This is a genomic window from Mesorhizobium sp. B2-5-13, assembly GCF_006440535.1.
GTDB lineage: Bacteria > Pseudomonadota > Alphaproteobacteria > Rhizobiales > Rhizobiaceae > Mesorhizobium > Mesorhizobium salmacidum.
This window is the reverse complement of record NZ_VFUI01000009.1, coordinates 114,783-230,125: the sequence shown is the minus strand read 5'-3', so window position 1 is coordinate 230,125 and position 115,343 is coordinate 114,783. Positions and strand designations below refer to the sequence as shown.

The window sequence follows — 115,343 nt, the reverse complement described above, 5'->3', positions numbered from 1 at the left end:
TGCGCGGGCACCGGACCCGTGCAGAAGATCAAGGGGTCGTTCTCCTGTCCCTCATACTGCTCGGTGTAGATGTAGAGCGTTTTGCCCCGTGTCACCGCCTCGCTCTTGATGGCCAGTCGGGTCGAGCTGTAAATGCCGCCGACGACCAGGTCGACCTTGTCGACATCCACAAGTTTGGCGGCGCTTGCCTTGGCAGCGCTGTCGGTGGTCTCGCCATCCTCGATGATGAGCTTCACCGGCCGACCGAGGAGGCCGCCGCCGGCGTTGATGTCGTCGACAAGCATGGTCGTAAGGTTGGCGTTGGCAATGCCCATGAAGGACAAGGGGCCGGTGAGTTCGGCGATGAGGCCGATCTTGATGGGATTCTGGTTCATCTGATCTCTCCGATATTGTGGGGTTTCGTCGGGCGCACCGCCGCCACGGATGGCAGACGGCGCGCAGCGCGAAGGTCAAGCCTCGTAGTGGCCGAGCAGCAGTGCCGCCTGCGGCTTGCCGACATGGCCGGCTTCCTGCAGGATAGCCGGCACTTCCGGATCCGACACGAAGTTCTTCCAGCCCTCGGCGTCCCAGTCGAAGATCGCCCATACGCGGTCGGGCTCGCTCGGGTCGCGGAATACGGTTGCGCCGTTCGAGCCGTGCAGCCGGCGCTTGTCGGCGCCCTTGGTCGAAAAAATATGGATGAAGTGGTCGACGTCCGCGACCTTGGTCGTTGCGAGAAGCATCTGATTTCCTCCTGTCGGTCGCGGCCACTATCGGTCCGTCGACAGGATCACGATGCGCGCCTCGCGGCCGACGCACATGGGGTGTATTCCCTATGGCTGCGTTTCGCCTGGCCTGACGAGGCCGTGCTCGACCGCATAGAGCGCGGCGGCCGCACGGGTGGCCACGCCGATCTTGGAGTAGACGCTCTGGATATGATGGTCCGCGGTCTTTGGCGAAATGTCGAGCCTGCGCGCCGTTTCTTTCGCCGTCAGGCCGGCGGCGATCAGGCGCAGCACCTCGATCTCCCGCGGCGTCATGCCGGCCAGCGAACGCGGGGGCGGCCGTCGCGACGGCTGTCCGGCGAAGGACAGTACCGCCTCGGTGGCGTCGGGGCAGATGCACCCCTCGCGGACGGCGGCCCGCAACTGCGTCGCCGCCGCCTCGCTGGAGAGCGCCTTGCGATGAGGGCGCTCCTCCCGCGACGTCTGGAACGCTTCGGCGGCGGCCAGGATCCTCGCCGCCGGGGACAGATCGGAGCCGCCGACCTTGCGGTGATAGCCCGAGCCGTCCAGGCGTTCGTGATGACGCAGCACCATCCCGGCCATGGCGTCGCCGTCGCGGCCGAACGAAGCCAGCGCCCGCTCGCCGTAATAAGCGTGCAACTGTGCCGCGTCGCGCTCGCGGACGGACAGGGGACCGTTGCGCATCCAGGTGGCCACTGGCACCACCAGTTCGCCGATGTCATGGATGCAGCCCGACCAGCGCAGGGCGCGGACGTCGGGCTCGGGCAGCCCGAGCCGTCGTGCTCCGCCCTCGGCCAGTTCCGACACCATCCGCGAATGGCCCTGCGTGAACGGCATGCGCATATCGATCATGTCGGCGATGGCGAGGAAAGCTTCGTCGCAAGCCGCCTCGTCCAGCGTTACCGGCGGATCGGGCTCCAGTGCCAAAATGGTCTCGCGATCGACCGTCGCGCCGATGCCCTCCATAAGCGCGGGCGCGTTGGTGGAGACGAGCCGGGCCAGCTCCGCTTCGTAGGCACCATCGCCGCGACTGGCGATGGTTTCGGCCATCGCATCGATGCCAACGGCGTCGCTGAGCGCAATGACATCCTGTGCCAATGTAATCAGGCGCACGGCGGGCAAGACATCCTCGCCGCTCAGTCCACGCGGAAGGCCCTTGCCGTCCCAGCGTTCGTATATCTGTCCAAGGTTGCGCCGGATCTCGCCGGACAGGCCGAGCCGCACGCCGATCCGCTGCGCGACCTCGCAATGGGCGGTGAGCACCGGGCGGGCCACAGCGAGCGCCTGCGACATCGCGGCCTCAATCGCCTTGGCCTGCGCATCGGGGTCGAGATCATAGTAAAGCCGCTTGAAGGCCTGCACGAAGACCCTGCCCAGTTCCGCCCGGTTGCCCATGTCGAGACCGACGAGATCCTGGCGGAGCGCGATTTCATCGCCGAAGGTGGCCGACAGAAGGTCGGTGTCGGCATTGCAACCGACATAGCGCAGCATCGACTGGTGGTAGGCATTGCGCCGAACCTCATCGGAAACGCCGGCAAACTCGGCGATCCGCATCGCAAGCACGCAGGACTTCAGCGCAAAATCGCGGGAATGGCCGGTCGCGAGGTCCGATGCATAAGCGAGGACCATCATGAAGTCCGCTCGGCGTATCGAGACTTCTGCCATCGCATACCCACTCCGCAGATATGCTATCCTAGCGCGCCCCTAACACCAAGGGCAAAAGCCGCGAGCCGGATGTGCATGCTGGAGAGGGCGGGGCAGCGACCGTTTGGGGCAGTCTCCGGGCGATGGGCCTTCAGGCGTCAGATCGTATAGAGGCCCGTTAAAAGGAGGGCTGATCTAAGCGACAGAACCGCGAGGCGGACAGAACGGCTTCTCACACCTGACTTCCATTTTGAGAAGCTTCGTGCTCAGCGAAGGTCAAGGCCCCAGCCAACACCGCAATCGGGTGCACCCTCATTGCGGACAGCCCAGATTCAGCTTTCTCGGTCGGGGCCGAATGGGCACCCTCCTGAAGGCTCACAGCTAGATTCGAAAGGGCAAGGCAAGTCTCGCAGGTGCGAGGTCCTTCATGCTTGCTCGCGCCTCCCAAGGAGGCAGCAATTACCTCCGCTCCCCACCAATAGAGACGTGCCCCTTCCCGCCCAAGCCTTGAATGCGGCGGTGTGGGGCGTCGTTACCGGTTCGTGACAATTGACGCTTGGATGTCCCGGCCATCGGGTATTTTCCTGTGAAAGGCCGCAGGACGACTTGACGGACTCGCCGCTAGGTCTAATTTGGTGATCGTTCTCATGTGCCTAGCCCGTCCTTCCCTGTGGCTTGGGTGCATCAACGGCGGTGATTGGGAAAATCACCGCCGTTTGGATCCGAGGCCCATCGCAATCGACAAGCAACTGGTCTTGCACACGCCCATCTGCGGGCGGTGCTTTGTCAGCACTGGCATCCACTCGATTCTTGCTGAAATTCCGGCTAGCTTGGCGACAGATGACTCAGTTCTGGTCGGAGAATCACAATCAGACCGCCCGTCAAGAGATTGATGGGCAGCACCTTTGGTCCCCCAAGACCGAGGGCAATGGCGCACGAAGTGCGTCCCACAACAGATATGGGCCGAGCGACGCCTGGCGACCAACCAATTGGCTATATGGGCAGAATAGCGGAATTCGCCTTGACCGCTTCCAACCGATGGAGTTCGGAGACACCGGAACTTTTTGGAAGCAAGAGGGATGATTTCTGCCGATCTTTTGGATACCACATTCCCCTTCGATCCCTCCCAAAACGACAACAGGGAGTCTCGGCCCGCTCCCGCAAGGCTATATTCGCTACCCGTCAAGTTTCGGAGTTAGACAATCGGAAGGCCTGTCTGACAGGCATTCCACAGAAGTAGTACATTATTGAAATGGCGACCTCATATTTCAAAGCCAAGATGGTTTCGAAGCCGGCGCGTCGCTCACGGTCCCTCAAGGCGAGAATTCCAAGAGACGTTCAACAATGACCCAGCACGCAGAAAACGCTCGAATTCTCATGTACAGCCACGACACGTTCGGGCTTGGCCACTTGCAGCGCTGCCGAACAATCGCGCATTCGCTGGTCGAGGACTTCCGCGGACTTCAGGTGCTTATCATTTCGGGTGCGACTATCGCTGGCGCGTTCGACTACCGAGCCCGCGTCGACTTCGTGAAGATCCCCAGCGTCATCAAGTTGCGCAACGGCGAATACACCTCGCTGGAAAAGGATATCGATCTGCATGAGACGCTGAGAATGCGCCAGTCGATCATCCGCCACACAGCCGAGACCTTCCGGCCGGATATCTTCATCGTCGACAAGGAACCGCTCGGCCTGCGCGGTGAGATTGAGGATACTCTGTCCTACCTCAAGACGCGTGGCACCACGCTGGTGCTTGGCCTGCGCGAGGTGATGGATGCGCCGCACCTGCTCGAGGCAGAGTGGGCGCGCAGGGATGTGATGCGCAAGATTGGCCTGTTCTACGACAAGGTCTGGGTCTACGGGCCGCCGGATTTCTACGATCCGCTGACCGGCCTGGATGTGCCTCCGGCCGTCAGGGCAAAGATGAGTTTCGTCGGTTTCCTGCAACGAAGCTTGCAGCGCAACGAGTTGCCAGGCCACCGGCCCGAGGGCGATTATATCCTGGTCACCACCGGTGGCGGCGGCGACGGTGCCGAATTGATTCACGACGTCATCGATGTCTATCAGCAGGATCCGCAACTGCAGCACAGGGCGCTGATCGTGCTTGGGCCTTACATGCCGGCCCGCAAGCGCAACAAGCTGCTCAAAAAGGGGGCCAAGATCCCCTACATCAAGATGATCGAGTTCGACAACCGCATGGAAGACCTGATTGCCGGCGCCAAGGCGGTGGTGGCCATGGGCGGTTACAACACCTATTGCGAGATATTGTCTTTCGACAAGCCGGCGTTGATCGTGCCGCGCATCGAGCCACGCCAGGAACAACTGATTCGCGCTCGGCGCGCAGCCGAACTCGGCCTCATCGAGCTGCTTTTGCCGCACGAAGCCAAGGACTCCCAGCGATTCGCCGATGCACTCGTGGCGCTACCGGACCGGCCCCGCCCCTCACAGAGTAACCCGCATCTGACGCTGGAAGGGCTGCCTCACATTTCCGAGATTGTCGCGGAATTGCTCGACCGGCGGGCCGGCCATCACCTTTCTGTCGTTGAAGGAACCAACTGACTTGCAACGTCGCAAGATCGTCGTGGTCCTGAAGGGCTATCCGCGGCTGTCGGAAACTTTTATCGCACAGGAACTGCTCGGTCTGGAACGCGCGGGGTTCGATTTGATACTCGTCGCACTCAGGCGGCCCACCGACGCAAAACGCCACCCCGTACATGACGAGATCAAAGCGCCCGTCCACTACCTGCCGGAATATCTGCATGACGAGCCGCTACGCGTGCTTCGCTCGCTTTGTGCCTATTTGCCGCGGCCGAGCTTCTGGCGCGCGCTCGGATCGCTGGCCGCCGATATCTCCCGCGACTTTACGCGCAATCGCGCACGCCGCTTCGGGCAAGCGCTCGTGCTGGCGGCCGAATGGCCGGAAGGAGCGGGATGGTTGCATGCGCATTTCGTGCACACGCCGGCATCGGTCACGCGCTACGCCAGCCAGCTACGTAGCCTGCCCTGGAGCTGCTCAGCCCATGCCAAGGACATCTGGACTTCGGCGGACTGGGATTTGGCTGGCAAGCTTTCCTCGGCCCGCTGGACAGTCACCTGCACGAAAACCGGCTTCGATCGACTGGAAAAACTCGCCAAAGGCAACTCGTCTGTGCATCTGAGCTATCATGGGCTCGACCTTCATCGCTTCGGAAGTTTTGGCGACGCGCGACAACAGCATGACGGCTCGGAGCGCGGCGGAGCGGTTGTCGTTCTGAGTGTCGGACGGGCCGTCGAAAAGAAAGGTTACGATACCTTGCTGGAGGCCCTTGCCCTCTTGCCTGGCGATTTGGCCTGGCGTTTCGAGCATATCGGCGACGGCGAGGAACTGGAACGGCTCAAGGCGCTGGCGAAGAAGCTCGGACTGGATGATCGCGTCTCCTGGAAAGGCGCGCTTGCGCAGGAGCAGGTGCTTGAGCACTACCGCTGCGCCGACATCTTCGCCCTGGCCTGCAGGATCACGGCAAATGGCGACCGGGACGGCTTGCCAAATGTTCTTGTGGAGGCAGCTAGCCAGCGGCTTGCATGCGTGTCCACCGATGTTTCTGGTGTGCCGGAGCTTATATCGCCCGATGAAACCGGGCTGCTGGTACCGACAAACAGCCCAATCGCCCTGGCACAGGCGCTGGAGCGCCTGATCCGGGATCCCGTGCTGCGCGCCCGCCTAGGCGACGCCGCAGAGCGGCACGTGCGCGGCAATTTCGATCATGTGGCGAGCATTGGACAGCTCAAGGAATTGTTCGAGCGCGAGTGGCGGGCCGTCGATTGAAGCAACTGCGTGCCTTCCTCTATGTCCAGCACCTGCTCGGTATCGGGCATCTCGCACGCACCAGCCGCGTCGCGGCGGCTCTGGTCGATGACGGGTTTGACGTGACGATCGTCACCGGCGGAGCGCCGGTTGCAGGGTTTCCGGGACCGGGGGTAAAATCTGTAACCCTGCCACCTGTCACCTCCGGTGATGAAAGATTTTCCGGACTTGTCGACCTGCACGGCATACCCATCGACGATGATTTCAAGAAACGCCGTTCAGAGATGCTGCTCCAGGCATTCCGGGATTGCAGGCCTGATGTCGTGATTGTCGAGGCGTTTCCATTTGGACGTCGGCAGATGCGTTTCGAACTCTTGCCGCTGATCGAGGCCATCGACGCGACGTCGCCCAGACCGCTGCTGGTGACGTCCATCCGTGACATCCTTCAGGAGCGCGTCAAGCCGGGCCGAAACGAGGAAACGGTTGATCTTGTCAATACGCACTTCGACCTTGTTATGGTCCACGGCGACCCGGCGTTTGCAACCGTCGACAAGACATTTCCACTGGCCGGGGCGATCAAGGCCGATGTCACCTACACGGGGCTCGTTGCCGCGCCGCCCTCGCCCGCGGCCTCCGAGCGCTTCGACGTTCTGGTGTCAGTTGGCGGCGGAGCTGCCGGAAGCAGCCTTGTAAGCTCCACCATCGCAGCGGCGCGGAGTGCCAACAACGGTTGGAAATGGTGTTTGATCACCGGCCCAAACCTGCCGAAAAACGAGTTTGACGCGATCGCACGCGATGCCACGCCGGGCCTGTCCATCTTCCGGTTCCGAGAGGATTTCGCCAGCCTGCTGACCGGCGCCCGCCTGTCAGTCTCGCAGGCAGGTTACAACACGGTCTGCGATGTCCTGCGCGCGGGTTGTCGCTCCCTGCTCGTCCCATTTGCAGCCGGCGGTGAAACAGAACAAACGGTTCGCGCCCTGCTGCTTGAAGAACTCGGTCTTGCGACGGTTGTGATGGAAAGGGACCTAACGCCTGAAGGTTTGGCGAAAGCGATCGAAGCCGCGCTTGTGGCTCCTAGACCATCCGCGCATCGCCTCAATCTGGACGGTGCCCGTCACTCGGCGCAAATCCTGCGCGACCGGTATCGAACATGGTCCCTAAAAAGGGGGCCCGGTTTCAGAGAAGCTCATGATCAAACGGACGATGGATCCTAAAGCGGTTCATCGTTTCACGGAAAACGCAGAACCGCTCTATCTCGTGCGACGCGGGTCAAACCGTTGTTTTTATGTATGTCGCAGGCCCAAAAGCGCCTCGCACTGTTGGGCGAAATGCATTAGACAGTTCCAATCAGCATGAAGCGCGTATAATTTTTTGTCGGCAGTTCGCCGGAGAACCGCACCTCCCGTAGCGCCGCCATTGCTTCGAAGGCCGCCAGCGAAGCCACGCAGTTGACGTGCGTCGGCTCGCTGAAATAATCGTTCGATTGCAGCAGAACATTCGTGCCCCGCGGAAGCAGAGCAAGCCAGGCGCGCAGATCGGCTATGTGTTCGCAGCTCGTATTGACCGTCAGGTCGGGACGCCCGGCCGCATAGTCGAGTGCATACATATCTGCCGTCAACGCCCGGAACCGGTCGCCGGCTTCCCGATTGAGGGTCAGGGCGACCGGCGCGACTTCGGGATCGATGTCGATGCTGTCGACCGCCGCGATGTCGAAGCGGGCATCGCTGAAAAGCATTGCCGGCAGTACGCCGTACCATCCACCCAGAACCCATATGCGCCCGAACCGGCCGCCGCAGCTTTCGAACAGCCTATCGAGCGCCCACATCTTGCAGGCGACCTGCTTGTGGTTGAAGGCGTTGGCGATATCGGCCTTCGGGTGCTTGGCGATGACGCGCGCCAGCCCTGCCACGAGAGGGCTTTTGACATAGGCCGCAATTCCTCGGGTGAGGTCCAAGGCTTGCTCGTGCCCGTCCATGCCGGCATTGCGTGGTTGCGTGACATCCATCATATTCGCCTTGTATGTTGGGATTTCGGGCGACACAACGCAATCTTGCTGAGCGCAGCACTACTTCCGTGCACTGCAGCTTCGAGCTTGTCATTGGCGACGAAGAAATTGCCGATACGCCATTCGCCAGCAGGTGCTTTTGCATCCATCCTTCCAACTGAGGTCCACAGTCGCATATGGAACCCAGCCTAGCCCGCTATATCTGGACGCACACCAAGAAGCAGCAGGTCTGGATATTGCTGATCGTCGTGATCTCGATGATCCCGTATTTCATGTCCTTCAACCTGCCGAAGCTGATCGTCAACGGCCCGATCCAAGGCCGCGGCTTCGAGCAACCCGGCGCGACCCTGCCATTCATGAGGTTGCACTATAACCTGCCGTTTATTGGCGAGGTCCTGTTCTTCTCCGGTTTTCAGCTCGGCCGCAAGGCGACGCTGCTTGCCCTGAGCATTGTGTTCCTCTTGCTGGTCGTCATCAACGGCCTGTTCAAACTCTACATCAACACCTACAAGGGCCGTCTCGGCGAACGCATGCTGCGGCGTATCCGCTTCGATCTTGTCGATCGTGTGCTGCGGTTTCCGCCGATTTACTTCAAGCGGGTGAAATCCGCCGAAGTGGCGACCATGGTGAAGGACGAGGTGGAGCCCTTGGGCGGCTTCATCGGCGATGCCTTCCTGCAGCCGGTGCTGCTCGGCGGCCAGGCGCTGACGGCCATGCTGTTCATCATGGTCCAGAACGTCTGGCTCGGAATGATAGCGGTCGTGATCGTGGTGATCCAGATCGTGCTCATCCCGCGAATGCGGCGGCGGCTACTCGTGCTCGGGCGCCAACGGCAATTGACGGCGCGCGCGCTTTCGGGCCGTGTTGGCGAAATCGTCGATGGCATCGGCGCGGTTCACGTCCACGATACGTCAAACTACGAGCGCGCCGACATAGCTGCCCGGCTCGGGCTCATTTTCAAGATCCGCTTCGATCTTTACCAATGGAAATTCATGGTAAAGTTCCTCAACAATTTTCTCGCGCAGCTCACGCCCTTTCTGTTCTACATGATCGGCGGGTATCTGGTCATCGGCGGCCGGCTGGACGTCGGCCAACTCGTGGCCGTGATCGGCGCCTACAAGGACTTGCCCGGACCGATGAAGGAACTGATCGACTGGGATCAGGATCGGCAGGATGTCCAGGTCAAATATCAGCAGGTCGTTGAACAGTTCACCGTGGAGGGTCTCATTGCGCCTACAATCGGGGCGTTGGCGATCGACGATCCCGATCCGATGACCGCCCCCCTGTCGGCAATCGGTCTGTCCATAGCAGACGATGGCGGTGCGATCCTTCTCAACCGTGTCTCCCTCCAGGTCAAGCCGGGTGAGACGGTAGCGCTGGTCAGCACCGCAACAGGCGGAGCCGAAGCGCTTGCAGAAGCCTTTGCGCGGCTGAACTGGCCCGACAGCGGAAGGATCGTTTCGGGCACCGACGACCTGCTTGAACTCCCCGAAGCGGTGACCGGACGTCGCATGTCGTATGCCTCGTCGGATGTTTTCCTGTTCCAGGCAAGCCTCCGCGATAACTTGCTCTACGGGTTGAAACATGCGCCGCTGACACCGGTGACTTATGACGGTGCAGCGGCAGACCAGCACCGCTGGAACATCGAAGAGGCGCGCCGGTCCGGCAATCCGGATCTTGATATCCGCAGCGACTGGATCAACTATGCTTCCGCCGGCGCCACCGGCCCGCACGACCTCTTTGAAGCCGTGCGCCGGGTGCTCGACGCGGTTATTCTGTCGCGCGACATTCTGGACCTTGGCTTGCGCTCTTCGGCCGACCTCAAGCGTCACACGGAACTTGCCAGGCGGATCGTCGAACTGCGTGCGGCGTTGCGAACCCGGCTTGAACAGGAAGGGCTGAGCGGACTAGTGGTTCCTTTCGAACCGGGCGCCTACAACAAGGAAGCGACGATCGGCCAGAACCTGCTCTTCGGCGCTGCGGCCGGCCCTGAACTGGCGGATAGGGCGCTGGCGGCCAACCCCTATTTTGCTTCTGTGCTCAATGAAGCCGGTCTCGACCGCACGCTCTACGAAATGGGCATGGAAATCGCCGAACAGGCGATCGAGCTGTTCGCCGACCTGCCAGCCGATCACCAGTTCTTCCAGCAGCTCGCCTTCATGAGCGCCGAGGAGATACCGGCCTACGAAACATTGCTGCAACGGCTCAAGAACCGTCCCTACGAGGCGGTTTCGGAGACCGACCGCGCCATGATCGTTAGCTTGAGCTTTGCCTATATCGAGCCCCGGCACCGCTTCGGCCTGCTGAGCGATGAGCTGATGAGCAAGATCGTCACTGCCCGCAACCGGTTCTATGAAAACCTGCCGACCGAGCTGCATGACGCGATCGAACGGTATGATCCGGGCAAATACATCGCCGCGGCTACTGTCATGGATAATGTGCTGTTCGGGCGTGTGGGCAACAACCACCCCGACGCGCCGGACCGCATACGCTCCATCCTCTATGACCTTCTTGACGAGCTGGGGCTTTATGGCGAACTTCTCAATGTCGGCCTGGATTTCAACGTCGGCGCCGGCGGCAGGCGGCTGACCGGTGGACAGCGACAGAAGCTCGACGTTGCCCGAGCGCTGCTCAAGCGTCCCGATTTTCTCATTCTCAACCGGCCGCTGTCGGCGCTCGATCAACGCATGCAAGATAAGGTGTTGCGGAACGTTCTCGAGGAAGCCAGACGCGACGGCCATTCGCCGGCAATTGTCTGGGTGGTGACGAATCCGTCCATGGCGATGATGTTCGATCGCGTCATCGTGTTCGACTCGGGTGAATTGGTGGAAGACGGAACACACGAGACACTTTTGGCAGGCAACGGTGTCTTCAAGGAACTGGTGTCGTAGAGCGACGTCCCGGATACGGAACCAATTCCATCTGGGCGCGCGTTGCTCTAGTCTGGCAAACGCGAATTTTGAGGTTTGCGACAATGCTGCTCAAGGATGAAGTTGGAATGCTGCAACGCGTTCCCTTGTTTTCTGGCATTGAGTTGACAAAGCTCAAACTGCTTGCGTTCACCTCCGACCGCGTGAGCTACGGCGCCGGCCAGATCCTTTTCCGGCAGGGCGACGAGGGAGATGCCGCCTATGTCATCCTTTCAGGCAAAGCAGATATTCTGGTTGATTCCGATAGAGGGCCGTTAAAAGTAGCCGAGATGGCGCCAAATTCGATTGTTGGGGAGATCGCCATACTGTGCAACAGCTCGCGCACAGCCACCGTCAGAGCGGCAAGTCAGCTGGAAGTCTTGAGAATCCGCAAGGATCATTTCCTGAGGCTTATGAAGGAGTCCCCGGAAATGACCATCGAGATATTGCGGGTTCTTGCCGATCGCCTAAGCCACACCACCGCCGATCTTATCGATGCTAGAAGTGCCAAATAGCCAATGAGATGCGGTCGACGCTCCCCGTCAGTATAGCGCAGCCTCTGGCTGAGGGGGTCACTGGAGGAAACCGGTCTGGTCTCCTCAAATTTCGGGCGGAAAACGGTTCACACTTTTCCCTGGAATTGCTCTAGCGGCAGTTGTTTAGCTACGATGAGCGACGGGAACTGCGAAGGGGCTACCATGGACGACGACGTTTTCCTGGTCAGGTTTTGGGGCGTGCGCGGCAGCATTGCGGTATCCGGGCCGGAATTCGTTCGCTATGGCGGCAACACAAGCTGCATTGAGATGCGATGCGGCAAGCATACGCTTCTATTCGACGCGGGCTCTGGCCTGCGGCCTGCCGGCAGGGCGTTTCAGGCGGCGGATGTGACCGATTTCGACCTGCTTTTCACTCATTGCCATTACGATCACATCATCGGGCTGCCGGCTTTTGCGCCGATCTTTGACCCGAGCGTCAAGCTTACCGTTTGGTCCGGGCATCTTGCAGGACGCATGACGACCCGACAGATGGTCGATGAGTTCATCCGGCCGCCGTGGTTTCCGGTGAAAATGGACGTCTGCAAGGCAAAGCTCGACTGCCGCGATTTCGTGTCCGGAGACGTGCTTCGGCCGCGCGAAGGGGTGGTGGTTCGGACCGGCAGCCTTACCCATCCGGGCGGCTGCATAGGCTACCGGGTCGAATGGGGCGGCCGCGTCGTGGCGGTGATCACGGACACCGAGCACGAGACGGGCAAACTCGATCAGTCGGTGCTCGGCCTGATCGACGATGCCGACCTCGTCATTTACGATTGCACCTATACCGAGAAGGAGATGGAACGCCGCCGCGGTAACGGCCACTCGACATGGCAACAGGGCGTCAAGCTCTGTGAGGCGGCCGGTGCGCGGGGGCTCGCGCTGTTTCACCACGATCCAGCACGCACCGACGAGCAACTGGACGAGATGGAGAAACTGGCCAAGGACAGGTTTGCCGGCGCGTTTGCCGCGCGGGATGGCCAGACCCTCGAATTTCCAGTCTCATCGCATAAAAAGCGCTGAGCTATTTCTTCTACCGGCGCTGCGCGCGGTCAATGTCCTGATCGGAAGCCATGCGCAGGCTTCAGTCCGTGTGGTGACTGCGAACAGCCGTTCGAGGAAAAGCCACGCCGATTCATCATGTACGAGATGATGGGTGAGCAGGCCGACCGGTTCGTCGTCGAATGCATGCTGCAAGTGCGCGATGATAGCCTGAACCAATAGGCCGTGATCGCGGCAGCCGCGTGTGCCATGCCAATCCATGATGTCGACATTGCTGTTGATGACCGCCAGTGGAGCCGGCTTCGGCGGCCCATAGACCGACAATGCCGCAAATCCTATCGATCCAAGGTCGGATACCAGGCCGGCGTCGATCCTGTTCCAGGGGGGCACCAGCATCGGAACGGCACGTGCGCCGTGCAGGCCGGTTACGTGCGCCAGCCCGCGAGCCAGATCATCGAGCACCGCCTCGCGTGGCCGATGCGGGCCGAGCTCCTGCTTTTTCTGGTCCTCGGGCGCGTGATTTCGGTGCTCCCAGCCATGGCTGGCGACCGTGGCATGCGGCGCCTCGTCAAGCCGGGCGACAAGCTTCTCATCAGTGAGGGCCGGAATGACGGCCAGAGTGACCGGAACCGCGAATTCACCGGTGAGATCGAGCAGCCGATCAAGCGCAGGCGTCGGATCCACGGCATCATCGTCGCGCAGCCAGAACTCTGCCTTACGACCGGCCCGCTGCCGGCCCGCCAGTTCTTCCACCAAGGGCTGCCAGATCCGATCGGACGATGTCATGAAACCGAAACCTTCGGAAGAAGTTCGGCCAGACGCGCCGCTGCAACGCCGAGGGAACGTTCTTCAAGGATGAAACGTCTGGCTTCTGCAGCCATGATGATTCTTTCGTCGTTACGGGCCAGAAGCCTTTCAATGGCAGAAGCGAACGCCGCCACATCGCGCGGCGGGGTGAGAAACCCGGTCTGGCCGTCTCGCACGACTTCCGGCACGCCGGCGATGTCCTGAGCCACCACCGGAAGGCCGGCGGCCTGTGCTTCAAGATAGGCAACGCCATAGGCCTCGCCGTAACCCGGCCAGACGTAAATTCCTCCACCATAGAGGACATCCGGCACGGCGGCTGGCTCAATCGCGCCGAGCCATTCGATACGGTCGGCGGCAAAGCCGGCAAATTGCGCCTTGACCTCGTCACGGGCAGGCCCGTCGCCGACAACCGACATGGTCCAGGGCAGGTGGCCGATCAGACCGAGAGCTTGCGCCAGCATGCGATAGCTTTCAACTTTGTCGCCCGGGCGCATCATGGCAACGGCAACGAGGCGCGTCGGACAACCTCGTGCCGGCAGTTCATGGAAGACCGATGTGTCGATAAAGGGCGACAGCATATCAAGAGCGACCTCGGGTATCGCATCTGCTAGACCCTGACGATCCCTTTGCGTGAAGCAGATGTTCAGCGCCGCCTGTTCGACCGCTTGCACCACCAACGCTTGTGTATCAGCCCAAAAACCGGCATTGCGCCGCCTCGAATAGGAGGCTTCCGCCGTCACATATGGGACAGCAAAGGTCGACGCCAGCCCGGGCCCGATCAGGTCGGGCGCTTTGTAATAGGGATGATAGCAGAACCATAGATCGGGCTTGCCGTCACGATCCCAAAGCCTGGTCAGTCGCGCGGCTTCCTCTCGGGCCTCTATCTTGAGCGCATCGAAACTTTTCGGCTCCGGTTCGCGTAGATAGAAGCGCAATTCGGATGCCAGTTCGACGCTGTGTCCTCCATGTTCCAGCGCCTTGACCAGCGTGCGTGCCATCTGGCGGTCGCCGGAGGCAACGGAATGATTGGGTGATTTCAGCGGCGCGTAGAAGGCAATTCGCATTCCGCGACCCTATCATCGGAAAGCATGCGCAAGTCAATTTCGAAGCATCATCGACTTTACCTTCAAGCAGTGGAATGTGCTATCTGATGCTCATGGAAACAGCTGCCGCGTCGGACCCGTTTGTCGCTTCTCTGCCGGTCTTCGCAAAGTTCGAAAGCGTTGCCGATATCGACAACTATCGGCCTCTCCCCGATGGCTGGGCGCTGGCCACCGCCGACATTGTCGGCTCGACAAAGGCGATCGAGACTGGACGCTATAAAACAGTCAATATGGCTGGCGCCAGTGTCATTTCGGCCCTGCTCAATGCGCTGGGTCGGCAAGATCTTCCCTTTGTCTTCGGCGGCGACGGGGCGCTCGTCGCATTTCCCGGCTCGGCGGTGGAGACCACCCGCAACGCGCTGGCGGCTGTCCAGAGATGGGTGGCGGACGAACTGGACCTAACCCTGCGTGCCGCAATCGTGCCGATAAAGGATATTCGAGCGCAAGGCCTCGACGTTCGCGTGGCAAGGTTCCAAGCATCCGATGCGGTCTTCTATGCCATGTTCGCCGGCGGTGGCGGCAGTTGGGCGGAAGCCGAGATGAAAGCGGGGCGCTACCGCATCGATCCTGCTCCGGCCGGCGCACGGCCGGATCTGACCGGCCTCTCCTGCCGCTGGAACCCGATCGAAACCCGGCATGGCGAAATCGTCTCGATCATAGCCATACCGGGGGCGTCGCGCGACCTGCGCGGTTTTCAGTTTCTGGCATCCGACATCATCACCCTTGCCGGCAGGCAGGAACGCGATGGCCACCCTGTGCCGGTGAACGGGCCGGATTACAGCTTGCTGCCCGCCGGCCTCGATATCGAGGCGCGGGCCACGGCGCCGGCAGGACGGCGGTGGCTGTCGAAGCTGTGGATAGTGTTCCTGATGACGCTTACGGCCGTCACCGATAGATACGGCTGGACGATCGGCAGTTTCGATCCGAAGATCTACAAACGCGACGTGGCCAGCAATTCGGATTTCCGGAAATTCGACGACGGCTTGAAGATGACCATCGACGTTGACGCTGATGTGTTGCAACGGATCGAGAACCGGCTGAAACAGGCGGAAGAGGCGGGCATCTGCAACTATGGCCTGCACCGCCAGAAATCGGCCTTGATGACATGCCTCGTCGCCTCGCCGCTGCAGCGCGATCACGTTCATTTCATAGATGGTGCCGCCGGCGGCTATGCGATGGCTGCCGCAACCTTGAAGGCAAAGTTGCCGGTCTGATGACGGCTTGCGAGAATCCATTTTCCGCAATATGCCTCGGCCATGGTTCCTGGGACCATGGTAAGCCGCGCCTGGCAGCGGCCAGGCTATCCGAATTAACGGGAAAGCAGATTTTTGGACGCTTCACGATCGGCATATGACCGTCTGCTGAACCGTATCTCGACGCACGCCGCGCAGGTCGGCGTGATTGGATTGGGCTATGTCGGGTTGCCGCTGGCAATTGCGGTCGCACGCGCCGGCTTCCCGGTTTTCGGCTTCGACATCGAAGCCCAGAAGGTCGAGAGCCTGAACAACGGCCAATCCTACATTGAGGCGGTGACGTCGACAGCCCTTGCCGGCCACGTGGCGAGTGGACGGTTCCGCGCCACGGCGGATTTTGCCGAACTGTCCGTCTGCGATATCATCATCATCTGCGTTCCGACACCGCTGACGAAAAACCGTGAGCCGGACCTCTCCTTTGTCAGGAACACGACTGGCGTCATCGCAAAACATCTGCGTCTCGGCCACCTCATCGTGCTGGAATCTACCACCTATCCCGGCACAACCGACGACGTCATCAAGCCCATACTGGAAGAAACCGGCTTGCAGTCGAAGATAGACTTCTTCCTCGGCTTCTCGCCCGAACGCGAGGATCCCGGCAACCGCAACTTTGAAGTCGCGACGATCCCCAAAGTCGTGGCAGGTGACGGCATTGAAGCGGCGACCCTCGTGCAGGCTTTCTACCAAGGCGTGGTCAAAACCGTCGTTCCGGTTTCCAGCACGGCGACCGCCGAGGCAGTCAAGCTGACGGAAAACATCTTCCGTTCGGTCAACATAGCGCTCGTCAACGAATTGAAGGTCGTGCTCGGCGCGATGGGCATCGACATCTGGGAGGTGATCGAGGCGGCCAAGAGCAAGCCCTTCGGCTACATGCCTTTCTATCCTGGCCCCGGATTGGGCGGGCACTGCGTTCCGATCGATCCCTTCTACCTGACGTGGAAGGCGCGCGAGTATGAACTGCCGACCCGCTTCATCGAGCTGGCGGCAGAGATCAACACCGCTATGCCGCGTCATGTGGTCGATGAACTGGCGAAAGCGTTGGACCGGCGCTGCGGCAAGGCGCTCAGCCGCTCGCGCATTCTCATCATCGGGCTCGCCTACAAGAAGAATGTGCCCGACATCCGCGAAAGCCCCTCATTGCGGCTCATTGAACTCATCGAGGAATGGGGCGGCAAGGCGGAATTCCACGATCCGCATGTTCCCGAGATCCCGACCACACGAGAGCATATGGCGATCAAGGGGCGCCGCTCGGTCGAATTGACCGAGGCGGCCTTGAAGGATTTCGATGCTGTCGTCGTTGCAACCGACCATGACGCGATCGACTATCAGACAATCGCTGATCACGCCGTTCTGATCGTCGACACACGCAATGTTTTTGGCCGTCTCGGGCTGCTCCGAGAGACGGTGGTGAAGGCCTGACGACGTCCCAGCCGGCAAATTTTTTGCCCGATGTCAGGATCGAGATTGCACTCCGGCCGCAGCTTCGCCACATAACGCCACAAGACATGACTGCAGTTAAGCCTGTTCCTTGGTTGCAAGGACAGTCATTCGGGTAATTCCTTCGCCGTTCTGCCGCCGAAGCCGACCCCGTTGACTTTGGGCATCTTTGGCTCGCCGGCGGACTGTGTTATGGCGGATCGAAGGATAATCGCTCCGTCTTCGACGGGTTTCGAGGTAGTATGAGCACGGCGCAAGCAGAAATTTCCACAATTCTCATGGATAAGGTTGCCGACTGGCTGACTCAGTCGGCGCTGGCCGGCAATGAGCTGGAAACATTGGTAAAGGGGTTTTGCGAACGGCTGGCTGCTGCCGGCCTGCCGTTGAAGCGGGTGCATTTGAGCTTTTCGATGCTTCATCCGCTTTATGACGCGCTTGGCTTCACCTGGATTCGCGGCCAAGGCATGGAAGTGGAAGGCTTCCGCAAAAAGGACGGCGTTCATTCTGACAGGTTCCTGACCAGCCCATACTACTATCTGCTCAGCAACAAGCTCGACCATCTGCGGCGTCGGCTCGACCCGTCGGTCCCGTCGGAATTTCCTGTTTTCGATGAACTCAGGCTTATGGGCGTGACCGATTACATGGCTTTCGTCCATCCATTCAACGGCAATACCAGTCAGGGCATGATCGGGTCCTGGTCCACCGACAGTGCTTCAGGTTTCAGCGAGAGCATGATTTCGGCGCTGCTGCGTATCCAAAACCATCTCGCCATCGCAACCAAAATGGCGGTGCTCACCAAGTTGGCCGACAACATGATGACCACTTATCTCGGCGGCGACGCCGGCAGACGCGTGCTGGACGGCCAGATCAAGCGCGGCGAGGGCGACACAATCCGGGCCGCACTGGTCATGGCCGATATGCGCGGGTCTACAAGGCTTGCCGAAACTTCCGGCCGCGAAATCTACATCGATACGCTGAACCAGTTTTTCGATGCCATTGCTACACCTTTCAATCGCAAAGGCGGGCAGATCATGAGTTTCATAGGTGATGGCTTCATTGCCGTCTACCCTTGCGAAAGACATCGCTCGCATTCCGAGACCGCCTGCCAGTCTGCTCTGGCGGCAGCGCACAAGGCCACTGCGCGCATGGTGGATCTCAATCTGCGAAGGAAGGAAAAGGGGTTGTCCGACATAAAATTTGGCATCGGCCTGCATGTCGGCAACGTGATGTTCGGCAATGTCGGGCTTACCGACCGGCTCACATTCTCTGTCTTCGGCTCGGCTGTAAACGAGGTCCAGCGCCTCCAGACCCTGACCAAGAAATATCCGCACCGCGTTCTCGCCAGCAAAGACTTCGCCAGCTATTGCGGCGCCAGCAGCTGGCTGACGCTCGGCAGCGAGGAACTGGCGGGGATCAAGCAGAAGCTGACGGTGCTTTCACCCGATCTGTCGGGCGCTCTCGCACTCGATGAAGACGGTGCGCTGGAGCCGATTTACGACCGGAGATCGGAGGCCGAGCAGGTCATGCTGCTTCATCGCGATGCCGCACGGCAGTCGGCGGGCGACCCGAGGAAGCTCCAGTAGCCCACCCCAATCTGATACGAACGCCTTTGGTAAGCAGTCCGGTCGCCGGATTCGCCGCTGGCGGCCGTTTCGAATCCAAGTTGCTCTAGGCTGGCAATGCGCTAGTCTCGCTTTCTGGGTCTGCCGCCCGGGCAGGCCGGCAGGAGTGGGGCTGGTGTGAGAATGAATTCGGGCGTTGATCTACTACGGGTCGAAGATCTTGGCATCTCTTTTGCCATTATCGGGGGACCGTTGCACGCCGTCAGGCGTGCAAATCTTCGCGTCCTTCCCGGCAAGGTTACCGCGCTTGTGGGCGAGTCCGGTTCCGGAAAATCGGTTCTTAGCCAGGCAGTGATGGGCATTTTGCCGAACACAGCCCATGTTCGTGGCCGTATCCTATTTTCCGATCCTGAAAAGCCCGGCACGACACAGGATATCCTGCAGATGCCGCGTGATGGACCCGAAATCCGGGCGTTGAGGGGCAGCCGCATCGGCAAGATCTTTCAGGAGCCGATGATATCGCTTTCGCCGCTGCACACGATCGGCAACCAGGTCAGCGAATCCCTGCAGATTCATACGCCCATGGCTCGGGCGGAGCGCAAGGCGCGGACCGAGGAAATGCTCAGCCTAGTCGGCTTTCCCAATCCCAAGCGCGCCTATGACATGTATCCGTTTGAACTTTCGGGGGGATTGCGTCAGCGCGCCATGATCGCCATGGCGCTTATCTGCCGGCCCGCCCTGTTGATTGCCGACGAGCCGACGACGGCGTTGGATGTCACCATCCAGGCGCAGATCCTGCAATTGCTGCGCGGGCTTCAGACCAAGCTGAATATGGCGATGCTGCTGATCACCCACGATCTCGGCGTGGTCGCCAATGTCGCCGATGAGGTGGTCGTCATCTATCATGGTGAGATCATGGAAGCGGGACCTGTCGAGGCGATATTCCGCCGGCCAGGTCACCCTTACCTGAAGGGCCTGATGGCAGCCGTTCCGCATTTCGACCTGAAGCCTGGTGAACGGCTAAAGGCGCTGCGCGAGGTGCCGGTGAATGTCGAGAACCTGCTTGGCAAACAGACGGCGCCGGCATCGAAGGGGCCGCACGACATCCTGCTATCGGTCAGGGACCTTACAAAAACCTTCACCATCCGCAAGTCGGGATGGTTCGGCGGCGATCATCAAACGTCTGTTCGCGCGGTGGACGGCGTGAGCTTCGATATCATGCGGGGTGAGTGCCTGGGTCTGGTCGGCGAAAGCGGCTCCGGCAAAACTACCGTCAGCAAGATGCTCATGCGAGCTGTCACGCCTAGCGGCGGCTCTGTGATCTTCAATGGCCGCGATGGACCGATCGACGTATTGGGAGGCGACAGAGACGCCCTGCGCCTGCTGCGCGCGAAAATCCAGATGGTCTTTCAGGATCCGGTTTCGTCGCTTTCACCTCGCATGACGGTGGAAAACATCTTGAGCGAGCCGCTGGAAATCCATCAACGTGGCAATGCCGCGTCCCGACTAGCCACCGTCAAGAGCCTGATGCAGGCAATCGGGCTCGATCCGCGCTTCATCAAGCGTTATCCTCACAGTTTCTCCGGCGGGCAGCGTCAGCGTATCGGCATCGCGCGCGCGTTAGCCCTGGGGCCAGAACTCCTGATCTGCGACGAGCCGGTTTCGGCGCTCGATGTCTCTGTCCAGGCGCAGATCCTAAACCTCCTGAAGGACCTGCAGAAGGAACTGGGCCTGACCTACCTGTTCATATCCCACAATCTGGCGGTGGTGGACTACATGGCGGACCGCATCGCGGTGATGTGCGGCGGGCGTATCGTCGAGCTTGCGCCGCGCGAAATTCTGCTCAGGAAACCGGTCCACCCCTACACGCGCTCACTGGTCGCCGCAGTGCCGTTTCCCGATCTCGACAGGCCGATGGATTTCAAGACGCTGAAGCTCGGCGGCGCTTCCGACGCCAGCGCATGGGGACCTCAATTCCACGACGAGGGCGAAGAGGATGTGCTGTCGCCGATCGATCTTGGCGGCGGCCACCTCGTGCTGGCCCGACGTTCGGCCGATGTCAGTGAGTTGCGCCATTGATCAGCCGTCGCACCCTCCTTGGACTCATGGCTTCGGCACTTCTGCCGGGCACGTCGCGCGCTGGCGATCTGGAGCCGGATTTTCTTCAGCCGCAGCTGAAAGCCAGGGCTCTGCCGGCACTCGCAGAGCGCCTGCCCAAGAGCCCGCGCGCGTTGAACCTCGCTGCGATGGGCCGGCAACCCGGCCAGTATGGCGGCACGCTGCGTACCATCATCGGCAGCCAGAAAGATATCCGGATGATGACGATCTACGGATATGCCCGCCTGGTCGGCTATGACGAAAAGCTTAAAATGCAACCCGATATCCTCGAAAGTTTCGAGGTGGCGCATGATCGCGTCTTCACGTTCAAGATTCGGGAAGGGCATAAATGGTCCGATGGCAGCCTGCTGACGCCGGAGGATTTTCGCTATTGCTGGGAAGATGTCTGGCTGAATGATGAGCTTTCGCAAGGCGGGCTCGCCCCTGCCCTGCTGGCGGACGGCAAGCCGCCACGTTTCGAGATCGTCGATCCGTTGACTGTCCGCTATAGTTGGGAGGCGCCCAATCCCGACTTCCTGCCCAAGCTTGCCGCTGCTTCGCCGACACCGCTTGTTTTGCCGGCCGCCTATCTCAAGCAGTTCCACAAGAAATACCAGGATCCATTCCGGCTCGCCGGCCTGATGAAGGAGAACCGGGTCCAGAAATGGACGCTCCTGCATATCCGCATGTCGCGGCAGTATCGCCCGGAGAACCCGGAACTGCCCACGCTCGATCCCTGGCAGAACCGGACCAAGCCGCCGGCTGAGCAGTTCATCTTCGAGCGAAACCCGTTCTTTCATAGAATAGACGAGAATGGCCGGCAACTGCCCTATGTCGACCGGATTGTCATGAATGTCAGCTCGTCGGCGATCATTTCCGCCAAGACCGGTGCGGGTGAGAGCGATCTGCAAAGCATGGGAATTGACTTCGCCGATTACTCTTTTCTGAAGGATGCGGAGAAGCGTTACCCCGTGAAGATGCATCTCTGGAAACGCACACAGGGTTCGCGGCTGGCGCTGTTGCCCAATCTGAATTGTGGCGACCAGGTGTGGCGTAGCCTTTTTCGTGACGTGCGCGTGCGCCGCGCACTTTCCCTCGCTGTGGACAGGCGCGAGATCAATTTGGCTGTATTCTACGGATTGGCGCAGGAAAGCGCCGATACGGTCCTGCCGGAGAGCCCGCTCTACCGGCCGGAATTCGCGAAGGCATGGATCGCCCATGATCCCGACCAGGCCAACGCCCTGCTCGACGAGGTCGGGCTTCAAGCGCGCGACGATGATGGCCTGCGGGTACTTCCCGATGGACGCCCGGCGCAGATCATAGTGGAAACGGCCGGCGAAAGCACGCTGGAAACCGACGCGCTCGAACTCATCACCGATCACTGGCGCCAGATCGGCATCGCCCTGTTCGTCCGGACTTCGCAGCGCGACATCTTCCGCAGCCGCGCGCTTGGCGGCCAGATCATGATGTCGATGTGGTCGGGCATCGACAATGGCGTGCCGACCTCCGACATGAATCCGTACCAGTTGGCCCCCACCATCGACGACCAGTTGCAATGGCCGCTCTGGGGCACTTACTATCTGTCCCATGGCACGATGGGTGAGGCGCCCGATCTTCCCCCTGTGGTCGAGTTGATGGCTTTGCTCAAGCGCTGGAACGCATCGACCGAGTCCGCGGAGCGCGCCGAGATCTGGAATTCGATGCTGTCGATCTACACCGATCAGGTGTTTTCGATCGGCACGGTGAACGGAACGCATCAGCCGGTTCTGGTGTCCTCACGGCTGCGCAATCTGCCTGACAAGGCGCTCTACGGCTATGACCCGACCGCCTATTTCGGAGTCTACATGCCGGATACATTCTGGCTTGGAGAGTCCTGAGCGTGTTTCGATATATTGTCTGGCGCATCGCTGTGATGGTTCCGACGCTGCTGATCATATCGGCGCTGGTGTTCACGATCATCGAACTTCCCCCAGGCGATTATTTCGACAGCTATGTTTCCGAGCTTCGGGCTCAGGGCGAAGCGGTGGATTCCGATCGCATCCAAATGATGCGGAAGGAATATGGTTTCGACCAGCCGCCGGTCATTCGCTACTTCTACTGGGTCGGCGGGATGCTGCACGGCGATTTCGGCTATTCCTTCGAGTATGAGCTGCCGGTTCGCGACGTCGTCGGGGACCGAATGTGGCTGACCGTGCTGGTTTCCTTCGTCACGATCATCTTCACCTGGCTCATCGCCTTTCCCATCGGCATGTACTCCGCCACGCATCAATACAGTTGGGGCGACTATGGCCTTACGCTCTTCGGCCTTCTCGGCCTTGCCATTCCGAATTTTATGCTGGCACTGATCCTGATGTATTTCGCCAATATCTGGTTCGGCACCTCCATCGGCCATCTCATGGACCCGCAATATCTCAGTGAGCCGATGAGCTGGGCCAAGGCGAAGTCGATCCTCGCCCATCTGTGGATCCCGGTCTTGATCATCGGCACCGGCGGCACGGCAAGCATGATCCGGCGGCTGCGCGCCAATCTGCTCGATGAGCTTCACAAGCAATATGTCGTGACCGCGCGCGCCAAAGGCCTTCATCCCTTCAGGGCGCTCGTCAAATATCCGCTGCGCATGGCGCTCAATTTCTTTATTTCCGACATCGGCTCCATCCTGCCGGCCATCATCTCCGGTGCCGAAATCACGGCGATAGTGCTGTCTTTGGAAACGACCGGACCGATGCTGATCAAGGCGCTGCAAAGCCAGGACATGTATCTGGCGGGCTCGTTCCTGATGTTCCTCGCCTTCCTGACGGTCATCGGCGTCCTGATTTCCGACCTGGCGCTGGCGCTGCTTGATCCACGAATTCGTTTGCAGGGCGGCAGCACCAAATGAACAAGGAATCGCCCCTGCCCGCTCCGGGTGCCCCACTGCAACACTTCGTTTCCATCGCACCCTTTGACCTGCAATCGATCGAGGCGATGACGGCGGAGCAGTCGAAGGTCTTTCAGGCGTCGCAGTTGCGGCTGATGTGGTGGAAATTCCGACGGCACCGGCTTGCCCTTGTATCCGGCATATTTCTGGCAGCGCTCTATTTCGGGATACTGATCTGCGAGTTCCTGGCGCCCTACAATCTGCACACGCGCAACATGGACTACATCTATTCGCCGCCGCAGCGGGTACACCTGTTCCATAACGGCCAGCTTGTCGGGCCGTTCGTCTATGGTCGCCAGATGACGCTGGATATGGACACACTCAAGCGGAACTACATCGACAAACAGGATGATGTTCAGCGGATTCGTTTCTTCTGCAAGGGCGACAGTTACCGGTTCTGGGGCCTGGTCGAAGGTGACTGGCATTTTGTCTGTCCTGCCGAAAACGGCCAGCTCTTTCTGGCCGGCACCGACAGGCTGGGGCGCGATGTGCTCTCGCGTATCATCTATGGCGCACGCATTTCACTGACAATCGGCCTTGTCGGCATCAGTTTCAGCTTCCTGCTCGGCATTGTCATAGGCGGACTGGCTGGCTATCACGGCGGTATCTTCGACCTGATCGTTCAACGCATAATCGAAGTTCTGCAATCGATCCCCAGCATTCCGCTATGGCTGGCTCTGGCGGCGATCATGCCGATAACTTGGAGCCCAATCCTGATCTATTTCGGCATCACCGTCATCCTCGGGCTGCTCCACTGGACCGGACTGGCGCGGGCCGTGCGTTCAAAGCTTCTGGCCTTGCGCGAGGAGGATTACGTTCTGGCGGCGCAATTGATGGGCGCCAGCAGCAGCCGCATTATCCGTCGGCACCTCATCCCCGGCTTCATGTCACATTTGATCGCGACGGCGACGATCTCCATACCCGGCATGATCCTGGGCGAGACGGCGCTGAGCTTCCTTGGGCTGGGCCTGAGGCCACCGACAACCAGCTGGGGCATCCTGCTAACCGAGGCGCGCAGCGTCAGCGTGATCGCGTTCTATCCATGGCTGCTTTTGCCGATGCTCCCCGTCGTTCTCGTCATCTTGGCGTTCAACTTCCTCGGCGACGGCTTGCGGGACGCCGCAGACCCCTACAAGTGAGATCGCTATTTCGCCGCGCGCCGGGCCGCCGGCTCCACCCGGTATGGTCCCTGCCGGCCGCCCGTACGGCTATTGCAGTGTTCATCGTCCGCCCGTATATGTGCCGACACGCAATCGAGATTAGCGCCTCGCCTTCGGGATGCACTCGTGAACAATTCTTCGCGGGCATTGCCGATCTCTTGATCTGGTTCAGGACACACAAAAGCATATGAGTCGTCTCGAGAATTTCATCAGCAGGATGACCGCACAGCGTGACATTCTCGATCACGTCTGCCCCGAGGTGGCGAAGATGGAGGGGCTTGTGCTCGAGTTCGGCCTCGGCAATGGCCGGACGTTCCACCATCTGCGCGAGCGCCTGCCCGGGCGTCGGATCGTGGTGTTCGACCGCGAAGTCGGCGCACACACCAGCTCAATTCCCGAAGCTGAAAACCTCGTGCTCGGCGAAATACGCGAGACGGCCCGCAGGTTCATTGGCATCGAAGCCGCCCTTGTTCATGCCGACATCGGCACCGGCTATGATGATCGCGATGCAGTGACCGCTACCTGGCTTCCCGATCTGATTGCGAGCCTGCTTCGCGTCGGCGGCTTCGCGGTCAGTGGCACGCCGCTCGATCACCCGCTGCTGCAACGCCTTCCGGCGCCGACGTCGGAGCCTGCCGATCGTTATTTCCTCTGTAAGCGCTTGTGAGCGGCCGAGAGCGCCTCACGGAAACGCTGCTCCAGCTCCTTGTTTTAACGCGATCGCCAAGCGAAATCGTAGCCATTCTCGCGGGAAACCATTTCACGCTTGTCCAGGAATTGCTCTGAAATTCCTCAGGGGATTGTATATACCGCGATCTCCCGCTCAATGCCGCGCAGCGAGACTTCGTGAGGCACGGGCGTCAGCGCGTTCCTGCGCAACAGATCGGCGGTGAGATTGTCGTCGACCACCGCGCGGGTGGCGAAGATCGCCTGTGCGTTGGCCAGGTTCTGGACCCGTGAAGCAATGTTGACCGTCTGGCCAAAATAGTCCTGCCGCTCGTTCATGGACACGGCGATGCAAGGGCCGGCATGGACTCCGATCTTGAGCAGCAGGTCCTCGCGGCCGCTCTTTCCATTGAGCCCACGCATGGCATCGCGCATCCTGAGGGCCGCGGCCACCGCACGATCAGGTGTCGCGAAGGTCGCCATCACCGCATCGCCGATCGTCTTCACCACCGCGCCCGCCTCGGCCGCGACGATCTCGTGCAGCACCTGGAAATGCTCGCGCACCAGATCGAAGGCTGACAGATCGCCCACCCGCTCGTAAAGCTCGGTCGATCCGCGCAGGTCGGTGAACAGGAAGGTCAGACTGGTGATCTTCAGCCGCTGGTTGATATCGAGCGTGTCCGTGCGATAGAGATCGCGAAACGTCTGGTTGGTGAGCAAGCGCTTGGCGGTCAGGAAGGGCCGGCGCTTGCCCAGGAAATCATGCAATGCGTGGCCGGCGATGAAGACCGTCGGCAGCACGCGGGTGTCGGTCCTGTTTTCCAGGGAAATGCGCAAAGGGCCTGGTTGCATCTCCAACGTCTGGTTCTGGACATGGTCGCGGTCGAAAACCAAAGAGAGGCTTCGGCGCTCCTTTGTTGGTTCGCCCTTAGCATCGATGAACTGCGCTGAATGCGTGACCGGCTCGAACACGATGACGAATTCAGGCGGAAGCTGTATGGGCAGAACCGCCTTTTCACCGGGCGCAAGCTCGATATCCTCCAGGGAGAACGCTTCCATCTTCTCCGCCAAATCCTCTTCCGGCAGATCGGCGCCGGACGCCAAGTAGATCTGGCGGAAATATTCCACCAACGGCAGTTCGTGTGGAGTGTGGGCGGCAATCTTGCGTATGCGTGGACTGACGGTGAATGTCACCTCGACCATCTCGTCGAGGGTTGGCGAATAGCCGTCGGAGCACAGCGCGCAGGTGTATTCGTCCTTCTGCATGGTTTTCAGCGTGGCGTTGGTGTCGAGCACGCCGCCGCAGCCGGGGCACAGAACATTCCAGGAGATGTCGAAGATGCCCACCCGCGCCGCATGCAGAAAGGCGCTGATGGTGCGTTCCTCGTCGATGCCATTCTTGCTGGCGAAGGCCAGCGCATTGATGCGGCAAAGCTCGCGGTCCTTGCCCTCGGCGATGGTTCGCCGGATCGCATCGATTGCCTGCGGATCGAGATCGGTCGATTGCCGCAGAAGTGAGAACAGATCCTGAGCTTCGGTCATCGTGCAGGCTCCGGAAAATGCGCCCCGAGGCGTATTGGCCGGACCGGGCTTCGGTCCGCGCACCCCATCTTACGCCGAAAGGGATCGAACGGCCATTCGAATGGATAGATCTGATGACAGCTCAATTTGCATGCGGCGGATTTTCACCGGCCGCAAGCGGCACTATGATGGGTGCATGGCGCATTCATCTTTGGGGCTTTCTCCCGTGCCGACACCCGACAACCCGCCATTTCCCGCGGCGTTGCGGCTTTTCTCGGCAGGGGTCATTATCGTCCTGATCGTCGGCGCCGGCCTGTTTTTCGCGCCTGCGCTGGTCAAGCCGCGCTGGCCTTGGCCCGTCACGCCATTCAGTGCCCGCTTTCTCGGCGGCTTCTACACCGCCGAAATGGCGGTGATGGCGGCGCTCTTGGTCTGGAATCGCTGGTCGCCGGGCAGGCTCGTGCTGGTCATGGCTCTCATCTTCACCGTAATCGTGTCGGCGGTTTCGTTGATCAATCTCGGCTATTTCAACTTTGGGCGCAAAGCGACCTGGCTCTGGTTTCTGGTCTATCTTGGTTCGGTCGCGGTATCCGGGTTGTTCCTGTGGCGGGCAAGGGCCCGTCCGTCAGCAAAAGGCGTGACCCTAAGCCCCGCATGGCGCAGCTGCATGTTGGCGGAAACGGCGATCCTTGGGGTCTATGGCTTCGGCATGTTGCTGTTTCCCCTGATGGTCAGCAGCACCTGGCCATGGACGGTCGATCCCTTCCACGCCCAGGTCTACAGCGCCATCTTCCTCGCCGGCGCTGGCGGCACCTACCTTATTTGGAAAAGCGCGCCGCGCGAAGAATTGCTGGTGCTAGGCCTGGCGCAATTTCTGGTAGGCCTGCTTTCCATCCTTGGCCTCATCATCACCGACGGCGCGGTGCACCGGATCGACTGGACGGCGGCCGCTACATTGGGCTGGCTCGCCCTTTTCGGCTGGATCGGCATCAGCGGCGCCTTCAAACTCTACACCGCCTCCCGGTATTTTGGTTCGCAATCGGCAGCATAGGCCGCAGAGACGGCTGGATTTTCAGGTGACGTCCGGTGCATCGTGCGGGGCCGATACATTTCGCCAGGAAGCCATGACCAGCACGACCTCGCCATCCGAGAAGATCCAGCCGCAGCTCCGGGCCATCCGGCGAAGCGATGCGGAGGCGCTTTGCGCGATCTTCAACATGCCGGGCTTCCGCTGGGGCACGCTCAGGATGCCCTTCGAGACGGTGGATCAGGTGGAGCGGCGCATCGCCAAGTCCGGCCAGGAAACCACCTGGATCGTCGCCGAATTGGACGGCAAGGTCGTCGGCCATGGCAGCCTGGTCGTGCAAAGCTCGCCGCGCCGTTCACATATCGGCGAAATCAATATCGGCCTAGACGATGGCTTTGTCGGCAAAGGTATCGGCTCTGCCATCCTTGGCGCGCTGCTTGACGTGGCCGACAACTGGCGCGCCCTGAAGCGGGTCGAATTGAGCGTCTATGTCGACAACGAACCGGCCATCCACCTCTACACCAGCCACGGCTTTGAGGTCGAAGGCCGGCATGTGAAGGCCGGTTTTACCGACGGCCAGTACCGCGACCTCCTGAGTATGGCCCGGCTGCGGTTCTAAGATCCGCTTTTATCAACGCTGCTGGCGACACGAGCGCGGTCGACAGCAGGTATCCTCGGAGTGCCGGGACAGCGACAACACGCAATCTGAGGCTCATTGCATCGTCCCCTACAACCCAGTTTATGGCGTTGACGTAGACAATTCGTGCCGGATCCGCTCTCACTTGGCGTTTGCCCCGCAAGCGGCTAGACGGGACCGATGACCGACGTCTTTGATCCAACCCCTGCGCCTCCGGCGGAAATTCTGGCTGTACTGTCGCTGCTCTGCCCGGAAGTCGTGTGTGACATAGAGCAGAACTGGAATGCTTCGGTTTCCGACTACGCCCGCCATCTGTGGCGGCCGGTCGCAAAGCCTGTGTCGGGCCCGGCGATCGCTGCCCGCTCGATGCTGCGCGAAGTCCTGCATCAGCGCCTCGGTGCAATTATGCAGCCCGAGGAGATCGGCAAAGCCCTCGACGAGTTCGAGTACAAACCGGTGATCCAGTCCGGTCTGCACTGCCTGCTTCTGATGGACCGGATCACCTTCGATGCCCTCCTGTTCGCCTGGCTCGGCGCGGTCGAAAACGAGCTGTCAGCCTTCGTCGGCTTCATGGGAACGACGATGACCATGGAGACAATTGGCCGGGAGGGGCCCGGATGGCTCGATGTCGGCGACGACAAGGTCAACCTGTTTGGCATGGGGCGCCACAAGTTGTGCCGCAAAAGCGCCTGCGCGGCCGGTCCAGTCACCCTCAACAAGCGCGCGCTCGAAGCGGTGGGCGATGAAACGGATGCCAGCCGCTGGCTAGGTACACTGCTTGCCCGCCAGGATAAGGTCTTTGGAACCGCCGCCGATGCCATGACAGCGCTCAACGAGGATCTGGTCGCCAATTGGGATCGCTCCGGCATGGCCCTACCGGTTTTCATCGATGATCGGCTCGCCGCGGCTGCCATGGCGCGGCATCTACAACATGACGGCAGTCTTATTTCCAGGCTGCTCATGGAACCCGCAAGACGCCGGCGTCTCGAACATGCCTTGCAAGAGGCCGCATCGGGCCCATTCGGCAGGTTCCTCCCCAATGCCACGGACTATTTCTGGGGCATCCGCGAGGAGCGCGTGCGCAAGCTCGTTCTTGAGAACGGGAACCTGATCGAGCTTGACAAGCCGCATGGTCTGTCCATCCCGTTCGAGCGGCCACATCTCAAGCAGGCGCTGCTTGACGGCGTGCTGCTGCCGAACTTGTTCCTGACGTTCCTCGTTCTCGCCATCTTGCCGCGGGTCCGGGTTGTCGGCGGCCTGAGACAGATTGGCTATGTAGCGCTTTTCCACTCGATCCTCCTAGCTGCGTTGGACGAAACCACACCGGAAGAGCGTGATCTGGTTGCGGAGCTGCAGGTAAGGGAAAATGCTTGGGGCACCCGGGTCATCGATGAAAAGATTTCAGTCCGCGAGCAGCTTGCCCGCCTACCGGAAGGGGCGCTCTTCGCGGACCTGCTCCGGCAATACCGTTCGCGGACATTTGCCGAGGCCACCGACAACCTGAAACTGATTCGCGAAAACGCGCGATGGCGCAAGATCGGTCAAGCCTACAGCGTCTGATCCGGCCGCATGGCCTCACCTGTCATTGCTCTATACCGGCCTTGCGGAGCCCCTCCACCATGAGTTCGAAATCGGCAGGGTTCTTGTAGGGCAGGACTTTGCGACGGTATTCCAGCGAATAGTCGGGATTGACGCGAAGCACCTCCTGCCATGCCGCCTGAGCCTCGGCGAAACGGCCCAGATGGCCGTAGCTGGCGGCCAGAAGTGCCCGCGAGACGTCGGTGACAGCGTTGCGAGCCAGCCGCTGCATCAAGAAGTCAGCGGCCTCTTCGTACCTTCCAAGTTGAAACAAAGCCAAAGCCTGAAAGTGGAGAAGCACATCCGGGAAATATGGATTCAAGATTTTCCCCCGGGCAAAACTCTCGAGGGCGTCTTCGGATCTGCCCGAATAGTACAACGCCTCGCCGAGGGCAACGTGCGCTTCGGAGAAGTTCGGATTGAGGACTAGCGCGCGCTCGGCCTCGTCGATGGCCCCATCGTGTCGCCGTGTGTACAGCATGACAATAGCAAGCGCCCAGTGCGCCCAGGGATCGCTGCCGTCCAGCATTACCGCTCGCGTTGCGGCCTCTTCCGCTTGCGCCATCGATTCGGGGGGCGACGCACCCCACCGGTTCAGGTAATCGATGCCGTGGGTAAGGGCCAGGAATGCGTGGGCAGAGGCAAATTTCGGGTCCAGTTCGATGGCACGTTGCAAGAGGTTGCGAGCCGCGACGTTCGTCTCCCTCGTCAGCCGGTGCCACAGCTCCCTGCCCCGCAGGAAATAGTCATACGCCTCCGTATTGCGCGGGTACTCGGGCGCCAGCCGCTGCCGATCACCCGCGGTCAGATTAAGCGACAGCGCGCCGACGATCTGTTGCGTCACGTCGTCCTGCACGGCGAATATGTCGGTCAGGTCGCGATCGAACCGCTCCGCCCAAAGATGGCCGCCCGAGGTTGCGTCGATAAGCTGCGCGGTGATGCGCACCCGGTTCCCCGACTTGCGTACGCTACCCTCAAGAACATACCGCACGCCGAGTTTCGTGCCCACCTCCTGCACACGGACGTTCTGGCCCTTGAAGGTGAACGACGAATTGCGTGCGATGACGAAGAGCTGCGACAGTTTGGACAGGGCCGTGATGACATCCTCGGAGATGCCGTCGGCGAAGTAGTCCTGTTCGGCATCACCGCTCATGTTGGCGAACGGCAGCACGGCGATCGACAGCTTCGGCGGCACTGCCGTAGCCGGCCGGCTAGTAGCGCTTTCCGGGATCGCGGTCCCGGCGCTGCCAACTTGTAGCGAATAGACTCGGATCGGCTCGGCGATGTTCTTGAGCTGTGTGCTGCCGAGATCGCTGACGGAGAGGTCGAGCCTGGCCTTGACCTGGCGATAGGCATCCTCGGACAGGCAGATGGCGCCGGCCGCCGCGAGTCCCTCCAAACGCGAAGCGATGTTGACGCCGTCGCCCATCAGGTCGCCGTCGCTTTCTTCGACCACATCTCCCAGATGGATGCCGATTCTGAACTCGATACGGCGGTCTTGCGGCACGCCTGCATTGCGCTCAACCATACCATTCTGAACCTCTATGGCGCAGCGCACGGCATCCACCACACTGCGGAACTCAACCAGCGCCCCATCGCCAGTGCGCTTGATCACCCGGCCGTGGTGCACTGCAATGATCGGATCGATCAGGTCACTGCGCAGTGCCCGCAACCTCGCCAATGTACGATCTTCGTCCGCGCTCGCGAGCCGGCTATATCCGACCACATCCGCAGCTAGAATTGCGGCTAGCTTACGATTCTCGCTCAAGGGTCCGTCTCCTTATCTTCACGATAGCAGGAAGACCGAACCAAGAGGGAACTTTCGCAATCGACAGCCACGCAGATCCGAATTGGCTGCGCGCTGTCACAGGCCCCACCCGATCGCCCGATGCCCATTTGCGCTGCCGCTTGCCCATCGACGGCTATGGGTTCATGCTTGTGAATACACCGGCCGGGAAATGCGTAGGGAGAACACGCCGTCACGGCCCCTAGTGAGGTCTGGCTCGATGGACTGCGCAGGCTGCGGTTTCGAGGTTGAGGGCGGTTACGCTTTCTGTCCGAGGTGTGGCAAGCGCCAGCCCGTGCCATGCGCCAGTTGCGGTTATCCCTGCGCATCTGATTTCGGGTTCTGTCCGAAATGTGGGGCAAGCGTCGGTGCGCCCGCAAAAGCCGTCGAACGGCTTGCTCCGACACCAAGCCGAACCATTGTGCCGCCCTCTCGAACTCCGTCGCTGCTTGCGAACATTGGTAACGACGAAGGGCTGCAGCCCATCTCTGACGCCGATCGCCGGACAGTAACCGTCCTCTTTGCCGACCTTTGCGGCTTCACGACACTCAGCGAGCAGCTCGACCCCGAGGTCATGCAAACGCTGCAGAACGAGCTGTTCAAGGAATTGACGGCGGCGGTGCGAAATTTTGGTGGGTTCGTCGACAAATTCATCGGCGATGCACTGCTCGCTTTGTTCGGTGCGCCGGTCGCGCATGAGGACGATCCGGAACGTGCGCTTCGCGCCGCTCTCGACATGATCGCCCGGACGGCGCGGCTCGGCGAAAGCACCCCCCACTCCGGCTCGCCTCTATTACTTCATATTGGCATAAACACTGGCCCCGTCGTTACTGGACGATTAGGCATCGGCACCGCCAAATCCTATTCCGTGACCGGCGACACGGTGAATACAGCACAACGCCTGCAATCGCTGGCGGCACCGGGTGAAGTGCTGGTAGGCGAACTCACTCACAGGCTGACCCGGCATGCCTTCTCTTACGAGTCGATGGGTGATGTCGTGCTTCGCGGCAAGGCTGGCAGTGTGCTCGTCCATCGATTGGATGCACCGCTTGCGGTGCCGCGTGCAGCGCGTGGGCTCGAGGCGCTCGGCCTCAGCGCGCCGATGATAGGTCGTGCTGCGGAGCTCAACAGAATGCTGGCGAGCCTTGACCAGGCGTGCGGCGGCACGGCCCAACTTGTCCGCCTCGTCGGAGAAGCCGGTATCGGGAAATCGCGGCTGGTGAAGGAGTTCGTCGCCCGTGTCGGCGACGAGGACCGTTTTCGCAACGTCGCCGTGCGACAGACCACGTGCTCACCACTGGGCGAACAATCATTTGGCGCCTTGGGCGCAGTGGTGCGCAGTGCTGCCGGGATGATGCAAAACGACGATGGGGACGATATGCGGGGGAAGCTCTCAGGCTTGCTTGCCGATCTCGGCCTCCAGGGCGAGGAGGCGAAGCGGCTGATGCCTTTGCTCTACCATGTGGTTGGGCTTGGCGACCCGGATGCCACCTTGCAGCATGTCGAACCCGAGCAGCTACGGCGGCAAATTTTCTACGCGGTCCGCACCATCATCGAACGGCGGCTTGCGTTGTCGCCGCTGTTAATTGTCGTCGAAGACCTGCACTGGGCCGACGCCGTTTCGCTCGAGGCACTACGTTTCGTGATGGACAGGTTGGAACGCACGCGGTTAATGGTGCTGGTCACGCATCGCTCGGCACCGGAGAGCGGCCAGCTCGACTCAAGTCGGGTCAGTCACACGGCGCTCAGGCTTTCGCCGCTCAACAGCGATGAAGGACGCAGCCTGCTGGCGGCGCTTTTCGGCGAGAGCTGGGTAAGCTCCGCAGCAGGGCTCGTCGATCAGATCCTCGACCGAGCGGGTGGCAACCCTCTTTTTGTAGAGGAGATTGTTCGCGGCCTTGTTGATCGCGGTGTACTGGTGCGCGAGGGGCAGCGATGGCGGACCGTAGCAGGCGAAGTCGCAACCGACATTCCCGCCACTATCCAGGCAATGTTGCTTGCTCGCGTCGACCGGCTGCCACAAGAGGTGCGCCGGTTGGCCCAGGAAGCCGCGGTAATCGGCGCGCGCTTCGATGCCACCCTTCTGAAGACCGTGACAGCCGACCCCGCCCGGCTAGAAGCAGGCTGCGAACTGCTTTGCGATGCGGAAATCATCGAGGAAGTTGCCGGATCAGGCTCCGTCTCGTCGCAAAGCTACCGCTTTACGCAAACCTTGCTGCAGGACGTGATCTACCAGAATCTGCTCCGGCAACGCCGGACCGAAATCCACGGGCGGATAGGTGCTGCCTTGGAGCAACTGTGCGGCGATAATCCGGAACGGCTCGAGGACTTGACCGTGCTCGGTCACCAGTTCGCACAAAGCGCCGAGCGGGAGAAGGGCGCGCGTTACCTGCAGGCGGCCGGCGATCGCGCCCGCATGATATACGCCAACGACGACGCCCTTCGTTTCTACGAGCGAGCACTGACTGCGTTGGAGGCGACCGGGCAAACACCGCTCAAACTGACAATTGCCGAGCGCATTGCCGATTTGAGCGGCTCGGCGGGCCGCCGCGAGATCGCGCACCACCACTACGAGGCGGCCTTGCAGGCATACCGTGAGTCGGCTGATCGCGTAGCCTCTGCGCGCGTTTTGCGTAAAATCGGTCGGCTGCTCTGGGACGTCGGCAAGCGGGACAAAGCAGAATTCCGCTACGCTGAAGCGGCAGCGCTCCTCGATGGAGCGGATGCTCCGGTCGAGCAGGCGCATCTCTGGCAAGAACGTGGCCGACAGGCGTTCCGTAGCGGAGATCACGCTCTCGCGGCAAAATGGGCAGACGCGGCGTTGGATTGCGTACGCACCCGGACTACGGAGCATGTCTCCGAGGTGGGGCGTGATGCCACTCTCGTGACCGCCGAGGCACTCAATACCAAGGCTGTCGCACTGGCTCGCCTTGGGCGAAACCGTGAAGCCGTGCGTCAGGTCGAGCATAGCATTGAATTGGCCGAAGCCGCCGGTCTGCTGGGCGCGGCCTGTCGCGGCTACACCAATCTAGGCGTGCTTTACACGACCATCGATCCCGCACAGGCGATGGAGGTCTGTCGACGCGGTCTCGACGTCGCGCGCCATATTGGGGATTTGGGCTTCCAGGCGCGCCTTCTCGCCAATCTGGCGGTCGCTTGTTGTACTTTCACGGATCGCTGTCCAACAGAGGGCGTGCCTGCTGCCGAGAAAGCCATCGAGATCGACCGCGCACTCGACCAGCGAGAGCACCTGCCGGTGCCGTTGATTGTGCTTGGGCAAATCCACCAGTGCAACGGCCGTCCGGAACTGGCCCTTGGCTTGTTCCACGAAGCACTGGAGGTAGCGCGCGAAACGGGCGAGCCCCAACTGCTGTTTCCGTGCTATGATGGTCTGGCAACGCTTAATCTCGACTTCGACAATCTTGCCGAGGCCGAACGCTACTTTTCCTTGGCGCAGGGTATATGCGCCCAGCACGGGCTCGACCCGGAAACGCTTGTGGTGCTGCCCTTTCTCGATTAGCCGGGGTTGGAGGTTGGAAATGTCCGCGCGTAGTGACTTGGTACCGCTTCAACCGGGCGATCGTGCGCCGAACTTGGTCCTCGACGCCATTACCCAGGATGGCAAGATCGCGCTTGACGACTTTCGCGGACAAAAACCGGTGCTGGTTGGTCTGTTTCGAGGTCTGCATTGTGCGTTTTGCCGGCGCCATATCGCCGCTCAGGCGCGGCTTGATCCGGAGCTGCGCGAAAAGGGCGTGGAGAGCCTGACGGTGGTCAACACACCGATCGAACGGGCGCGTCTTTATTTCCGCTACCACCCGATGCCGACTCTGCTTGCGGCCTCAGATCCTGAACGCGCTTCACATCGTGCTTTTGGGCTGCCCAATCTCGAATTCACCCAAAACGAGACGAACTGGCCGTACAAGGTCTCGATCGCAGCGGCAAAGGATATGCGGGTCGACATGCCAGGCGAGTTGCCCGGTCCCATGGATCCTTTTGCGGCCAGCGAATTCCTCGACAAGAAGGACAATTACGAAGTGACCGAAGCCGACGAGCAGATGATGGCGACGGGACACGGACAACTGATCGGTCAGTTCCTACTGGACCGGCAAGGGATCGTCCGCTGGAGCTTCACGGAGGTGCCAGAAGGTGGACGATACATGTTTGGGGCGCCAAACCCGCAAGAGCTGATGTCAGCCGTGTCCCAAGTCGTCCAATAAGTTGTCGGAAGACTGGATTGCTGCCATTTGCAATGCGGACAATGAAGGCCACAATCGGTCAAAACTTCGCGTTACAGCTTGGGGCCTGAGATGCATGGGCCCAGGATCGGTACTGCTGCGCGGCAATCAGGCCGGGAGCCGCCACATTCGCACACGACCTGTACCACGCAATTCCGTTTCCTCGAGTGGGTCGCAAGCAAAATTTGGTCCAAGCATTTGGCGAGTTGCATCCGAAATGCGGATTTCATCGGGCTCCGCGGAGGTTTGAATACGCGAGGCAAGATTAACCGTCTCGCCCCACAGGTCATAGGCGAACCGCCTCTTGCCTATGACGCCGGCGACGATTGGCCCTGAGTGAATTCCAATTCTGAGTCTCAGCGGTTCTCCTGCGAAGCGTTCGCGCTTGACCGCCTTACGCAGCTCAAGTGCATAGCGCGCGAGTGCCTTCGCATGATCGGCTCGCGCGGTGGGCAGGCCAGCGACTACCATCACACAATCGCCGATTGTTTTGATCTTTTCGCAGCCGTATCGTTCCGAGAGACGATCCGCCGCCTTGAAGAAGTAATTTAAAATAGCGAGCGTCGTCACGGCTCCGACGCTCCGCGCTCGTTCTGTAAAACCGACTATGTCGGCAAAAAGCACACTCACTTCTGCGTGGTTGTCAGCAATTTTTTTGTGCGCTTTTAACCGCTCCGCGATCGACGCCGGAAGAATGTTGAGGAGCAGGGTTTCGGCGCGCTGGTATTCACGCGCCAATCCCTCCTGGCTCTTCCTCAACGCCTCGTTCGTCGATTGTAATTTCTCGTTGAGTTGACGCTCCCTCTCTTGCAGGAGTGTCATTTCATAAGCCTTTTGTTGAAGCCGCTGCCTATTGTCGCGTTCGGCAGTCGCGTCAAGAAAGAGCAGCCACACGCAGGCACTGTCAGCAAAAAAATGAAGGTCAGCGACACGCCCGCTGGGCAGTTCGACCATGGCAATGTGAAAAGGAAGCTCCGGGCAAGGCAGCAAACCTTCCATGAATTCAAGCTGCTCGGCAACAGGCTCGCCAATGCGAAGCGATGAGAGCCCGTAATGCTCAACATTACCGCCCTTCGCAGCCACGCAAAGCTGAGTGTCGATTTTCAGATACGCGACGGAGTTCCCATTGTAGAAGAAATTGAAAATCCAACTGCTAACTTCTTTGGGCAATCCGCGCATGGTCTACTTGGTTACCATCAAGGCAAGTTGACGAAACGCATCATCGACATTCTCACCCGACAGCGCACTCGTGAGATAGATTTGCCATCCACGCTGCCTGAGTTCGTTGATATCACTATCCGATATTGCCCACCGATCGGCCAGGTCGGATTTGTTGATCAGCACTACGAACGGCATTGGGCCAAATTCGGCCTCGGCCCGTTCGCGCAGCGTGAGCGCCACGGCAAGCGTCGCAGCGCGGGTTCCATCGACGACTAGCACAAGCCCGGTTGCACCTCGAACATAGCTGACGCGGAATGAGCCGATGTCGTCTTCGCCGGCCAAGTCCCACAAAATCAGATCGACGGTTTTATCCGGGAGTGCGACATTCTTCTTGTCGATTTTCACTCCCACCGTGGTCAGGTAGGTTTCTGAAAAGATGCTTTGCACAAACCTGCGAACCAGGCTCGTCTTTCCGACAGCGAACCCGCCCAGCATGCAGATCTTTTTTTGCACCATCTTGGGCCCCCCTAGTCCAGGTTTACCGTAATCGAAACCCGGCGATTGGTGGAGCTCCCGGCTTGACTGTTTTCAGGCACCAGCGGCTCAAAAGTGCCCGCGCCCCGAACCAGCAGCAGTTCCGGAGCGACGCCGCGTTTGTTGAGAAGCGCACGAACGGTCTCGGCGCGGGCTGCACTGATCGATGCGTTGGCCGTCTCACGGCCAGTGGCGTCCGAATGCCCGGTCAACATGAACCGTGCTGTTACGCCTGACTTGCGGGCATCTTGGGCGAATTCCTTTATTTGATTCGCCAACCTGTCGAGAACCGGCAACTGCTCAGGTCCCGGCACAACTTTGCCGGAAGAGAAGAAAATATCGGTCGTCTGGATGGCCTCTCTCAAATAATTAAGGTCCGCAAGGTTCAGCTCGTGCAGCTGCGAGACATCCAGAACCACTCCGTCCGCCGAAAGCTGTTCGGCGGCGGCCTGCGCCCGGTTGATCCAGCCGGCAGGAGCCTCCCCCACGACTAGGATGCGACCTTGGATGATCGAAAGCTGAACCGATTTCGGCGGGGACAGCGACGCCGTCAGCCGCTTCACCACGAACTTTGGATCAAGGCTCTGAAAGAATTGCCACTGTGAATGAACGCGGGCGGGATCAACCTGCGTTCCGGACAGCAGGGCTTGCGGGTCGGCGGCAAGCGGGTCTCTCAGGCCGGAAATGTAGAATTGGCCGCCCCTAACCGTCTGCTGGGCGACGATGATCCCCGGTTGGGCCTCAAGTCGCGACACATAATACTGCCAGTGCTCCGCCTCGCGTGCTTCGGGGCTCACATCACGAACCTTGGAGATGTCGAATTCCGGTCCGCCTACCGAAAGCTGTCGGGCCGCGGCGCGCGCCCGATCTATCCAAGTGTCGGGAGCCTCACCCTCGGCCACAATGCGATTGTCGACGATCGAAAGCCGAACCGATTTCAGCGGATACAGCGACGCCGTCAGCCGCTTCAACACGAACTCCGGTTCAAGGCTCTGATAGGATTGCCATTGCGAATGGACCTTGCCGGGATCGACCTGCGTTCCCGACAGCAGGGCTTGCGGGTCGGCGGCAAGCGGGTCCCGCAGGCCGGCAATATAGAATTGGCCATCGCGTATCTTTTGTTCGGCAACGATGATGCCCGGCTGGGTCTCCAGGCGCGACACATAGGCCTGCCAGTGCTCTGCCGCGCGTGCTTCGGGGCTTACATCGCGGACCCTTGAGACATCGAATACCGGGCCGCCTGCCGAAAGCTGTCGGGCGGCTGCGCGCGCCCGATCTATCCAGGTGTCGGTAGCCTCACCCTCTGCAACGATGCGCCTATCGACGATGGCAAGCCGTACTGACTCCGGCGGAGCCAGCGACGCCGTCAGCCGCTTCAACACGAACTCCGGCTCAACGCTTTGATAGGATTGCCACTGCGAATGGACCCGGGCAGCATCGACCTGCGTTCCCGAAAGCAGGGCTTGCGGGTCGACGGCAAGCGGGTCTCTCAGGCCGGCAATATAAAATTGGCCATCGCGTATCTTTTGTTCGGCAACGATGATGCCCGGCTGGGTCTCCAGTCGCGACACATAGGCCTGCCAGTGCTCTGCCGCGCGTGCTTCGGGGCTTACATCGCGGACCCTTGAGATATCGAACACCGGGCCGCCTGCCGAAAGCTGTCGGGCCGCTGCGCGCGCCCGATCTATCCAGGTGTCGGGAGCCTCACCCTGGGCAACGATGCGCCCAGCGACGATGGCAAGCCGTACTGACGCCGGCGGAGCCAGCGATGCCGTCAGCCGCTTCAACACGAACTCCGGTTCGAGGCTCTGATAAAATTGCCACTGCGAATGGACCCTGCCCGGATCGACCTGCGTTCCCGACAGCAGGACTTGCGGGTCAGCGGCAAGCGGGTCTCGCAGGCCGGCAATATAGAATTGGCCATCGCGTATCTTTTGTTCGGCAACGATGATGCCCGGCTGGCTCTCCAGTCGCGACACATAAGCCTGCCAGCGCTGCCCGGATTGCCATGAAAGAAAGAACCAACCGCCTGCCAGAACCAACAGCAGCAGGCCCAGGCCCACCACCAGCCACGGAAATCCCTGGTTTGATTCCTCCTGCTTCAGCTCGACGCAAGTCTGCAGCTGCGCCTCTATGCCGGCCAACTGCGACCCGTCGCCGTCAAACTCCATTAAAGCCTGCGAGTAGTCCTCATGGACACGGAGCAACACGTCGCGAACTATGTCATGCAGTCCTTCTGGGGGGTTTCCTCGGATCACCGAAACCAGGGTCGCGAACTGTCCTACTTCTGACCAGAGACGAAGGTCGCCAAAACGAATAGTGTCCAGGCCGCTCTGCTCCTTCTCGTTGAATGAGTCCTTCACAAAGTCTTGGATTGCACTCAGCATAGAAGAGATCAGTTGAGGATCTTCGCTCGTCGCATTGTCGGCAGCTACATGCGCTATCAAAAGCCCAGAAGTGCGGTTAATGAGAAAGACATGCTCAACACGATAAAGAAGAGAATGTTTAAGTACAACTTCCGAGAAGCTGGCTCCGGTTCTCCAAGACTCAATTCTCCATTTTAGCCCATGCCAGGTAAATATATGCCTTAAGGTTTCGTTCAGCGACTGAAAGGTCTGGTCAATCCTTTCCCCGATTGACTTGCGAATTGCTGGAAGAAACACAGGGTATAATATATCTGTCAGCGTGCGCGGGCTCTTCTGGATCGACCGTTGCACAGCCCTTTCGACAGCCGGCGTAAGGGCCTCGCCGAGTTGCGCATGAGGGGCTCGTGCGGCCGCACTGGGAAGCACGTCGCCCACTGCTGCGGCAAGCTGCTCCGGTTCGTCGAGCAGATGCGTAACTCGTGAAAGCTCTGAAATTTCGCGGCTGACCAGCAACTGGCGCAGCGTTTCCATGCGAGGATCGGCGGATGGAACTCCGTCGAGACGCGCACGGTAGTCCGGATCAACGTTCCGGGCAATTTCGATCAAAAGACGGGCCAGAGCCTCGCGATCAATCTCTGTATCGTTCGAGGCTGTTCTATGCGGAAGGCTGATTGGGTCGACGGTCGACGTCAAATCCGATCAACTCACTTTCCAGCTACGGTCCGAGTTGTTCTTGCTGCCGACGGGATCCTGATTCAGACATTTTGCAACCTCGACAAACAGGCCAGCCAAAAGATTTCGATCGGTCTTGACGTTGCCGAGATCGGAAAACATTTTTTCCATCAGCATCTGAATGCCTTCATTCTTTTGCTTGATTTCCTCACGCAGCAAATGATCGTTTCGATTTATCCGGTCGGCAATTTCGCGCTCAAGCTCGTTCAATTGATCCGACAATGCGCGCACCTGCTTTTCAAGCGCCTGATTTTGTTCGCGAAGATTTCGGTCAATCTCCTTGTCGGCGTCGGCTCGCGCGTCTTTTTCGTTCCGCAACTGCGCCGCAAGCGAGTCGATCTGCTTTTTCGCATTTGACTCGTACATTTCAAGATTGCGCTTGGCCTCGGATTCGACATCCTTGAAGCGCTGCAAGACCCGTTCTTCAAGCTTGGAAAAGCGGCGGTCATAGTCCTGCATCTGGTTGCCGAACAGCAGATCACGTATCTTGTCGACACCTACAGCGTCGCCGGGGGTCCCGCTCTCGCGAGCCTGGCCCGCCATGAAGGCGAGCCCGTTGGCGTCTGCATTACTTGTCAGATTTCCGTCCGCTTTATTTGCCGGAGAAGCGGTACTCGAAGATTCCTTGGCCATCCCTATACCCTTCATTTAAACAGCTACCAGCGTGCTAATTTAGCAACTAGTAAAGATGTCAGCAAAATACCCGGCTCGCAAGCCGGAATCTTCTCCGCCTAAGCCGGTTCACGCGTAAATTTGACATACGGCTCGAGCTCGACAATCTGCCCAGTGAACAGACCCTCTTGCGTTATCATGTGCGTAGATTGGCGGCGCCCTGGATCTATGATTAGCAACTGCGGCGCGCTCGCAGTTCGGCCGCGGTTCCGATTAGTTCGATCAGGATCAGCTTGCCCTCGCGTCTTCGCCCGTGACCATCTTTTGTTGCCGGGCGGCGCAGCACTAAGGCTCGGGCATGAGCGCCTGCCATTCACGCCTGTCTTCAGGTCTTTTTTTGCTACCCTAATTGGCCCCGATCTTGACAGGGCAGTGCTGCCATCCGATTCCGGTATCGGGTTTCGACATTCCCAACTCTTGCAGAAGAAAACGAAAGCTCAATGATCCAGAATAATGCTACCGCAAGGGTGTGGTACCGATGTTCAATGTCGAGCAAAACATCGGCGCAATGCATGCCGGCATTCGCCGGCAGACCTGCCGGATATTGGGTATAGTCATGGTCGACGTTGGGCTCGAATGGATCGGCATCGATCGTGACGGCGTGCGCCGACAAAGATCAACGCAACTTGTTCTACCTGTTACGAACCGGGCGCGGGTGAGACAACGTGGCGTATAGTCCATTGGTCTCAATCGTAGTTCCTGCGCACAACGCGGAGGTAACGCTGACGCGCGCACTCGATTGCCTTCTCGATCAGGAAACCGCGTATTGGGAGGCGATCATCGTTGACGACGCCTCCACGGACCGCACCCCCGCGATCATCGCCGCTTATGTGGAACAGGATGCCCGATTTCGGACCTTGAGTTCTTGCGCGAAAAGCCCCGCCGGCGCACGTAACAATGGGATTTCGGCGGCGCGCGGCCACTGGCTGATGTTCCTGGATGCCGACGACTGGGTGGATGCCAGCTTCCTTACGAAAATGCTGGCCGCACTGAAAGCCGCTCCTGATGCAGTGGCCGCCTATTGCGGTTCGCGGCGCGTGATGCCCAATGGAGCACTCACCCCGGCGAGCATCGCGCCCGAGGTCGCAAGCCAGCCCTTCGAAACGTTCGCCCGCCGATGTGCCATCGCCACTCACGCGCTGCTGGTCGATCGGGCGACGGTTGTGGAGTTGGGCGGTTTTGATGTGTCGCTTTCCACCTGCGAGGGATGGGATCTGTGGCAGCGCGTCGCACGTCTGGGCAAAAATTGGGTGATGGTGGACGAGCCGCTCGCCTTTTATCGGACCAGCCCCAACGCGCTTACCCGCAATGCGAAGCAAATGCTGGAAGACGCGGAAATCGTTGTCGCCCGCGGTTTTTCCACCGACCCGAGGGTCAGGCACCCCGCGCCGGCGCATGCCAATGGGGCGATCTCGGCGGACGGCCGCACCGCTTCCGAAGCACTGGCGTGGTTTGCCTTGTGGAACGCTGCGTCGGATTGCGGCAGCGACGGCGGCTTGATCAACCCGCAATCCCTGCGCGCGCTCCCGGCAAGGCGTAAGTGGGCGCGCGAGATCGCCAAGGTGGCCTTCGACGGCCTGATGGTAGGAAGCTTATCGGTGCCAGCCCATATGGCTGCCCTGTGGGACAGGTTTGGCGGCGCCATCACCGAGTTGATCATCGAACTCGGCAAGGTCTGGGGCGACCCGGTTGCGGGTCGTCGGGTCCAGTATCATCTCGAGCAAATGCTGCTCCATGCCGACGATCTTGCCGCTCCCCGCAGGCTGGCGCGCACCCTCGGAATTCGCGTCGACGCTCGAAATCCAGCCTCGACCGAGCTTCCGGAAGGAATCGATCAAATCTATGCCTACCTGATGATGGATAGCCAGATCGAGGCTGTCGTGCAGTTCGGCGTACTCGGGAAAGTGACAAGGCGCCATTGGATTGAACTGATCCGGAATTTCCTAAAACAAAAGGACGACGGTGCCGACACATCAAGCACGCTGGCCGCCGAGGCACTGTCGACCACAGCGGAACGCCGGCCTGATCCGGACAGCCACTTCGGTAAACTCGCGCAATTGATGTCGGAAGCGCGGGAACTGGTTCGGTCAAGCGCCGAAGCAACGCAGCCGCTTCCGGCGCCGCGCCGTGCACCGGCCTCGAATGGCCACAACAAGGATCGTACGTCGTTCTGGAACCGGTATTTCGCGACAGAGGATCCCTGGAACTACAGCTCGCCCTACGAACAGGAAAAGTATGAGCGGCAGCTCGAAATTCTGCCGGCCGGTCCCATCGGACGGGCGCTTGAACTGGCCTGTGCGGAAGGCCATTTTACGCGCCAATTGGCGCCCCGAGTGGGCCATTTGACTGCCACCGACATTTCCGCCGTAGCCATCGAGCGGGCGCGCGCGCGCTGCATCGACCAACCGAATGTCGAGTTCGGCGTACTGGATTTTTTTGCGGACACGCTGCCCAATGAGATGGATCTGATCGTCTGTTCGGAAGTGCTCTACTACCTCGATGATCTCGCCGGGTTGCGGCGCATCGCCAAAAAATTCGTTGAGGCACTGGCGCCTGGCGGGAGTTTCATCAGCGCACACGCATTCGTGCTACGCGACAATATTGAAAGGACGGGTTTCGACTGGAACACATTCGGTGCACAAACGATCTCGCAAACCCTGGCAGAGACCGAAGGCCTCGTCCTTACGCAATCGATCCAGACCGAACTCTATCGCATAGATCGCTTCTGCCGCCTGTCGCCGGATCACGTGGCGACGGAGCCGGTGATTGATCATGTGCCGGTCCGCGCACCCCTTGGAATCGGGGTCGCGCGAAATATCGTCTGGGGCGGGGCGCGGGTCTTACGCCGTGACGTCGCGCGTAGCGAGCGACGGCAACGTATCCCTGTCCTCATGTATCACAGCGTCGCCGATGAAGGTCCGGCCGCGCTCGCGCGTTTCCGGCTCACGCCCGCTGCATTCGCAAGCCAGATGGCGTGGCTGCGCGCCAATGGCTTTCACGCGATCATGTCCGAGCAACTGGAATGGTCCATCGCCAACCGTCAGCCTTTCGCTGGCCGCCCGGTGCTCATCACCTTCGATGACGGCTTCCAGAACTTTGCCGACCATGCCTGGCCGATCTTGCGTGCGCACGACCTGGCCGCGGAAGTGTTCCTGGTCACGGACCTGGTGGGTGAAAGTGCAAAGTGGGACGCTCTCAGCGGTCCGCCGACGCCGCTTATGGACGCCGGAACCGTGCGCCGTCTCGCCGCCGAAGGTGCTTTCTTCGGCAGCCACCTGGCGACGCACCGCCCCATCGATGGTCTGTCGAGCTCTGAATTGGCCGCCGAGCTCCTGCGGTCTCGTATGTTCATCGAACGGTGGACCGGCCGGCCAACCTCGGCGTTCGCGGCACCCTTCTCTGTCACCGATCGACGGCTCGGCAGGCTGGCGAAGGAGTCCGGCTATCGGATCGGCTTCGGCGCCAGACACGGGCCGGCGGACCTCAATAGCGACCCCATCGACCTTCCGCGCATCGAGATTCGTGGGGATCGCTCGCTCGATGATTTTGTTGCCATCGTCGAGGCCGTGCTCAATTGAACGGTGAACTTTGTCAGTGTCATTATTTCCGCCCACAATGCCCAAAGTCGACGAGACGCTTCGCAGCGTGACCTTGCGGTCCTAGGGAGCGCTCGAGACATGGCTGTTGACGATGGCTCACGCGAACAGATTGCGGCGATCGCCTGATTTCCGCGGAGATCGAAAGGCGCGTGCGGCTGATCGAGCAGGCAAAAACGCCGACAACCCTATGCCGACATTCAGAGCACCTGCACCAGTGTGGCACGTGCCGCCCTAAGGCTCGAGACAGACGAAGGATTTCCATCCATTCGCATCGGGGCAGGTTTTTGGTAAGCTGCCGCAGGGCAAACGGTGGAGCTGTTGTTCCAGTGGTCAACGATCGTCTTCTCGAACGCAAGATGACCGAGATCGAGCAAGCGCGAGCATGGAGCCCGCGCGTCATCTCAAAATTCGAAACGCTTATCAGGAGCGGCGACGACCTTGCGTTGTATCGTGTCAATCCGCTGGCCTTCGCCCGGGACCGCGCAATCGCCGAGCCTGAAGCAATCGACCTCTTCCTTCACGCGGCTCGCTGCGGCCTGTTCGATATGAGCTGGGACGTGCTCTGTCCCCAGTCCGGGATGGTGCTCGACAGTTTCGGCGCCCTGCGCACACTGCAGACCCATTACGTCTGCGGCCTGTGCGACGTATCGGGCGATACAGACCTCGACGATTTCATCGAGGTCTCCTTCTCTGTGTCGCCCCATTTGCGGCGCCTTCCGTTCCACGAGCCCGAGACGCTTTCTGTCGAGGATTTTCATTGGAAGCTACGCTTTGGCAATGACGGGCGGCTGCCCGGGCAGGACGTGCGTTTTCTGGACCTTTTGCGAGGCTTAGTGCGGGGCATGACGTTCCTGCCTCCGGGCACCACGACAATGCTGCGCGCCGACCTCGATGCCGGATCCCTGTCGGGCGTCAACGTGCAGACACAGGCGGCGTTCGCTGTAGCTATAACAGGGGATCCGGTGTTGGCGCCGACACTTCTTAAGATCAACTATGACGGCAAGCGTTTCTTGCCGGCGTTGCCGGTCGTGCCGCCCGGTCCGGTTGTCATTGAAGTTGCAAATACCGGGTCCGGTCGTGGCTCGTTGCTTCTCATCAACTGGCCGCCCGAGCTTGTCGCGTTGAAGACCAAACCGGCGCTCGATTTCGATCCATATGTTTCCGGCGGGGCTCTGCTTGCGCGACAAACCTTCCGCCAGCTCTTCCGTTCCGAGCGTGTCGACGAGAAGGAGGGGCTCGGCATCCGGCAGATCACCTTCCTGTTTACGGACCTCAAGGGCTCCACCGCCATGTATGAGCGTCTGGGCGACCTCAACGCCTATGCTCTAGTCCGCGAGCATTTCGCGCTTCTCAATGCTGCGGTCCACCAGCATTCCGGCGCTGTCGTAAAGACGATCGGAGATGCGGTCATGGCAGTATTCTCGCGGCCACCGGATGCGATTTCGGCCGCCCTTCACATTTTTGAAGAAATCGATCGCTTCAACTGCGACAATGTCAGGCCGGGGATCATCCTAAAGATGGGTGCCCACTGCGGTCCATCGATCGCCGTCACACTCAACGAGAACCTCGACTACTTCGGCCAGACCGTTAATGTCGCGGCACGCGTGCAGTCACTGGCGGAAGCCGGGCAGATTTGCATCTCCGAAGCGCTCTATTCCGCGCCAGGCGTGAGCGACCTGCTTGCCGGCCTAGGCATCGTCGCGTTTGATGCGCCTCTTCGAGGTGTGGAGGGCGATGCGACTGTCTATCGCATTGTGCGAGGATAGACGCACACGGCGATGCTTTTGGCTGCCTTCATGTGTACAGCTGTGTCGGAACCCAGATAGGCGCGCGTATCCGCTCGTCTGCAATCAGTCCTCGGCCGGCCCTGCAGGGTCATGCGCCCAGTTTCCATCACATAGCCTCGGTCGGCGATGCCCAGCGGGGCACACGCGTTCTGCTCTACCAAAAGCACCGTGACGCCCAGCGTCTTCGAATTGCTGATCCATGATTTGCGCGACCAGACCCTACGCAATGGTCTAGCTTGAACGATGGAGTCTTGTATCACAACATCGGCTCTTCAACGTAGGAGCAATGGCGGGCATAGATGTCGTTGCTTGCCGATTTGACCGGAAGGCTAACAGCACGATGCCACTCATGATTCGACGATTGGGAGCCAAGTATCTGGCACGCCCGACACAACGTCTCCGACATCTGGGCGCGATGTTTGTCCTGGTTGCCAGGGCGCTGATTGTTGGGATCGCCCTCTTGTTGGCTGGTCAGGCAGAGGCTCAGGCGCCGGCAACCGTCCCGCCTGAAAGGGTCAAACAGCTATTCGAGCTGCTCGACGATGCGTCAGTGAAGGCCTGGGTGGCCGAACAGCGAAATCAGGACGCTGGGTCAACGAGAGCGCCTGCGGAGACAGGAGCTTCTCCGGCCGACGCACCGTCCGGCGCAGCGACCGCACCAGGCCAGATGAATACGATGGCATCCTCGACGCTCGATATGATCAGGCATCATATCGGAATAATCGTGCACACTTTGCCCCTGCTGCCAAGCCAGTTCGCGCGCGTTCGGGCAGAGACCATGGAGGATATGTCCAGCAAGGGATCTGCCGGTGTACTCTTGCTGATTGCGATGTTCATCGCTGCCGGCCTGGCGTTCACTTGGGCAACATACAAGTTGACCCGTCCATTTCGTCTCTGGATTATCGCGCAACCGAAGGGTACGCCCGTTGGGCGGGCCAAGAAAATCGGCGGTCGCATGCTTTATTCCAGCATGCTGATCGTCTCGTTCGCACTGGGCAGCGCCGGCGCGTTCATGCTGTTCGACTGGCCAATGCTTATCCGCGAGATTGTACTGACATTTCTGATGGCGGCAGTCATTACATGGGGTGTGCGCATGTACGTCATGGCCATACTCGTCCCTTCCTTCATGAACGTCGAGAACGCTGTAGAAGTTCGTGCTTTGCCGATCACCAACGAAGCGGCTGACCATTGGTCCTATTGGCTACCTCGAATCGTTGGCGTCTTCGCCTTCTTCGCCGCCGCGTTCATCCTCTTGCCAGGTCTCGGCATCGATCAGGACGGAATGATGGTCCTGTCGCTTGGCGCCGATTTCGTGCTGCTGTTGCTTTTGCTGCTGGCCATCTGGCGTCGGCCAAGAACGCAGCGAGACGGTGCGCGCCACAGCGTTCACACGGAAGCGACATGGCTATTGACGGCTTATTTGGTCGTCCTGTTCCTGCAGCGCATCGCCGGGCTTTATGTAATGTTCTGGTTCACCTTCGCCGCATTCTTCCTGCCGTTGGCGATCGTGATGACGCAGCGCGGAGTTAATTTCGTCCTGCGGCCAGGTTCGGAAGATCTCGGCCGACCTACGATCCCGGCGGTGGCGATCGCTGTCATCGATCGCGGGATCCGTATGATTTTTATCCTGGCGGCGGCTTACTTTCTCGCGCGTGTCTGGGGTCTGGACATGCAATCCATGCGCGACAGCGATACGACGACCTTCATATTGCGCGGCCTGATTAATGTTGTGGTCATTGCCCTCGCGGCCGATTTCGGCTGGTCGATCATCAAGGCCTTGATCGAACGAAAGCTGGGGATTGAAACACCACACCCTGTCATCAGCGACGAAGAGGCCCCGATGCTCGATCCGCAGCAGGCGCGGCTGCACACGCTGTTGCCGATCCTCCAGAACATTCTGCTCGCATCGATCATCGTGATGGCGGTGCTTATGATACTCGCCTCGCTCGGTATTCAGATCGGCCCGCTGATCGCAGGCGCTGGCGTTGTCGGCGTGGCGGTGGGCTTTGGGGCACAAACCATCGTCAAGGACATCATTTCGGGCGTGTTTTTTCTGCTCGACGATGCGTTTCGTGTCGGCGAATATATTTCCTCCGGCAATTACAAGGGCACTGTAGAAAGCTTTTCGCTGCGTTCGGTGAAGCTGCGCCACCATCGGGGTCCGCTGTTTACGATTCCTTTCGGTGAACTCGGGGCCGTCCAGAACCAGAGCCGTGACTGGGTTATCGACAAATTCAACATCACCGTCGGATATGACACCGATATCGAATTCGCTCGCAAGCTGATCAAGCGGATCGGCCTCGAATTGGCGGAAGATCCCGAGTTCAAACACTGGGTGCTCGACCCGATCAAAATGCAGGGCGTGCAGGAGTTCGGCGAGTACGGCATCGTATTGAGGGTCAAGGCCACAACCAGACCGGGAGGCGCCTTCGCTATGAAACGCAAATTCTATGTACGCCTCCGCCAGGTCTTCAAGGAGCAGGGCATCGAACTCCCATTCCCAACCGTCCAGGTCCAGGGGCTACAGAATCCACATGGGGCAGAGAATGCGCCGTTGGACATCACACCCGCGTTAAAAATGGCCGCCGCGCAATCGCACACCATTCGTCGCCGAAAAAAAGCCAGCACAATGGAATAGCAAAGAGCGCCGTCAATCGATGGGCCACGCCGGCGCTCTGCGCAAAACGGCTATCTAGGCTGGATTCTCCAAGCCCCTTTTGCTAGCCAGACAGGATGAGCAACCGATTGCCGCCCGCATGGGCAAAGCACCTCAAGACCCAACCTTCGCCGAAGGCGGCATCACCGAAGGCTACGCCACTCAAAGCGCAGTCTAAGGCAGGCCCCCACCGCAGCCACGCCGACGACTTGCTTTTACGGCAGGCGCTCGAGTTGCAGCAGGCCGAACGTCTGTCCGAGGCTGAGGAACTGTGCCTCAGGGTCCTGGCTCGCACGTCAAACCATCCCCTAGCTCTGTATATCCTGGGAACGCTCGGGGTCGGTTTCGATAACGAAAAGTCACTGCGATATTTCGCTCGGGCGGTGGCAGAGGATCCGCAGAACCCCTACTACCATCTCAGCCTCGGCGAGACCTATTTGAAGGTCAGCGAATTTACGCCGGCGATCAGGCACCTTCAGTATGCCCTGGACTTGAAGCCGGATCTGGTGGAAGCGCTTTGCGCCTTGGGCGATGCATACAATGCGTTTGACAAGGGGGAAATGGCGCTGCCGCTCTTTGAGAAGGCGCTCAGGGTCGACCGAGATCATCCCGTAGCCCGGTTGGGGCTGCCCCGCGCGCTCGCAAGCCTCGGCCGTATGGACGAAGCCGGGGTTCATCTGAAAGAGGCAATAGAACGGCGCATCGCGGTACCGGCTGCCCACAATGCACTTGTACACACGCGCAAATTCGCTGGAGAGCCGCCAGAACTCGGGGCAATCCTGACGGAGCTTCAAGACCCGGGCCATGGACCGGAGGGAGCGGCAGCGCTTCATCACGCCGCGGGAAAGGTTCTCAACGACCTCCATCGCTATAAGGAGGCGATGGATCACTTCAAGAGGGGGAATCAAGCCGGGGGCCATACATTCGATCTGCAATCTTACCGTCGCTGGGTCGATGTCATGATCGAAACCTTCACGCCGGAACTGGTCGCTTCAAGAGCCGCGTACGGCAATCCCTCGGAGGCGCCTGTATTCGTCGTCGGCATGCCCCGTTCGGGCACGACATTGACGGAGCAGATCTGTGCCAGCCACCCCAATGTTCATGGCGCAGGCGAGCTCAGCAAGCTTAGGCGAATAGCCAGTGGACTCGGTGTCGTAGACGGCTCCAACGCGAGCCTCGGTCAATCGATCGCGATGATTACTCCCGATCTGACCAGGACTTTGGCCGAAGAGCACCTTGCTTATCTGCGCGAGCGGGCTCCCGACTCGCTGCGAATTGTTGACAAGATGCCTCACAATTTCGAGATGATCGGCCTGGTTGGCGTTCTTTTCCCTAAAGCGCGTATTATTCATTGTCGTCGCGACGCCATCGACAATTGCATCTCCTGTTTCGTCCTGCAGTTCAATAGAGCCCACAGCTACAGTGCCGATCTTGAGACGCTGGGGCTTTACTACAGGGAATATGATCGCTTGATGCGGCATTGGGATAGTGTTTTCCCGGGTCGTATTTTCGAAAATCGCTACGAGACGTTGATCGAAAATCAGGAGCAGCAGTCGCGCCGGCTCATAGATTATCTCGGACTGCCGTGGGACGATGCCTGCCTGCGCTTTTTTGACAGGGGCGGCTCCGTAAATACCTACAGCAATTGGCAGGTCCGCCAGCCGATCTATACGTCATCCGTCAAGCGTTGGAAGAATTACGAAAGCGAGATTCAGCCGTTGATCGAAGCCTTGGGCGATCTTGCCGAGGTTTGACAGGTAGTGCTTGATGCTACGCGCATCTTAGGTTGCATCCTATCCCGCTGGCGTACGCTTTCCGCCGGGAGGGTTTCCTCAGGCTGAGTTCCTTCACACCCGCTCTGTCCCGCCTGCGTATCCTGGCCACAGAGCCTCCCACCTTCGCGCGTCGCTTTGCCAAGCAGTTTTGGCTCCTTCTTTCCTTTCGCTGCGAGGATTGCTCTTCCACGTCTGCAAGCGTGGCAGCAGGCGGGCGGCCATGCCATCGGCTGTCCGAAGTTCCATACGAACGGCATGAAAAAACCCGGCGGTTGCCCGCCGGGTTTTTCGATTTCAATCAGGCAGCGCCTGTTAGAAGGAGCGCTGGAAGCGGAGCATACCGCCGACGCTGTTCTTCTTGTCGGCATTCGTCCAGTTCGAGAAGCCCACATCGTCGAAATGACCTGCGTGCAGGTAGTCGACTTCGGCCGTGACCGTGAAGCCAGGAACGATGTCATAGGCAATGTTCGCCGCGATGCCGAGGTTCTTCCAGTCGTCATACGAAGCCTGGGCGTTGAACGAGGTCTTCTCGTTGAACTTGTAGGTGCCACCGCCCCACACTGCCCAGTTGCCGCCCCACTGCTTGTAGAAGCCGCGGCCGCCAGCCGGGAGCGCATAGGTAGGATCGTTGTAATTGTCGTCGGTGCCGTAGCCAGCCATGATCCACAGCGACAGTGCGCTGGAGACATTCACGTCCAAGCGAACCTTGCCGGCCACTTCTTCGTAGTTGCTGTCATAAGCGACGACACCGGTGATGGCGCCCCAACCCTGCGTCCACTTCACGCCGCCGACGACATGCGGAACGTAGCTGTCGATCGTGCCAACGCCGTAGGCACCAGGAGAGCCTGCGCCCGAACCTTCTTCAAGCGAAACCACCGCCGAGAAGCCGTTGCCGGCGTCGAAGTAGTACTGCACGACGTTGGTGTCGAAGTCGCCGTAAGGAACAAGCGTATCCTGGATCACGTTGCCGGCATAACCGATGAACGTGTTGAAGGCCGATTCGTCCTTACCGACGCGCAGGCCGCCGAGCTGGATCCAGGCGAAGTTCAGCGAGGCGCCCGAGTTACCGGCAGGATTGCCATTGTAGGTGGCATAGCCGTTGCGATTGTTGAAGTTGAAGCGGGTCTCGGTGTAGGTCTTCAAGGTGCCGAGTTCGGTTTCCTGGCCGGTCCAGGTCTTCAGCGTGAAGCGGGCCTTCTTGCGCCAAGTCTCCTGTTCGTCACCGGACTCCACGTCACGGGACTTCGCACCATCGAACGAACCGACGTCGCCACCGCTGATGTCATAACGGACATAGCCGCCGATGCGCAGGCAGGTTTCGGTGCCGGGGATGTAGAAGTAGCCAGCGCCGTAGACGTCGCAAATCTTGACGTATTCAGCGGGCTCCGGCTCGGCGACGACGACGGCGTCGGCGGCGCGCGCACCGGAAACTGCGAGCAGAGCCGCAGCGGAGCCGAGGAGAAGGCTCTTGATGTTCATTTTCTGACCTCCAGTCAAAAGTTAAAAAACGGGTCTGGGTATTCTTTGCTGAAGGACAGCGTTCCCTGCCCCATCCCCACTACCGAAAAAGATGCGCACCGCGCCGCTTCCTCGAAACCGACATTACCCATGAGCCAGCGGCGTTCAACAACGATCGTACCGGCGAAAGGGCCGTTCGGCTGCTATCCCTGACCTGTGTTGCAGAAACGTCACGATTTGGCCTCACTTGGAAAGCTCTCGTTAACCATCGGGGCCGCCGCAACCGCTTGTTTCCAGCCGAATCCAGCGATCGGAGGACGGAATATGGCGAGGTCGCGAGTCGCCAGCCAGGGAATTGCCGCAGATCCGCCGCACCCGACGAAAGGCCGAAATGTTCGGCGCGCTCACCCTTCTCCATATAATGACAAGGGCCTTGTTGATTGTGCCGGCGCTTTTCTTTATCCAGCGGCGCAACGCAGAGGCGGCCGAGTGGTCGAAGGCGCTGCCCTGCTAGGGGAGGCTCAATCTTTTGGTTGATCCGAAACTCCCGGCCACTGTTCCGCAAGGCTTACAGCATGGGAGATCTCCAGAGCCTGCACGAGTTCCGCCGCCAGAAAGAGCGGGCGGGACGGATTCGTTTTCTCGAGAGGGATGAAGAGGCGCGGCTGTTCGCCGCCATCAAGAGCCGCAGCGAGGAGGCTTACAGGCTTTCCGTCTTCCTGGTCGATAGCGGCTGCCGTCTCGGCGAAGCGCTCGGGCTGACGTGGAACGACATCAAGGACATCGCGTCAGTTTCCAGACCATCATATCCGGTCGCAGCCGCACCATCCCGATGACCGAGCGGGTCAAGGAGGTGATCAAGCTGCCTCCGAACGGACGCTCTCGGCCGAAAGGCCCGTTCACCAAGTTGAGCCAGGCACAGTTCGGTGCCATCTGAACGAGGCGAAAGCCGAGGTCGGACTTGGCGCCGACCACCAGGTCGTGCCGCACATCCTGCGTCACACCTGTGCTGCGCGCCTCGTCCGGGGCGGCATCGATATCAGGCGTGTGCAGATGTGGCTGGGTCATCAGACGCTGTCGATGACGATGCGCTACGCGCATCTGGCCGTCAACGATCTCGATGGCTGCGTCACCGTGCTCGAAGGGCTGCTACCGGCAGCGCAGGAGATCAAGAATGAAACCGGGTCATGATGAAGGTCTCGACAGGAACCGCGCGCAAAAGCGCTAGCGACCGGGTCTTTTCGCGGAGTTTAGGTTTGGTCGTGCTCGAACACAATGTAGGCCAAGCATTACTCCAAGCAACGTTATCATCTCCACTGGACGGAACGTTGCCAATTGTGCATTGTGTTTGCCTTCTATGACCTCCGGAACGCACTGACGTACTAGTTCTCCTCGGCTAAACAGCGGTCACGCGACTTGGGTGCATTTGAATGAGGTAATCTGCATGGTCACTAGGCGGCGATTCTCACGAGGCGGAAACCTTGTTAAGCAGGCCAGCCGACCGAGACTGGAAAATACGGTGGCTGCCGCCGCGTCGAAAATTCTTCTTGAGCACGATCCGACAATCGGCAAGCCGGCCCTTAGAATTGCCGTTGAAGCAGTTTGTCGATGCTCGCCCTGCAGATGGGATAGCCGAATTGATCGCGATGTTTGGCGACCATCGGCTTGCCCGGAAATGGTTGATGGCACCGACGGACAAGCTTGGCGGGAACCCCCCGATAGATACTCTGTTAACTGGTAAGCTCGCCAATGTTGTTGCTGCCGCGCGCCTGGCCTTGGGGGAGGCACCTGATGTTTAGCCCCGGCATTTGGTGGCGGTCGTTCAGTTGAGAACTTGGCGCAACGCAACATGACCCCAAGCGGCTGCCCGCGGCCCGTCGTCTCAATGACGACCCTTCCAGCCAGCCATTCTCGACAAGCAGTTGGACAGCCTTGCCATCGCGCCCTCCTCCTGACGAACACCTTGGTACGGTCAAGCCGTCGGTGCCGTGCCGTGCCGCTCGCGCGCGGTCTTGCGGATTATTTCCGCGATTTCCGGGCTACTGCTGCATAGCATCTGGAAATCCGCCGCGTGCAGCGACAGGAGTGAGACCGCCGTTGCGGCGCTGACGGTCGCCGTACGCGGTTCGCCGCTCATCAGCGCCATCTCGCCGAAGAAGGCGCCAGGGCCAAGCTCCACCGGGTTCGACATCACGACGCTCACCCGCCCCTCCACAACAAAGAACATCCGATCCCCGGTCTCGCCCCTTCGGCAGATCACGGCGCCGGCCGGCAAACTACGAGGCCTCAAGGCGCGCACGATCTCGACCAGCGCGGCCGGGCCCAGCTTCTGAAACAACGGCACAGCGGCGACCAATTGCCAATTGCGGACGAAATCCTCGCGACGGATTTCTTGATAGAAGCCGGAGGCAAGAATGCCGGCCCACAGCGCGAAGACGCCGATGCCACACATCATGACTGCCCCAGCAAGGACGCGGCCGGCGAAACTTTGCGGAATGGCGTCGCCATAACCGGTGGTGGACAGCGTGACCACCGCCCACCACATTGCCTGAGGGATGCTGCCGAACTTTTCCGGTTGGATGTGGCGCTCGATGACAAAGGCCGCGAGCGCGACACCGAACAGAACGACGCCGAAAAGCGTGGTGACGCCGATCAGGTTACGCGCTTCGTTGGCCAGCACCCTGCCGAGTACCGGGAAGAAGGTCGAGTCGCGCAGCGGTTTGAGCAGCCAGATAGCACAGTAGAGGCTCCGGTCGGGCGTGCCTTCGAGCAGAAATGCAGCGAGTGGAACCAAAACCGCGAGCATATCAATGGCGATTGCCGGCGTCCTGTCCCGAAGGTCTCCCGCCCAGTGCTTGATCAGAGTCTCGGCCATCTGCAGGAGATAAGCGCCCCAAATGACCGCCAGCACGGCAGTCAGAGCCAGCCTGCTTCGTGCGGACATGTCCGGCATGGTGAGCGCGGCCACCGCCAGTAGCCCAGGCGCAGCCAGCACCGCGTTTAGCGGCGCGTGAATTCTCAAGAAAGGCAGTACCGACATTCTGTGCCCACGAGCGGATGCTATTCCTCCAGAATAGGATGCCTTCAAGGCAAGCGCAAAGGTGGCGCTTTCGCTGGGAGGTTCATCACGAGGTGAACTCAGATGGCCTGAACGTGAACCGACAAGCCGCAACCGAGAATGGCCCATCCGGGCATTTGCAATAGGTTTCAACCGTTCGAAGGAGCCGGGCCGACGAGTTCAAGGCCGTAGAGATGCCCGGCTCGAAGACGGCGGCATGTCGGCAATGGCGAGGGTGCCGGCGGCGACACCCAAGAAGAGCGCTCCGATCCGCCTGGTGTCACGAGCATGAGGTTCCCTCCGGCCCTTCGCCCGCTACCCAAAACATGTGTGGCACCACAGGCAACAGGAAGGACACTCGAGAGGCCCATTTAGTACGCGACGGCAACTGCATGGTTGCGACGTTGCGTGCGCCCAAGCTACCGGGGCCGGTGAGTCACCGCAGAGGCAACTCAAGGAGGCACCGTCGAGGTCTTGTGGCTTCGATCCAGCCGCTCTGAGCGGACTCGAGGGATACAAAGCGGTACGATACATGAGATCCGATTCTCCTGCGGTCGTCCCGCCCAGTTCAGAATGAGGCGGCCTTTGTGGTCCAATGACTGAGTACCCGCGCCTCAAATACAGTATGCAAGCCGTTCGCAAGGCAGGCGACCGGCTGGCAAAACCTATGCAGCTCGGACAAGACACCACTGCCGGCCAGTACGTGGACACGATGCGAATCTTCTCAATCGCCAATAGCTGGCGCGACTCGCACTTTCTGCCGATGCGGAGCGTTCGATTCTCTGTCGGTCACCACATGAAAGCCCTGCGATTGAAGGGCGACATGGCATCGCGTCCGAAGCGTCTGGCATCCATTTGTCGGAAGCTTCGAGAGTCCACCACCAATTTGGACACCATGAACGATATCGGCGGCTGCCGAGCGATCATGCCCGATATCAATAGCGTCCGCTTGCTTCTCGAATCGATGCGAGACAAGTTCCCCCATGAGATGCACTGTCGGGAATTTAACTATATCGATGAGCCGAAGCCGGACGGCTATCGAAGTCACCATATTGTTTTCCAGTACCGACCCAGAGCTGCCCACACCCAGGCTTTCGAGGGACGACGCATCGAATTGCAAGTTCGGACCACACTTCAGCACTCATGGGCAACTGCAGTTGAGGCCGTCGGGCTGTTCCAGCGCCAGGATTTGAAGCACGGAAACGGCGAGCAGGATTGGCTACGTCTTTTCCAGCTTATGTCGGCGGAATTCGCGCAGGTTGAGCAGTGTCCCATTGACGTCGGTGTTCCGGATCGCGATGACCGAGTGCGGGAACTGCGGGATATCAACAGGCGTATCGGTGCAACAAGTATACTGGCAGATATCACGAATCTTACCCTCCGCTCAGAGAGCTTCGTACAGACAACGGGACATTTTCGGCATCATTTGGTACAATATAGAGCGGATCAGAACGTTACCATTCAACCATTCCGAACTCTCATCATGGGGGCGCGGAAATTGGAAGAAATAGAGAAGAAAATCGCGCTAAGGGGAATTGATTGGACGGTTGCCTTGGTCGAGGTGGATAAGGTCGAAAAGCTTGTCGACATATACCCGAATTACTTTGGGAACGTTTCATTGTTCGCCCGCAGTCTGAAATCCATATGCTCGGGAAAGTCACTGTCTACAGAATAGCCCACACCGGATGGTAGCTCCGAAGGAGCGCCCGACTATGGTTGGCCAAGCGTCGCTTTCCGTTTGAAGGAGCCGGACCATTGGCCTTCCTCGACAGTCTCCTGGGTCCGGTCCGAACGGACAATCTCCCGAAAGCTCACACCTATTTCAGCGTTGCCAGCACGCCTGCGGCTGACCTCAGGTCTGCTGTCTCCAAGCCTTCCCCGAAGCGCGCGAAAATCGGCAGGAGAAGAGCCCGTGCGTCCCTGTGTTGTCCCCGAGCGGCCAGCAGGGAAGCAAGGTCGACAGCGGTCCGCAGCTCCCATGCCCGCGCGCCTTGACGATCACTGAGTTCCAACGACCGCCGAAAACACATTTCGGCCTCTTCGTCGGCGCCAGGGCGCGGGGCCGCGAGAACAAGGGTTCCCTTTACGCGCAGCAGTTCCGGCATATAGCAAAGATCGCCGCTTGCCTCGACGTCACGGATCGTCTCCTCGATCAGCGAAAGTGCCTCCGCGGATCGGCCCGCCGCAGCCAGGCCCAGAACAAACGAGATATTGAGCGGCGTGGTGAGCAGTTCGTAAGGCGCGGCGTGGAGTTCGGCAAGGCAGCGTCGAAGGCCTTCGACACCGCTGCTTGGGCTGCCGCGACGAATGGCGATCTCCCCTGTGAAGCCGCCTCCCAGTGCGAGATAGGGCCCGAGAGAATGAAATTCGGCACGAGAGAAAAGACGATTGATATGTTTCTCAGCGAGCTCCAGCTTGCCGATCCAGAGGAACACGGAAATCGCCCAGACAAGTGCAATGGAGAGAGACAGGGGATGGTTCAGGACTTCCGCCTCCTCAATCGTCAGCAGCGCGCGCTGCGCGGCCCGATCAGGATGGCCTTGCAGCCACAGTGTCCTTGCCAAAATCGATCCCGCCAGAATCTTGCCGTCAAAGCCGAGATAGTTCGTCGTGGTTCGATTGGAGCGCGGCCCGTATCGCAACGCCGCTTCGAGCGCGGTCTGGGCACGGCCGAGCTCTCCGCTGAGGTGAAGCGAAATCCCCATCAAGGAATGCGCCAAAGTGGTGGAGACCGAATCCTCAAGCGTTCCCGCAATGACGGAACAGCGCTCCGCATAATGCAACGCGGTCCTGAACTCTCCCGTACGCAGGTGAAACATTTGCAGCGGGCCTAGAATCCGAAGCTGATCGAGCGCCTCGCCACGTCGGTCGGCAATGACCAGGCTTCTGTTCAATGCCACGCGCGCCGCATCTCTTCCACCACGCGTGAACATCAGGGAGACCCCAAGGGCTGCCTGAAGATGCATCTCCTCCAATCCGCCTCTAGTAGTATCGTCAAGAGTAACAACCGCCTGCGCCGCCCAGCGATGACACTCGGTGAGCAAGGACATCGACAGAAAAAAGGAGGCCGCCGCGGCAGCCAGACGGACGCCGATGTCAGTGTTCCCGTCAAGTCCGAAGCACCAGTCCAGAGCCGCTCGCACATTGGCAAGGCCCGCTAGGTGAAATGACCGTTGTACGCCGCTCGACAAAGTAGGCCACTCGGCTCCTGTCTCCTCCAGCCAGCGCAGATAATGCGTCGCGTGACGCGCGGCTAGGCTCGCGTGCTCGGCATCGTCGACGTCGAGCTGAAGGGCGTAGGCTCGCGTCGTGTCGAGCAGGCGGTAACGCATCGTTGCCCCGGCAGGCCTTGCCGCTATCATCGACTTGGCGACCAGGCTGTCGATAGCGCCAAATACGAGTGCGTCATCGACGGTTGCGCTCGTCACAACTTCCAGGGCGGCCTCGATCGAAAAGTGGCCAACAAAGATCGCGAGCCGGCGAAGCAGAAGACGCTCGAACTCCGATAGCAGTCCGTAGCTCCAGTCCAAAGTGGCCTGGAGGGTCTTCTGCCGCGGCGGCGCGGTACGTTGTCCCGGCCACAATAGCGTCAGCCGTTCGTTGAGAAGTTCGGCGGTTTTCTGCAGGCCATAAGTCGCAACCCGTCCAGCCGCCAGCTCAATCGCGAGCGGCACGCCGTCGAGCTTGCGGCAGATACCGGCCACGATGGCGGCATCCGCATCTTGGAGATCAAGCCCGGCACCGCTCGCGGCAGCGCGTTCCAGGAACAGTTGGATCGCAGGGAAGCGGCGCGCAGTGGACGCGGTGAGTTCCAGATCGGCAGGCGCGCATGCGAGCGGCTCCAGCTTGTAAACGTGCTCCCCTTCGACTTGAAGGGGCTCGCGGCTCGTTGCCAGCAGGTGGGCTTGCGGTGCGGCGGCGAAGATGCGGGCCGCCAAGTCCGCCGCGGCGTCAATGACATGCTCGCAAGTGTCAAGAATCAGGAGGATCCGCTTGTCTGCAAGGTAGGCGAGCAGACTGGGGGTCGCGTCTTCGGACTGAAGAGACAGCCCTAGCGTCGAGGCCACCGTCGTCGCAACCAAGCCCGGATCACTCACCGCCCCGAGATCGACGAAATGCACGGCACCCGAGAATGCTTCGACCAGATCGTGGCCCACCGCCACAACAACAGCGGTCTTGCCGACACCGCCCGTGCCGACGATCGTAACGAAACGCGTCTCGGCCAGTTGAGTTGAAAGTCGGACTGTGTCGTCAGTCCGGCCGACCATCCGGATCAGGCGGCTTGGCAGATTGGCTTGCGGATAGCTGGCGACGACATCCCTTTGCCCATTGTCTTGACCATCCGATCGCGAGACCGGGGCCACAAAGCAGTAGCCGCGCCCCGTCAAAGTAGCGATGTAGCGCGCGCCGTCCGCGCCATCGCCCAACGCCTTTCTGAGGTTGGCGATTTGAAACCGCAAACTGCCTTCTTCGACGGTAACGTCGGGCCAGACATGGGCCAGCAGGTCCTTCTTGCTGACGATTTCGTTGGGGCGCGCAGCCAAGGCTGTAAGGATGTCGAAAGAGCGCGCGCCCAGATTGACAGGCGCGCCTTGCCGCAGCAGGAGCCTCTCGCCCGCCGCCAGCGTAAAGGGACCAAACGATATCCTGTCGCTCGTCTGCGCGGCTGGCGATATCATAGCATCATTCTTTATTGCTTTTTGTTGGCTGGTCAGACGCGGTTCCAAGTCCACTACCTATGGAGCAAAAAGTCGATTTCGTGGCCCCGAGGGACGATTGGGGCAGGACAGGAAAGCAGCTCAGGCCCAGTTCCAGGACGGGCGGCACTGGCGAGCGCTAACACCGCATCATAGTGTATAACGGGTGCTCCGGGCGATCTCTCTCTATGTGTGGAAGCAGCAAGAACGTTTGCTGACCGGCCCAGGGAGAATGATCATGCTTGCAGTGTCGCTATCGCTCGTGCCGCAAAACTTGCTTGGGCCGCAAGCCCTTTAAGTGCGTTTTCCATGCTCGTGGAGAGCGAAGCCACGCGCCAATTTCCAAATCGAATTCAAAGTGCCCTTTTGCGAAGGACCCAGACATCATGACCCAATCTGAAAAGCTCCTGTATACCGCCAAGGTCCGCACCACTGGCGGTAGGGACGGCACATCCCGCAGTTCCGACGGTCGACTGGACGTCAGGCTTTCCACGCCCGGCGGACCGGGCGGCGGCGCCAATCCGGAGCAGCTGTTCGCAGCCGGCTGGTCGGCCTGCTTCGAGGGCGCAATGGCAATTGCCGCCCGCAAAATGAACGTCAGGCTGCCCGCCGACCTCGCAATTGACGCAGAGGTGGATCTGAACACTGCCGACGGTGCCTTCTTCCTCGGCGCGCGCCTCAATGTGAGCGTACCCGGGCTCGACCGCGACGTTGCCAAGGCTGTTGTAGAGGCAGCACATCAGAACTGCCCCTACTCGAAGGCCACGCGCGGCAATATCGAAGTCGCAATCAGCCTCGCTTAGCTACCGATCACATCGATCGATCTTGCATGTCACTCTCGGCAAAATGTCATCACGACAGGGCGGTGCACCAATGAACGCGATCAAAAACCCGGAAGAAATCAATCACCATCGGCGTCGCCTCTTCGGCGTTGCTGCCGCGACAATCGCCGCGGCACAACTTGGCGCGATCGTGGTTGCGGAGGCGCAGGGCGACGGGTCTAAAAGGACAGTCTCCCCCATGCTGAAGGCACGGACCTCGTTCTCCTCAATGAAGCAGACCGACGCGGATCTGCTGAGCGTCGGATATGCCGAGGACGGTCCTGCGGACGGCCCGCCGGTGATCCTTCTGCACGGATGGCCCTACGACATTTACAGCTATGTCGATGTCGCGCCGCTGCTTGCCAACGCAGGGTACCGGGTCATCGTGCCATATTTGCGCGGTTACGGTACGACGCGGTTCCTGTCGGACGCAACACCTAGGAACGGTCAGCAGGCGGCGCTTGCATCCGACATCGTTGCGTTGATGAATGTGCTGGACATCCAGAAAGCGGTCATCGCCGGCTATGACTGGGGCGCGCGCACAGCCAACGTCATCGCCGCGCTCTGGCCTGAGCGCTGCAAGGCCATGGTGTCAGTCAGCGGCTATCTCATCGGCAGTCAGCAGGTGAACCAGGCGCCGCTGCCGCCGAAGGCCGAATTGCAGTGGTGGTACCAATATTACTTCGCCACTGAACGGGGACGGGCGGGTTACGAGAAATACACCCGCGAATTCACGCGCCTCATCTGGGCGCTCGCCTCACCCAAATGGGCTTTCGACGATGTAACTTTTGAACGCTCCGCTCCCGCGTTCGACAACCCCGACCACGTCGCGATCTCTATCCATAACTATCGCTGGCGACTCGGTTTGGCGCCAGGTGAGCCAAAATATGATGGCTTGGAACAAAAGCTTGCGGCGTTTCCGGCGATCGGTGTACCGACGATTACGATGGAGGGCGACGCAAACGGCGCGCCGCATCCGGATCCGGCAAATTACGCCAAGAAGTTCTCCGGCAAATACGAACACCGGCTGATCTCAGGCGGCATCGGTCACAACCTGCCGCAGGAGGCTCCACAGGCCTTTGCGCAGGCGGTCATCGACGTCGGCAAGTTTTGACAACCTGTCAAGCGGCTTCCCGATGAAACCTGTCCACCGCCTGCGGTGTGTGGTTGCGACCATTGCGTAATCCGTCTTCGCAGCGATGCCGGATGAATATTCCGCAGCGGGTCGGCTCGCCGCAGCCTTAGCCAAAGAACTCTCTGAAAGACCCAAATATTTAGCCCTGCGACCATCGCAATGGCACTACACCAACAAAACCATCGAAAGGTTATGTGAGATGACAAGACTGCTCGCAGGATTGGCAATCGCCATGTCCGTATCAGGCAGCGTTTACGCGCAGTCAGAAAAGCCCACCACTGTTCAGCCCACCATCGTTCTGGTTCACGGCGCGTTCGCCGACTCATCGAGCTGGAACGGAGTCGTCAAGATCCTCGAGAAGGATGGTTACCCCGTTGTGGCCGCTGCCAATCCCCTGCGGGGTGTCGCCACTGACGCTCAATATGTTGCCGATATCGTATCCGGCATTACATCGCCTGTCATTCTGGTCGGACATTCCTACGGCGGCTCGGTCATTAGCGAAACCGCCGATGGCCATGCCAATGTCAGGGCGCTCGTCTATGTTGCGGCGTTTGCACCGGAGGTCGGCGAGACGGCCGCCGGGCTTGCGGGCAAGTTCCCAGGCAGCACTCTTGCGCCCACGCTCGCTCCACCCGTTCCGCTGTCAGGCGGCGGCAAGGATCTCTACATCCGGCAGGAGAAGTTCCGCGACCAGTTTGCAACCGACGTTTCTATCCCCGAGGCAAAGCTGATGGCTGCCACGCAACGGCCTATCACGGAAGCGGCGCTGAACGAGGCCCAGACCGCGGCGGCGTGGAAGAAGATTCCGAGCTGGTTCATCTACGGCAACAAGGACAAGAACATCCCACCCCAAGCTTCCGCCTTCATGGCCGAACGAGCGCACGCGCGCAAGACCGTGGTGGTCAAAGGCGCCTCGCATGCGGTGATGGTTTCGAACCCTGAACCTGTCGCTCGGCTGATCGAAAAGGCAGCAGCGGAGGCATCGCGATGAAAGCCGTCGTGATGAACCGATGGGGCGGGCCGGACGTCATCAAGTTTGTCGACATGCTCGAGCCAACGCCAGGTCCGGGAGAAGCCCTGGTTGAAGTCGCTGCGGCTGGCGTGAACTTCATGGACACGGGCGTTAGGCGCGGACTTGCCTGGACCGACGTGCCGGATCCGAAGATTTTGGGCGTAGAGGGCGCTGGCCGCGTGATCGCGGTCGGTGATGGGGTCAGCGATCTTTGGCCGACCCGTCGTGTCGCCTGGGTGTATTCGCCGGGGAGTTATGCCGAGAGGACCGTGATACGGGCCGATGCGCTGGTGCCGATACCGGATGCGATCGACGATCGCACGGCGGCGGCTGTGATGATGCAGGGCCTCACAGCCAGCCATTTCGCGACGGATTTCTATCCCGTGCAGCCCGGCGACATCGCGCTTGTCCATGCCGCGGCTGGTGGAGTCGGTCTGCTGCTTACCCAAATCATCAAGCTGAGGGGCGGCCATGTCATCGGCCGCGTGTCCTCGGCAGACAAGCTGGCGATCGCCAAGGAGGCGGGCGCCGATCACGTCATTGTAGATGCCGAAGGGCAATTCGCCGACGAAGCAATTCGCCTGTCGGGCGGCGAAGGGGTGCATGTGGTCTATGATGGCTCCGGTCCCAAGACATTCCAAGGCTCGCTGGATGCGCTCCGCCGATCGGGCACCTTCTGCTGGTACGGACCCGTCCTGGGCGGTCCTGGCCCGATCGACATTATGGCGCTGCCGAAGAGCATCAAGATCGGCTACGCCACCTTTTTTGATCATATCCATACACCGGAACTGCTTCGCTCGCGTTCGATCCGACTCTTCCATTGGATCGTCGAGGGCAAGCTCAAAATCAGGATCGGCGGCGAATATCGGCTGGCGGATGCGGCGAATGCCCATGCCGACATGGAAAGCCGAACGACCACTGGAAAGCTGCTGCTCATACCTTAGAACCGCGAACGAAGTCAGCCCCAAGGACTGCCGCGTTTGCACCGGGGCGCGCAGGAGCGCGGTCATGGGCGGTCAGACCCGGCTCCGTGGCCTCGATCAATTCGTCGAGGACAAGCAACTGAGCCCGGCGCACCTGCCAGACCCACCGCGGATCATCTGCCCGCCGCCCAGAGTGCCCGACCCGCTGAAGCGCATCGCCGGCTCGAAACGGAGCCGGCGAGCGTCGATGGATCGCGTTGCGGTCCCTGCGTCCCTGCCCTGCTCGACGCGGATCAGCATGCGTGTGCTATCGATATCGTCGACCTTGAGGTGCGCGACCTCGGACACGCGCAGTCCCGCGCCATAGGCGACACCGAGGGCGGCTTTGTACTTGATGCCTGGGGCAGCTTCGAGCAGCCGCGCCGCTTCCTCCACGCTCAGCACGTCGGGCAGCTTGCGGGGACATCGGGTGATCACCAGCGCGCGGGCCAGATCCCGCCGCTTCAGCGTCACCGTGAACAGGAAGCGCAGCGCCGAGACCGCGCCGTTGATCGTCGCCGGTCCGACGCCACTCTCATGCTGATGCAACTGGAAGCGCCGGATGTCCTCGGTCTTGGCGGTGTCGGGAGCGCGGCCAAGGAACGCGACGAAGCGCCGGACCTGACGAACGTAATCCTGCTGCGTATGCGGTCCCAAGCCCCGCATCAGCATGTCCTGCTGCATGCGCTGGCGAAGCGGCGTGATCGGAGCGTCGGTCGACAAGGTAGCCATGGCAAGTTCCTCTCGTTGAAGGGAACTCCATGGTCGGATCGCACGCTCTACCTGCCCAGAGCCTTAAACAATCACACTTACCTCACCGCTCGCACCCTCCCGCGAAGCGGGTTCGTGCCTCACGAGTTCATTCGTCGGTTCCTGCTCCATGTCCTGCCGCGCGGCTTCCATCGCATCCGTCACTACGGCTTGCTCGCAGGCGGCTCTCGCAAGGACTGCCTCGCGCTCGCCCGCCAATTCCTGGACGTCGCCGCGCCGCCCGATGACGATAACCTCGACGATCCGGACAACTTCCGCCCGCCGTGCCCTTGCTGCGGCGGACGCATGATCGTCATCGAGACGTTCGAACGGTGGAGGCAACCGCGCGGACCGCCGGACGCAACGGCGACGAACCGGGAGAACGTCCCATGACCCGGCATGGCATGGTCGAGCCTTCAGCTGCAGGCGCTCAGCCGCCGGCGACGTATCCACGCGAGTCCATGGTGACTACCGTCGCCGAAAGGCGCGTCCGGACCTGCGCCGAGCCGGCAACATCGCGCGCAAGCGCAACAATGCGGCATGCCCGTATCAATCGCGGCGTCTCCCGGCGGCGGTCGCGCCATCGCCGACACCAGCCGCAGATCGAAATCCCCATAGCCATCGCCTGCGGCCCGCGGGTTCCTTCCTCGGGGACTTTCGTACGCCTGCCAGCGCCCGAAACTCTTCACGCAAACGGAACGTCCGGTTTCGCGATGACCAGGTTAGTAGCCGACCTTTGCGCCCAGTCTAGCGCGGCCCACTTTCGTCAATTGCAGGCGTGCTAACCGGGTTGAACGCTGCGGACAATTTTCGGAGCTTGGGTGGCAAACCTTGCACTGCCAGAGCGCAGATTGTCTTGGAACACCTTTTTCATTTCCCGAAAAGTAGAGAAGCCAAAACAACGGGCAAGTCTTGTCAGCGCGGTTGTGCTAACAGAGCAACGGTTGGCAATCTCGGCTGCGCTTTCAAATGCAACTATCTCGGGTCGTTCGAGTGCCTGCCGAGCCACCTTCTCCAGGGCTGGGCTCAATCGAACCTCGCGCTTCGCGATCGCCGTTTTGATTTCGTGAAGAGACTTCGGTTTGTCCTTAAGTCCGAGCGATTTCATTCGAAAGCTCCCACACTTCGAAGAACCGGCGGCCAGATGCCCGCAAAACTCAGTCCGTGCCATTTGGCGATCACGACCCTCGTCAGCCCAAGCGTTCTGAGGCAAACGACCCCGGCGACGCAGGAAATACGACGGTCTTGTTCCCGTTTAGGAAAACCCGACGGTGGATATGAGCGTGAATTGCTCGGGCAAGCACCTGTGCCTCGACATCGCGGCCGAGGCTGACATAGTCCTCGTTTGACTGCGCATGTGTCACGCGGATCGTGTCTTGCTCGATGATTGGCCCCTCGTCCAGATCGGCCGTCACGTAATGCGACGTGGCCCCGACCAGCTTCACGCCCCGGTCGTGCGCCTGCTTGTAGGGATTGGCGCCCTTAAATGACGGCAGGAAGGAATGGTGGATGTTGATGATGCGGCCCGACATTTTCCGGCACATCTCATCCGACAGCACCTGCATGTATCGCGCCAGCACGACCAGTTCAGCGCCCGTCTCCTCGACGACGCGCATTTGCTGCGCTTCGGCCTCGGCCTTATTCTCTTTCGTCACCTTGATGAGGTGAAACTGGATGTCGTGGTTCACCACGACCTTCTGGTAGTCCATGTGATTGGAAATCACTGCGACGATATCGATCGGAAGCGCACCGATCCGCCAGCGATAGAGAAGATCGTTGAGGCAATGGCCAAAGCGCGAGACCATTATGATGACCCTGCGCTTGACGCCCTCGTCGAAGAACTCCGCTTCCATGCCGAACTGCGAGGCGATTGCCTTGAAGCCCGAACGGAGTCCTTCCAGCCCCGATCCGCCTTCGGAGCGGAAACTCACCCGCATGAAGAAGTTGCCGGTGTCGGCATCATCGAACTGCGCACTGTCGGTAATGTTGCAGGACTGGTCCGCGAGGAAGGTCGAGATCGCCGCGACGATCCCCCTGGTCGAGCGGCATTCGACGCGAAGTGCAAAATTCATCATTGGCTCTGTTCCTGAGCGAAGTTACGCATGAAGCCGTCGGCGAGACGCTGTCAGGTGTTGGAAAGCAGGCATGCAATGGTCATTAGGCCGACGTGAGTTGCTTGCATTCCTTCGCGTTGCCTGTGCGGCGGGCCCGGCCGATGGTGTCAGTTTGATCCTGCGAGCGGCTTGCCGACGCCGCGCCAACACCGTTAGCCCAGCACGCTCGCCAGGGTGACAGGGTTGCCGCTCGTCGCCGATAGCGTCGCGGCCTCGGCCATCGCTAGGGCGGCAACTCCGTCATTCAGGGTAGCTGGAGGTGCCTTTTTCTTCCGTGATCGCGCTGACAAAAGCCGCCCATTCGGCCGCCTACGCGGGCATGTAGCGCTCCAGGAAGAAGTAGGTGGGCTTGGCCCCGGTCACGCCCGCCGAGCTTTTCCGCGGCTGCGGTGTTGATGTCCGATACCGCGATGAGCGTGCTGTCGGGATGCGACGAGATAGCCGTCGCGCGAACGCCGGCGATACGTCCGGCACCGAGAAGGCCGACTTTGAGCATGGTTGTCCTCTAACTTTGCTGTGCCTGGTGATCTTCTAAATCAGCGAGAAAAGCCTTGAAGGCACCTGCCCACCGATGGGGGCGAGGCCGTCCCTCCCGATTTGAAAGAGGCTTCTGGAATTGGTTCAAGCTTTTGCCTGCTCCAGGAACTCACCGTATTCCGGCTCCGCGATCGAAACATTGTGCTGTGGCTGCGGGTATGCGCCGGAACCGACGTCGGCGATGAATTCCTGGAATGCCGCAATCCGCTCTTGCTGGAGTCGTGCAAACTCGGCCGCGAAATTGCGATAGGTCTTGGCGTGACGTGGCTTATGCCCATTGGTGTGGCCCAGTATGTCCTCCGCGAACAGATACTGGGCGTCAGCACCCGGACCGGCCCCCATGCCAAGCATGATCATCGACGTGTTTTTAGAAATGAATTCGCCGACCTGGTCCGGCACGACCTCGAGCTCGGCCCCGAAGCAGCCGATCGCTTCCAACTGCTTTACCTGTTGCCAGACCTTGAGAGCTTCCTGGGCAGTCTTCCCCACGGCGCGGAACCCGGTCCAGGTGATGTATGAAGGGACAAGTCCGACATGCGCAACGATCGGCACATGGTTGTCACAGAGTGCCTTTTGAATGTCGTAGGCGGCCGCGCAATAGAAGCAGTCGCCGCCCATGGCCGCAAAGTGGAAGGCTGCGCGCAGATAGTCCTCGGCCGTTGCCAAGGGGCGGCCGTCAAAAGTCCCCCAGCCGCCGTAAGGTAGCCCCACCTGCACGAAGCAACGTCCAGCCGCTTCGCGCATTTCGGCGGAGAAGAAACGGCCCTCGATGGAGAGCATGTCGATGCCTGCCGCGTTCGCCGCCGCGGCCTCTTCGATGGTGGTAACGTAGAGCATTGAGATTTTCTGCCCTCGCGCCTTCATGGCACGAACGTCGGCGACCGTGGGGCGGGTGTTTCTGTGGACCATTGTCTTACACCGTGAACGCGTTGCGGAATGCTTCGAGCGCTGCTTCAGGATCGCCAGAGGCGAAGGCTTCCATCCCGACTGGCCCTGAGTACCCCATCGCCTTCAGTGCCTTGGCTATGGCGTGCCAGTTCACCTCGCCGGTGCCAGGTTCCATGCGCCCAGGTACATCCGCGACCTGCACCTCGCCGATCCACGGCAGGGAGGCTCGGCAGAGTTCGATCAGGTTCCCCTCGCCGATCTGCGCATGGTAGAGATCCAGGTTGAGGCGCAGGCGCGGATGGTCGATCGATGAGACCAGCGCCAGCGTATCCTCCGCGCGTCCGAAGGGCACGCCAGGATGATCGACAGGAAGATTGAGGTTTTCCAACGTGAAGGTGACGCCCTCCTTCTCGGCCATGTCCGCGATCCTGCTGAGAGTATCGCGCGCCTTCAGCCACATGGCGCCAGAGACCACCTCGACCGGTGTGACGGGCAGACCACCTTCCCCGAGGCCCGTGCCGTGGAGGTTCAGCCGCTCGACACCAAGGCGTTTTCCCACCTGTGCCGTCTCGCGCGCGGTTTTCAGCAGCTCGGTCGTGCCCTCGTCATCGGTCAGGCGGCCGCGCAGGTAACCGTTCATGATGGAGAAGGTCGCCCCTGATTTCTCCAGCTTTGTCAGATCATGGTCTCGCCAGTTCCACAGCCCGACTTGGAATCCCATCTCGTGCAGGCGAGCGGCGCGCCATTCGATAGGCTTGTCACGCCAAAGCATCTCGGCGCAGGCAGCGAGCTGAAAGCGTTGACCTGTCATGACTTAAACCTCGACCATGACGCGGCCATTCTCGACCTTCGTCTTGTAGGTCTTGATGTTCTCGCAGGCCGGTGGCGTCTCTACTTCCCCGGTCGTAAAGTCGAAAACAGAAGCGTGCTTGGGGCACTCCACCGTGTTCCCCATGACGAGACCGTCAGCAAGGTGGATCTTCTCATGCGTGCAAAGCCCGTCCGTGCAGTAATACTCGTCCGCGTCGTTGCGGAAGATTGCGAAAGTGCGGCCGCCGTTCTCGAAGCGTTTGGCTTCCTCGGCTTCGATTTCATCTGCGGCGCAAGCGTCGACCCAGGGCATTGAATACCTCTTCAGATATCTTGTGGTTTGAAATCTGCGGGGGCCGACGGCATCACGCCCTGGAGTAGCGCGACCGACTTCTCCAGCCCCTCCAGCGAATTGAGAAGTACGTCTTCGTGCTCGATGGAAAGCCAGCCGTCATAGCCAGCCATCTTGAGCCGATAGCAGAACTGTCGCCACCACTCCTCGCCATGGCCGAACCCAAGGGTGATGTAGCTCCAGGACCGCGCTGGAATGTCCATGAGGCTGCCATTCTCAAGCAACGAAGTCGTTGCCTGAACGGGTCGGTTGAGCAGCGTGTCCTTGGCATGAACATGATAAACGGCCGCGCCCAGCGCTTCGGCGGCAGCGAGGGGGTCAGCGCCCATCCAGAACAGATGCGAGGGGTCCAGATTGGCGCCAATGACAGGTCCGACCGCTGCTCGAAGCTTCAGGAGCGAGGGCACGTTATAGACACACTGATTACCGTGCAGCTCGAGCGCGATGCGCTCGACGCCGTTTTGCTTCGCCAGGGCAGCGATTTCGGTCCAGAAGGGGATCAGCTTTTCTTCCCATTGATATTTGAGGATGGTCTGTGTTTCCGGCGGCCAAGAGGACACAACCCAGTTCGGCATGCTATCGCTGGGACTGCCGGCCGGCAGGCCGCTCATGGTGCAGACCGTGCGAATGCCCATCTCGCCGGCGACACGGATCGTATCTTTCAACCCTTCGCCTTGGGTGCGATCGGTCGGATGCAACGGATTGCCGTTGGCGTTCAGGCTGATGATCTCCAACCCGTGTTCTTCGAACGCACCTTTGAAGCGCTTCTGGGCTTCCTTGTTGCCGAGCATGGATGAAAGCCGGAAATGAGGAGCGGTTGACCAGCCACAGGTATTCACCTCGATGCCGGATACGCCCATGAGCTGGGCGTGATCGAGCACCGCCTCGAATGGCAAATCGCCGAGACTGTCTGAAACGAAACCCAGCTTCACGCGTAAAACTCCGGCTTTGCAATCATCTGGATGGGCGTTCGACGGGCGTCCTTCAACGCCCTCACGCCAGCCTCGGCAACGACGGCAGCGCAATATCCATCCCAGCAATCCGAGGCGGTCAGCGGAAACTCCCCGGTCGTGACGAAGCGCAGGAAGTCGCGGTTCTGGTGACGGTAGGCATCGTAGTAGCGTGTCCGCCAATCGGCGTCGTAACCTGTACTTTGGGTAAGCGCCGACTCGGTGCGGGTATAGGCAACATTGTTGGTCGCCACGCTGCCCCTCTCACCGATCAATTCGGCACGGACGTCATAGCCGTAGGCGGCGTTGTTGTTGATCTCGATGTTGACGAGCTGGCCATCCACTGTTTCCAGCACCATGACGACGGGCGCGACACGCGCATCCGAGCGGCTCGGCTGGAATGCGGAAATAGCGGTATATTCCGTCCCGAGCACATAACGCACGACATCGAATTCGTGTGGGGCTGAATTGGTGATCGCCATCGCGCCGGTGAAGTCAGCCGCCGGCGTTTCGACGTTGCGATGGAAATTGTGCATCATCAGCGCCCGGCCGAGTTGGCCATCATCAAGCGCCCGCTTCATCTCCTGGTAGGAACGATCGTAGCGCCGCATGAATCCGAGCTGGATGAATTTCGCCCCCGCCTTCTGTTCGGCTTCCATCACCCCGATGCAGTCGGTCGACGCTTGTGAAAGCGGCTTTTCGCACAGAACCCGCTTGCCGGCGGCAATGCAGGCCATCGAGAGCGGCGCATGCGTGAAATCGGGACTCGCAATGATCACGGCGTCAACGTCTTGCCGCGCGATGGCGCCCTCGGGATCGACGGCAATGTCGAAGGCCCCGCACGCATCGGCGACGCGACGAGCGCGTTGCTCATCCATGTCGCAAACCAATTGAAGGGTTGCGCCCGGCAGTTCCTCGGCAACTATCTTGGCATGATCCGCACCCATCAAGCCGGCGCCGATCACTGCAATGCGAACTGTCATTTCTGTCCTGCTTTTTACTTTTCGAGTTTACGGGGCCGCTGTGATAGCCTCCCAAAGAAAGTCTAGTGAGCGGCTGGGACCTCGAGCACCTGCGGGGGCGGCGGATGCCCCTCATGGGTCTCCATGTAACCCTCCACCTGGGCTTCGAGGTCAGCCATGGTCTCGCCGCCAGCCATCAGATCCGTGATCTCCTCGCGGGACTTTTCGCCCTTGCGGAAATCGGCAGCGATGGCGCCACGGATCAGCACCGCGAAATGATCGCCGACGGCCATGGCGTGCATGACTTGGTGGGTGATGAAGACCACCGCCAGGCCGCGCCTCTTGGCCTCATTGACGATACGCAGCACGTGGGAGGCCTGCTTGACGCCGAGCGCCGCGGTCGGCTCATCCAGGATCAGCACGCGCGCTCCAAAATACACGGCGCGGGCAATGGCGAGCGACTGGCGCTCGCCACCTGACAGGCCGCCAACCAAGCGGTCACCGTCATCAATACGGGTGATACCGAAATCCCGTACCGCTTTCACCGCAATGTCGTTGGCGCGCTTGCGGTCGTAGATCCTGAACGGTCCCCATCCTTTGGTCGGCTCGACGCCGACGAAAAAAGACCGCCCGATGCTCATCAGTGGGAACGTGCCGCCGAACTGGTGCACCGTGGCGATTCCGCGTCCCTGCGCGTCACTCGGACCGACGAAGGTCACAGGCTGACCATCCATCAGTATCTCGCCGCCGCTGGGTTTGTGGACCCCGGCGAGGGTTTTGATAAGGGTCGACTTGCCGGCTCCGTTGTCGCCGAGCAAGCAAAGCACTTCGCCTGCGCGCACCCTCAGCGAGATATCGTGCAGGACGTCGATCGGTCCGAAGGACTTGTTGACGTTCCTCAGTTCGAGAATGGCAGGTTTGTCGTTCATGGCGTCATCTCTTCATCTGCAATTCGGCTGCGCGAAGGTGGCGTTCACCGAAGTGGGGGCTTATCAAGGAATTCATCTCTCAAGGGTTTGCCGGCTCCCGTGGCAGGGTTCGCTTGCGCCCCGGTCTGAAGTACAGTGCCAGGTCGCGGAAAGACTGGTTCATCAACACGGCCAGCAGGAGCATCACGCCGATGATCAGATTCGACCAGTTTCGGTCGATCTGGGTGAAGTAGATGCCCTGGCTCACAATCGCGAATGTGATGGTGCCGACGAAGATGCCCAGGACCGAGCCGAATCCACCGGTCAGCAGCACGCCGCCCACGACGACGGACACGATGGCGTTGAAGATGAAGTTCATGCCGCCGGAGACCTGGGCGGAGTTGAACAGGATCGCCTGGCAGATTCCAACGAATGTGGCACTAACTGCTGACAACACGAACAGTGCAATTGTCATGCGGTTCGTCGGAATGCCGGCGTTGCGGGCGCTGACCTTGTCGCCGCCCATGGCAAAGAGCCAATTACCGTACCGCGTCTTGTGCAGGACGAAACCCATGATGGCGGCGAACGCGATCCACCAGACGATGGTGACCTGGTGGCTGCCACCGAGTAGTTGTCCGAACAGGAATTTTGCCCAGTCCGGCGCAGTGAGCGCCACGCTGGCATTGCCGGTCAGGAGCACCGAGGCACTGAGCACCACGCCCTGCATGGCGACGAGCGTGGCCAGGGTGATGATCAGCGAGGGCACCGAGGTGCGGATGGTCAGCAGGCCGTTGACCAGGCCGACCGCGACGCCGACCGCCAGCGCGCCGGCGATCCCTACCGTTATGGGCAGTCCGTAGTAACCGGACAGGATGGCGGTGGTCATCGAACCCGCCGGGATCAAAGCGCCGATGGAAATGTCGAGTTCGCCAGCGATCATCAGCAGCCCTACGGGAATGGCGACAATGCCGAGATTGGCCGCGAAATTGACCCAGCTCGCCGCGCCAACCAGCGTGCCCAGATTGGCGCCGCCGAACAGAACGAAGAACAGAACGACGCCGACGAGGCTGAGGATCGAGCCGGCTTCGGGACGGCGCAGCAACGACTTGATTGCGTCCATCATGGCCGTCCCCCTTTTTTCGACGAATAGCTGAGCGCCAATTGCCGGAACGTGTCGTTGGTCAACACCGCAATCAGCAGAAGCGCGCCGATGATGCTGCTCCCGACATTGGGATCCAGGCTGGTGAAATAGATGCCCTGGTTCACGATCGAGAAAGTGAGCGTGCCGAACACGATGCCGACGATCGAGCCGAAGCCGCCTGTGAGCAAGACGCCGCCAATGACCACGCACATGATGGAATTGAAGATGAAGGACTGGCCCGCCAGAACCTGCGCGCTCTGGTAGACCATCACCTCGCTGACCCCGACGAAAGCAGCGCTGAAGCCAGACAGCATGAACAGACCGATGGTCAGCCGCTTGGTCGGGATGCCAACGTTGCGCGCGCTTTCCTTGTCGCCGCCGAGTGCATAGATCCAGTTGCCCATCGGGGAGATGTGCAACAGCCAGAACAGGCCAATCACGAACACCACCCACCACAGGATCGTGACCTGGAACATGCCGCCGAGATAGTCGCCGAAGATTGCCTTGGTGAGCGGCTCCGGCACAAGCGAGACGCCGGTGCTGCCGGCGATCTTGACGGTGAGACCTAGGGTCAGACCCATCGTGAGGAACATGGTGCCAATGGTGATTATGAGCGACGGGATGGTCGTTCTCGTCACGAGCAGACCATTGAGCAAGCCGACAGCGAGGCCGAGGCCAAGCGCGGCCGTTATGCCAAGCCAGTCGGGCAGCCCATAGTGGCCTGACACGATAGCAGCGGTGAGAGACGCTGCGGGGATCACCGCACCGACCGAGATGTCCAGTTCCCCGGCGATCATAAGCAACCCTATCGGCAGCGCGATGATCCCGATCTCAGACGCGATATTCAACCAGCTGGCCGTGCCCGCTGCCGACATAAAGCCACTGCCGCCGAACAGACCGAAGAAAAGCAGGACTGCGACCATGCCAAGGAACGAGCCCGATTCCGGTCGACGCGCTAGCCTGCCGAAAGCCAATCCGGACTGCGTACGATCCGCCAGCGGAGTTGAAGTGGACGTCACGGGATGTGCCATTAGGATAATCCGCGATCACACGGCCGGCCGCGATGGGGCCGCCGCGCACAGAGAGGGAAAAAGGGCCGCCCGCTGTAAAGTCAGGGCGGCCCAGGAGGGAGGATTATCGCGTCCCTGCTTTCACGCCAGCGATAGTGGCGTCGACGTTTGTCTTGTCGATGATGCCTGGTCCCGTAAGGATCTCGCGGGTGGGCACCGCCAAGCCATAATTGACGTGGCCATTCAGAATCGCGACGGCCAGGTATCCCTGCAGGTAGCCTTGCTGGTCGATCGCGCAGGCCTGCTTGCCATCCTTGATGTTGTTCAGGATGGTCTCGTCAAAGTTCATGCCGCAGAGTTGCACTTTCCCGACCTTGCCGGCCTGGGTAAGGCCGTTCATGGCCGAGTTGGCGTCGACATTGCCGATGGTAAAGACGGCGTTGACGTCCTGGTGCTGCAGCAGATAGGCCTTCACTGCCTGGGCGACGGCTGTCGCCGAGCCGAAGGATGTAGCGGGCAATGGCAGGACATCGGCTTCGCCACCGCCGTTCTTCATCCCCTCCTTGAAGCCGCCGCAGAAGGCCTCGATATTGGCAGCGCCTGGCAGCGTGTTGATGCAGACGCCCTTCTTGTTCCCGGCCTTGGTGAGGTACTCGCCAGCCGCGACACCGCCTTTGTAGTCGTCCGAGCCGACATAGTTCATAGCGCCGAGACGATCGGCCGCTTTCAGCCCGCCGGCATTGTAGATGATCAGGGGAATGCCAGCATCTTTCACTGCCTTGAACGCAGGGTCCATCGCTTCCGGCACCCAGTCTGGGCCGACAATGGCGTCGGCCTTCTGGTCGATCGCCTGACGGATCAACTCGGCGGCGTCGACACCGAGATTGTCGTAGTTCTGCGGTCCGAGCCAAGTGACCTTGCCGCCTTGGGCTTCGACCACCTTACCGGCGTCTTCTGCACCGCGCTTGACGATCGACCAAAACGGATCGTCCGGTTTGCCGCCGACCACGAAGATATTGGCGGCGAGCGTCGCGCCTGCGCTGAATCCAATCAGCATCGCTGTCGACACGAGTGTCTTGAAAAGCTTCATAGTCTTCCTCCCAATTTACCCCGTGGGGTTTCAACAAAAGTCTTGCAGTCCCGAGCCCGCTCCTCACAGGCGCAGTCGAAACAGTTTTTGGTTGGTTATTCCGCCGGCATTCCAGAGGCGGGATCGCTGCGGCCTTCGTGCCGGCCCCGCATTTTTTCCTTCTTCTTGCGGAAGCGAGCCTTCATGACCTCATCGGCTTCTTTGCTGCCGTCGTGCCAAGTGCCGAATAGCTTATCGAGGGGTACCAGCCCGTCACCGCCGTAATTCACCTCGAAATACTTGTGGTGCAAGTAATGCACGTAAGAATGGCTATCGAGGCTAACCTTGTCGGTGATTTCGAATGTCTCGAAGCCGAGGTGGCCGTTCACTGCTCCAAATCCCGCTCCGTGCAGCGTGAAGTAGGCGCAGACCGGGTTGGATGGGATCAGCAGGTGCAGCCAGGCTTCGGCGTGATAGAGGAAGCCTTCGACCGGATGCATTGACAGTGAAGACCAGGGACTCGGATTGATCGAGTTATGATGGACCGAATGCACCCATTTGTAGAGCGGCGGCCAGTGGATCGCCCGGTGAAGGAAGAAGAAATAGACCTCATGCATGGCCGGCGCGATAAGCACCAGGAACGAGAGGTAAAGCCAATTCGTCGTCCATGGCAGCCAAACCGCCCAGCTGTTTGCATAGACCCACAGCATCACGATCTCGACCACTGTCCACAGTGGTATCGTGACGAAAAACGAGCGGGTGAAATTGTCGATGTTCTGGCTTTGAAACCAGAACACGTCCGACGGCGCGTCCGAAGGGAATTTTGAATTGTATTTGAAGCGGTTTTGTTGCTTGCGCTGGAAGTAATAGCGCAGCTCGAAGAAGCCGTAGAAAAGAAAAATCCCCGCGGCGTTGAGGCCGTACAGCCAAAGGTAGTTGAGTAGTGAGAAGCTCGCGAGGCTCTGCCAGCTCGGGATTAGTAGATTTACCCAAATGAGCGCGGTGGCGAGATGGAACGTGTTCCATGGCCAGAAAAATTCAGGAATCCATGCAACCACCTTCTTTGCATTGAACGGACGGTGCCAGATCGGCGCCGGCTTGGCGCGCCGGTGCGGGGCCCAATTCCCGCGCTTGTCGCGTGTTCCATACTGAAGGTCATCCATCGTAACAGCGCCTCCTCGCCCGGATCGGTCTGGTGTCCGTGGGGTTCGGACCCCCTAGGGCTCAGCCGATCGAGCCCCTGTTCGGCGCAATTCATATCGGAGGGTTGATATTCGGAGAAGGCAGAAATAACATCAAAATTGCATTTGTATCATTTAGATTCAATCATGATGATACAGCTAAGGGATGGCTTCATGAAGCGGCCGACAATCCAAGATCTCGCTACCGCGGCAGGCGTATCGGTGGCGACTGTGAACAGAATTTTGGGCGGCACTGTTTCCGTGCGGCCGAAAACTATCCAACGCGTCCAAGGTGCTGCGGAAGAAATTGGCTTTTACGGTATCGGGGCGATTGACGATCGGGCTCGTAAAATATCGCCGCATTACCGATTGGGTTTCCTGCTCCAGCAGTCGACCCGTGACCTCTATCAGCTATTCGGAAAGAAGATCGTTGCCGCCTGTCGCGAGCGTCGGGACGAAGTCATCGAGCCCGTCGTCGACTTCGTAGATATTTTGACGCCGGAGACCATCTCGGCCCATCTCATTGCCCTCGGCGAATCCTGCGACGCTGTCGCGGTGGTCGCGGCGGATCACCCGATCATTGGCCAGGCCGTCCGTTCGCTGAAGGAGATGGGCAAACCGGTTGTTGCTTACATCACGGATCAATCCGCGCCGGAAAGAGCGGCCTATGTTGGCACCGATAACTGGAAGCTTGGGCGCACCGCGGCCTTCCTGATTACGCAAACGACCCAAGGTCCTGGTCGGATTGCTGTCTTCATCGGCAACCATCGGTATCAATGCCAAGACGTGTCCGACGCCAGTTTCCGTTCCTATTTGCGCGAGCACGCTCCACGGCTCACGGTAGAGGAAAGCCGCCCCACCCACGAGGAAGCCAGTGAGGCCTATCGAATGGTCACCGAGCTTCTGAAATCAGCTGACGATGTTGTCGGCATTCTGATCGTCGGAGGCGGAATAACCGGTGTACTTCATGCCTTGAGGGAAGTGTCTCCTGAGCGGCGGTCGGGTGTCAAAGTGGTATGCCGTGACATCGGACCCGAAACTCGAAAGGGGCTCTCTGAGGGCCTGATCACCGCAGCTCTTTGCCACCCTCTCGAAGCGACCTCGGCCCTGCTTGTCCAAACGATGCTCGATGTCATTGGACCGCAAGCACCATTTGCGACCCTCCAGCGATCTATACCTTTTGAGATTGTCACACCGGAGAATATTTGACGTACATGTCATCTACGGGCGCGGGCATCCTTCGACCCGATGAGGAATGTCCGCTTTCGGGTGACGTACAAAGGGACCTCAACGTCCGAAATTGGGCGCAAGGCTGCCGTTCGCGTCGTGTCTCGTCTTGCATCGAGGCACCTCTCTCGCGCAAGGGCAAGCGAGATGCCGTCGCGTCCGTACTTGCCCAGATAGACGGTCTCCCGGCGGCCATTGAGCCTGTAATCCAGCCGAAATGAGATTGCGCCGCTCGGCATGACGCGAATGTACATCCCCGTTGCGGTCAGCAATTTTGTACATTTTGTCTTTTGGTCTCAATGCCTTAATGGCGGTGTCCGTCAGCATGCCTGCAGCCTCTTGAAAAGTACCGTCAGCGAAATCTCGGAGGCCTGCGGCAGGATTTTCCTATTATCCTTCAACGGGTTAAAAAGAAAAAAGTACCGTCAAGAGCCTCATTGGCGGTGACGGTACTTTTGAAAAATTGGTCGGAGCAATATGGCCGAGGTCCGTCAGGCGGTCCGTCCACGCCAAACTCTGCGTGCCGATAGATGCCGAATATCCTAAAATGGTATTTATTTTTAATTACAAGGGCTTGAGTCGTGCTGCGGCCTGTTTTCGGCGGCGTTCGGATCGGCCTAAATCATTCCCACTCGATTGTGCCAGGCGGCTTCGAGGTCACGTCGTACACCACACGGTTGATGCCGCGCACTTCGTTGATGATGCGGGTGGCGGCGGCACCTAGGAAGGCCATGTCGTAGTGATAGAAATCAGCCGTCATGCCGTCGACCGAAGTGACTGCACGCAGCGCACAGACGAATTCGTAGGTGCGGCCGTCGCCCATCACGCCGACGGTCTGCACCGGCAACAACACGGCGAAGGCCTGCCAGATCGCGTCATAGAGGCCAGCCTTGCGTATCTCGTCGAGATAGATGGCGTCGGCCTCGCGCAGGATCTCCAGCTTCTCCCGGGTGATGCCGCCAGGGCAGCGGATGGCAAGACCGGGGCCTGGGAACGGATGGCGGCCGATGAAGCTTTCGGGCAGACCGAGCTCCTTGCCTAGCGCCCTCACCTCGTCCTTGAACAGTTCGCGCAACGGCTCGACCAGTTGCATGTTCATGCGCTCGGGCAGACCGCCGACATTGTGGTGCGACTTGATCGTCACCGACGGGCCGCCAGTGAAGGAGACGCTTTCGATGACGTCGGGATAGAGCGTGCCTTGTGCCAGGAAATCGGCGCCGCCGAGCTTCTTCGCCTCGTCCTCGAACACCTCGATGAACAGCCGGCCGATAGTCTTGCGCTTCTTTTCCGGGTCCGACTCGCCCTCCAGCGCCGAGATGAATTTGTCGGAGGCATCGACCAGGATCAGCGGCAGATTGTAATGCTGGCGGAACATCGCCACCACACCGGCGGCCTCCTCCTTGCGCATCAGGCCGTGATCGACGAGAATGCAGGTCAGCTGGTCGCCGACCGCCTCGTGGATCAGAAGGGCGGCGACCGAGGAATCCACGCCGCCCGACAGCGCGCAGATGACCTTGCCCTTGCCGACCTGCTTGCGGATCGCCTCGACCGCGTGTTCGCGATAGGCGCGCATCGTCCAGTCGCCTTCGATGCCGGCGATGTTGTGGACGAAATTCCTGAGCAGCCGGGCGCCGTCGGGTGTGTGCACCACCTCCGGGTGGAACATGATGCCGTACATCCTGCGCTCGACATTGCCGAAGATGGCGAAAGGCGAGCTTTCCGATTTGCCGAACACCTCGAAGCCCGGCGGCAAGGCGATGACGCGATCGCCATGGCTCATCCATACCTGATGGCGCTGGCCGGTCGCCCAAAGCCCTTCGAACAGCGGACTGTCCTTCTCGATCTCGACGAAGGCGCGGCCGAATTCGCGATGGTTGGAGCTTTCGGCGACGCCGCCCATCTGCACGCACATGGCCATCTGGCCGTAGCAGATGCCAAGCACCGGCACACCGGCGTCGAAGACGATCTGTGGCGCGCGCGGGCTGCCGATGTCCGATGTCGAGGCGGGGCCGCCGGACAGGATCACAGCCTTCGGATTGATGCGCTTGAACGCGGCTTCGGCCGACTGGAACGGCACGATCTCGGAAAACACGCCGGCCTCGCGGATGCGGCGGGCGATGAGTTGGGTAAACTGGCTGCCGAAATCGACAATCAGGACGGTGTCGGTGTGGTTGGCTGTCGTCATGGCGAGCCTTTAGAGAAAGAAACGAGTCGGCGCAATGGGTTGCGCGGTCGCGCCGCTCACTTCGGCCCCGATGCTCCTGCCGATGCGTCGCCCCGCGCCGCGTCAAGTGTGCGCAAGGCGTCCATAAGCGCTGCGAATCGCTGCTCGCCGATGCGGTCGATATAGCCGCGCTCGATCTGAAGCTTGATGCGGTCGCCGTCGCGCAAGGCATCCAGACCCTTGCGGGTATAGCGCACAAGCTTGCCGCGCCCGTCCCGTGGATCGGGCAACCGCTCCAGCACGCCTTCCGCCTCCAGACCGTCGAGCAATTGCTGAACCGCTTGCTTGGAGGTGGCCGCGCGCTCGATCAATGCCGACTGGTGCGTGCCGTTGCGGGGGATGTGCCCGAGCAGCCCGGCGCGCGCCTCGCTGAACCAGGCGTGGCCGGCGGACCGCATGGCGGCAGCAAATTCCACCTGCCAGGCACGGCTCGCCTGCCATAGCCGCCAGCCGACATGATCCGGCGACGCTTCGGTTTTTTCGTCAAGCTGCTTGACCATTTATTCCAGACTCCATATAGTCAAGATACTTGACGATATTCATCCCGTCGAGGCTCTTTCGAAACGCGAACCCATGGACAGGTATAATGACGATACTGAACAGGGACACGCTGGCCATTATCATGGTCGGAACCACGCATGTCATCGACATGGGCGGCAAGCACGCCTTCGTCCACTATGAAACTGAAGATCGGGCGCACATGCTCCTACCGGACGGCACACGCTTGCACGGACTTTGGGCGCTGCTGGACGACGGCTACAAGGTCGAATGGAAAGACGGCCCCGCCGGCGCGTGGAAACTCGATCATACACCGGGAGCGATCGATTATATCGACGCGACAGGCGCCGTGCGCGGACGCGTCTCACGCATCGATTTCGGCGATCCGCAGCGCCTGGCCGCTTGATCCGAAGAACAGTCAGCCCTCGAGCAGGCCGCCACCGATCGCCCGTTCGAGCGACTCGATCGCCACGGCCAGCTTCTCGTCGATGACGTGCAGATATTCCGTCCAGTCGTTGACATGGCGCAGATCGGCCGAGCCGTCGGAAATGCCGCGCAGGCCGATCAGCGGCACGCCGAACAAGTGGCAGGCGCGCAGGCAGGCGAAGGTCTCCATGTCGACCATATCGGCGTCGATCACGTCATAAGCGGCACCGGTGACGATCGCGCCGCCGGTCGAGAGCGTGGCGCTTCTGATACCTGGAATAACGAGAGGCAGTGGCACCGTCACCGGCAGGTCGAGGAAAGGCGTCGCGCCCTTCTCGAAGCCGAGCGGCGAAGCGTCCATGTCGCGATAGCTCACCGAAGCTGCCTGGTAGATTTCAGCCTGTTCCAGCTTGCGGCTGCCGGCCGAGCCCAGCGAAACGACCAAGTCCGGAAGCGCTCCTTCGGCCTTCAACGCCGCGAGCTCGGCGCCCAGCCTGACGCCGGCCTCGACCGGACCGACTCCGGTCATCAGCGGCGTGAACAGGTTTTTCAGGTGCGGGCCGTATTCAGCCTCGACCGCCATGACGAAGAGAACGGATTTGCCCGACAGACGTGCCACTTCAACGGTCATGACGACCCTGACCCCCATTTGTTGCGACCACGGAAGGGAAAGGAGGCAACGTGCCCTCGCTGCCTGCCGGCCCTTCGCTATGGCTCCGTGCGTTCGTCGGACGAAAAGCCCATTCAGGGGGGGTTCGCCCGCTGCGCAGACCTCTCCTCACCCCGCGATACCGTCGCGACCAACCATCGTCATCATCGTGCCGGTCATGGTGGCGATCAGCTTGGCCTCGCCGTCGGCGGCGAAGGCATAGGCCTGGCCGTCGGCAACGATGATGGTGCGGCCGGGTTTGGTCACCGAACCGCGGAACAGAAAGCGCTCGCCCCGGCCCGGCGCCAGAAGGTTGACCTTGAATTCGATGGTCAGCACGCCGGAATTCTCAGGCATGAGCGAGAATGCCGCATAGCCGCAAGCCGAGTCCAGCGCCGTCGAAATGACGCCTGCATGCAGGAAGCCATGCTGCTGGGTCAGCGCCGCCGAATAGGGCATCTCGATCTCGATTATGCCGGGTGTCACCAAAGTCAATTCGGCGCCGATCGTCGCCATCGCCTGCTGGCGTGCAAAGGACGCCCTGACGCGATCTTCATAGTCTGGAGCCGGTACGATCTTCGCTGCCATCGCCGTTGCCTTCGTTTGTTTGGCAAGGCTTATTGCAGAGGGATCGGCGGCAGGCAATCTCAATTGCTGCACTGCAACAATTGGTCTCGTAGGCCGTCACCGGCCGAGTGGCCGCGAACTGCCGGCGGATGCGGCAGGGCTCAGTTGGTCCGGCGCAGCGCGCAGAAATAGAACCCATCAGTGCCGCTCAGCGCCGGCGACAGGGAAATATCGCCGCCAGCGCCGATCCGCGCCGCTGCTTGGTGGCCCGGAAAACGGCCGTCCCAGAGAGCGCGGTGATCGACCGGGGCAAAGCCGCTGCTGCGCTCACGAAACGCCATGACCTGCTCGCCATTCTCCTCATCGAATACCGAGCAGGTGATATAGACCAGCAGGCCGCCGGGTTTGACATACATCCTGGCGGCATCGAGGATCGTCGCCTGCTCGCCTTTGCGGGCGTCGAGCTGTCTCTGTGTCAGCCGCCATTTGGCATCGGGACGCCGCCGCCAGGTACCGCTGCCGGTGCAGGGGGCATCGACCAGCACGATGTCCATGTGGCCGACCAGCGGGGCAAGCTCGGCGGGCTTGGTGGCGACCTGCACATTGCGATTTTCCGAGCGGCGGATGCGGTCGAAGATTGGCGCCAGCCGCGCCTTTTCGGCATCATAGGCAAAGATCTGGCCGTGATTGTCCATCGCCGCCGACAGCGCCAGCGTCTTGCCGCCGGCGCCGGCGCAGAAGTCAAGCACCTGCATGCCGGCCGTCGCGCCGGCAAGCGCTGCCGCAATTTGCGACCCCTCGTCCTGGACTTCGAACCAGCCTTTCTGGAAGGCCGGCTCGGCCTGCACGTTCGGGTGTCGGCCATCACCGTCGATCGGCGGGATGCGGATACCGTAGGGTGCGATCCGTGCGACACTGGCACCGGTCTGCTCCAGTTCGGCCAAGACCTTGACGCGATCGGCTTGAAGCGTGTTGACCCGGATGTCGAGCGGCGGACGCGTGGCCAGCGCGGCGCCCTCCTCGATCCATGTCCGGCCAAAGGCCCGTTCGAAAAGCGGTTCGCACCAATCGGGTATGTCGGCGCGAACCGCGGGCGGCGCGTCGGCAAGCCGGCGTTCCGCGATTGCCTGGAGTTCCGTGGCGCTGAGCAGCGGCGGCGCGAACTTGTCGTCTTCGAGCGCGGCGTTGAGCGACTGCCCCGTCTGGTTCCATTCGAGCAACAGCGCCCCGAAGCCGATGGCGCGCGGCGTGTCTTCGCCCAGCAACCAGCCGGCAGAGCGCTTGTGGCGCAGCGCGTCGTAGACGATGTTGCCGATCGCGGCGCGATCACCACCGCCGGCGAAGCGATGTGACAGGCCCCAATCCTTCAGCGCGTCGGCCACCGGCCGGTGACGCCGGCCAATGTCCTCCAGCACTTCGATAGCCGCAGCCAGCCGTCCGCCCAGTCGCATTCGTCATTCCATCAAATCGAGCACATTATCTCGGTCTGCTCTTAGAGCCTTTCACGTCCAGATTGAACCCCGCTCGGTCTCGCCGCGAGTGCAAGCTGGCCATGGTCGGCAAACCTGTCCGATCAGTAAATCTTCACGGCGGTTAGCAGTAGGCAAACCAGTAAATGCAAGATTTCTAATGTTCTTAACTGGCGCCCGCAAGGACGGCATATGGTGCTACAGCTCTGCTTTCCAAGTTTTTCGGTTGGGAATACTCTTGCCGCCATGATTCGCGGCGCGGAAACCGTGGACCGGCGGATCGTCACGAGGAGAGGGCAATGAAGACTTATCTGGCGGAAGTTCTAGGCACATTTCTGTTGGTATTCATCGGTACGGCGTCCGTGGTGACGGGCGGCTTCGGCGGCGCGCTGCCGCTTGGCCAGGAAGGCATCGGCCTAGCATTCGGCATCGGCCTCATCGCGGCGGCCTATGCGATCGGCCCGATTTCGGGCGCGCATCTCAATCCGGCGGTGACACTCGGCGTCTTCCTTGCCGGCCGGCTGCCGGCCAAGGACGTCATCCCCTATTGGATCGCGCAGATCATTGGCGCCATCATTGCCTCGCTGGCACTGTGGATCATCGTTTCCGGCCAGACCGGCGGCCACGCAGGCGGCTTCGGCGCGAATGGCTGGGACGAGACGAAATGGGGCATGAGCTCGGCGTTCCTGTGGGAGCTGATCGGCACCTTCACCTTCGTCACGGTAATCCTCGGCGTTACCGCTGAAAAGCACTCGACGGCTTTTGCCGGTCTGGTCATCGGCTTGACGCTGGCCGGCATTCACTTCGCCATGATCCCGGTCACCGGCACCTCGGTCAATCCGGCGCGCTCCATCGGTCCGGCGCTGTTCACCGGCGGTGCCGCACTCAGCCAGCTCTGGCTGTTCATCGTCGCGCCGTTGATCGGCGGCGCCATTGCCGGAGTCGTCGCCAAGGCGCGTATTTTCGAGAAGGATTGATTGCCGGAGCTTGAATGCAAAAGGCGCGGGCTACGGCCCGCGCCTTTTTTTGTACGACTTTGAGTTCGGATCAGGCAGCGATATCAAACCGGTCGGCGTTCATCACCTTGGTCCATGCCGCGACGAAATCCCGGGCGAATTTCTGCCCGGCGTCCGCCGATCCGTAGACTTCGGCCAAGGCACGCAGCTGCGCATGCGAGCCGAAGATCAGATCGGCGCGGGTGCCGGTCCACTTGACGGCCTTGGTCCTGCGGTCGCGCGCCTCGTAGATCTCTTCCGCGCCCGGCTCGGAGCCGGCAGCCGGATCCCACACCGTGCTCATGCTGAGCAGGTTGACGAAGAAGTCGTTGGTCAGCTTACCCGGCCTGTCGGTGAACACGCCATGCTTTGACTGGCCGGTGTTAGCGCCGAGCACCCGCAGGCCGCCAACAAGCACCGTCAGCTCCGGCGCCGACAGGCCCAGCAACTGCGCCCGGTCGACCAGCATGGCTTCGACCGACATGGGCTGCTTGCCTCTGACATAGTTGCGGAAGCCGTCGACTTTCGGCTCGAGAGCGGCAAAAGAGTGGACATCCGTCTGCTCCTGCGAGGCATCCATGCGGCCGGGCGTGAACGGCACCTTCACGTCGTTGCCGCCATCCTTCGCAGCCTTCTCGACGGCCGCGACACCACCGAGCACGATCAGGTCGGCAAGCGAGACCTTCTTGCCGCCAGCGTTGAACTCCTTCTGAATGCCTTCGAGCTTGGCAAGCACCTTCACTAGCTCGGCCGGCTGGTTGACGTCCCAGTCCTTCTGCGGTGCCAGCCGGATGCGGGCACCGTTGGCGCCGCCGCGCTTGTCGGAGTTGCGGAAGGTCGAAGCCGAGGCCCAGGCCGTCGAGACCAGTTCGGAAACCGACAGGCCGGAGGCCAGGATCTTGGCCTTCAGCGATGCGATGTCCTGGTCGCTGACCAGTTCATGGTCGACCGCCGGGATCGGATCCTGCCAGATCAGCTTTTCCTTCGGCACCAACGGGCCGAGATAGCGAACGACCGGGCCCATGTCGCGGTGGGTCAGCTTGAACCAGGCGCGGGCAAAGGCATCGGCGAACTGATCCGGATGTTCGTGGAAACGCCGTGAGATCTTCTCGTAGGCCGGGTCGGCCCGCAGCGCGAGGTCGGTGGTCAGCATGGCCGGCGCGCGACGCTTTGAAGGGTCGTGCGCATCGGGCACCGTGCCGGCACCGGCGCCACCCTTCGGCGTCCACTGATGGGCGCCTGCCGGGCTCTTTGTCACTTCCCATTCGTAGTTGAACAGGTTGTCGAAGAAGTTGTTGCTCCACTTGGTAGGCGTCGTTGTCCAGGTGACTTCGAGGCCCGAGGTGATGGCATCGCCGGCAATGCCCGACGCATACTTGCTCGACCAGCCGAGGCCCTGCGCCTCTATGCCGGCGCCTTCCGGCTCGGCCCCTACCAGCGAGGCATCACCGGCGCCATGGGTCTTGCCAAAGGTGTGGCCGCCGGCGATCAGCGCCACGGTTTCCTCGTCGTTCATCGCCATGCGAGCGAAGGTTTCGCGGATGTCGCGCGCGGCGGCAATCGGGTCCGGCTTGCCGTTTGGGCCTTCCGGGTTGACGTAGATCAAGCCCATCTGCACGGCGCCGAGATGGCCACGAAGCTCTCGGTCGCCCGAATAGCGCTCGTCGCCAAGCCACTTGGTCTCGGAGCCCCAGTCGACGTCCTGCTCCGGCTCCCAAACGTCGGCGCGGCCACCGGCGAAGCCGAAGGTCTTGAAGCCCATCGATTCCAGCGCGACGTTGCCGGTGAGGATCAACAGGTCGGCCCAGGAAATCTTGCGGCCGTATTTCTGCTTGACCGGCCACAGCAGCCGGCGCGCCTTGTCAAGATTGGCGTTGTCAGGCCAGCTGTTCAGCGGCGCGAAACGCTGCTGGCCCGCTCCGGCCCCGCCGCGACCGTCGCCGATGCGATAGGTGCCGGCGCTGTGCCAGGCCATGCGGATGAAGAGCGGCCCATAATGGCCGAAGTCGGCCGGCCACCAGTCCTGCGAATCCGTCATGACCTTATGCAGGTCCTTGACCACCGCATCGAGGTCGAGACTCGCGAATTCCTTGGCATAATCGAAGTCCTCGCCCATCGGGTCCGACAGGTTCGACTGCTGGTGGAGAACGCCGAGGTCAAGCTGGTTCGGCCACCAGTCACGGTTGGTCCGGCCGGCGGATCCATGCGCAACAGGGCATTTGCCCGCGCTGTTGTCGTCGGTTTTCGCGTCCATCTCTCACTCCAATTTTGCCGAGGTTTGATTTTGCCGAGGTTGATTTTTGCCGAGATTTTGGGGGCGGCCAGCGGCCCGCGCCAATCTGGAACCACCCCAGACTAGGCCACACTGACGATAAAAACAAATTGCCTTTCCTGTTTATTTCGATAGGATTTTCTTATGATAGGCTTGACTGCATGATCGGATTAACAGTTCGCCAGATGCATTATTTCGACGCGCTGGCGCAGACGCTGCATTTCGGGCGTGCGGCGAAATTTGCAGGTGTCAGCCAGCCGGCGCTGTCCTCCCAGATCGCAGAAATGGAGCAACGGCTGAACTGCCGGCTGTTCGAACGCGGTGGCAAGTCGGTGCGCATGACGGACGAAGCGGTCGCCCTGTTGCCACGCATCGAGCGCATCCTGGCTGACATACGTGACGTGGAAACGACGGCCCGGCGCGGCCGCACCGCCATGGAGGGACGCTTCCGGTTGGGCATCATCCCGACCGTCGCGCCCTATCTCCTGCCGCGGGCCTTGCCCGAACTGAAGAAGCATTTCCCGGCCCTGCTGCTCGAACTGCGCGAGGCGGTCACCACCTCCCTGGTCGAGGACACCGCATCGCGAAAACTTGATGCCTTCATCGCCGCGCTTCCGCTCGACCATCCCGGGCTGATCACCGAAGCGCTGTTTCCCGACCGGTTCTTCCTGGCCGTGCCATCAGGCGATCCGGCCTTTGCCTCGCCGCCGGTTCCGCCTGAGAGCCCGGCGCTGGAAAGACTGATGCTGCTGGAAGAAGGCCATTGCCTGCGCGAACAGGCGCTGGCCGTCTGCGGCAATGTGCGGCCGGTGGCAATGGCAAGCTATGGCGCGACCAGCCTGACCACGCTTTTGCAGATGGTGGCGCACGGGCTCGGCGTCACTCTCATCCCCGAAATGGCGGCGGGCCCTGCCGGCACTATCCCCGATCTCAAGATCGTGCCGTTCCAGGAACCGATGCCGCAGCGCATGATCTGCCTAGCCTGGCGGCGCAACAATGCGCGGCACGGCGAATGCGTCGAACTGGCGAAGATCATCCGGGGCCTCGGTGCGGTGATGCTGGTGGCGTGAGAAGCGAACAACCCCGCACCGGACCGTTCGCGCGTGCGAGAGCCGGGCTCGGCGCAGGGCCATCGGAGATGCGGAACCGACGACGTCAACCTGTCAGGGTATCGCGATGCCGGCATGGTGACTTCCCAACTGCCAGAAGGGTATCCGAAACCGATCACGCTCCGCTTCGACGATATGGAAGCCCGCCGCCCGGATCAGCTGCAATGGGTCGCGGTTGAGATGGCAGCCGCCGGCGAGCCGGCCCCACAGCCGATTCAGATGCTCCTGCCACCGGCGGCAACGCGGCCCTTCGGCCTGGCCGTGCTCGATGAAGATCAACCGGCCCGTGGGCTTCAGGATGCGCCGGATCTCGGTCAGCGCCACCTCAGGGTCCGGAATGGTGCAGAAGGCATAGGTGACGACAACCGTGTCGGCGAAGCTGTCGGTCAAGGGCAGTCTTTCACCGCTGGCCCGGATACAGTCGACATCGAATGGCAAGGAACGGGTCTTCGGTTCGGTCAGACCCAGCATCGTGCCGTCGGGATCGACGCCGACCACCCGTTTCACCCTGCCGGCGTCGTAATAGGGAAGGTTCAGGCCCGACCCGAAACCGACCTCGACCACAACGCCCCCCGCCCGCGGGATCAAGCGCCTTCGCATATGTGCGAAGGCGCTGGCCGAACAGCCGGCGTGGACGAGGTAGGGAGCAATGCAACGCGCGTACCAGGAAAGACAGGATTGGCACATGCTTCAGCCTCCTAGCCGGGTGCTGGCGGCACCGGAAGGGATGCCTCCGCCGGCAACGGGCCCTGATGTGCAATGGTGGATGGGAGTATTGACCAGTGACATTTCTCGCCCCAAGGGAGTCTCATGATCGGGCCCGATCGGCCCGACGTCGTGGGGATGGATAGAAGGCCGGCGTCCCCTCAACGTCCCTGGATGGCGGTGGTCGGATCGATGGAGCGATTGGAATTCCGATTTCTGGGTTTTCCGGAGTTCCGCTTGAACGGCCGGCGGGTGGACCTCGCCCTGCGCAAGGCGGCAGCCCTCCTCATCTATATCGCCGAGGCCAGCGGGCCGGTGGCGCGCGAGGTCGCCGCCACGCTTTTGTGGCCCGAGACCGACGATCAGGCCGCACGCGCCCGCCTTCGGCGGACACTCTATAAAATCCGCATCGCGTTCGGCAGTGAGATCATCGCCGCCACAGGCGGCTCCCTCAGCCTGCACCCAGCATTGTCCGCCGAGATCGACACCAGGGTTTTCGAGGATGCCTGCAATTCCGGCTCTCTCGACGCCGCAGCCGATATCTACAAAGTCGACTATCTCGCCGGCTTCTCGCTGCCGGACTGTCCGGAATTCGAAGAATGGGTCTTCTTCCGGCGGGAGACCTTGCGCGGCCGCTTGGTGCAAACGCTGGAGCGGCTCGTCGAAGCCAAGATCGCCGGCGGCGAGCCGCGCGGCGCGATCGTTCATGCGACGCGGCTGGCGGCACTCGACCCCCTGAGCGAAAGCGCGCACCGCCACTTGATCCGTGCCTACCTGGCGGCAGGCGACAGGGCGGCGGCGGAGCGTCAGATCGAGACGTGCATCCGGCTGTTGCGGGACGAACTCGGCGTAGCGCCGAACCCCGCCACGCTGGCCATGCTGCGCGAGCCAACTCAGGACACCACCTTGGACGTGCCCAGAACGCGCTATGTCGCGGTCGACGGCATCCACATCGCGTACCAGATCGTCGGTAGCGGCCCGACGGACATCGTGCTCGTTCCCGGCTTTATTTCGCATGTCGAGCGTATCTGGGAAGACCCGGGCTGCCGCGCCTGGCTGACCGCGATTTCGCGCCTGGGTCGCCTGATCCTCTTCGACCGGCGCGGCATGGGGCTTTCCGACCGCGTGGGTGCCCGTCCCACAGTTGAGGCGACGGCGCAGGATATTCTGGCGGTCATGAATGCGGCCGGCAGCCGCCGGGCTTTGCTCGTCGGCGCGTCGGAGGGTGGGCCGGGCTGTATCCGTTTTGCGGTCGAGCATCCCGATCGGCTGACAGGCCTTATCCTGTGGGGCTCGCTTGCGAAAGGCAGCCGCGCGCCTGACTATCCCTACGCCTTGACCGTCGCCCAGTATGATCTTTGGAAGCAACGCCTGCTCGCGGGCTGGGGTGGCCCGGCGGAAATCGAAACCTTCGCCCCAAGCCTCGCTCGCGACCGTCAGGCAAGGACTTGGTGGGCCGGATTGCTCAGGGCGGCCTCCAGCCCGGGCGCGGTCGCGGGCCTGCTCGAGGCATTACGGGACGCCGATGTCCGTCACCTCCTGGCAAAAGTCTCCGCCCCGACGATGGTCCTCCACCGTTCCGGCGACCGCGCCGTGCGCATCGAGGCCGGGCGGTTCCTCGCGGCCAGGATTCCCAGCGCGCGGTTCATCGAGGTCGACGGCGACGACCACTGGTTCTGGGTCGGCGACCAAAAGATGCTGCTCGACAGCGTCAGCGCGCTGGTGCGACGCAGCTGATCCGGCCTCACGCCGTCTTTTGCGTCACCAGTCCCAGCTCTTCCACCATCGCCTGACGCATCAGGAATTTCTGCGGCTTGCCGGTCACCGTCATCGGCAATTCGGTGCGGAAGCGGATGTGGCGCGGCACCTTGTAGTGGGCGATCTGGCCGGCGCAGAATGCCTTGATCTCCTGTTCGGTGGCGATCTGGCCGGGCTTGAGCACGATCCAGGCGCACAACTCCTCGCCATATTTGGCGTCGGGAATGCCGAAGACCTGGACTTCCCGCACTTTGGGATGGCGGTAGAGGAATTCCTCGACCTCTCTGGGATAGACGTTCTCGCCGCCACGGATGACCATGTCCTTGACGCGGCCGACAATGTTGCAATAGCCCTCGGCGTCGATGGTGGCGAGGTCGCCGGTGTGCATCCAGCCATCGCTATCGATCGCCTCGCGGGTCTTTTCGTCGTCGTCCCAATACCCCTTCATCACTGAATAGCCGCGCGTGCAAAGCTCGCCCGGCGCGCCGACCGCAATCGTGGCGCCATCGGCGTCGATGGCCTTGACCTCGACATGCGGATGGATGCGCCCGACCGTCGAGACGCGCTTTTCCAGGGGATCGTCAACGCTGCTCTGGAACGAGACCGGACTGGTCTCGGTCATGCCGTAGGCGATGGTCACTTGCGCCATATGCATCAGCGACACCACCTTCTTCATCACCTCGATCGGGCATGGCGAACCGGCCATGATGCCGGTGCGCAGGCTGGACAGATCGAAGGATGAAAAGTCCGGATGGTCGAGCATGCCGACGAACATGGTCGGCACGCCATAGAGGCCGGTGCAGCGTTCCTGCGACACGGCTTTCAACGTCAGTCCGGGATCGAAGCCTTCGCACGGGAAAACCATGGTCGCGCCCTTCGACACGCAACCCATCGTGCCCATCGACATCCCGAAGCAATGATAGAGCGGCACAGGGATGCAGAGCCGGTCTTCGACGGTGAGCTTGATGGCCGAGGTGACGAAATTGCCGTTGTTGACGATGTTCAGATGGGTGAGCGTCGCGCCCTTGGGTGCCCCTGTCGTGCCCGAGGTGAACTGGATGTTGATCGCATCGCCCGGCTTCAACCCCTCCGAGATGCGGTCAAGACTGTCATGCTCGTCGCGCCCAGCCATGGCCAGCACATCGCCGAAATTGAACATGCCTGGCGAGTTCTCCTCGCCCATGCGGATGACGATCCTGAGCGCCGGCAACTTGCTGGCCTTCAGTTTGCCCGGTGTTGCCGTGGCGATCTCCGGCGCCAGCGTCTCGATCATGCCGAGATAGTCCGACGTCTTGAAGTTGGCCGCCGTCACCAAGGCCTTGCAGCCGACCTTGTTGAGCGCATATTCCAGTTCGGTCAGCCGGTAGGCGGGATTGATGTTGACCAGGATCAGGCCGATGCGGGCGGTGGCGAACTGCGTCACCAGCCATTCCCACCGGTTGGGTGACCAGATGCCGACCCGGTCGCCCTTCTGGAGACCAAGTGCCAGGAAGCCGGCGGCCAGCGCATCCACCGTGTCCGACAGTTCGCTCCAGGTGAAGCGCTTGTCCTGGCCGACAAAGACGGCGGCATCGAGCGTGCCGTGTTTGCTGACGGTGTCGGAGAAAAGTGCTGGAATGGTCTTGTCGAGCAGCGGCACGCCGCGATCGCCCGAGACATGCGCCCTGCCATCCACGGGCGCGATAAAGACGCCGCCAGCACGCGCGCCTCGGCCGCGCAGATTGGTGGCGTTCTTCAGCTCGTCGAGATTGACCGGCATCGCTGTCTCCTCCAAGACTGGCCGAACCTATCAGCCTGCCGGGATGCTGGAAATCCCGTCGATGGTACTGGAGCCCCCTCCCTGAAGGATCGCTATGCGATCGCTGCCGCCATTTTCGCGACGATGTCGCGCAAGACGGCTTCGTCGACCGCGGCACGTGTCTTCCTCGAGGCCACAAGGCAGGCCTGCGACTCCAGCACGACGCCATCGCCCAGCACCTTGAGATGGTTGGCGCGCAGCGTCGAGCCCGTGCTGGTGATGTCGACGATGACGTCGGCAAGGCCGGCCGCCGGCGCGCCCTCGGTGGCGCCGAGGCTCTCGACGATGCGATAGACCTGGATACCGTGTTTGAGCGAAAAGAACTGCTGCGTCAGCCGCCAGTATTTGGTGGCGATCCTGAGCCGCCGGCCATGACGCTGGCGGAAATCGGCTGCAACGTCGTCGAGATCGGCCATGGTATCGACATCGAGCCAGATCTCAGGCACCGCGACCACGACATCGGCATGGCCGAAGCCGAGGCGGGCGACGATCTCTGCCCGCGCTTCCCAGTCGGCGAGATTTTCCCGCACAAGGTCCTCACCGGTAATACCGAGATCGACCGCGCCCTGGCCTATTTCGCCCGATATTTCGGAGGCCGACAGGAAAACCACTTCGACATTGTCCAGGCCCTCGACGCGGGCGTGATATTTGCGCTCGTCGCCGGGCAGGCTGACGGCGAGGCCAGCCTTGGCCAGCACCTCCAGGGCCTGCTCCTTGAGCCTGCCCTTCGACGGGATCGCCAGTGTGATCATGATGCCGCCCCCCGCAACGCCTCGATGCGGTCGAGCCACACCGAGAAGCCGACACCAGGGATCGCGGTCTTGGCGCCGAGCAGCGTCAGCAACCTGTCATAGCGCCCGCCACCGGCGAGGGGACGCTCGCCATTGGCGACCGCGATTTCGAAGACCACACCCGTGTAATAATCGAGCGGACGGCCGAAAGCGGCGTCGTAGCGGATTTTTCCCGAGGGCAAGCCATGCGCCTCGATCGCCTTGGCGCGGGCCGAGAATTTTTCCAGCGCGGCGCCCAGCGAAAGTCCGGCGCCGGCGGCGAAGGTTTCCAATGCCTGGGCTGCGCCATCGAGCGGCACGTCGATCGCCAGAAAATTCTTCAGGGCAGCGAAGGCCTCGTTCGACAGCCGCACGCTGCGCAACTCGGCTTTCTCGATCAGCCGCCGCGCGATATCCGACGGCGCGCGACCGGCCGATGCCGACAGGCCGGCTTCCTCCATGCCGCCGGCAATATGCTGGGAAAGACGATCCAGATCGCCATCGAGGACAAGCGCCGCGACCGGCCCGGAGAGCTGGCTGTTGCGCGGCGGGTTGGCGAGATCGGCGAGTGCGGCCTCCAGCATAGGCGCCGAGCCGAAGGCGCGGGCCAGCCGCATGCGCCAGCCGCGCGGCAGGCCAAGGGCCGCCAGCACCGCCTCGAACATGCCCTGGTCACCGAGCGTGATCGCCAGCGACTGGCCGGCCAGCACCAGCGACAGCAACGCATGCGCGTCGGCGACCGAGCGGGCATCGGCTTCGGCCGTGTCGCGGTCGCCGAGATCCTCGATGCCGGCCTGGAAGAACTCATTGCCGCCCTCGCGGCGCTGGCGAAACACTTCGCCGAGATAGGAATAGCGGCGCGGCGTGCCGGCCTGGCTGGCTATGTGGTCGAGGCAGACGGGAATGGTGAATTCGGGCCGCAGGCAGAGCGTCTGCCCGGTCTCGCTTTCGGTGAGGAAAATGCGCCGGCGCAGATCCTCGCCGGCCATGTCGAGGAACGGATCGGCCGGCTGCAGCACCGCGACTTCGACGGCATGTGTGTTGCGCGCAGCGAAGAGTGTGGTGATGTCGGCTGATATGGCGGGGTAGCGGGAGGTCATGGACAGTGCGGAGCCTTTTCTGCAACGCCGGTGGTTGGCGAAGGCATGCGCGACATCCGATCTCCCCCCTTGCGGGGGAGATGTCCGGCAGGACAGAGGGGGGTGTTCAAACGCCACCCTTCGCGCGATCGGCGGCCTGCGCCACCAAAATCTTCTGCACCTCGGCGACCAGTTCGCTTTCCGCCACCGTCACCTGCGCGGGGCGCGCGGCGCGCCATTCGGCATTGTCGGTGATCTCGGCGGACATGCGGGCGCCTTCGATCAGGTCCTTGATCTGCAATTCGCCTTTGGCGCGCTCGTCGCCGCCCTGGATGACGGCGATGGGACAACCGCGCCGGTCAGCATATTTGAGCTGCGCCTTCATGCCGGCGCCGCCGAGATACATTTCGGAGCGGATGCCCGCGGTACGCAATTGCGAGACCATCTTCTGGTAGCGGCCGAGACTTTCCGTGTCCTTGTCCATGACCAGCACGACAACCGGCGCGATCACGTCGGCGCTGTCGAGCTTGCCGAGGTTTTTCAGCGCCGTCATCAGCCGGGAGACGCCGATGGAAAAACCGGTCGCCGGCACCGGCTCGCCACGGAAGCGAGAGACCAGGCCGTCATAGCGGCCACCGCCGCCGACCGAGCCGAAGCGCACGATCTGGCCGTCCTCATTGGGGATTTCGGCCAGGAGCTCGGCCTCGTAGACCGGGCCGGTGTAATATTCGAGGCCGCGCACGACGGAAAAATCGATCCTCACTCTGGAATCGTCATATCCACCAGCCACCAACAATTCCTTGACCTCGGCCAGTTCTGAAAATCCCTGAACGAGCTTGTCGTTTTCCGGGAATATTTGGTCAATCATGGCGAGCGTCCCCCGCTCTCCGATCTGCGCCATTTGCAGATATTGCAAAACCTGATCGACCTGCTGCTCGGCCAATCCTGCGCCCTTGGTAAAATCGCCGCTCTCGTCCAGACGGCCGTTGCCGAGCAGGTCGCGCACACCTTCCGGCCCGAGCTTGTCGAGCTTGTCGATGGCACGCAGCACCGTCAGCCTGCGCCCGACATTCTCGTCACCGCCAAGTCCGATCGCCTCCAGCACGCCGTCCAGCACCTTGCGGTTGTTGACGCGAATGACGTAGTCGCCGCGCTTGATACCGAGCGCTTCCATGACGTCGGCCATCATCATCGCCATCTCCGCGTCCGCCGCCACGCCTGGCGTGCCGATCGTATCGGCGTCGAACTGCATGAACTGGCGAAAGCGGCCAGGGCCGGGCTTTTCGTTGCGAAACACCCAGCCGGAACGGTAGCTGCGATAGGGTTTTGGCAGGCGTTCGAAATTTTCGGCGACGAAGCGCGCGGTCGGCGCGGTCAGGTCGTAGCGCAGCGACAGCCACTGGTCGTCGTCGTCCTGGAAAGAGAACACGCCTTCATTCGGCCGGTCCTGGTCGGGCAGGAATTTGCCCAACGCATCGGTATATTCGATCAGCGGCTGGTCGGCCGGTTCGAAGCCGTAGAGCTCATAAACCGAGCGGATCGTCGCCATCATCTTCTCGACGGCGCGAATGTCCTCGGCGCTGCGGTCGGCAAAACCGCGCGGCAGCCGCGCTTTCGTCTTTTCCGATTTGTCGGCCATGAGATGAGTCTTTTTGCTGGGTAAAGGATGACTTATTTTCGAGTGCGCGTGTCCTAGCCGAAGCAGCTTTGTGCGGCAAGGGTTGGCACTTCTGCCTTCTCCCGCTGCGGGAAAAGGGAAGAGGCGCCAATATTTGAAACAAAACGCAGCAAAAATGAAACAATGGCGCCATCAGCCCGGCATCGTGCCGACACAATCGCGGCCGACATAGCATACCGACACGAAGGGGTTCGGGACATGACCAGCGCAACGACATTCCAGGCCAACAGCGAAGCCGGTGAATTGCCGGCACGTCTGCGCCCGGCGGGCATTCATGCACCGAAAATGATTGGCCAGGCGGCCGGACCGTTCGATGTACCGGCCGACACCGGCAAGGATCCTTCCCTGCGCGACGCCTTGGTGACGGGCCTGCTGGTGATCTATCCGACAGTGGCTGCCGTGGCGGCGATCGTCGCCGGGCTGTTCCTGGCCGGTGCCAACGGCACCTGAACTGCCCGTAGCTATTTCGGCCATTTGAAAGCCTTCCGTTCCTTCTCGACCTCCTTGCGGCATACACACCCCTCGAGATGATCGTTGACCATGCCCATGGCCTGCATGAAGGCGTAGACCGTGGTCGGGCCCACGAAGGTCCAGCCGCGCTTCTTCAGGTCCTTCGATATCCGCACGGAGACCGCGGTGGTCGGGTTGGCGCGCAGATGGGCGAGGTCGACGGTTTGCGGCCGTTCCTCCCTGCCGGGTTCGAACTTCCAAAACCAGGCGGCCAGGGAGCCGAACTCGTCGACCATTTCGCGGGCGCGTTTGGCATTGTTGATGGTCGAGACGATCTTGCCGCGATGGCGGATGATGCCGGCATTGCCGAGCAGGCGCTCGACGTCCCGTTCGGTGAAGGTGGCGACCTTGTCGAAGTCGAAGCCAGCGAAGGCCTCGCGAAAATTCTCCCGCTTGCGCAGAATGGTCAGCCACGACAGGCCCGACTGGAACCCTTCCAGGCAGATCTTCTCGAACAGCCTGCGGTCGTCGGCCACCGGCCGGCCCCATTCATGATCATGGTAACGCAGATAGTCGGGCAGATTGCCATGCCAGAAGCAGCGCGCGACACCGTCAGGACCGGCAAGCAGGCCGGTTTTTTCATTGTTCATCCTGAAAATTCCATCCGTTAACACGCTTCCACGCTGTCTTTACCGTGGCTTTACCAGATTCCTGAACCCGGCGGTAACCACACCAAAGGGTTTACTGACAGAACCGCATTTTACGCATTCCGATTCATGTTTCGGTTGCTGCTCGCCGCCAATGATCGCGCAAGCCGGGAGCGTTCTCGCCCGGTGTATTAGACGATCAAGGTGCGTTCCCGATGAAGAGAGTTCTGTTTCCCTTGCTCGGCGCCGTGGCTGTGTTTGCCGCCGGCGTCACACCCTCAACCGCCGGCGACCGCTATGCCGACAGACCGCCGGTGATGGTGAGCCCCGACCTTTCCGCGCCCTGGGTGCTGCAACTCGGCCATGCGCCGGGTATCGTTCGGCAGAACCGACAGGCCGCGCAGCCGCGCCAGCGCACCGCGCAGCCCGACCGCGTGCAGACGGCCGCCGTGCAGGCCCCGGCCAAACGCATGGTCATGCGCCCGCAGATCAATCCGGTCTACCTGCCGCAGGAAGTCGCCTATGAAGGCGCCCAGAAGCCGGGCACCATCGTCATCGATACCACGCAGAATTTCCTCTATCTGGTCGAGAAGAACGGCAAGGCGCGGCGTTACGGCGTCGGCACCGGCAAGCCCGGCTTCGAATGGTCGGGCACGCACAAGATCACCGACAAGCGCGTCTGGCCGGACTGGCGTCCGCCGGCGGAGATGATCAAGCGCGAGGCGGCCAAGGGCCGCTACCTGCCGACCTATCTGGCCGGCGGCATGGAAAACCCGCTCGGCGCGCGCGCGCTTTATCTCGGCACCACCGAGTACCGCATCCACGGCACTAACCAGCCCTGGACGATCGGCGGCGCGGTGTCGTCGGGCTGCATCCGCATGCGCAACGAGGATGTCGTCGACCTCTATGAACGGGTCAATGTCGGAACGACGGTCGAAGTGATATAGTGATAGCGAATCAGCCGGTTAAGCAGTGTTGAGCAGTTTTTGACGCACTGTTGCCCTCAAGTCATAGCGCACTTTTGGAAGACGTGCTTAGACTGGCAGCGAGTTAACGGGGGACGGGCCGTGTGGGGATGCGGCCAGTCACGAGAGGGCAGCGCGGGTAACCGGGCTGCCCTTTTCGTTTCACGGTGCGACAGGTCGCCCCGAAAGCACGGTGTTTCGTTTTCGGGGCTGATTTCCGGACCATGCTCTGCTATTGCAGTGCACAATTTCCCCACCAAAGGTTCGAACTATGTCCCCGTCCGACGACAGCCGCTATCTCAAGGGCGGGCCGGTTGCCCAGCGCATCATCGCCGCCGTGCGCGAGGACGCGGCCATTGCCAAGGCTGAGGGTTTCCCGCCCAAGCTGATCTCGATCACCGTCGGCGATACCGACGCGGTCGATGTCTATGTGCGCAACCAGCGTGCGAAGGCACAGCTCGCCGGCATCGATTTCGAGGAGCGGCGTTTTCCCGCCACCATCACCGCAGGTGAACTCGAAGCAGCCATCCACGGCCTGAATGCCGATCCGCGCGTCACCGGCATCATCATCCAGCGGCCGGTTCCCGCGCATATCCCGATCAAGACGCTGCAGGCGGCCGTGCATCCGCTGAAGGACGTCGAGGGCATGCACCCGGCCTCGATCGGCAACATCGTCTACAACCAGCTCGACCTCGCGCCCTGCACCGCGGCGGCCTCGGTCGAACTGCTCAAGGAAACCGGCCTTGATCTCAAGGGGCTTGAAGTGGTCATCGTCGGCCATTCGGAAATCGTCGGCAAGCCGATCGCTTTCCTTCTAATGAGCGAAGGCGCGACCGTGACGGTCTGCCATCACATGACGCGCTCGGTTGCCGCCCATGCGCGGCGCGCCGACGCGCTGTTCGTCGCCGTTGGCAAGCCCAGGCTGATCAGGGCCGACATGGTGAAACCAGGGGCGGCCGTCATCGATATCGGCATCAATTCCGAAATTGGGCCTGATGGCACGAGCCGCATTGTCGGCGACGTCGACACCGAAAGCGTACGCGAGGTTGCCTCCTGGATCACACCTGTGCCAGGCGGCGTCGGCCCGATCACGGTGGCGATCCTGCTGCGCAACACGATGGTGGCGCTCAGCCGCCAGCGCGCGCTTTATGAAGCTACCTACGGCACGGCGGGCAGGCTCGCGGCCGAGTAGCGGTGGGCCTACCTACTCCGCCGCCACCAAGCTTTCTTCCAGAACGCCTTCCGGCTTCGGCCCGCCATAAGCCCAGTCGAGCAGCTTGATCGTATGCACCACAGGCATCCTGGCGGTGGATGCGATCTGCGTGATGCAGCCGATATTGCCGGTGGCGACGATCGAGGCGCCCGTCGCCTCGATATTTTTCACTTTGCGATCGCGCAGCCTGGCCGAAATCTCGGATTGCAGGATGTTGTAGGTGCCGGCCGAGCCGCAACAGAGGTGCCCCTCGCGCGGCTCGCGCACGACGAAGCCGGCCTTGGCGAGCAGTTCCTTCGGCTGGCGGATGATCTTCTGCCCGTGCTGAATGGAGCAGGCTGAGTGATAGGCAACGACCGTGCCCGGCTTGCGCACCGGTTCAGGCAGATCGATGGCGGACAGATACTCGGTGATATCCTTGGCCAGCCCCGACACGCGCGCGGCCTTATCGGCATAGGCCGGATCGAGCCGCAGCATGAAGCCGTAATCCTTGATCGTCGTGCCGCAGCCCGACGCGGTGATGATGATGGCGTCGAGCCCGCCTTGCTCGATGGCGCGCGTCCAGGCATCGACATTCTGCCTGGCCGAGGCAAGGGCGGCTTCTTCCCGCCCCATGTGATGAACCAGTGCGCCGCAGCAGCCCTCGCCCGGCGGCACCACGACCTCGACGCCGAGCCGGGTCAGCAACGAGATGGTGGTGTCGTTGATGCCGGGATCAAGCACCGACTGCGCGCATCCGGTAAGGATGGCGACCCGGCCCTTTTTCGTCCCCTGCCCAGCATGGACGCCCGGCAAGGCCATCGGCGAGGCCGCCGGGATCGACGCCGGTGCGAGCTTGAGCATCGCGCCGAGAGGCTTCAGCGCCGGAATTTTTTCGAACAGATCGATGAAAGGCTTGCCCAGCCTGGCCAGCTTGAGCGCGGCGCGGAAGCGTTGGGGATAAGGCAGCACGAAGGCCAGCATGGCGCGGGTCAGCCGGTCGAGCAGCGGCCGCGTGTAAGTTTCCTGGATATGAGCGCGGGCATGGTCGACCAGGTGCATGTAGTTGACGCCCGACGGGCAGGTGGTCATGCAGGCGAGGCAGGACAGGCAGCGGTCGATATGGGTGACGATCTCCTTGTCGGCGGGACGGCCGTTCTCCAGCATGTCCTTGATCAGATAGATGCGCCCGCGCGGCGAATCGAGTTCGTTGCCAAGCGTCACATAGGTCGGGCAGGTGGCGGTGCAGAAGCCACAATGCACGCATTTGCGCAGGACCTTTTCGGACTCCGCGACATGCGGATCGGCAAGCTGGGCGGGCGAAAAATTGGTCTGCATCTCTGATGTCCTAGGCCAGGCGGCCGGGATTGAGGATGTTCTTCGGGTCGAATTCCTGCTTCAGCCGCTGGCTGAGCGCCGCCAATGCCGGCGCCTGCGGCTCGAACACCGGCAGAGCCGCCCGATGGGAAGGGGTAGCGCGCACCAGCGTCGCATGGCCGCCGCCATGTTTCCTCAGAAGCCCGCGCAGCAGAGCGGCTTCGGGATCGCCCTCCTCCATGCGCAGCCACACCAGCCCGCCCTGCCAGTCGTAGAAGGCGCTGACGGCGGCCTGCATGCGCAGCGTCAGAACCATCTGATGCCCCTGGGCGGGCATCATCGAGACCCGCCAGACCGGCTTCTCGCTGCCATCGACGAAGGGCCGGCAATCCCTCATATCGCGCCAGATTGCCTTGGAGGTCTCACTGGCAATCTCCTCCAGCGGCCCGGCCTTGCCGAGCAGTGTCCTCAGCGCGGCGATACGATAGGCGACGGAAGGACCAAAGCCCTCGACGCGCAGCAGCGTGGCGGCATCACTGCCGAGCGTGCCGCCGGCAACACGCGCGGCGATGCGCTCCGGCAGGTGGGCGGCACTCGACACTTCGGCGCTGGAACCAAGCGCCAAGGCCATGGCGGTGCAGGCGGCATCATCGAGCAGGCCACGAACGGCGAGCGTGACTTCGGTCTCGGCCGCTGGCAGCACCTTGAAGGTGACGTCGGTGAAGACGGCCAGCGTACCCCAGCTGTTGGCCATCAGCTTCGACAGATCGTAGCCGGTGACATTCTTGACCACGCGGCCGCCCGACTTGAAGGCTTCGCCCCGGCCGGAAACGACATTGATGCCCAGGATATGGTCGCGCGCGGCGCCCGCCTTCAGCCGGCGGGGACCGGACAGGTTGGCGCCGAGCACGCCGCCAATGGTGCCTTTGCCCGGCTCGCCACCGAGCAACGGGCCGTAGTCCATCGGCTCGAAGGCGAGCTGCTGGCCCTTTTCAGCCAGCAGCTTTTCGATCTCGGCCAGCGGCGTGCCTGATTTGGCCGACAGCACCAGTTCGGCGGGCTCATAGAGGGTCACGCCCGAGAGTTTCGACAGGTCGAGCGTGTGCTCGGTCTGCAACGGACGACCGATGCCGCGCTTGGAGCCGCGGCCAAGGATTTCGAGCGATATTTCCTCTGCCGCCGCCCAGGCAACGGTGGAGAGGACTTCATCTGAGGTGGTGGGGGTGAAGGTGGTCATATTCGCACCTGATTCCTCCCCCCGCTTTGCGGGGGCGAGGAACCCGAGTTCTGCGGCCCCATCATCTCAAAACCTCGGAATATCGGGAAATGCCATCTGGCCGCGGTGCACGTGCATGCGGCCGAGTTCAGCACAGCGACGCAGTTGCGGGAACACCTTTCCGGGATTGAGCAAATGGTTGGGGTCGAAAGCGCATTTGACGCGCATTTGCTGATCGAGGTCGACCTGGTTGAACATTTCCGGCATCAGGTCGCGCTTCTCGACCCCGACGCCATGTTCCCCGGTGAGCACGCCACCGACCTTGACGCAAAGCCGCAAAATGTCGGCGCCGAAGCTTTCCGCCTTGTCGAGTTCGCCCGGCACGTTGGCATCGTAAAGGATCAGCGGATGCAGATTGCCGTCGCCGGCGTGAAAGACATTGGCGACGCCGAGACCGTATTTTTCCGACAGCTCGCGCATGCCGGCCAGCACGCGCGGCAACTCCTTGCGTGGGATCGTGCCGTCCATGCAGTAATAGTCGGGCGAGATGCGGCCAACGGCGGGGAAGGCCGCCTTGCGGCCGGCCCAAAAACTCAGCCGCTCCTGCTCGGACTGCGAGATGCGGCACGTAGTCGAGCCGTTGCGGATGGCGATCGCCTCGACCGCGGTGATGAGATGATCGACCTCCACGCTCGGACCGTCGAGCTCGACGATCAGCAGCGCCTCGACATCGAGGGGATAGCCGGCATGGACAAAATCTTCCGCCGCATGGATCGCCGGCCGGTCCATCATTTCCATGCCGCCTGGAATGATGCCGGCGCCGATGATGTCGGCGACGCACTGGCCGCCCTGCTCGCTGGTCGGAAAGCCGATCAGCAGGGCGCGCGCCGTCTCCGGCTTCCTCAGGATGCGCACGGTGACCTCGGTGACGACGCCGAGCAGACCTTCCGAACCGGTCATGACGCCGAGCAGATCATAGCCCTCGGCGTCCAGGTGGCCGCCGCCGAGCCGCACCACCTCGCCATTCATCAGCACCATCTCGATGCCGAGCACATTGTTGGCGGTGAGGCCATATTTCAGGCAGTGCACGCCGCCGGAATTCTCCGCCACGTTGCCGCCGATCGAGCAGGCGATCTGGGAGGATGGATCGGGGGCATAGTAAAACCCGTCCTGCTCGACGGCGATGGTGATGCCGAGATTGGTGACGCCGGGCTGGGCGACGACGATACGGTTGGGATAATCGATCTCGAGGATGCGGTTGAACCTGCTCATGACGAGCAGCACCGCGTCCTCCAACGGCAGCGCGCCGCCCGACAGCGAGGTTCCGGATCCGCGCGGCACGACGCGAATGTTGCGGTCGTTGCAGTATTTCAGCACGCGCGAGACCTGCGCCACCGTCTCGGGCAGGACCACGATCAGTGGCACTTGCCGGTAGGCGGTCAGGCCATCGCTTTCGAAGGCTCGCATTTCGTTGGCGGCGTCGACCACGCCCTCGCCCGGCACGATGATGCGCATGTCGGCGACGATTTCGTTGCGCCGGCGCAGCGTCCCGGCGTCTGGCTTGGGCATGGCAAGGCCGGACATCGGCGCTTCCTCCACTCGACTGGTAAAAATGATTTACCAGCTAGCGGCATTTGTTGCAAACCCTGCTTTGGTGGCATCCGGGCGGCGAACGCGGGCAAAGCTTCCGCAGCGGCAATCTGCCGCTGCATTTCTATTGCGTTCGAAGCATGCGCGGACTATTCGCCCGGATGTTTCGCCGGCTCGGAATGCATCCGTCGCACCCTGCGCACGCCCCACCAGACCAGCAGGACGGCGAACGGCACCGAGGAGGCGGTGACGACCTCCGGCGCGAAGGTGTGGCCAAAAACCGATGCGCCCTTGGCGACATAGCCGATGAGGCCGACCACGTAATAGGAGACGGCGGCGACCGAGAGGCCTTCGACGGTCTGCTGCAGGCGCAGTTGCAGGCGGGCGCGGTTGTTCATCGAGGCGAGCAGGTCGCGGTTCTGCTTCTCGACCTCCACATCGACCCAGGTCCGCAGCAGCGTGGTGGCACGGGTCAGCTTCCGCGACAGATTGGCCTGGCGCTCCTCGACCGAGCGGCAGGTGCGCATGGCTGGCGCCATGCGCCGCAGCAGAAAGCCCGCCCAGGTGTCGTAGCCCTGGACAGGCTCCTCATCCAACGCCTCCAGCCTTTCCGTGACGATGCCGTCATAGGCGCGGCTGGCGCCGAAGCGGTAGAGGCTGGAAGCGGCATCAGCCTCCAGTTCGGCGGCAAGCTCCGTCAGGCCGGCGAGCAGCGTCTGGTTGTCGCGCGTCTCGGCGACCTTCATTTCCAGCGTCGTCTGCGCCAAGCGGTCCTCGATGCGGCGAGCGCGGCCGGACAAGGTGAGCGCCAGCGGCAGGCCGAGCATGGCAAGCGTGCGGTAGGTTTCGATGTCGATCAGCCGCTGCGATAGCGCGCCGGTGCTGGCCGGAGTGAGACCACGGTCGAGCACCAGCATGCGGGTCATGCCGTCGCCGTCCTGGCGGAAGTCGGTGACGATCGCCGCGCTGCCGCGTTCGACCAGCGAGTGACAGAGGCTGGTCGGATCGAAGCCGGCGATCAGCCTCTCGTTCGCCTGCGTCCATTTGCGGATCTCGAGCCGGATACCCGAGATGACGGTTCCCGGCGGCGAAAAACCGTTGCCGAAGGGCGAATCCTCTTGCCCCCGGCCGTTCTCGGCCAACGGCCCTTCCCAGAGATAGGTCGAGAATTCCGTGTGCCGCTCCCAGCGCAGCGTGCCCTTGCCCCATTTCATGGCGTGGTGGCGGGCATGACGCTCGGGCGCGGCGATGCCGAGGCGGCGTGACAGTTCCGAAAGCACGGCATGGTCGACCGCGGAGCCGCCTTCGGTCATGAAGGAGAGTTGGACGAGCACGCGCGGCTTCTCGACCAGCGGATGCGGGCGGGCATGAACCTCGCCGAGCGCGCCGGGCCGGCCTTCATGCGCCGGAAAGCCCAGGACACTGCCTTGGCTGCGCGGCTGGAATTCAAGATTGGACGTCTCGTCCGACACGTCTGGTCCCCCTGGTTTCGACCCTTCGTGCAATGGCGTCCTCTTGCGGCAATCGGCGAGGGACGTAAACAGCAAAGTTTAGCCCGAGGCGATATGCCGGCGCGACGCGGAAATCGACCCGATGAGACGAATTGGATAAATAATTTGACCAGTTGGCGACGGAGGCATTAATCTGCGCGACATCATTCCGTTCTCCAGGCGCTTCCTTTGGGCGACATTTTCTCCAGGATCGAGCATTCGCGCACCGCCGACGAGGTGGTGCAGCAGATCGAAAGCCTAATTCTCGAAGGCGTGCTGCGCACCGGCGACCGGCTGCCCGGCGAGCGCGAGCTGGCACGCCAGTTCGATGTGTCGCGGCCCATTCTGCGCGATGCGCTGAAGGCGCTCGAAGGGCGCGGCCTGCTGTCGACACGTCCGGGCGGCGGTACCCACGTCGCCGACATTATCGGCCAGTTGTTCACCAAGCCGGTGGCGGACCTCATCTCGACGCATCGCAAGGCGGTGGCCGACTATCTGGAATACCGCCGCGAGATCGAAGGCATAGCCGCCGAATATGCGGCGCGGCGCGCCACACCCGAGGACCTTGCCCTACTCGACCGCATCATGGCACGCATGGACGAGGCGCATCGCACCGGCGACTTCGACGACGAAGCCGAGATCGACGTCGAATTCCATCATGCGATCTGCGAATGCGCGCACAACATCCTGCTCTTGCACACGCTGCGTTCCTGCTATCGGCTTTTGTCGGAAGGCGTGTTCCAGAACCGGCTGCTGGTGTTCACAGTGCCCGGCGCGCGCGAGGCGCTGCTGGCGCAGCACCGGGCGATCCACACCGCGGTCAAGGCCGGCGATCCGGCCGGCGCCCGCCAGGCGGCAATGGACCACATGACCTATGTCGAGCGTTCGATGGCGGAAGCCGAGCGCAGCGGCGACTGGCAACGCGTGTCGCGGCTGAGGCTGAGGCAGCGTTCGGAAGCCGGCGACAGCGAACCAGCGCGCAGGCGCTCCTAGTCAATTCGACCAAGCGGGGACCATCATGAGCGAAATTCTCACCATCGCAGACCTCAAGGATCTCGCGCGCCGGCGCGTGCCCAAGATGTTCTTCGACTATGCCGACTCAGGCGCCTGGACCGAGAGCACCTACCGCGCGAACGAGGAAGACTTCCAGAAGATCAAGTTCCGCCAGCGCGTGCTGGTCGACATGAGCAACCGCTCACTGGAAACGACCATGATCGGCCAGAAAGTGTCGATGCCGGTAGCGCTGGCGCCGACCGGCCTGACCGGCATGCAGCATGCCGACGGCGAGATGCTGGCAGCGCAGGCGGCAGAGGAATTCGGCGTGCCGTTCACGCTCTCGACGATGAGCATCTGCTCGATCGAGGATGTCGCTTCGGTGACAAAGAAACCGTTCTGGTTCCAGCTCTATGTACTGCGCGACAAGGACTTCGTGCTCAATCTGATCGACAGGGCGAAGGCGGCGAAGTGCTCGGCCCTGGTGCTGACGCTCGACCTGCAGGTCCTCGGCCAGCGCCACAAGGATGTTCGCAACGGGCTTTCAGCGCCACCCAAGATGACGCTGGCCAACATAGCCAACATCGCGGTGCGGCCTAGCTGGTGGATGGGCATGGCTGGCACGAAGCGCCGTACCTTCCGCAATATCGTCGGCCATGCCAAGGGCGTCGGCGACGTGGCTTCGCTGTCGTCATGGACGACGGAGCAGTTCGATCCGCAACTATCGTGGAAGGACGTCGCCTGGATCAAGGAGCGCTGGGGCGGCAAGCTGATCCTCAAGGGCATTCTCGACAAGGAAGACGCACTGATGGCGGCCAAGACCGGCGCCGACGCGATCATCGTTTCGAACCATGGCGGGCGGCAGCTCGATGGCGCGTCATCGTCGATCATGGTGCTGGAGGAGATCGCCGATGCGGTTGGCGACAGAATAGAAGTGCATATGGACGGCGGCATCCGCTCCGGCCAGGACGTGTTGAAAGCGCTCTGCCTCGGCGCCAAGGGCACCTATATCGGCCGACCATTTCTTTACGGCCTGGGCGCGCTCGGCAAGGAAGGGGTTACCAAAGCGCTGGAAATCATCCGCAAGGAGATGGACATTACGCTGGCTCTGTGCGGAAAGCGTCTGGTCACCGACATGGGCAAGGACCAGCTCCGGCGCTAAGTCCGTGACATCTGACCACGGAGATATCAAGACCTTGGCGGAACCCGGCATCCATTTCCTCGACGCACGCGGGCCGGCCGGCGTGCGTCTCTACGCGATCGGCGACGTGCATGGCCGGCTCGACCTGCTGGCCGCCATGCACGGCCAGATCAAGGCCGAGATCGCGAAGGACCTGGTTGCGGACTGGCGCATCATCCATCTTGGCGACTATGTCGATCGCGGACCGGACTCCAAGGGCGTCATCAACTTTCTGATCGAAGCGCGCGAACGCGATCCGCGAAACATGATGCTGGTTGGCAACCACGACATCGGCTTTCTCGACTTTCTCAAGACACCCGATCCCGAAGGGCTCTTCATCCGCTTTGGCGGTATCCAGACCGCGCAGTCCTATGGGGTGACGATCAGCAACGGCAGCGGCGTTTGGTTCGGCAAGGCGGAATCAGCCATGCGCAAGGGCCACCAAGCCCTGCTCGAAGCCGTGCCGCAAAGCCATGTCGACTTCCTGCGATCGTTGCCGTTCTCGGTGACGTCAGGCGACTTCTTCTTCTGCCATGCCGGCATCAGGCCAGGCATTCCCCTGGACAATCAGAACCCGCAGGACCTGATCTGGATCCGCGATGTTTTCCACGACCACACCGGCCTCTTCGCCAAGGTCGTGGTGCACGGTCACACACCGGTCCCGGAGGCGGAAGTGATGGCCAACCGCGTCAATGTCGACACGCTTGCCTGGCAATCAGGCATGCTTACCGCGCTCGTTGTGGACGGCGTGGACAAACGCATCCTGGAAATGTCGATAAAAGAGCCTTGAGGGCCTCGGCGCCCGAGGGTGTGACGGATGCCCTGGCTTAGCGCAGGGAGGCGGTGACGCCGTAGCCGTCGACGGCGTTGTGGTTGTTGGCCGCATCGGCGGCATAGATACCAAGACCGCAAAGCACGATGGCGGACAACATGGCAAAGGACAGAAGCGCTGCTTTCACGGAGGTCATCTCTTGTTGAGCCTTCTGCATCTGTGCACGAGGCGGTTACCAATGCGTTGAAAAGGAAAAATCGCTTCAAAGTTTCGACGATTTCGCGCTTCTAGGCGTGTTCCGTATCGATGGTGTGTCGCGCGGGTCACACAAAAGGTTCATCCCGGTTGCACAGCCGACATAGAGCGCGCGCCTTCTAGGATGACGGCCGGACACAAGCCAAGGATGAAAGGGGTTTTCCCGGACGGATTCATGGCCGCGTGCCAATTATGTCACGCAGAACGCGAGGGATGGACGCTCAGGCTGTTTCGAAATTCGCTCTGACAGCCTCTCAGATCGTCGCCACCCAGGCACGGGCAATGGCGAGACCAGCAGCATCGGCGTCAGGGCCATTGCGGGCCATTTCGCCATCGAGCCTGCCGGCCCAGTCGGGATGGCGCGCGGCAATGATCGGCGCGAAGGAGGAGCTCCAGTCCTTCACCATCGGCCGGTCAGCTTCGAAGTGGAACTGGAAGCCGTAGACGGCGCGGCCGAGGCGAAACGCCTGGTTTTCGGCGACATCGTTGCCGGCGAGCCGCACGGCGTTTTCGGGCAGCACGAACGTGTCGTCGTGCCATTGGAAGATCGGGAACTTCTCCGGCAGCTCAGCCAGCACCGGATCGGCCTTGGCGTCAGGCGTCAGCGACACGCCGCGCCAGCCGAATTCATTGGCGCCGCCGATGCGGTTCTCGCCGCCAAAGGCACGGGCGACGAGTTGGCCGCCGAGGCAGATGCCGAGCACGGCGCGGTCCTTGCCGGCAAAATCGCGGGTCAGTTCGAGCAGCGCCGGAAAATAGGGATATTCTTCGTCGGCCAGCGCATTCTGGCCGCCGCCGAGCACCACCATGGCATCATGGCCGGTTGCGTCCTGTGGCAGCGGATCGCCCTTGTAGGGGAGGCGCACATCGAGATCGGCACCCGCTTCCGCCAGTGCCGCGCCGACCTGGCCGAGCCCGGTATTGTCGTAGTTCTGGACAACCAGCACACGCATCGAAAACCTGCTGACATGAAAAAGGTGCCGCGAGCGATATCATGACGCCGGCATTTCAGCCAAGATACGGGCGCGCGGAGAAAACTATGCCACTGCAGAACCGGGTCGATCCGTTCGGCGCCATCCACGCCGTGCCGGAGCGCGGCCTGTTCACCGGCAATCGCGGCATCATCCATGCCCCCGCGACAAAGACTCTCCTGAAAAAGCGCTGGGCGCTTCAGGCCTGGATCATCTGCGTGTGCCAATTCCGCAATGTGCGGCGCGAGCCGATGGGCCGCAACCGGGCCGGTGGCAAGGCCGGCTGGACCGAATTGTTCTTTCTCGACGAGGTGACGGCGCTCGCCGCCGGGCATCGCCCCTGCTTCTTTTGCCAGCGCGCACGGGCCAAGGATTTTGTCGGGCGTTTCGGCCAAGCCTTCGGTATTGCCGAGCCACGCGCGCCGCAGGTCGACAAGCGACTGCACACGGAGCGGCTGGCCTCGAGCGGCAAACGGCCTGTAGTCACAATGGACGCGCTTGCCCGCCTGCCCGATGGCGCGATGATCGCAGCTGGCGGCAACGCCTATGCCCTGCGCCATGGCAAGGCATTGCCATGGGCTTTTGCCGGATATGGCCCGCCGACCAGCCTTGATCGGTTCGAGGACAAGACGCTTGTGCTGCTGACCCCGGAAACGACGCTTGCCGTCCTGCGCCATGGCTTTCAACCCGTGTGGCATCCTTCCGCCAAGGCTTGACGCCGGCGGCCGCCTCGCCCATTCCTCGGCCATGCGCGCCAACTACAAGATGCAACGTCTGTTCGTGCCCGATGACCTCGGACCAGACATCGAGTTCGAACCCGGCCAGCAGCAGAGCCATTATCTCCTGCATGTGCTGCGGCTCGCCGAAGGCACCGAGATCCTTGTCTTCAATGGCCGCGACGGCGAGTGGTCGGCGGCGATATCAGCGAAATCAAAGCGGTCGGTGCGGCTGAAGGTACTGGCACCGCAAAGACCGCAGCCGCCTTTGCCCGATCTCATCTATTGTTTCGCACCGCTGAAGCAAGGCCGGCTCGATTATCTCGTGCAGAAGGCGGTCGAGATGGGCGCCGGCATCTTGCAGCCGGTCATCACCCAGCACACGCAGGTGGCAAAACCGTCGATCGATCGCCTGCGCGCCAATGTCGTCGAGGCCGCCGAACAATGCGGCATCCTGGCGGTGCCGGAGGTTCGCGAGGCGGAAAAATTCGAGCGCCTGCTGACCGGGTGGGACAAGGAAAGGCGGCTGATCTTCTGCGACGAGGACGCCTCGACCAACAACCCGTTGCCTGCCTTGCAGGCGGTAAAGGAGAAAAAGCTTGCCCTGCTGGTCGGACCTGAGGGCGGCTTTTCCGACGAGGAGCGTAAAATGTTGCGGGCGCTCCCCTTCGTGACCGCCATTCCGCTCGGGCCGCGTATCCTGCGCGCCGACACGGCGGCCGTGGCGGCGCTTGCGGCGATGCAGGCAACAATCGGCGACTGGTAGGACGTTGTCTCTCGCAAGAGGTGCTTGCGGGCAGTGGCCTTCAATTCCTCTTGACCTGTGGCTCAGGATTTTTCGCTTGATCGGCTACTGACATTTCGTCCATTTAGCGCCGGCGGTGGTCCAACCGCCTTTGAGGGCTTGACAATGGCGCGCGACACAACCGATTTCCGGCCCATCGAAGGCGTAGACGAGCTTATCGAGCACCTGGCCGAAGGCAACAAGCCGCGTGAAAAATGGCGCATCGGTACCGAGCACGAAAAATTCCCGTTCTATGTCGATGGCAACGCACCGGTGCCTTACGGCGGCGAGCGCGGCATCCGCGCCATCCTAGAAGGCATGCAGAACAAGCTGGGCTGGGATCCGATCATGGATGCCGGCCGCATCATCGGTCTGGTCGAGCCGACCGGCCAGGGCGCGATTTCGCTTGAGCCCGGCGGACAATTCGAGCTCTCCGGTGCGCCGCTGGAGTCCATCCACCAGACCTGCCGGGAAGGCAACGCCCACCTGGCGCAGGTGCGCGAGATCGCCGAGCCGATGGGCATCCGCTTCCTTGGCCTCGGCGGCAGCCCGAAATGGTCGCTGGCCGAGACGCCGAAAATGCCGAAGTCGCGCTATGAGATCATGACGCGCTACATGCCCAAGGTCGGCACCAAGGGCCTCGACATGATGTACCGCACCTGCACGATCCAGGTGAACCTCGACTTCGAGAGCGAGACCGACATGCGGCGCAAGATGCAGGTGTCGCTGAAATTGCAGCCGCTGTCGACGGCGCTGTTCGCCAACTCGCCCTTCACCGACAGCCGGCCGAACGGGCTGCAGAGCTGGCGCGGCGACATCTGGCGCGACACCGACAACCAGCGCTCCGGCCTGCTCGAATTCTGCTTCTCGCCGGATTTCGGCTTTGCCGACTACGTCGAATGGGCGCTCGACGTGCCGATGTATTTCGTCATTCGTGACGGCCACTATCACGACATGACGCACATCACCTTCCGCCAGTTCATGGCCGGGGCCGCGCGTAACGAAGTGCCGGACGGCCTGCCGACGATGGGCGACTGGGCGAACCATCTGTCGACTTTGTTCCCCGACGTTCGGCTGAAGCGTTTCCTGGAAATGCGCGGCGCCGATGGCGGTCCCTGGCGGCGTATCTGCGCGCTGCCGGCCTTCTGGGTCGGGCTGCTTTATGACGAGGCGGCACTCGACGCAGCCGAGGCGTTGACGTCGAGCTGGACCTACAAGGAAGTGCTGGCCATGCGCAACGCCGTGCCGGAGCTCGGTATTTCCGCACCCTTCCGCAACACCACGCTGCGCGAAATCGCGCGCGACGTCATGGCCATTTCGCGCACCGGGCTGAAGAACCGCGGCAAGAAGAATCGCGACGGCTACGACGAAACCTCGTTCCTCAACACGCTCGACGAGGTTGTGGCGCGCGGCACCACCAGCGCCGAGGAGATGCTGTCGGCCTATCACACGCGCTGGGGCGGCTCGATCGAGCCGGTATTCATGGAATATGCCTATTAACCCCTGGCATTGACGAGCGGCAAAAGCGGCTTCAATCGGGCATTGAAACGAATTAGGCTCTCTTTCGAGGATTTCCCGGAGGAGAAGCCGATGCCCACCTTGTTCGACATGCTGACGCAGGCCCAGAGCGGCAATGGCATGCAGGCGCTTGCCCAGCAATACGGGCTTTCGCTACAGCAGACACAGGCGGCGGTCGCCGCACTGTTGCCGGCCTTTTCACAAGGGTTGCAACGCAACACCGCCGATCCCTATGGGCTCGGCGCCTTCATGACGGCGATGGCAAGCGGCCAGCACGCTAAGTATTTCGAGGACGCAACACGCGCCTTCTCCCCGCAAGGCGCCGATGAAGGCAACGGCATTCTGGGACATCTGTTCGGTTCGAAGGACCTGTCGCGCGCCGTGGCCAGCCAGGCGGCGCAGGCGAGCGGCGTCAGCCAGCAGGTCCTGCAGCAGATGCTGCCCGCGATCGCCTCGATGGTAATGGGCGGACTGTTCAAGCAGACGACAAACCAGTTGACAGGCGGCCAGATGCAGGCTGCGGGAGGCTTCGGCGGCGGCAACAACCCACTGGGCGAAATCATCGAGCAGATGATGCGGCATGGCGGCATGCAGGCACCGGCGCCGCAACAGCGCCAGGCACCGCCGCCTCAGATGGACAACCCGCTCGGCAAGGTCTTGCAGGACATGTTCGGCGGCGGCTCAGCGCAACCACAAAGCCAGCCGCAGCCGGCACCCGATCCCTATGGCGATAATCCGCTCGGCAAGGTGCTGCAGGATATGTTCGGTGGCGGCGCGCCGCAACAACCACAAGGTCCATCCCAGCCACAGCAGACACAGAGCCCCTACGGCGACAACCCGCTGGGGAAAATCTTCGAGGAGATGCTGCGGCAAAGCGGCGGCGACGGCTTCGGTGGCATGCCGGGCGGGCAGCCGGCGCCGCAACCTCAGGCACCGCAACCGCAGCAGCGTCAGGCACCACAGCCGCAGGCCAATCCGAGCGGCCGGCCAAGGAACCCGTTCGACGACATTTTCGGCAGGATGTTCGAAACCGGCGCCCAGCAGCGCGACGAGTACCAGAAGGGCGTGGAAACGATCTTCGACCAGTTCAAGCGCGACATGGACCGGCGGTAGCAGTTCAAACGTCCGAGACAAATCCATGAGCAAACGGCTGGAGCAGATGCGCCGCAATATCCGGAAACTCGTAACATTCATCGACGAGGCAAAGAGACATGACGGACAGACTTGAATTTCCGGTCATCATCGCGCCGCTTGCGATCGAGGACGGAGGTGGGTTTTCAGCCCTTGTACCAGATCTTCCTGGTTGCATGAGCGACGGTGAGACTCCCGAAGAGGCCATCGCAAATGTTCAAGATGCCATAGCGTCCTGGATAGAGGCCGCGCATGATCTCGGCAGATCGATACCAAAACCATCGCGAAAGCTGGCATTCGCCTGAGCAAAAAAGAAAAGCCCGGTCCTTGGGAGGACCGGGCAGCGTGCAGGCAGGCCGGCGGGGAACCGGCAGGGAGTGGGGAGCCTGCATGAACCTTGGTCGCGCTGGACCGCAAAAAGGTTCAACGGGACCGAAACTCGGCAATCAGGCCACCTTGCGGGCGATGTCCTCGATCGTTTCCACGCGATCGCTGGCGATTTCACGCAGGATTGCCGTCGGGTCGCGGCCAAACGGCACGTCGATTGCGACATGCAGGTCGGCGCGCGTCAGGCCGATGTCGGCGAGCTCGGCGTCCGACATCTCGCCAAGGCGGTAAAAGGCGCGGCGATTTTTCCAAGCGCGGTAGACGTTGGAGACGGTGTTGGCCACGCGCGTCGCAACGGCCGGACGCGAGGTGATGCGTGAGGTCTCGGTGGCGAAATCGATCGTGGTCATGTCGGTCTCCTTCAGACTCGAACGGACGAAACCCGACGATCGGCGCTGATGACAGCGGCCGTTCCGGCTTCGATTCACATGCCTTCATGTGGACAATGCCAATTTGCCATCGACCGATTGATTAATCCAACGAATGTTTTTAATCTTTGGCATCAACACCAGTGATGGATCACATCGATGAAAGCGCCGCTCGATCTGGATCAATTGCAGACCTTCATCTCGATCGCCGACACCGGCAGCTTCACCCGCGCAGCGGAAGAAGTGCACCGCACCCAGTCGGCGGTGTCGATGCAGATGCGCCGGCTGGAGGAACGGATCGGCAAGCCGCTGTTCGAGAAGGAGGGGCGCAGCAACAGGCTGACGGAGGAAGGCGACAAGCTGCTCTCCTACGCAAGGCGGCTGCTTTATCTCAACCGCGAGACGCTCGCCGCCTTCGACGACCAGCGGCTCGAAGGCACGATCCGCATCGGCACGCCGGACGACTACGCCGACCGTTTCCTGCCGGAGATCATGGCGCGCTTCACCCGCTCCAATCCGCGCGTCGAACTGACCGTCATCTGCGAGCCGACGCCGGGGCTGGTCGAGCACATCAAGCGCGGTAATCTCGACTTGGCGCTGGTGACGCACAATGATGTGCGCGGCCAATCGGAGGTGGTGCGGCGTGAACCGCTGCTGTGGGTCTCCTCGGCCAACCATGCGACGCATGAACA

Annotated in this window: 93 protein-coding genes and 4 pseudogenes (2 of these 97 cut by a window edge); 48 read left to right on the top strand and 49 right to left on the bottom strand. The window is 61.3% G+C overall.

Translation table 11 applies throughout. The features are described from left to right. The 3 genes from FJ434_RS17580 to FJ434_RS17570 form a co-directional block, all read right to left on the bottom strand. On the bottom strand, positions 1-374 hold the 5' end (the start) of the coding sequence (locus FJ434_RS17580; RefSeq protein ID WP_140748511.1) for a substrate-binding protein. The gene continues 754 nt to the left of window position 1, outside the view; only the first 374 of its 1,128 coding nucleotides appear in the window; it begins with the start codon at positions 372-374; its stop codon lies off the left edge, out of view. Between the two features lie 75 nt (positions 375-449). Next, entirely contained in the window at positions 450-722 is a 273-nt protein-coding gene (locus tag FJ434_RS17575) for a hypothetical protein (RefSeq protein ID WP_140504443.1), read from the bottom strand. Positions 723-812: 90 nt separating this feature from the next. After that, entirely contained in the window at positions 813-2,390 is a 1,578-nt protein-coding gene (locus tag FJ434_RS17570) for an HD domain-containing phosphohydrolase (RefSeq protein ID WP_140504445.1), read from the bottom strand. Between the two features lie 1,323 nt (positions 2,391-3,713). Here FJ434_RS17570 and FJ434_RS17565 point away from each other — a divergent pair. The 3 genes from FJ434_RS17565 to FJ434_RS17555 are packed head-to-tail and all read left to right on the top strand — an operon-like array spanning position 3,714 to position 7,367. Further along, positions 3,714-4,928: a glycosyltransferase family protein gene (locus FJ434_RS17565; protein WP_140748508.1), complete on the top strand. Its 1,215-nt coding sequence runs from the start codon at positions 3,714-3,716 to the stop codon at positions 4,926-4,928. A 1-nt stretch (position 4,929) separates the two neighbouring features. Next, positions 4,930-6,174, top strand: a complete 1,245-nt coding sequence (locus tag FJ434_RS17560) for a glycosyltransferase (protein ID WP_140748505.1) — start codon at positions 4,930-4,932, stop codon at positions 6,172-6,174. Then, positions 6,171-7,367, top strand: a complete 1,197-nt coding sequence (locus FJ434_RS17555; RefSeq protein WP_140748502.1) for a glycosyltransferase family protein — start codon at positions 6,171-6,173, stop codon at positions 7,365-7,367. Before FJ434_RS17560 ends, FJ434_RS17555 begins: the two co-directional genes overlap by 4 nt. Positions 7,368-7,486: 119 nt before the next feature. Here the strand turns inward: FJ434_RS17555 and FJ434_RS17550 are convergent, their stop codons facing one another. Then, positions 7,487-8,158 (bottom strand): class I SAM-dependent methyltransferase, encoded by a 672-nt coding sequence (locus tag FJ434_RS17550; protein ID WP_140504453.1) that lies wholly within the window; start codon positions 8,156-8,158, stop codon positions 7,487-7,489. A 176-nt stretch (positions 8,159-8,334) separates the two neighbouring features. On the opposite strand from FJ434_RS17550, the gene FJ434_RS17545 reads away from it, so the two are divergent. From FJ434_RS17545 to FJ434_RS17535, 3 genes are all read left to right on the top strand, one after another. Continuing rightward, positions 8,335-11,049 (top strand): ABC transporter ATP-binding protein, encoded by a 2,715-nt coding sequence (locus FJ434_RS17545; RefSeq protein WP_140717519.1) that lies wholly within the window; start codon positions 8,335-8,337, stop codon positions 11,047-11,049. An 83-nt stretch (positions 11,050-11,132) separates the two neighbouring features. Further along, positions 11,133-11,582 (top strand): cyclic nucleotide-binding domain-containing protein, encoded by a 450-nt coding sequence (locus tag FJ434_RS17540; RefSeq protein ID WP_140504457.1) that lies wholly within the window; start codon positions 11,133-11,135, stop codon positions 11,580-11,582. 183 nt (positions 11,583-11,765) lie between these two features. Then, the gene (locus FJ434_RS17535; protein WP_140748499.1) at positions 11,766-12,620 is read left to right on the top strand and encodes an MBL fold metallo-hydrolase; all 855 of its coding nucleotides are present in this window, start codon (positions 11,766-11,768) and stop codon (positions 12,618-12,620) included. On the opposite strand, the gene FJ434_RS17530 is transcribed toward FJ434_RS17535, so the two are convergent. Both FJ434_RS17530 and FJ434_RS17525 read right to left on the bottom strand, forming a co-directional pair. Continuing rightward, positions 12,600-13,385, bottom strand: coding sequence for a polysaccharide deacetylase family protein (locus FJ434_RS17530; protein WP_140748497.1), 786 nt, complete (start codon positions 13,383-13,385; stop codon positions 12,600-12,602). The genes FJ434_RS17535 and FJ434_RS17530 overlap by 21 nt on opposite strands. Next, positions 13,382-14,470, bottom strand: coding sequence for a glycosyltransferase family 4 protein (locus FJ434_RS17525; RefSeq protein ID WP_140748494.1), 1,089 nt, complete (start codon positions 14,468-14,470; stop codon positions 13,382-13,384). The genes FJ434_RS17530 and FJ434_RS17525 overlap by 4 nt, the downstream gene beginning before the upstream one ends. 92 nt (positions 14,471-14,562) lie before the next feature. Here FJ434_RS17525 and FJ434_RS17520 point away from each other — a divergent pair, with 92 nt between their 5' ends. From FJ434_RS17520 to FJ434_RS17485, 8 genes are all read left to right on the top strand, one after another. After that, the gene (locus FJ434_RS17520) at positions 14,563-15,723 is read left to right on the top strand and encodes a DUF3095 domain-containing protein (protein WP_140748591.1); all 1,161 of its coding nucleotides are present in this window, start codon (positions 14,563-14,565) and stop codon (positions 15,721-15,723) included. A gap of 114 nt (positions 15,724-15,837) precedes the next feature. After that, positions 15,838-17,181: a nucleotide sugar dehydrogenase gene (locus tag FJ434_RS17515; RefSeq protein WP_140748491.1), complete on the top strand. Its 1,344-nt coding sequence runs from the start codon at positions 15,838-15,840 to the stop codon at positions 17,179-17,181. Positions 17,182-17,441: 260 nt separating this feature from the next. After that, positions 17,442-18,782 (top strand): adenylate/guanylate cyclase domain-containing protein, encoded by a 1,341-nt coding sequence (locus tag FJ434_RS17510; protein ID WP_140748488.1) that lies wholly within the window; start codon positions 17,442-17,444, stop codon positions 18,780-18,782. Between the two features lie 162 nt (positions 18,783-18,944). Next, on the top strand, positions 18,945-20,840 hold the full coding sequence (locus FJ434_RS17505; RefSeq protein WP_140748485.1) for an ABC transporter ATP-binding protein: 1,896 nt from the start codon (positions 18,945-18,947) through the stop codon (positions 20,838-20,840). Next, a complete protein-coding gene (locus FJ434_RS17500; RefSeq protein ID WP_140748482.1) occupies positions 20,837-22,735 on the top strand; it encodes an ABC transporter substrate-binding protein in 1,899 nt (632 codons plus the stop codon). Before FJ434_RS17505 ends, FJ434_RS17500 begins: the two co-directional genes overlap by 4 nt. A 2-nt stretch (positions 22,736-22,737) precedes the next feature. Beyond that, positions 22,738-23,736, top strand: a complete 999-nt coding sequence (locus FJ434_RS17495; protein WP_140504472.1) for an ABC transporter permease — start codon at positions 22,738-22,740, stop codon at positions 23,734-23,736. Then, on the top strand, positions 23,733-24,914 hold the full coding sequence (locus FJ434_RS17490) for an ABC transporter permease (protein ID WP_140748479.1): 1,182 nt from the start codon (positions 23,733-23,735) through the stop codon (positions 24,912-24,914). Before FJ434_RS17495 ends, FJ434_RS17490 begins: the two co-directional genes overlap by 4 nt. A gap of 208 nt (positions 24,915-25,122) precedes the next feature. Further along, entirely contained in the window at positions 25,123-25,602 is a 480-nt protein-coding gene (locus FJ434_RS17485) for a class I SAM-dependent methyltransferase (protein WP_140504476.1), read from the top strand. A gap of 125 nt (positions 25,603-25,727) precedes the next feature. Here the strand turns inward: FJ434_RS17485 and FJ434_RS17480 are convergent, their stop codons facing one another. Beyond that, a complete protein-coding gene (locus tag FJ434_RS17480; protein ID WP_140748476.1) occupies positions 25,728-27,143 on the bottom strand; it encodes an adenylate/guanylate cyclase domain-containing protein in 1,416 nt (471 codons plus the stop codon). 34 nt (positions 27,144-27,177) lie between these two features. On the opposite strand from FJ434_RS17480, the gene FJ434_RS17475 reads away from it, so the two are divergent. From FJ434_RS17475 to FJ434_RS17465, 3 genes are all read left to right on the top strand, one after another. Continuing rightward, on the top strand, positions 27,178-28,173 hold the full coding sequence (locus FJ434_RS17475) for a hypothetical protein (RefSeq protein WP_246678296.1): 996 nt from the start codon (positions 27,178-27,180) through the stop codon (positions 28,171-28,173). Between the two features lie 73 nt (positions 28,174-28,246). Next, positions 28,247-28,768 (top strand): GNAT family N-acetyltransferase, encoded by a 522-nt coding sequence (locus FJ434_RS17470; RefSeq protein WP_140748473.1) that lies wholly within the window; start codon positions 28,247-28,249, stop codon positions 28,766-28,768. A 198-nt stretch (positions 28,769-28,966) separates the two neighbouring features. Continuing rightward, on the top strand, positions 28,967-30,346 hold the full coding sequence (locus tag FJ434_RS17465; RefSeq protein ID WP_140748470.1) for a hypothetical protein: 1,380 nt from the start codon (positions 28,967-28,969) through the stop codon (positions 30,344-30,346). Between the two features lie 22 nt (positions 30,347-30,368). Here the strand turns inward: FJ434_RS17465 and FJ434_RS17460 are convergent, their stop codons facing one another. Next, on the bottom strand, positions 30,369-32,132 hold the full coding sequence (locus FJ434_RS17460) for an adenylate/guanylate cyclase domain-containing protein (protein WP_140748467.1): 1,764 nt from the start codon (positions 32,130-32,132) through the stop codon (positions 30,369-30,371). Positions 32,133-32,370: 238 nt separating this feature from the next. On the opposite strand from FJ434_RS17460, the gene FJ434_RS17455 reads away from it, so the two are divergent. Together FJ434_RS17455 and FJ434_RS17450 are read left to right on the top strand one after the other, a co-directional pair. After that, a complete protein-coding gene (locus FJ434_RS17455) occupies positions 32,371-35,670 on the top strand; it encodes an adenylate/guanylate cyclase domain-containing protein (RefSeq protein WP_181165941.1) in 3,300 nt (1,099 codons plus the stop codon). A 19-nt stretch (positions 35,671-35,689) separates the two neighbouring features. Further along, positions 35,690-36,370, top strand: coding sequence for a redoxin domain-containing protein (locus FJ434_RS17450; protein ID WP_140748464.1), 681 nt, complete (start codon positions 35,690-35,692; stop codon positions 36,368-36,370). Between the two features lie 126 nt (positions 36,371-36,496). Here the strand turns inward: FJ434_RS17450 and FJ434_RS17445 are convergent, their stop codons facing one another. Genes FJ434_RS17445 through FJ434_RS17430 form a run of 4 tightly spaced genes read right to left on the bottom strand, consistent with a single transcriptional unit; the run spans position 36,497 to position 41,814 of the window. Next, entirely contained in the window at positions 36,497-37,567 is a 1,071-nt protein-coding gene (locus FJ434_RS17445; RefSeq protein ID WP_140748461.1) for an adenylate/guanylate cyclase domain-containing protein, read from the bottom strand. Between the two features lie 3 nt (positions 37,568-37,570). Further along, the gene (locus tag FJ434_RS17440; RefSeq protein ID WP_140504490.1) at positions 37,571-38,065 is read right to left on the bottom strand and encodes a Rab family GTPase; all 495 of its coding nucleotides are present in this window, start codon (positions 38,063-38,065) and stop codon (positions 37,571-37,573) included. 11 nt (positions 38,066-38,076) lie between these two features. Then, positions 38,077-41,142: an OmpA family protein gene (locus FJ434_RS17435; protein ID WP_140748458.1), complete on the bottom strand. Its 3,066-nt coding sequence runs from the start codon at positions 41,140-41,142 to the stop codon at positions 38,077-38,079. A 6-nt stretch (positions 41,143-41,148) separates the two neighbouring features. Further along, a complete protein-coding gene (locus tag FJ434_RS17430) occupies positions 41,149-41,814 on the bottom strand; it encodes a hypothetical protein (protein ID WP_031240461.1) in 666 nt (221 codons plus the stop codon). 517 nt (positions 41,815-42,331) lie between these two features. Between FJ434_RS17430 and FJ434_RS29815 the strand changes: the two genes are divergently transcribed. The 3 genes from FJ434_RS29815 to FJ434_RS17420 all read left to right on the top strand — a co-directional run bounded on the left by FJ434_RS29815 (position 42,332) and on the right by FJ434_RS17420 (position 47,218). Further along, entirely contained in the window at positions 42,332-42,529 is a 198-nt protein-coding gene (locus FJ434_RS29815; protein WP_140883295.1) for a hypothetical protein, read from the top strand. A gap of 4 nt (positions 42,530-42,533) precedes the next feature. Next, positions 42,534-45,431: a glycosyltransferase gene (locus FJ434_RS17425; protein WP_246673733.1), complete on the top strand. Its 2,898-nt coding sequence runs from the start codon at positions 42,534-42,536 to the stop codon at positions 45,429-45,431. 377 nt (positions 45,432-45,808) lie between these two features. Next, on the top strand, positions 45,809-47,218 hold the full coding sequence (locus tag FJ434_RS17420) for an adenylate/guanylate cyclase domain-containing protein (protein WP_140504496.1): 1,410 nt from the start codon (positions 45,809-45,811) through the stop codon (positions 47,216-47,218). Here the strand turns inward: FJ434_RS17420 and FJ434_RS30250 are convergent. Further along, positions 47,197-47,415: pseudogene (locus FJ434_RS30250) on the bottom strand (hypothetical protein); the annotation flags it as partial. The gene FJ434_RS17420 and the pseudogene FJ434_RS30250 overlap by 22 nt on opposite strands. Before the next feature lie 164 nt (positions 47,416-47,579). Between FJ434_RS30250 and FJ434_RS17410 the strand changes: the two are divergent. Continuing rightward, the gene (locus FJ434_RS17410) at positions 47,580-49,877 is read left to right on the top strand and encodes a mechanosensitive ion channel family protein (RefSeq protein ID WP_246678295.1); all 2,298 of its coding nucleotides are present in this window, start codon (positions 47,580-47,582) and stop codon (positions 49,875-49,877) included. A gap of 95 nt (positions 49,878-49,972) precedes the next feature. Beyond that, entirely contained in the window at positions 49,973-51,649 is a 1,677-nt protein-coding gene (locus FJ434_RS17405; RefSeq protein ID WP_140718329.1) for a sulfotransferase, read from the top strand. 333 nt (positions 51,650-51,982) lie between these two features. Here the strand turns inward: FJ434_RS17405 and FJ434_RS17400 are convergent, their stop codons facing one another. Beyond that, positions 51,983-53,149: a porin gene (locus FJ434_RS17400; protein ID WP_140504500.1), complete on the bottom strand. Its 1,167-nt coding sequence runs from the start codon at positions 53,147-53,149 to the stop codon at positions 51,983-51,985. Positions 53,150-53,682: 533 nt separating this feature from the next. On the opposite strand from FJ434_RS17400, the pseudogene FJ434_RS29810 reads away from it, so the two are divergent. Then, positions 53,683-54,319 (top strand): annotated as a pseudogene (locus FJ434_RS29810) (site-specific integrase); the annotation flags it as partial. Between the two features lie 781 nt (positions 54,320-55,100). Here the strand turns inward: FJ434_RS29810 and FJ434_RS17380 are convergent. Further along, on the bottom strand, positions 55,101-56,168 hold the full coding sequence (locus FJ434_RS17380; RefSeq protein ID WP_140748452.1) for a cyclic nucleotide-gated potassium channel: 1,068 nt from the start codon (positions 56,166-56,168) through the stop codon (positions 55,101-55,103). A 613-nt stretch (positions 56,169-56,781) separates the two neighbouring features. On the opposite strand from FJ434_RS17380, the gene FJ434_RS17375 reads away from it, so the two are divergent. Continuing rightward, positions 56,782-57,861 (top strand): RelA/SpoT domain-containing protein, encoded by a 1,080-nt coding sequence (locus FJ434_RS17375; RefSeq protein WP_246678294.1) that lies wholly within the window; start codon positions 56,782-56,784, stop codon positions 57,859-57,861. A gap of 142 nt (positions 57,862-58,003) precedes the next feature. On the opposite strand, the gene FJ434_RS17370 is transcribed toward FJ434_RS17375, so the two are convergent. Next, on the bottom strand, positions 58,004-60,865 hold the full coding sequence (locus tag FJ434_RS17370; RefSeq protein ID WP_140748584.1) for a winged helix-turn-helix domain-containing protein: 2,862 nt from the start codon (positions 60,863-60,865) through the stop codon (positions 58,004-58,006). A 404-nt stretch (positions 60,866-61,269) separates the two neighbouring features. Here FJ434_RS17370 and FJ434_RS17365 point away from each other — a divergent pair, with 404 nt between their 5' ends. The 4 genes from FJ434_RS17365 (at position 61,270) to FJ434_RS17350 (ending at position 64,795) form a co-directional block, all read left to right on the top strand. Next, positions 61,270-61,686, top strand: coding sequence for an organic hydroperoxide resistance protein (locus tag FJ434_RS17365; protein WP_140748449.1), 417 nt, complete (start codon positions 61,270-61,272; stop codon positions 61,684-61,686). 70 nt (positions 61,687-61,756) lie between these two features. After that, a complete protein-coding gene (locus FJ434_RS17360; RefSeq protein ID WP_140748446.1) occupies positions 61,757-62,818 on the top strand; it encodes an alpha/beta hydrolase in 1,062 nt (353 codons plus the stop codon). A gap of 220 nt (positions 62,819-63,038) precedes the next feature. Next, positions 63,039-63,830 carry an alpha/beta hydrolase gene (locus FJ434_RS17355; protein WP_140504518.1) on the top strand — a complete coding sequence of 264 codons (792 nt, stop codon included), beginning with the start codon at positions 63,039-63,041 and terminating at the stop codon, positions 63,828-63,830. Beyond that, complete coding sequence (locus FJ434_RS17350) at positions 63,827-64,795, top strand: quinone oxidoreductase (RefSeq protein WP_140748443.1); 969 nt, start codon at positions 63,827-63,829, stop codon at positions 64,793-64,795. The genes FJ434_RS17355 and FJ434_RS17350 overlap by 4 nt, the downstream gene beginning before the upstream one ends. 96 nt (positions 64,796-64,891) lie before the next feature. Here FJ434_RS17350 and FJ434_RS17345 read toward each other — a convergent pair whose 3' ends face one another. Further along, positions 64,892-65,545 (bottom strand): phage integrase N-terminal SAM-like domain-containing protein, encoded by a 654-nt coding sequence (locus FJ434_RS17345; RefSeq protein ID WP_246673738.1) that lies wholly within the window; start codon positions 65,543-65,545, stop codon positions 64,892-64,894. Positions 65,546-65,668: 123 nt separating this feature from the next. Here FJ434_RS17345 and FJ434_RS17340 point away from each other — a divergent pair. Further along, positions 65,669-65,956, top strand: a pseudogene (locus FJ434_RS17340) (transposase); the annotation flags it as partial. Positions 65,957-66,344: 388 nt separating this feature from the next. Here the strand turns inward: FJ434_RS17340 and FJ434_RS17330 are convergent. The 12 genes from FJ434_RS17330 to FJ434_RS17270 all read right to left on the bottom strand — a co-directional run bounded on the left by FJ434_RS17330 (position 66,345) and on the right by FJ434_RS17270 (position 77,467). Beyond that, a complete protein-coding gene (locus FJ434_RS17330) occupies positions 66,345-66,671 on the bottom strand; it encodes a MurR/RpiR family transcriptional regulator (RefSeq protein ID WP_140748440.1) in 327 nt (108 codons plus the stop codon). Between the two features lie 82 nt (positions 66,672-66,753). After that, positions 66,754-67,638, bottom strand: coding sequence for a formyltetrahydrofolate deformylase (gene purU / locus FJ434_RS17325; protein ID WP_140504526.1), 885 nt, complete (start codon positions 67,636-67,638; stop codon positions 66,754-66,756). 660 nt (positions 67,639-68,298) lie between these two features. Further along, positions 68,299-69,123, bottom strand: coding sequence for a 3-methyl-2-oxobutanoate hydroxymethyltransferase (locus tag FJ434_RS17315; protein ID WP_140748437.1), 825 nt, complete (start codon positions 69,121-69,123; stop codon positions 68,299-68,301). A gap of 4 nt (positions 69,124-69,127) precedes the next feature. Next, complete coding sequence (locus FJ434_RS17310) at positions 69,128-69,913, bottom strand: TIM barrel protein (protein WP_140748434.1); 786 nt, start codon at positions 69,911-69,913, stop codon at positions 69,128-69,130. Between the two features lie 3 nt (positions 69,914-69,916). Then, a complete protein-coding gene (locus FJ434_RS17305) occupies positions 69,917-70,225 on the bottom strand; it encodes a MocE family 2Fe-2S type ferredoxin (protein WP_140504532.1) in 309 nt (102 codons plus the stop codon). 11 nt (positions 70,226-70,236) lie between these two features. Beyond that, on the bottom strand, positions 70,237-71,196 hold the full coding sequence (locus tag FJ434_RS17300; RefSeq protein ID WP_140748431.1) for a sugar phosphate isomerase/epimerase: 960 nt from the start codon (positions 71,194-71,196) through the stop codon (positions 70,237-70,239). Next, positions 71,193-72,197, bottom strand: coding sequence for a Gfo/Idh/MocA family oxidoreductase (locus tag FJ434_RS17295; RefSeq protein WP_140717336.1), 1,005 nt, complete (start codon positions 72,195-72,197; stop codon positions 71,193-71,195). Before FJ434_RS17295 ends, FJ434_RS17300 begins: the two co-directional genes overlap by 4 nt. A gap of 62 nt (positions 72,198-72,259) precedes the next feature. Further along, positions 72,260-73,105: an ATP-binding cassette domain-containing protein gene (locus tag FJ434_RS17290; protein ID WP_140504538.1), complete on the bottom strand. Its 846-nt coding sequence runs from the start codon at positions 73,103-73,105 to the stop codon at positions 72,260-72,262. A gap of 79 nt (positions 73,106-73,184) precedes the next feature. Next, positions 73,185-74,204, bottom strand: coding sequence for an ABC transporter permease (locus FJ434_RS17285; protein ID WP_140748583.1), 1,020 nt, complete (start codon positions 74,202-74,204; stop codon positions 73,185-73,187). Next, the gene (locus FJ434_RS17280; protein ID WP_246678293.1) at positions 74,204-75,148 is read right to left on the bottom strand and encodes an ABC transporter permease; all 945 of its coding nucleotides are present in this window, start codon (positions 75,146-75,148) and stop codon (positions 74,204-74,206) included. Before FJ434_RS17280 ends, FJ434_RS17285 begins: the two co-directional genes overlap by 1 nt. Positions 75,149-75,359: 211 nt before the next feature. Next, a complete protein-coding gene (locus tag FJ434_RS17275) occupies positions 75,360-76,325 on the bottom strand; it encodes a sugar ABC transporter substrate-binding protein (RefSeq protein WP_181165940.1) in 966 nt (321 codons plus the stop codon). A 95-nt stretch (positions 76,326-76,420) separates the two neighbouring features. Continuing rightward, entirely contained in the window at positions 76,421-77,467 is a 1,047-nt protein-coding gene (locus FJ434_RS17270) for a sterol desaturase family protein (protein WP_140748425.1), read from the bottom strand. Positions 77,468-77,659: 192 nt separating this feature from the next. Here FJ434_RS17270 and FJ434_RS17265 point away from each other — a divergent pair, with 192 nt between their 5' ends. Further along, complete coding sequence (locus FJ434_RS17265; RefSeq protein ID WP_140748422.1) at positions 77,660-78,694, top strand: LacI family DNA-binding transcriptional regulator; 1,035 nt, start codon at positions 77,660-77,662, stop codon at positions 78,692-78,694. A 125-nt stretch (positions 78,695-78,819) separates the two neighbouring features. On the opposite strand, the pseudogene FJ434_RS17260 reads toward FJ434_RS17265, so the two are convergent. The 3 genes and pseudogenes from FJ434_RS17260 to FJ434_RS17250 all read right to left on the bottom strand — a co-directional run. Further along, positions 78,820-79,039 (bottom strand): annotated as a pseudogene (locus FJ434_RS17260) (Arm DNA-binding domain-containing protein); the annotation flags it as partial. Between the two features lie 295 nt (positions 79,040-79,334). Then, a complete protein-coding gene (guaA, locus tag FJ434_RS17255) occupies positions 79,335-80,897 on the bottom strand; it encodes a glutamine-hydrolyzing GMP synthase (protein ID WP_140504550.1) in 1,563 nt (520 codons plus the stop codon). A 56-nt stretch (positions 80,898-80,953) separates the two neighbouring features. Beyond that, entirely contained in the window at positions 80,954-81,436 is a 483-nt protein-coding gene (locus FJ434_RS17250) for a MarR family winged helix-turn-helix transcriptional regulator (RefSeq protein WP_140713540.1), read from the bottom strand. Positions 81,437-81,522: 86 nt separating this feature from the next. Between FJ434_RS17250 and FJ434_RS17245 the strand changes: the two genes are divergently transcribed. Further along, positions 81,523-81,840: a hypothetical protein gene (locus FJ434_RS17245; RefSeq protein WP_140748419.1), complete on the top strand. Its 318-nt coding sequence runs from the start codon at positions 81,523-81,525 to the stop codon at positions 81,838-81,840. Between the two features lie 12 nt (positions 81,841-81,852). On the opposite strand, the gene FJ434_RS17240 is transcribed toward FJ434_RS17245, so the two are convergent. The 3 genes from FJ434_RS17240 to FJ434_RS17230 all read right to left on the bottom strand — a co-directional run bounded on the left by FJ434_RS17240 (position 81,853) and on the right by FJ434_RS17230 (position 84,527). After that, a complete protein-coding gene (locus tag FJ434_RS17240) occupies positions 81,853-82,491 on the bottom strand; it encodes a 5'-methylthioadenosine/S-adenosylhomocysteine nucleosidase (protein WP_140748416.1) in 639 nt (212 codons plus the stop codon). Between the two features lie 147 nt (positions 82,492-82,638). Continuing rightward, complete coding sequence (locus FJ434_RS17235; RefSeq protein WP_027146613.1) at positions 82,639-83,097, bottom strand: PaaI family thioesterase; 459 nt, start codon at positions 83,095-83,097, stop codon at positions 82,639-82,641. Between the two features lie 140 nt (positions 83,098-83,237). Continuing rightward, positions 83,238-84,527: an RsmB/NOP family class I SAM-dependent RNA methyltransferase gene (locus FJ434_RS17230; protein ID WP_140748413.1), complete on the bottom strand. Its 1,290-nt coding sequence runs from the start codon at positions 84,525-84,527 to the stop codon at positions 83,238-83,240. 317 nt (positions 84,528-84,844) lie between these two features. Between FJ434_RS17230 and FJ434_RS17225 the strand changes: the two genes are divergently transcribed. Then, positions 84,845-85,522 carry an MIP family channel protein gene (locus tag FJ434_RS17225; RefSeq protein ID WP_140748410.1) on the top strand — a complete coding sequence of 226 codons (678 nt, stop codon included), beginning with the start codon at positions 84,845-84,847 and terminating at the stop codon, positions 85,520-85,522. Between the two features lie 70 nt (positions 85,523-85,592). On the opposite strand, the gene katG is transcribed toward FJ434_RS17225, so the two are convergent. Next, positions 85,593-87,794, bottom strand: a complete 2,202-nt coding sequence (katG, locus tag FJ434_RS17220) for a catalase/peroxidase HPI (protein ID WP_140748407.1) — start codon at positions 87,792-87,794, stop codon at positions 85,593-85,595. 179 nt (positions 87,795-87,973) lie between these two features. Here katG and FJ434_RS17215 point away from each other — a divergent pair, with 179 nt between their 5' ends. Next, positions 87,974-88,882 carry a hydrogen peroxide-inducible genes activator gene (locus tag FJ434_RS17215; RefSeq protein ID WP_140748404.1) on the top strand — a complete coding sequence of 303 codons (909 nt, stop codon included), beginning with the start codon at positions 87,974-87,976 and terminating at the stop codon, positions 88,880-88,882. A 93-nt stretch (positions 88,883-88,975) separates the two neighbouring features. Here FJ434_RS17215 and FJ434_RS17210 read toward each other — a convergent pair whose 3' ends face one another. After that, positions 88,976-89,608: a class I SAM-dependent methyltransferase gene (locus FJ434_RS17210; protein ID WP_140748401.1), complete on the bottom strand. Its 633-nt coding sequence runs from the start codon at positions 89,606-89,608 to the stop codon at positions 88,976-88,978. A gap of 210 nt (positions 89,609-89,818) precedes the next feature. Between FJ434_RS17210 and FJ434_RS17205 the strand changes: the two genes are divergently transcribed. Next, complete coding sequence (locus FJ434_RS17205; RefSeq protein ID WP_140748396.1) at positions 89,819-91,363, top strand: alpha/beta hydrolase; 1,545 nt, start codon at positions 89,819-89,821, stop codon at positions 91,361-91,363. A gap of 7 nt (positions 91,364-91,370) precedes the next feature. Here the strand turns inward: FJ434_RS17205 and FJ434_RS17200 are convergent, their stop codons facing one another. The 4 genes from FJ434_RS17200 to hisS all read right to left on the bottom strand — a co-directional run bounded on the left by FJ434_RS17200 (position 91,371) and on the right by hisS (position 96,670). Continuing rightward, positions 91,371-93,143: an AMP-binding protein gene (locus tag FJ434_RS17200; RefSeq protein WP_140748393.1), complete on the bottom strand. Its 1,773-nt coding sequence runs from the start codon at positions 93,141-93,143 to the stop codon at positions 91,371-91,373. A 92-nt stretch (positions 93,144-93,235) separates the two neighbouring features. Beyond that, positions 93,236-93,934, bottom strand: a complete 699-nt coding sequence (gene hisG / locus FJ434_RS17195) for an ATP phosphoribosyltransferase (RefSeq protein WP_140748390.1) — start codon at positions 93,932-93,934, stop codon at positions 93,236-93,238. Beyond that, complete coding sequence (locus FJ434_RS17190; RefSeq protein WP_140748387.1) at positions 93,931-95,052, bottom strand: ATP phosphoribosyltransferase regulatory subunit; 1,122 nt, start codon at positions 95,050-95,052, stop codon at positions 93,931-93,933. The genes hisG and FJ434_RS17190 overlap by 4 nt, the downstream gene beginning before the upstream one ends. Before the next feature lie 106 nt (positions 95,053-95,158). Continuing rightward, complete coding sequence (hisS, locus tag FJ434_RS17185) at positions 95,159-96,670, bottom strand: histidine--tRNA ligase (RefSeq protein WP_140748384.1); 1,512 nt, start codon at positions 96,668-96,670, stop codon at positions 95,159-95,161. A 237-nt stretch (positions 96,671-96,907) separates the two neighbouring features. Here hisS and FJ434_RS17180 point away from each other — a divergent pair, with 237 nt between their 5' ends. Further along, positions 96,908-97,159 (top strand): hypothetical protein, encoded by a 252-nt coding sequence (locus FJ434_RS17180; protein WP_140748381.1) that lies wholly within the window; start codon positions 96,908-96,910, stop codon positions 97,157-97,159. Positions 97,160-97,170: 11 nt separating this feature from the next. Here FJ434_RS17180 and FJ434_RS17175 read toward each other — a convergent pair whose 3' ends face one another. Continuing rightward, the gene (locus FJ434_RS17175) at positions 97,171-97,809 is read right to left on the bottom strand and encodes a DNA-3-methyladenine glycosylase I (protein WP_140748378.1); all 639 of its coding nucleotides are present in this window, start codon (positions 97,807-97,809) and stop codon (positions 97,171-97,173) included. 212 nt (positions 97,810-98,021) lie between these two features. Between FJ434_RS17175 and FJ434_RS17170 the strand changes: the two genes are divergently transcribed. Further along, entirely contained in the window at positions 98,022-98,753 is a 732-nt protein-coding gene (locus FJ434_RS17170; RefSeq protein ID WP_140748375.1) for a L,D-transpeptidase, read from the top strand. Positions 98,754-99,042: 289 nt separating this feature from the next. Next, on the top strand, positions 99,043-99,963 hold the full coding sequence (locus FJ434_RS17165) for a bifunctional 5,10-methylenetetrahydrofolate dehydrogenase/5,10-methenyltetrahydrofolate cyclohydrolase (protein WP_140748372.1): 921 nt from the start codon (positions 99,043-99,045) through the stop codon (positions 99,961-99,963). A 12-nt stretch (positions 99,964-99,975) separates the two neighbouring features. Here FJ434_RS17165 and glcF read toward each other — a convergent pair whose 3' ends face one another. From glcF to FJ434_RS17145, 4 genes are all read right to left on the bottom strand, one after another. Then, positions 99,976-101,301, bottom strand: a complete 1,326-nt coding sequence (glcF, locus tag FJ434_RS17160; protein ID WP_140748369.1) for a glycolate oxidase subunit GlcF — start codon at positions 101,299-101,301, stop codon at positions 99,976-99,978. Between the two features lie 10 nt (positions 101,302-101,311). After that, the gene (glcE, locus tag FJ434_RS17155; protein ID WP_140748366.1) at positions 101,312-102,517 is read right to left on the bottom strand and encodes a glycolate oxidase subunit GlcE; all 1,206 of its coding nucleotides are present in this window, start codon (positions 102,515-102,517) and stop codon (positions 101,312-101,314) included. A 66-nt stretch (positions 102,518-102,583) separates the two neighbouring features. Next, positions 102,584-104,080 (bottom strand): FAD-linked oxidase C-terminal domain-containing protein, encoded by a 1,497-nt coding sequence (locus FJ434_RS17150; RefSeq protein WP_140748363.1) that lies wholly within the window; start codon positions 104,078-104,080, stop codon positions 102,584-102,586. 155 nt (positions 104,081-104,235) lie between these two features. Beyond that, positions 104,236-105,558: a DUF3422 family protein gene (locus tag FJ434_RS17145; RefSeq protein ID WP_140504586.1), complete on the bottom strand. Its 1,323-nt coding sequence runs from the start codon at positions 105,556-105,558 to the stop codon at positions 104,236-104,238. A gap of 207 nt (positions 105,559-105,765) precedes the next feature. Between FJ434_RS17145 and FJ434_RS17140 the strand changes: the two genes are divergently transcribed. Genes FJ434_RS17140 through FJ434_RS17130 form a run of 3 tightly spaced genes read left to right on the top strand, consistent with a single transcriptional unit; the run spans position 105,766 to position 108,539 of the window. Continuing rightward, positions 105,766-106,569 (top strand): FCD domain-containing protein, encoded by an 804-nt coding sequence (locus FJ434_RS17140; RefSeq protein WP_140713508.1) that lies wholly within the window; start codon positions 105,766-105,768, stop codon positions 106,567-106,569. 25 nt (positions 106,570-106,594) lie between these two features. Next, positions 106,595-107,731, top strand: coding sequence for an alpha-hydroxy acid oxidase (locus FJ434_RS17135; RefSeq protein WP_140748360.1), 1,137 nt, complete (start codon positions 106,595-106,597; stop codon positions 107,729-107,731). A 34-nt stretch (positions 107,732-107,765) separates the two neighbouring features. Next, positions 107,766-108,539: a metallophosphoesterase gene (locus FJ434_RS17130; RefSeq protein WP_140504591.1), complete on the top strand. Its 774-nt coding sequence runs from the start codon at positions 107,766-107,768 to the stop codon at positions 108,537-108,539. Between the two features lie 37 nt (positions 108,540-108,576). Here FJ434_RS17130 and FJ434_RS30495 read toward each other — a convergent pair whose 3' ends face one another. Together FJ434_RS30495 and FJ434_RS17120 are read right to left on the bottom strand one after the other, a co-directional pair. After that, a complete protein-coding gene (locus tag FJ434_RS30495; RefSeq protein ID WP_013893872.1) occupies positions 108,577-108,708 on the bottom strand; it encodes a hypothetical protein in 132 nt (43 codons plus the stop codon). 322 nt (positions 108,709-109,030) lie between these two features. Then, complete coding sequence (locus tag FJ434_RS17120) at positions 109,031-109,729, bottom strand: type 1 glutamine amidotransferase (protein WP_140748357.1); 699 nt, start codon at positions 109,727-109,729, stop codon at positions 109,031-109,033. An 86-nt stretch (positions 109,730-109,815) separates the two neighbouring features. Between FJ434_RS17120 and FJ434_RS17115 the strand changes: the two genes are divergently transcribed. From FJ434_RS17115 to FJ434_RS17095, 5 genes are all read left to right on the top strand, one after another. Beyond that, positions 109,816-110,463, top strand: coding sequence for a hypothetical protein (locus tag FJ434_RS17115; protein WP_140748354.1), 648 nt, complete (start codon positions 109,816-109,818; stop codon positions 110,461-110,463). A gap of 31 nt (positions 110,464-110,494) precedes the next feature. Beyond that, positions 110,495-111,229 carry a 16S rRNA (uracil(1498)-N(3))-methyltransferase gene (locus tag FJ434_RS17110; RefSeq protein WP_140504773.1) on the top strand — a complete coding sequence of 245 codons (735 nt, stop codon included), beginning with the start codon at positions 110,495-110,497 and terminating at the stop codon, positions 111,227-111,229. A 144-nt stretch (positions 111,230-111,373) separates the two neighbouring features. After that, positions 111,374-112,747 carry a glutamate--cysteine ligase gene (locus tag FJ434_RS17105; protein WP_140748351.1) on the top strand — a complete coding sequence of 458 codons (1,374 nt, stop codon included), beginning with the start codon at positions 111,374-111,376 and terminating at the stop codon, positions 112,745-112,747. A gap of 90 nt (positions 112,748-112,837) precedes the next feature. Further along, a complete protein-coding gene (locus tag FJ434_RS17100; protein WP_140748348.1) occupies positions 112,838-113,878 on the top strand; it encodes a DUF937 domain-containing protein in 1,041 nt (346 codons plus the stop codon). Positions 113,879-113,976: 98 nt separating this feature from the next. After that, positions 113,977-114,201 carry a type II toxin-antitoxin system HicB family antitoxin gene (locus tag FJ434_RS17095; protein ID WP_140713499.1) on the top strand — a complete coding sequence of 75 codons (225 nt, stop codon included), beginning with the start codon at positions 113,977-113,979 and terminating at the stop codon, positions 114,199-114,201. 141 nt (positions 114,202-114,342) lie between these two features. Here the strand turns inward: FJ434_RS17095 and FJ434_RS17090 are convergent, their stop codons facing one another. Beyond that, positions 114,343-114,633 (bottom strand): DUF1127 domain-containing protein, encoded by a 291-nt coding sequence (locus tag FJ434_RS17090; RefSeq protein WP_140504600.1) that lies wholly within the window; start codon positions 114,631-114,633, stop codon positions 114,343-114,345. A gap of 177 nt (positions 114,634-114,810) precedes the next feature. Here FJ434_RS17090 and FJ434_RS17085 point away from each other — a divergent pair, with 177 nt between their 5' ends. Next, a protein-coding gene (locus tag FJ434_RS17085) for a LysR substrate-binding domain-containing protein (protein WP_140504602.1) crosses the window boundary here: on the top strand, positions 114,811-115,343 show its 5' portion. 424 nt of this gene lie beyond the right edge of the window; 533 of the gene's 957 nt are visible here — the first part of the coding sequence; its start codon is at positions 114,811-114,813; the stop codon falls past the right edge of the window.

Coding starts and splice junctions, on each gene's coding strand:
- FJ434_RS17575 (WP_140504443.1), bottom strand. CDS start 722: ATGCTTCTCGCAACGACCAAGGTCGCGGACGTCGACCACTTCATCCAT.
- FJ434_RS17570 (WP_140504445.1), bottom strand. CDS start 2,390: ATGGCAGAAGTCTCGATACGCCGAGCGGACTTCATGATGGTCCTCGCT.
- FJ434_RS17565 (WP_140748508.1), top strand. CDS start 3,714: ATGACCCAGCACGCAGAAAACGCTCGAATTCTCATGTACAGCCACGAC.
- FJ434_RS17550 (WP_140504453.1), bottom strand. CDS start 8,158: ATGGATGTCACGCAACCACGCAATGCCGGCATGGACGGGCACGAGCAA.
- FJ434_RS17545 (WP_140717519.1), top strand. CDS start 8,335: ATGGAACCCAGCCTAGCCCGCTATATCTGGACGCACACCAAGAAGCAG.
- FJ434_RS17540 (WP_140504457.1), top strand. CDS start 11,133: ATGCTGCTCAAGGATGAAGTTGGAATGCTGCAACGCGTTCCCTTGTTT.
- FJ434_RS17535 (WP_140748499.1), top strand. CDS start 11,766: ATGGACGACGACGTTTTCCTGGTCAGGTTTTGGGGCGTGCGCGGCAGC.
- FJ434_RS17530 (WP_140748497.1), bottom strand. CDS start 13,385: ATGACATCGTCCGATCGGATCTGGCAGCCCTTGGTGGAAGAACTGGCG.
- FJ434_RS17525 (WP_140748494.1), bottom strand. CDS start 14,470: ATGCGAATTGCCTTCTACGCGCCGCTGAAATCACCCAATCATTCCGTT.
- FJ434_RS17520 (WP_140748591.1), top strand. CDS start 14,563: ATGGAAACAGCTGCCGCGTCGGACCCGTTTGTCGCTTCTCTGCCGGTC.
- FJ434_RS17510 (WP_140748488.1), top strand. CDS start 17,442: ATGAGCACGGCGCAAGCAGAAATTTCCACAATTCTCATGGATAAGGTT.
- FJ434_RS17505 (WP_140748485.1), top strand. CDS start 18,945: ATGAATTCGGGCGTTGATCTACTACGGGTCGAAGATCTTGGCATCTCT.
- FJ434_RS17490 (WP_140748479.1), top strand. CDS start 23,733: ATGAACAAGGAATCGCCCCTGCCCGCTCCGGGTGCCCCACTGCAACAC.
- FJ434_RS17485 (WP_140504476.1), top strand. CDS start 25,123: ATGAGTCGTCTCGAGAATTTCATCAGCAGGATGACCGCACAGCGTGAC.
- FJ434_RS17480 (WP_140748476.1), bottom strand. CDS start 27,143: ATGACCGAAGCTCAGGATCTGTTCTCACTTCTGCGGCAATCGACCGAT.
- FJ434_RS17470 (WP_140748473.1), top strand. CDS start 28,247: ATGACCAGCACGACCTCGCCATCCGAGAAGATCCAGCCGCAGCTCCGG.
- FJ434_RS17465 (WP_140748470.1), top strand. CDS start 28,967: ATGACCGACGTCTTTGATCCAACCCCTGCGCCTCCGGCGGAAATTCTG.
- FJ434_RS17455 (WP_181165941.1), top strand. CDS start 32,371: ATGGACTGCGCAGGCTGCGGTTTCGAGGTTGAGGGCGGTTACGCTTTC.
- FJ434_RS17450 (WP_140748464.1), top strand. CDS start 35,690: ATGTCCGCGCGTAGTGACTTGGTACCGCTTCAACCGGGCGATCGTGCG.
- FJ434_RS17445 (WP_140748461.1), bottom strand. CDS start 37,567: ATGCGCGGATTGCCCAAAGAAGTTAGCAGTTGGATTTTCAATTTCTTC.
- FJ434_RS17440 (WP_140504490.1), bottom strand. CDS start 38,065: ATGGTGCAAAAAAAGATCTGCATGCTGGGCGGGTTCGCTGTCGGAAAG.
- FJ434_RS17430 (WP_031240461.1), bottom strand. CDS start 41,814: ATGGCCAAGGAATCTTCGAGTACCGCTTCTCCGGCAAATAAAGCGGAC.
- FJ434_RS29815 (WP_140883295.1), top strand. CDS start 42,332: ATGTTCAATGTCGAGCAAAACATCGGCGCAATGCATGCCGGCATTCGC.
- FJ434_RS17420 (WP_140504496.1), top strand. CDS start 45,809: ATGACCGAGATCGAGCAAGCGCGAGCATGGAGCCCGCGCGTCATCTCA.
- FJ434_RS17410 (WP_246678295.1), top strand. CDS start 47,580: ATGCCACTCATGATTCGACGATTGGGAGCCAAGTATCTGGCACGCCCG.
- FJ434_RS17405 (WP_140718329.1), top strand. CDS start 49,973: ATGAGCAACCGATTGCCGCCCGCATGGGCAAAGCACCTCAAGACCCAA.
- FJ434_RS17400 (WP_140504500.1), bottom strand. CDS start 53,149: ATGAACATCAAGAGCCTTCTCCTCGGCTCCGCTGCGGCTCTGCTCGCA.
- FJ434_RS17380 (WP_140748452.1), bottom strand. CDS start 56,168: ATGTCGGTACTGCCTTTCTTGAGAATTCACGCGCCGCTAAACGCGGTG.
- FJ434_RS17375 (WP_246678294.1), top strand. CDS start 56,782: ATGACTGAGTACCCGCGCCTCAAATACAGTATGCAAGCCGTTCGCAAG.
- FJ434_RS17370 (WP_140748584.1), bottom strand. CDS start 60,865: ATGATATCGCCAGCCGCGCAGACGAGCGACAGGATATCGTTTGGTCCC.
- FJ434_RS17365 (WP_140748449.1), top strand. CDS start 61,270: ATGACCCAATCTGAAAAGCTCCTGTATACCGCCAAGGTCCGCACCACT.
- FJ434_RS17360 (WP_140748446.1), top strand. CDS start 61,757: ATGAACGCGATCAAAAACCCGGAAGAAATCAATCACCATCGGCGTCGC.
- FJ434_RS17355 (WP_140504518.1), top strand. CDS start 63,039: ATGACAAGACTGCTCGCAGGATTGGCAATCGCCATGTCCGTATCAGGC.
- FJ434_RS17350 (WP_140748443.1), top strand. CDS start 63,827: ATGAAAGCCGTCGTGATGAACCGATGGGGCGGGCCGGACGTCATCAAG.
- FJ434_RS17345 (WP_246673738.1), bottom strand. CDS start 65,545: ATGGCTACCTTGTCGACCGACGCTCCGATCACGCCGCTTCGCCAGCGC.
- FJ434_RS17330 (WP_140748440.1), bottom strand. CDS start 66,671: ATGAAATCGCTCGGACTTAAGGACAAACCGAAGTCTCTTCACGAAATC.
- purU (WP_140504526.1), bottom strand. CDS start 67,638: ATGATGAATTTTGCACTTCGCGTCGAATGCCGCTCGACCAGGGGGATC.
- FJ434_RS17315 (WP_140748437.1), bottom strand. CDS start 69,123: ATGGTCCACAGAAACACCCGCCCCACGGTCGCCGACGTTCGTGCCATG.
- FJ434_RS17310 (WP_140748434.1), bottom strand. CDS start 69,913: ATGACAGGTCAACGCTTTCAGCTCGCTGCCTGCGCCGAGATGCTTTGG.
- FJ434_RS17305 (WP_140504532.1), bottom strand. CDS start 70,225: ATGCCCTGGGTCGACGCTTGCGCCGCAGATGAAATCGAAGCCGAGGAA.
- FJ434_RS17295 (WP_140717336.1), bottom strand. CDS start 72,197: ATGACAGTTCGCATTGCAGTGATCGGCGCCGGCTTGATGGGTGCGGAT.
- FJ434_RS17290 (WP_140504538.1), bottom strand. CDS start 73,105: ATGAACGACAAACCTGCCATTCTCGAACTGAGGAACGTCAACAAGTCC.
- FJ434_RS17285 (WP_140748583.1), bottom strand. CDS start 74,204: ATGGACGCAATCAAGTCGTTGCTGCGCCGTCCCGAAGCCGGCTCGATC.
- FJ434_RS17280 (WP_246678293.1), bottom strand. CDS start 75,148: ATGGTCGCAGTCCTGCTTTTCTTCGGTCTGTTCGGCGGCAGTGGCTTT.
- FJ434_RS17275 (WP_181165940.1), bottom strand. CDS start 76,325: ATGAAGCTTTTCAAGACACTCGTGTCGACAGCGATGCTGATTGGATTC.
- FJ434_RS17270 (WP_140748425.1), bottom strand. CDS start 77,467: ATGGATGACCTTCAGTATGGAACACGCGACAAGCGCGGGAATTGGGCC.
- FJ434_RS17265 (WP_140748422.1), top strand. CDS start 77,660: ATGAAGCGGCCGACAATCCAAGATCTCGCTACCGCGGCAGGCGTATCG.
- guaA (WP_140504550.1), bottom strand. CDS start 80,897: ATGACGACAGCCAACCACACCGACACCGTCCTGATTGTCGATTTCGGC.
- FJ434_RS17250 (WP_140713540.1), bottom strand. CDS start 81,436: ATGGTCAAGCAGCTTGACGAAAAAACCGAAGCGTCGCCGGATCATGTC.
- FJ434_RS17245 (WP_140748419.1), top strand. CDS start 81,523: ATGACGATACTGAACAGGGACACGCTGGCCATTATCATGGTCGGAACC.
- FJ434_RS17240 (WP_140748416.1), bottom strand. CDS start 82,491: ATGACCGTTGAAGTGGCACGTCTGTCGGGCAAATCCGTTCTCTTCGTC.
- FJ434_RS17235 (WP_027146613.1), bottom strand. CDS start 83,097: ATGGCAGCGAAGATCGTACCGGCTCCAGACTATGAAGATCGCGTCAGG.
- FJ434_RS17230 (WP_140748413.1), bottom strand. CDS start 84,527: ATGCGACTGGGCGGACGGCTGGCTGCGGCTATCGAAGTGCTGGAGGAC.
- FJ434_RS17225 (WP_140748410.1), top strand. CDS start 84,845: ATGAAGACTTATCTGGCGGAAGTTCTAGGCACATTTCTGTTGGTATTC.
- katG (WP_140748407.1), bottom strand. CDS start 87,794: ATGGACGCGAAAACCGACGACAACAGCGCGGGCAAATGCCCTGTTGCG.
- FJ434_RS17215 (WP_140748404.1), top strand. CDS start 87,974: ATGATCGGATTAACAGTTCGCCAGATGCATTATTTCGACGCGCTGGCG.
- FJ434_RS17210 (WP_140748401.1), bottom strand. CDS start 89,608: ATGTGCCAATCCTGTCTTTCCTGGTACGCGCGTTGCATTGCTCCCTAC.
- FJ434_RS17205 (WP_140748396.1), top strand. CDS start 89,819: ATGGAGCGATTGGAATTCCGATTTCTGGGTTTTCCGGAGTTCCGCTTG.
- FJ434_RS17200 (WP_140748393.1), bottom strand. CDS start 93,143: ATGCCGGTCAATCTCGACGAGCTGAAGAACGCCACCAATCTGCGCGGC.
- hisG (WP_140748390.1), bottom strand. CDS start 93,934: ATGATCACACTGGCGATCCCGTCGAAGGGCAGGCTCAAGGAGCAGGCC.
- FJ434_RS17190 (WP_140748387.1), bottom strand. CDS start 95,052: ATGACCTCCCGCTACCCCGCCATATCAGCCGACATCACCACACTCTTC.
- hisS (WP_140748384.1), bottom strand. CDS start 96,670: ATGGCCGACAAATCGGAAAAGACGAAAGCGCGGCTGCCGCGCGGTTTT.
- FJ434_RS17180 (WP_140748381.1), top strand. CDS start 96,908: ATGACCAGCGCAACGACATTCCAGGCCAACAGCGAAGCCGGTGAATTG.
- FJ434_RS17175 (WP_140748378.1), bottom strand. CDS start 97,809: ATGAACAATGAAAAAACCGGCCTGCTTGCCGGTCCTGACGGTGTCGCG.
- FJ434_RS17170 (WP_140748375.1), top strand. CDS start 98,022: ATGAAGAGAGTTCTGTTTCCCTTGCTCGGCGCCGTGGCTGTGTTTGCC.
- FJ434_RS17165 (WP_140748372.1), top strand. CDS start 99,043: ATGTCCCCGTCCGACGACAGCCGCTATCTCAAGGGCGGGCCGGTTGCC.
- glcF (WP_140748369.1), bottom strand. CDS start 101,301: ATGCAGACCAATTTTTCGCCCGCCCAGCTTGCCGATCCGCATGTCGCG.
- glcE (WP_140748366.1), bottom strand. CDS start 102,517: ATGACCACCTTCACCCCCACCACCTCAGATGAAGTCCTCTCCACCGTT.
- FJ434_RS17150 (WP_140748363.1), bottom strand. CDS start 104,080: ATGTCCGGCCTTGCCATGCCCAAGCCAGACGCCGGGACGCTGCGCCGG.
- FJ434_RS17135 (WP_140748360.1), top strand. CDS start 106,595: ATGAGCGAAATTCTCACCATCGCAGACCTCAAGGATCTCGCGCGCCGG.
- FJ434_RS17120 (WP_140748357.1), bottom strand. CDS start 109,729: ATGCGTGTGCTGGTTGTCCAGAACTACGACAATACCGGGCTCGGCCAG.
- FJ434_RS17115 (WP_140748354.1), top strand. CDS start 109,816: ATGCCACTGCAGAACCGGGTCGATCCGTTCGGCGCCATCCACGCCGTG.
- FJ434_RS17110 (WP_140504773.1), top strand. CDS start 110,495: ATGCGCGCCAACTACAAGATGCAACGTCTGTTCGTGCCCGATGACCTC.
- FJ434_RS17105 (WP_140748351.1), top strand. CDS start 111,374: ATGGCGCGCGACACAACCGATTTCCGGCCCATCGAAGGCGTAGACGAG.
- FJ434_RS17100 (WP_140748348.1), top strand. CDS start 112,838: ATGCCCACCTTGTTCGACATGCTGACGCAGGCCCAGAGCGGCAATGGC.
- FJ434_RS17095 (WP_140713499.1), top strand. CDS start 113,977: ATGACGGACAGACTTGAATTTCCGGTCATCATCGCGCCGCTTGCGATC.
- FJ434_RS17090 (WP_140504600.1), bottom strand. CDS start 114,633: ATGACCACGATCGATTTCGCCACCGAGACCTCACGCATCACCTCGCGT.